The sequence below is a fragment of the Pseudomonas asplenii genome, from assembly GCF_001293465.1.
GTDB classification, from domain to species: Bacteria; Pseudomonadota; Gammaproteobacteria; order Pseudomonadales; family Pseudomonadaceae; genus Aquipseudomonas; species Aquipseudomonas fuscovaginae_B.
Genome location: NZ_JSYZ01000003.1, coordinates 478,789 through 582,874, shown reverse-complemented (window position 1 = coordinate 582,874; position 104,086 = coordinate 478,789). Strand labels below are relative to the sequence as shown.

The following is a 104,086-nucleotide window of genomic DNA, read 5'->3' as shown; positions in this document are numbered from 1 at the left end:
CGATTTCGTACATAGCCTAGGACGTGCCGAAGGCCTTGCTCAGGGCGGTAAAACCCGGGCCGGCGAGCACGATCAACAACGCCGGAAACAGAAACACCATCATCACCACCGACATCTTCGCCGACATCTTCGAGATGTACTCCTGCAAGCGGGTCAGGCGTCGGTCATCGAGCAGTTGCTTGAGCGCCAGCAACGACTTCATCGCCCCACCGCCCTGTTGGAGCAGTTGCTGGAGAATGACGCAAGTGTCGTCGAACTCGTCGACCGCCAGAAACCGCGCCATCTTGCCCAGTTCCTCGCTCAACTCCAGACCGGAATCGACCCTGGCCAGGACCAGTTGCAACTCGCCGCTCAGCACCGGCAGCAGTTGCCGGGATTCGCTGGCGAGCACCCGCAACGCCTGCTCCACGGCCATGCCCGACTCGAAGAGGATGCGCAACAGCGGAATGAAGGTCGAAACCTCGACAGTGACCTGCCGCTGTCGACGCGTGGCGGCCATGACCAACAGGCGCTTGGGCAGCAGATAGCCGGCGGCCAGCCCGAGGAACGGCGCGATCCAGGGTGATTCCAGCTCGGTAAAGAACAGCCCCTGTACCAGCAGGACGAGCACCAGCACCAGTACCGGCGTGCCGATCTGGCAGGCGGCGAACAACGAGCGCTGGTTCGCCTTGCGCCAACCGATACGGTTGAGCAGCACCTGGGTTTCGTTGTCGATACTCACCGAGCGCTGGCCGAAACGGGTTTCACCCAGAACACGCAGCCAATCGCTCAGCTTGTGTCGCTCACGCACCATGTGCCCCTGCAAACGCTCGGTCACCGCCCGTTCGCGCTGGCGCCTCTGCAGCCTGTCGCCGACGATCAGCACCAGGGCGGCGAGAAACAGCAGCACACTCATCAGCAGGGCCATGTCATACGCTCCGCAGCATGCGCCACAGCGCCAGGCAACCGAGCGCCTGCAGACCAAAGGAAAACAGCAGCATCCGCTGGCCGCTCGGATCCTGCCACATGTTCAGCAGATACCCCGGGTTGGTCACCATGAAGTAACCCGCCACGCTGATCGGCAGGAGCGCCAGGACCACCGCGGTCATGCGGGTCTCGCCGGTCATCGCGCGCAGTTGCCGCGCGGCCTGATCGCGCTCGCGGATCAGCTTCATCAGGTTTTCCAGCAGTTCGCTGGCATTGCCGCCGTAACGGTGGTTGACCTTCAGGCCAAGTGCCAGGAAGCGAAACTCCTCGCGCTCGTAGAACTCGGCGAAATCGCTGGCCGCCTCCGGCAGGCTGACGCCCAGTTCGACGTTACGCCGGATACGCGCCATGGACTCGCGCAGCGGATCGGCCGACGCCTCGATGCCACCGAGGATCGCATCGGCCAGGGTCCGCCCGGACTTCAGGCTGCGCACCGCATAGTCGAGCATCTGCGGCAATTGCTCGACCATCCGCCGCACCCGCCGCCGGTAACGCCAGCCCACGAACAGCCTCAGGCCTAGCGGCGGTATCAGCAACACCAGCACCAGACCGACCACCCCCACTGACAACCCTCCCAGGAAGACCAGCGCCATCCAGACGACCAGCCACAGGACCAGCCGCTCACCCGGACGATCCAGCCCGGCACGCAGGAACAGCCGGTCCAGATGGTTCCTCAGCGGGCCGGCGGGACTGGCGACAGTCACCAACTCCGGCTGCCCCTCGGTCAGACGGCTGAGCACCCGCTCGTTGCCGGTCTTGCGCATCGCCAGGTAGAACAGCCGCAGCGAGAGCCCGAGCAGCAGCAGGCAGGTGAGCCCAAGCAACAGCGGAGCGAACATGGCCAGACCTCCTCAATCGTCGAAGCCCAGGTGCAACTCGCGCCGCAGCTTGTCGCCCGCCGGGTTGACGGCATCGCGCTGGAAACTGAAGCCGTTGCGGCGATCGAGCCGGAACAGGGTGTTGGTGACATAGATGTCATCGCGAACCCCGACCACCTCCACCACTTCGCTGACACAACGACGGCCATCGGGCAGGCGGGTCAACTGGATCACCACGTCCAGCGCCGCGCAGATCATCTGGCGCAGGGTCTTCTCCGCCACCTGGCGTCCGGTCAGCCCCACCAGGGTTTCCAGGCGCAGCAGGGCGTCCTGGGCATTGTTGGCGTGCACCGTGCTCATCGAACCGTCGTGGCCGGTGTTCATCGCCGTCAGCACGTCGAGCACTTCCACGCCGCGAATCTCGCCGAGGATGATCCGATCCGGGCGCATCCGCAGGGCGTTGCGGATCAGGTCGCTGGACCTCACCTCGCCATGGCCCTCGGCGTTCGGCGGACGGGTCTCCAGGCGCACCACATGGGGATGGTTGAGTTGCAGTTCGGCGACGTCCTCGATGGTGACCAGGCGCTGGTGGCGGTTGATCAACTGGCTGAGGATATTGAGCAGGGTGGTCTTGCCGGTGCCGGTGCCGCCACTGATCAGGATGTTGCAGCGCTTGCCCACGGCGTCCTGGAAGAATTCGAGAATGGCCTGGTCGATGGTCTGCATCGCCACCAGATCGTTGCTCTTGAGCATGTCCTTACGAAACTTGCGGATCGACAGGCAAGGACCGTCCAGGGCGATCGGCGGAATGATCGCGTTGACCCGGCTGCCATCGGGCATCCGTGCGTCGACCATCGGTGACGACTCGTCCAGGCGTCGACCGAGGGGCGCGAGGATCCGCTGGATGACCCGTTCCACGTGGTGGTCGTCGATAAAACGCAGGTCGCTCTGGTGCAACAGGCCATCGCGTTCGAGAAACACCCGATGCGGTCCGTTGACCAGAATCTCGGTGACCGCCGTGTCACGCAGCAGCACCTCCAGCGGACCGAAGCCGGTCAGTTCATCGACGATCTCCTCCGCCAGCCGCTCCATCTCGTAACGGGAAATCGCCAGGTGCAGGCGCGACACATACTCGCCGACCTTGTCGATGACGAACTGCGCCAGGACCTGGCGCGAGCCTTCCAACAGGTTCTTCCCCGACTCCTCGATGGCATCGATGATGTAGCGATGCAAAACCAGCTTGAGCCCTTCATGATCGGTGTTGCCGGCCGCTCCACGGCTCTGGCCGCCGAACAGTTTCTCGCTCATCACTTATGCCCCCAGATCCTGTTGAGCCAGCCCTCGGCGGTCCTGGTACGGCCCTCGGAGCGCTTGGCCAGGTGCTCGCCCAGGGACTTGAGGCCCTGGGTCAGGGCTTCGCGCGGGGCCAGCTCGAACAGCGTCTGGCCCTGGTTCTTCGCATTCAGCCGCACCTCGACATTCAAGGGCAGTACCGACAGGACCGGCAGCCCGAACGTCTTGCCCAGGGTTTCGGAGTCCGGTGAAACGTTCTTGAGATAACGGTCGACCAGCAGCCGCGCGTGGTCGAGCTTCATACCCTTTTCCCGCCACAGGTTGAGGATCGTCAGGTTGCGTCGGCAATCGAGCACACTCTGGTCGGTGTACCAGAGCAGCTTGTCGCAGTGACTGACGAAAGTGCGCAGGGCCTCGCTGTCGGGCTGTCCGGTGAGATTGACGATGATGTGCTGGAAGTGCTGGCGCAGGGCGCTGAGCAACATGTACAACTCGGCGGCGCTGGTGCGCTTGAGAGGCTCGTCGGTACTGGCATAGGCGAGGATGCGCAGCCCCTCTTCGGTGCGGGTGAAGGCGCTGTCGATCATCGTCGAGTCCAGGCGGCGCAGGTGGCGCAGCGCGTCGCCAAAATGGAACGAGCTTTCCAGACCGAGCAACGCCAGGCTGTCGCCCCGGGGCAGGCCGAGGTCGAGCAGCAGGGTCTGTTGCCCGCTCTTCTGCACCACCAGGGCCAGGTGAGTGGACAACAGTGCCCCATCGGCATTGCCCTGGGCGCCGTACAGAACGGTGAAACCGCCCATCTGCGCACTCGGTGCCACCGCCGGCAGGCGCTTGCTCAGGCGTCGGACCAACCCGGCCACTTCGCTGGAGCGCGAGCCGTAGGCGACGAAGTCCCGGGCTCCGGCGCGCATTGCATTGAGCACCAGCTGGTTGTCCATGCCGTCGCCGAGGGCGACGATCGCCAGCATCGGCTTGGCCTCCAGCAACCCTTCGATCAGGGCGCTCTGGGCCACCAGGTTCTCCCGGTCGAGGCCGACGAAAATCAGCCCGGCAAAGGTGACGTCCACCAGCGACAGCAACTCGTCGAGACTGCCGCCGGCGCTGACCACCTGGCCCAACGGCGCCAGGGCGCCCTGCAGCCATTCCAGGTCGGTGGTGTTGCGGGTGATTGCCAGGAAGGTCTGGCTCAGGCTCTGGCTCATTTCGATAATCCGCTACGTTGCACCGACAAACGCCACCGGAACAAGGCCCGGGCCACTCGTTTGACGCTCGACAGGGATCCACTCATCCGAAGTTTCCTTGCAGATCAGGGTGTTGATTGACTGACTTGGTTGCCACGGATCACCACGGCCCCCTGGCCACGCCCGCCGCTCTCGACAACCGGGGGCTGGCCCCTGGGGGCCCCGGCCAGGGCCAACTGGTTGAACTGGAACAGCTCGGCGCTGGCCGACTTGAGGTTGGCGGCACCGACCTTCTCGCCAGCCCAGTAGCGAGGCAACAGGTGCTCATCGGCACTGCGCACCGCCAGGCGCAGGGTGCCGACCTGAGTCGCCAGCATCAACCGGCTCAACAGCGGTTCGGGAACCGCCAGCACCACGGTGCGGGCAGACGCGCGACGCAGTTCCTGATTGGCCCGCTCACTGGCACTGGCGCCCGACGCGGGCTTGCCATCATTGGTCAGGCCCAGTTGCTCGCCGACGCTGAGCAGACGCATCGCCGGAATCACCACCTGGGCCGACTGCTGCAGATTGCTGGCATCCTGGCGCAGGAACAGCAGCACATCGACATAGTCCCCGGGCGTCAATTGCCCGCCGGCCCCGATCACCTCGTCCACGGCCACTGCCAGTGCACGCTCGTCGGAACGGATCATGCGTGCCAGCGGGCCACCGGCCTGGAAACTCTCGTCACTGAGCCAGGTCCCGGCCTTCAGGGGCCGCCAGGGAATGCGATCCACCGCTTCCTGCAACGAACCGAAGCTGCCGGGTGGGGCGATACGCAGGCGCTCGATCACCAGGTCGGCGGCCGTCAGGGGAACGAAGGGAGGGACATCGTGGGCCAGCACCACCACCGGCTGGCGCGCCGGTTCCTCGGCAGCGGCCGGGTTGTCCACAGGTGCGCTGACGGCCGGAACCACAGGTGCCGGCGGATGACTGAGCATCAGCCCCCAATATCCGACAACCAGCGCTGCGATCAACAAGATGGCCGCCAGCCCCATGGTCACTCGACTGTTCATGACGGCTCTCCCTTTCCGACTGCGCGACCCGCGAAACCCTCGCATTCAGGCAGCTATGAACATCAATTTTTTCGCTATTTGAAGGTAGTCCAGCTAGGACGAAATGCCATTACCCAACCGAAAATATCCGCAGATTAGAGAAAGGAAACCGACGTTTATTGACGCCAACCTTCGGACTAATACTTTGTGATTAATCCTTTCTTACAGTTGTTGCCCGCCGCTTTGTTGACGATGCTGTGATGGCATAGGGAAACCATGTCGTAAGGCGGCTGATACAGCGTTTAAAGACGTAAGGAGTTGTCAGATGATCCTTGATTTCATTACCAGGCTGTATGTGCAGGTTCAGCTTTTCATGAGTCGCAAGGAGGGTGCTTCGGGTATCGAATATGCGATTGTGGCGGCGATGGTGGCGGTTATTATCGCCGGTTTTACCACTGACATATCCACGAAGATCGGCAACGTCTTCCAAAGCATCAAAACTGGCCTGGGCAGCTGAGCCCTCCCCTCCTCGTCAAGGAGGCGCTAAACTGGAACGTGAACCCTGCGACAGGAATCCCCCATGACTTCCTCTGTTCCCCCACGCCAACAGCTCCTTCTAGTGGATGACGAAGAGGACGCACTCCTGGAGCTGGCCGAGTTGCTGGAAGGAGAAGGGTTCTCCTGCTTCACCGCGACCTCGGTCAAGCAGGCTCTGTTCCACCTGACCAAGCACCCCGACATCGCGCTGGTCATTACCGACCTTCGCATGCCCGAGGAAAGCGGCATGTCGCTGATCAAGCGGCTGCGCGAGCACACCTCACGCCAGCACCTGCCGGTGATCGTGACCTCCGGGCATGCCGACATGGACGATGTCAGCGACATGCTGCGCCTGCAGGTGCTGGACCTGTTCCGCAAACCCATCTATCACGTGCGCCTGCTGGAAACCCTCAACAACCTGTTCCCGCAGCCGCGGATCCATGTCGTGGGCTCCTGACAACCCGCGTTTGCGAGAGCGGGCCTGCCTGCGAAGAATGCCGCCTGGCCCGCCAGCCTGAAATTACCATCGCCGCTCCAGGGATCTCCCCCAGCGATCAGCCCCTGTTCTCGACACGCCATGCCAGCGGGAACCTTGCTGCCAGTTCCACAGCCAAAGGCTACAATCCGCGCCACACGCTCATCAGGGTACGCATATGCAGGTAGAAGGCTTTTTCGAGTGGCTGGGTCGGGTGCTCGGCTCGGTGATCCGCTTCATCGTCGATGGCCTGGGCGGACTGTTCAGCCTGCTGGCCAACGCCGGCGGCAACTTCATCGACGGCCTGGCCCGGGCCCTGGGCATGGACACCTCGCTGATCAGCATCCTGGCCCTGATCGTCGGCCTGATGTTCCTCTACTCGGCAGTCCGGGCCTTCATGCGCGCCTCGATCTTCCTCGGCATCATCTGGCTGCTGCTCGGGCTCTGGCTGCTGAGCTGGATCATTCACTGACGACCGCTGCGCGACCGACGGCTACAATGCGCGCTCTTGCGAGGAGCCTGCATGTCCACCCTGCTCACTGACTGGCGCGACCGCCCCACCCATCGGCGGGTTTGGGCGCTCGCCGCACCGATGATTCTGTCGAATATTTCCGTTCCACTGGTGGCGCTGGTCGACAGCACGGTGATCGGTCACCTGCCCCATGCCCACCAGTTGGGCGCCGTGGCGGTGGGGGCCAGCCTGTACATTTTCCTGGCCTGGGCCATGGGTTTCCTGCGCATGGGCTCTACCGGCTTCGCCGCCCAGGCCGCCGGACGCGGCGACGGGACCGCGCTGCGGCAGGTTCTCCTGCAGGGGCTGCTGCTGAGTCTGCTGCTGGCGCTGTTTCTCGGGGTCATCGCACTGCCCTTCAGCCATCTGGCGCTGCAAGTCATGCAACCCTCGGTCGAACTGCGGCAACTGACCCTGGACTTCTTCCATACCCGCCTGTTCGGGCTACCGGCGGCACTGGCCAGCTACGCGCTGGTCGGCTGGTTCCTCGGCACCCAGAATGCCCGGGCGCCGCTGGCGATCCTGCTGACCACCAACCTGATGAATATCGCCCTGAACCTGTGGTTCGTACTCGGTCTGGAATGGGGCGTGGTCGGCACGGCGCGGGCGTCGGTCGTCGCCGAATGGAGCGGTGCCCTGCTCGGCCTGGCGCTGACCGGCGGCGCCCTGCGCAGCTACCCCGGCAAGCTGGCCTGGGCAGCCTTGGCCCTGTGGCGCAACTGGCGCCCCTTGCTGACCGTCAACCGCGATATCTTCATCCGCAGCATGGCCCTGCAATCGGTGTTTTTCCTGATCACGATACAAGGTGCCCGCCTGGGCGACGCCACCGTCGCCGCCAATGCCCTGCTGCTCAACGGCCTGCTGCTGACCGCGCACGCCCTCGATGGCCTGGCCCATGCGGTCGAAGCCCTGTGCGGGCACGCGATCGGTGCCGGGGATCGTCAGACCCTGCGTCGCTCGCTGGTCGTTGCCGCGGGTTGGTCACTGCTGGCCAGTCTCGGCTTCGCCTTGCTGTTCCTGCTCGGCGGCCACCTGTTCATCACCCTGCAGACCGACATCCCCAGTGTGCGCGAAACCGCCTTTGGCTATCTGCCCTACCTGGCCGTGCTGCCGCTGGTCGCGGTCTGGAGTTATCTGCTGGACGGCTTGTTCATCGGTGCCACCCGCGCCCGTGAGATGCGCGACGCGATGCTCGCCAGCGTGCTGATCGCGTTGCCCTTCGCCTGGATCCTGAGCCGCTACGGCAATCACGGCCTGTGGATCGCGTTCCTGCTGTTCATGTCGCTGCGCAGCCTGACCCTGGGCGCTTGTGCCTGGAAACTGCAGCGGCGGGATCGCTGGTTCAACAGCCCGACGCACTAGTCAGCCCCGCGCCCGCATCCAGGCCTGGCGCAGATGCTCCAGGCGCTCGCCCGGCGTATCGCCCGGTAGGCCGGATGGAAATGGCGCCGCTGGATACTGCGCCCGCAACCATAGCCAGTCATCGAGGCTGGCACTGTCGCGAAAGCCCTGGGCGACGCCCTCCTGCAGATGACCCCAGGTCCTGGCGTAATCGTGGCCGCTGGCCCGGCTCCACTGGTAGGCATGCCGCTCCAGCAGACACACCTGCAGCCGCCGCTGCTGAGCGGCACTGAGGGGCTCCCCGGCGCCGAGAGCCGGCCCTTCCAACTGCGGATTGATCAACTGCTGCCAGCCGAGACAACCGGCAGCCTTGTCGGCCCAGGTGCCGCCGTACCAGTAGAGAAGACTGATCGGCCCAAGCCAACGGCTCAGTTCACGGCTATCGGTACCGTCAAAAAAATAGCTGGCGGTCTGCGGGTTGTAATAGCTGACCACGCCCTGACGCTCGCCGTCGAAGCGCACCACCAGCATCTGCCGCAAATGGGCCAACAGGACGGGGACGGGAGCCCGGCTACGCAGGAACAGCCCACCCCAGGCCGTGGGCCGGGCCTGGCTCAGCGTCGCCAACGGACAATCCGCCGCCAGTCGCAGCAGCCGCGGCCCCCAGTCACGCACACCGTGGAACGGCGTACCCTCGAACAACGGGTAGCTTTCGTAGTGCGCATAGCGCTCCCGCAAGGCCGCAACCAAGCCGGGTGCCGTGGGGATATCCAGCAGCAGCCATGTCGCATTCGTGTTCACGGCAGGCAACCCCGGCAACCGCAGGAAGCTGGCCGGCTATCGCTTGCAGGGGGGCACAGCAATACCAGTGGATGCCCCATACGCAACAGTTCACATACCGGGTCACCGGCAGACTGCGCCTGCCACTGCCGGGTCTCGGCGCGCCCGACAATGTGCGGCCGGTCCGGGTCGCCATCGGCAAACCGCACCCAGAGCGGCGTCCCCACCTCCAGCCCTGCAACGAATGCATCGGCGTCGGCCATCGCCGAGCGGTCGAGCGGCAGGTGGCAGGTGCTCTGCCGGGCACCCTCGCCCTGATAGAAGACCAGCAACTGCACGGCGAGCCGCACTTGCCCGTCCGGGCTGGCGCGCCTCTCGCCAGCGGCCAGCCGGGCCCGAAACAGGCCGGACAACCGCGGTTTCGGATAACGGCGGGAGGTGCGCAGGGCCACCTCCCAGGAGGTCGCGCTGAACAGGTTGCGGTAGAACAACCCCCAAGGTTCGCGCGGGCTGCTGTCGCCGCGATGCTCAAGCGCCGTGATCAGCCACAGGCGGTTCCACGCCGCGCAGGGGTGCCCGGACAGCGGCATAAAGGCTGCACAATGAAGCCCCGGCAAATCACTTTCGCCCTGCGCCAACTCCTGGCCGCGCCCGCCACGGCGGGGCAGCCGCCCCGACAGGGCGACCTGGAAATCCTCGACCCCGGGTCCGTCATCCGGGCAGAAGCGCGCTTCCCGGGTCCGCCGCAAGGCACCCAGCCCATCGGTGAATACCAGGCGATGATGGTTCCGCGAGTGCTGGAAGTGAAAGTGGATGCCTTCCTCGGCACAGAGTCGCTGGACGAACGCCAGGTCGGATTCGTCGAACTGCACGCAATACGGTCGCGGGACACAACGCGCCTTGAGGGAGAAACGAAACGCGTCATCCCGCAGGCCGTGCTCACCCAGCACCTGGGCAATGATCCCCGGTACCGTGCGCTGCTGGAACAGGCGCCGACGCAGGCGCTGCGCCAGCAGCCCCAGGCGCGGCCCGAGAAACAGCCGGCAGTGGCCCGGAGCCAGGCCGGAACAACGCAGGTTGACGCCCTGGATCTGTGCATGGATACCCTGATCGGCGGCCCCCAGGCACAGAAAACAACTGCGGTACATCAGCCTGCCCGGATCCGTTCCAATGGTCTCGTCGGGCACGTCCAGTTCGAAGGCGAACAGCTCGCTGACCGCCTCGCGACCGCTGAAGGAAGTGACAGCCAGAGGACGGGACAAGCCGGCAACATCCAGACGGAAAAACGGCTGGTTGGCTGGATCGAACATGGATATTCCTCTACATGGGCTCGACTTGGACTCGGGATTTTCGCCGAGGGAAAAGAGCGAGTAGAGGGGCAAACAGGCGTTAGAGAAATCACCTACACAAAACACGGAAGCGGTGAAACCATCACTTTGCCGTTAGGCAATAAAAAACCCACCGCAGAGGGTGGGTTTTCGAGATTCAGACCAAGCCTACACGATCAAAGGAAAAAGCCCTTTATTGAAAGGGCTGGTTCCGAGGAACTATCGGCCTTGCCTCATGAGGACAGGTAGGACGAACGGGTCAGGCCCAGACGCAATGCATCGAGGAACTGGGTCCGCTCCTTGACGCTGATGCTGGCACTGGCGACCTTGTCGCGGTAGTGAGTCATCAGTTCCTCCGGCGACAGGTGCACATAACGCAGCATGTCCTCGATGGTGTCGTGGGTTTCGATACCGGCGTGGTACACGCTGCCGTCGGCATTCTGGTAGATGTTCACCGAGTCGGTGTCACCGAACAGGTTGTGCATGTCGCCGAGAATTTCCTGGTAGGCACCGACCAGGAAGATCCCCAGCAGGTAGTCTTCGCCTTCGTTCACCGCGTGCACCGGCAGGCTGGTCTCGATGCTCTGCTCGTCGACGTACTGCTTGATCTTGCCGTCGGAGTCGCAGGTCAGGTCCTGCAGCACCGCACGCCGCAGCGGCTCCTCGTTCAGCCGATGCAGCGGCAGGATCGGCAACACCTGGCCGATGGCCCAGGTATCGGGCAGGCTCTGGAATACCGAGAAGTTGCAGATGTACTTGTCGGCGAGCTTGTCGTTGAGTTCGTCGAGCACCTGGCGATGCGAACGCTGGCGGGCCTTCAGCGAGTTGTGCAGGCGGCGGCACACGGCGAAGTAGCACTGCTCGGCCAGGGCCTTCTCGGCCAGGGTCAGCTTGCCATCGGCGTACTGGGTGGCCACGTCGCTCATGTAGTGGGTGGCGCGCCAGTAGGTTTCGGTGACCATCTCGATATCGGTCGGGCCCAGCAGTTCCACCAGCCACTGCACGGTTTCCGGCAGGTTTTGCGGATTCTCGATGTGCGGCACGTCGTCGTTGTGTTTCTCGACGTCGGTCACCTGCACTACCAGCATCGCGTGGTGGGCGGTCAGCGACCGGCCACTCTCGGAGAAGATGTTCGGATGCGGCAGGTTCTGCGCGTCGCAGAACTCCTTGAGCATGCCGACCACGACACCGGCGTAGTCATCCATGTCGTAGTTGATCGAACTGGCGTTACGCGAGTGGGTACCGTCGTAGTCGACCCCCAGGCCGCCACCGACGTCGATGTGATCCACCGGCAGGCCGAGGTTGCGCAGTTCGCCATAGTAGCGGATCGCTTCCTTGAAGCCGTACTGGTAGTCGGCCAGGTTGGCAATCTGCGAACCCATGTGGAAGTGCAGCAGGCGGATGCCCTGGTCGAGGCCGGCCGTGCGGAAACGCTCGACCACCGACAGCAGTTGCGCCGCCGACAGGCCGAACTTGGATTTCTCGCCACCGGTATCGGCCCACTTGCTCGACGCCAGGGACGACAGGCGCACCCGCAGGCCGACCTGGGGCTTGACCTTGAGGGAGGCGGCCTCCTCGATCACCAGTTCCACCTCGGACTCTTTCTCGATCACGATGAACACGTTGTGACCGAGCTTCTGGCCCATCAGCGCCAGGCGAATGAACTCGCGGTCCTTGTAGCCGTTGCAGACGATGGTGCCGCCTTTCGGCGCCAGCGCCAGCACCGCCAGCAGCTCGGGCTTGGAGCCGGCCTCCAGGCCGATGGAGACGTTCTGGGTGGCGATGATGTTCTCGATCACCGCTTCCTGCTGGTTGACCTTGATCGGATACAGCGCGGTGTACTTGCTCTGGTATTCCAGGCGCGCGATGTTCGCGTCGAACGCGCCGGTCAGTTGGCGGACGCGGTCCTGCAGGATATCCGGGAAGCGCACCAGCAGGGGCAGGGACAAGCCGCTCTTGCGCAGCTCGTCGACCTGCTCGAAGAGATCGATGGGCGAACTGTTCGGGCCGTTCGGACGAACCTCTACGCGACCGGCATCATTGATCGCGAAATATCCGGCCCCCCAATGGCGAATCCCGTAAACACTGCGGCTGTCCGCAACTGTCCATTGGCTGCCATCGTCTTTGCGTGTGCGTCGTACGGACATCGAAGTCCCCTATAGAAGAAGTCAGGTAGCGCCGCCTGGACCCAGGCTGCGCGCAGTCTAAAGAATGAAAATGACGATTCGCCTGTATCCGTGTGAGACCACGGATACAGCTCCGAGTTTAGGCTCTGTACGCTATGTATCCGCGCTCGCCCAGGCTGCGTTGAAAACATTTCGTACAGCCCCCAAGAGGCTGTGCGGGAACAGGCTCTGTGAAAACCATGGGCGCGACTGCCAGGCCGGGTTCATCCGGGCTGGCGGGTCGACTGCACGGTGGTTTTCACAGAGGCTGCTAGCCGCCGGACTTCTTCGCCTTGAAACCGTGTTTGACCAGCTCGCCCAGCAGCAACTCGACATGGTCGCCCTGGATCTCGATGACGCCGTCTTTCAGCGCGCCACCGGTACCACAGCGTTTCTTCAAGGTACTGGCCAGTTCCTTGAGGGCGTCTTCGGCCAGGGGCACGCCGGTGATCGTCGTCACCGTCTTGCCGCCACGGCCCTTGCTTTCGCGGCGCACGCGGGCAATACCGTCGCCTTCGGGGATACGGGTCTGTTTGCAGGTACAGGCGGCCACCGGCTGGCTACAGTCGGGGCAATGTCGGCCTGCGTCGGTGGAAAACACCAGGCCGCCGAGAGCGGCGAAGGATGCGGCTTTTTTGGCCACCGGCAATCCTCTTGGGAGGACGAAAGACTGGTCGAAAGCCATGACGGGCGACGACCGCGAAGCCCCACTCAGGCAGGGGCAGCGCTACTCAAGGCGGCCAGGCCGCTTGAGCTTGAAAAGTCGCGCAGTGTAACGGCAAAAGGCCGATGACCCAAGAGCCAATCGGCGCCATTTCATGAAGGTTTTGCGACGCCCTGCAAATAGCGCTTCAGGGCCGCCAGGGAGTCCGGGCAGTAGGGCTTGCGCGCGCTTTCCTCCACGGCGGTATCCACCGCGACGAAACGTGCCTCCAGCACTTCTTCCGGTTGCAGGCGCAAGGGCCCGTCCCAGACAGCACTGAACACCGCACACCAGAGCCGGTTGCCCGGCTGATCGAAGAAGAAACGCTCGTGGGCGGTCAAGGGTACGCCACTGACGCCCAGCTCCTCCTCCAGCTCGCGGGCGGCCGACTCGGCGTAGCTTTCATCGGCCTGGACCATGCCGCCGGCCGCCACGTCCCAGTAGCCGGGATAGATGGCCTTGCTCAGGGTCCGCCGATGCACGCACAGCTCACCGGCCGAATTGAACAGCAGGATGTAGGTGCCACGTCCGATCAGGCCGCGCTCACGCAACTCGGCGCGGGCGAGGCTGCCTTGCAGGCGATCGTCGTCGTCGACCCAGGCGATCAGCTCGGCATCGGAGGCGGCGCGATGCGCCACCTCGTTCGGGGAGACATTCATCGATCAACCCTGGTTGAGCAGTTGGCGCAGGTCGATCACCGCGGCGTTGGCCCGCGAAATGTAGTTGGCCATGACCAGCGAGTGGTTGGCCAGGACGCCGAAGCCGCTGCCGTTGAGGATCATCGGGCTCCAGACCGGCTCCTGCGAGGCTTCCAGCTCGCGGATGATCTGCCGCACGCTGACCGTCGCATTCTTCTTCGCCAGCACGTCGGCGAAGTCGACCTCGATCGCCCGCAGCAGGTGCGACAGCGCCCAGGCCTGGCCACGGGCTTCGTAGAACACGTTGTCGATCTGCAGCCACGGCGTCTCGACCACTTCTTCGTCAACCTGCGGCACCTGGCCCGGGGCCACGCTTTCGGTTTTCAGCGCGGAGTTCAGCTTGACCCGCCCGACACTGGCCGACAGGCGCTGGGACAGCGAGCCCAGGCGCGTGGCGACATCGCCGAGCCAGTTGTTCAGGTTGTCGGCACGGGCGTAGAACAGCGCGTTGTTCTGGTTAGGGTCCGACAGCCGGGCCTGGTAGCGATCCAGGGAGTTGATGCCCTCCTGGTACTCCGCCTCACTGGACGGCAGCATCCAGCTGCGGTTGTCGAAGTTGAAGCGCGGCTCGGCCTTGGCCAGGTCGGCGTCTTCGGCCGACTGCGATTGCGAGCGGGCGAAATCCTTGCGCAGGGCGCGAGTCAGGTCGCGCACCTGGACCAGCACGCCGTATTCCCAGCTGGGAATGTTGTCCAGCCAGACACCAGGCGGGAAACGATCGTTGGAGAGATAGCCACCCGGCTTGTTCAGCAGGGTACCGACCACCGTCTTGAGGGTCTCGACCGTGGTATAACCGACGACCATCTTGCGCCCCTGCTTCTCGGCGGCCATCTGCGCGTTCTGCTGGACGGGAAACAGCGCCGGCTCCTGGCTCCAGTACCAGCCGAGCAGAATCGTCACCACCAGGTACAACCCGACCAGGGTTGCCAGGGCACGACTGAACAGCAGGCCGGCAAAATAGCCGCGGGGTGCCGGCGAGGGTTCTGCAGCGCGTTCCGGCGCGCTGCCTGCGCGTTTTTTCCAGTCCAGCATGGCTCTATCCTTTCGATCACTTGAGTTCATCGGTTGACCACAACCCTGGCCCATCGTGCCCTGCCCAACCGAATTCGCCTCAAGGCCGGCGTTCGTCGGGCAAGGCACGGCCGCGTTGCCATCCATCGCCCCACTATAAATCAAGCGGCTGCGGGACGCTTCATGCAAGCGCCGCCCAATTGACCATCTCCGTCACTCCGGACGCTGACCAGGGGGTCACGAAATGAATTCGAGAAGTTGACGCATGGCACATATACCGCGACCACAGAAGTGCTAGCATAGAGCCACTATTTCCTCCGCCGTTCGTCTAACCAGTAGCCCGATATGAGCGAGCCAGAAGACCCCAACCGCGAGCGCCTCAGGCAGCACTTTGCCCAGCGGGTCATTCACCAGGCCCGCCAGATCCTGGAGATATGGCAACGCCTGCAGCGCAGCGAATGGTCGAGCGGCGACATGTCCGAACTCAATGAGGCGAACCTGCGCCTGCTGCGTTTCGCCGAACGTTTCGAACAACCGGAACACGTCCAGCTGGCCCATGGCATCCATCGCTCGCTGGAGGCGGTCGACGCCAACCGTGGTCGTCTCAGCAGCGGCCTGATCACCGAACTCAATCGCCTGATGCAGCGCCTGTCGCGCACCGGCCTGCGCCATGGCGACCAGCTTGAGCACACCTTCCTGCCGCCGTTGCGCAAGCCGGTCTATGTGATGCTGCAGGATCACGAGCGCGCCGAGCGACTGGCCAAGCAACTGGAATTCTTCGGCCTCGGCGCCCAGGCGCTGGAAAATGTCGCGGCGTTTCGCTCGGCCATGGCCGAACGCCTGCCGGCCGCGATCGTCATGGACGTCGACTTCAGCGGCAGCGGCATGGGCCTGCACCTGGCGGCCGAAGCCCAGCTCGGCCTGGAACAGAAGCTGCCGCTGCTGTTTTTCAGCCTGCATGAAACCGACACACCCACCCGCCTGGCCGCCGTGCGCGCCGGTGGCCAGGAATTCCTCACCGGAACCCTGGAGGCTTCCAGCCTGCTGGAAAAGATCGAGGTGCTGACCTGCGTCGCCCAGTACGATCCGTACAAGGTGCTGATCATCGACGATTCACGCGCCCAGGCCCTGCACACCGAACGCCTGCTCAACAGCGCCGGCATCGTCACCCGGACCCTGATCGACCCGATCCAGGCCATGGCCGAACTGGCGGACTTCCAGCCGGACCTGATCATCCTCGACATGTACATGCCGGCCTGCACCGGTACCGAACTGGCGAAGGTGATCCGCCACAACGACCGCTATGTCAGCGTGCCGATCATCTACCTGTCCGCCGAGGACGACCTGGACAAGCAGCTCGACGCCATGAGCGAGGGCGGCGACGACTTCCTGACCAAGCCGATCAAGCCCCGCCACCTGATCACCACCGTGCGCAACCGCGCGGCCCGGGCGCGCAACCTCAAGTCGCGGATGATCCGCGACAGCCTGACCGGCCTCTACAACCACACCCATATCCTGCAACTGCTCGAGGACTGCAGCTTCCGCGCCCGCCGCGAATGCAAGCCGCTGAGCTTCGCGATGCTCGACATCGATCACTTCAAGCGGGTCAACGACAGCCACGGCCATCCCATGGGCGACCGGGTGATCAAGAGCCTGGCGCTGTTTCTCAAGCAGCGCCTGCGCAAGACCGACTTCATCGGCCGCTACGGCGGCGAAGAGTTCGCCATCGTCATGCCCGATACCGACCTGGAATCGGCCTATAAGGTGCTCGAAGAAATCCGCCAGCGCTTCGCGGAAATCCATTACCCGGCCCAGCCGGAAGACCTGTGGTGCACCTTCAGCGCCGGCGTGGTCGAACTGCAGGAGGACAGCGACAGCCTGATCATGGCAAGCCAGGCCGATGAAGCCCTTTACCGGGCCAAGCATGCCGGGCGCAACCGGGTGCAGGTAGCGAGGCAAAGTGCCACTTTTTCATCGGATTCGACGGAGTCCGTCATAACGCTGTAATTAAACAGCAATAAATTCAGGCGCTTACCACTCTTGTCGTGGATAGGATCGAGAATGCGCCTGAAGTTGCTGACCAATCTCAACACCCTGCTGCTCGTTGCCGTCTGCCTGGCACTCGGGGCCACGCTCTGGTGGTCGCAGCGGGCGCTGGAGCGCCCCTATCAATTGATGGAACGTTATCTGGGCCTGTCGCAGCAGTTCCAGAACCAGGCCGCGCGTAATATCGAAGACTACCTGGGCAGCGGTGACGCCCTGCGCCTGAGCAGCGCCGGACAGTCCATCGAAGCGATGGACAAGGAAATCACCGCCCTGCCGCCGTCGATGACCGAAAGCCTGCGCGCCAGCCTGGCCGCCCTGAACGACTTCAGCAAGACCGACCTGCTGGCCGCCGGCAAGCTGGCCGGCGATCCACAGGCCCTGTTGCTGCAGGCCGAACGCGAGCTGGGCGGCAACCTCGAACAGTTGACCCGGTACGCCACCGGCATCAGCAGGCCCGAGGCCGCGGCCTATCTGCCCCCCCTGCTGGCGGCCTCCTCGCACCTGGCGAAACTGTCGCTGGCGCGGGAAAAGCTGGTCAGCAGCGGCCGCAGCGAGCTGGCCGCCGACGTCGAGCGCGAACTGGCCAGCATCCGCAGCCAGGCCGAACAGCTGCAAGCCCTGCCCCTGCTCGGCGTGACGTCCAGCAGTGAGTCCGGCGCGGACGACTTCAACGCCATGATGGGCCTGGAGGCCACCGAGAAGGCTGCGGCCGAAGACACCGGCGTCGGCCTCAAGCGCGAGCTGCACAGCCTGCTGAACCGCTACCCGGCCGAATTGGCCCGCACCCGCGAGCAGATCCAGCGCCGAGCCGACCTGGCGGCGGCGACCCACCAGAAAATCAGCGCCGTGCAGCAGGCGATCGCCGCCATGGAGCCGCTGGTCCGCGCCCAGCACGGCCAGATCGAGAGCGAGGTACGCCTGATGCAGGGCGCGATGATCGGCCTGATCCTGCTGATCGCCCTGTTGATCGACACCCTGCAGCGCAAGTTGGCCCGGGTCCTGACCAACCTCGCCCCAGCTCTTTCGATCTGGGCCGAAGGCGACTTCAGCCGGGACATCCAGTTGGGCAGGACCAACCGCGAACTGCACGATATCGAAGCCTCGCTGAATCGCCTGCGCGCCTACCTGGTGGATCTGGTGGGCACCATTCGCGAGAACGCCGAGCAGGTCGCCGGCAGCAGCCGTACCCTGGCCGACCTCAGCCGCGGCCTGCACAGCGGCGCCGAACGCCAGGCCGGCGACACCGGACAGATCCGCGATGCCCTGGGGGAACTGGAGGCGACCATCCAGCAGGTCAGCGGCGATGCCAGCCAGGCGGCGGACGCCAGCCGCAGTGCCGGCCTGGCGGTCGAGCACGGCCAGACGGTCATCGGCCAGAGCCTGGCCGGCCTGCATGCGCTGGTTGGCGAGGTGCAGGGCAACGCGCAGATGATCGAGCACCTGGCCGAGGAATCGGCGACCATCGGCGGCGTGCTGACGGTGATCCGCTCGATCGCCGACCAGACCAACCTGCTGGCGCTCAACGCCGCCATCGAGGCCGCCCGCGCCGGGGAAATGGGCCGAGGCTTCGCGGTGGTCGCCGAAGAGGTGCGAACGCTCGCCCAGCGCACCGCCGGTGCCACCGGAGAAATCCAGACCCTGATCGCCGGGCTGCAGAGCGCCGCCCGCGAATCGGTGGAAGGCATGCGCACCCAGGTCGAACACGCCGAGGCCACCGCCAGCCAGGCCCAGGCGGCCGACGGCGCGCTGGATGAAATCGTCGGGGCGATCCAGACCATCTCCGACACGGCGGTACGCATCGCCGACGTCACCGCCCAACAGAGCGGCGCGGTCAGCGAGATCCGTGACCACAGCGAACGTATCCACCAACTGGGCGAGGACAATCTGCTGCGCATCGGCGAAGGGCGCAGCCAGGGCGAGCGACTGCTGGAACTGGGTAAACAGCTGAATACGGCGGTGCAGGCTTTCCGCGTCTGAGCAGGCAGGCCTGCCATTTTCTCCATGCCCGCACAGGGTATTCTCACGGTCCGGCCGGTGGTTCCATGAACCTCTGGTCGGCCCCTGTAGGCAACGTCGCCGAACCGGCACTGAACGTGAATGACCGGTTTTCGTATATGAGTCACAAACTTTTCGCGAACATCGGACATCGTGCTGGCTATTGCGGTCAACTGGACAGTCGCCGGCCCTTTGCGGCATAGTCGGCGCGCATTGACACCTGCGCACCGATGACAAGGAAACAGCCGATGGCGACCCTACTGGTCCTGAACGGACCCAACCTGAACCTGCTGGGCACCCGCGAGCCGGGCGTCTACGGCGCGGTCACGCTGGCCGAGATCAACCAGGACCTGGAGCGCCGGGCCCGGGAGGCCGGGCACCATCTGATGTATCTGCAAAGCAATGCCGAGTACGAGTTGATCGATCGGATCCATGCCGCCCGAGACGAAGGCGTGGACTTCATCATCATCAATCCGGCAGCTTTTACACATACAAGTGTCGCATTACGTGACGCATTGCTGGCAGTGAGCATCCCATTCATCGAAGTGCATCTTTCGAACGTGCACAAACGCGAACCTTTCCGCCATCACTCCTACTTTTCCGATGTCGCGGTAGGAGTGATCTGCGGCCTTGGCGCCAGCGGTTACCGACTGGCCCTGGAGGCCGCCCTAGAGCAGCTTGAAAGACTGGCAACAGCTTGAACGACAAGCGATAAACGCCCCTGACCGACCCTTGGGAGTTGACGATTCATGGATATCCGTAAAGTTAAGAAACTGATCGAATTGCTGGAAGAGTCCGGCATCGACGAGCTCGAGATCAAGGAAGGCGAAGAGTCCGTACGCATCAGTCGCCACAGCAAGGCCCCGGCGCAACAGTACTACGCGCCCGCACCGGTACAGGCTCCGGCTCCAGCCGCCGCGGCGGCCGCTCCAGCTGCCGCCGCTGCCGCGCCTGAAGCTGCCGCCGCACCGAAGCTGAACGGCTTCGTGGTCAAGTCGCCGATGGTCGGTACTTTCTACCGCACCCCGTCGCCAACCTCGGCTCCGTTCGTCGAAGTCGGCCAGACCGTCAAGAAAGGCGACACCATCTGCATCGTCGAAGCGATGAAGATGATGAACCACATCCAGGCCGAAGCCAGCGGTGTGATCGAATCCATCCTGGTAGAAAACGGTCAGCCGGTTGAGTATGACCAGCCGCTGTTCACCATCGTTTGAACCGCGGAGTGCCTTCGATGTCCAAACCTGCGAAGCTGGAAAAAGTCCTGATCGCCAACCGTGGCGAGATTGCTCTGCGTATCCTGCGCGCCTGTAAGGAACAGGGCATCAAGACCGTAGCTGTTTACTCGACGGCCGATACGGAACTGATGCATGTGAAACTGGCGGACGAAAGCATCTGCATCGGCCCGCCCCTGGCCACCCACTCGTACCTGAACATCCCGAACATCATCGCGGCTGCCGAAGTCACCGGCGCCACCGGGATTCACCCAGGCTACGGCTTCCTCGCGGAAAACGCCGACTTCGCCGAACAGGTCGAGAAATCCGGTTTTGCCTTCATCGGCCCGAAAGCCGACACCATTCGCCTGATGGGCGACAAGGTTTCGGCCAAGGCAGCCATGATCGCCGCCGGCGTTCCGACCGTACCCGGCTCCGACGGCCCGCTGCCTGAAGACCCGGAAACCGCTCTGCGCATCGGTCGTGAAGTCGGTTACCCGGTGATCATCAAGGCCGCTGGCGGCGGCGGTGGTCGCGGCATGCGCGTGGTGCACAGCGAGGAAGAGCTGGTCGAAGCGGCCAAGCAGACTCGCGAAGAGGCCGGCGCCTGGTTCAGCAACCCGATGGTCTACCTGGAGAAGTTCCTGACCAACCCACGTCACGTGGAAGTTCAGGTGATTTCCGACGGCCAGGGCCATGCGATCCACCTCGGCGACCGCGACTGCTCGCTGCAGCGTCGTCACCAGAAGGTCCTGGAGGAAGCTCCGGCACCGGGTATCGACGAAAACGCGCGCAAGGAAGTCCTGGCCCGCTGCGTCCAGGCCTGTATCGACATCGGCTACCGCGGTGCCGGTACGTTCGAGTTCCTGTACGAGAACGGCCGCTTCTACTTCATCGAGATGAACACTCGCGTGCAGGTGGAGCACCCGGTATCGGAAATGGTCACCGGCATCGATATCGTCAAGGAGATGCTGAGCATCGCCGCTGGCAATCCGCTGTCGTACACCCAGGATGACGTGAAGATCCACGGTCACGCGCTGGAGTGCCGGATCAACGCCGAAGACCCCAAGACCTTCATCCCGAGCCCTGGCCTGGTCAAGCATTTCCATGCTCCAGGCGGCAACGGCGTGCGGGTCGACTCGCACCTGTACAGCGGCTACAAGGTTCCGTCGAACTACGACTCCCTGATCGGCAAGCTGATCACCTGGGGAGCCACTCGCGACGAAGCCATGGCGCGCATGCGCAACGCCCTGGACGAAGTCGTGGTGGACGGGATCAAGACCAACATCCCGCTGCACCGCGACCTGGTTCGTGACGCAGGCTTCTGCGAAGGTGGTGTGAACATTCACTACCTGGAACACAAGCTCGCCCACCAGTGAGTCGGTGATCCGAACGACAAGGCCGCTTTCGAGCGGCCTTGTCGTTTTCTGCAGGAGCGGGCTTGCCCGTGAAGCGGTGCGGCGCAGGGCACGGAGGCCAGTCGGTGGATAACCTTCGCCAACAAGCCCGCTTCCAACCCGACAGGCCCGTTCCCGGCAGAGCAAGCCCACTCCCACAAAGCATCGCGCTGGCGTAAACTGCCGCGTTTCTCGCGACCACCCCGGTCGCACACTCATTTTCACAGGTGCCCGCCATGCCTTGGCTGCAAGTACGCCTCGCCATCAGCCCGGAACAAGCCGAAACCTACGAAGACGCTTTCCTGGAAGTCGGCGCTGTTTCGGTAACCTTCATGGACGCCGAAGATCAGCCGATTTTCGAACCCGAACTGAACACCACTCCACTGTGGTCCCACACCCACCTGCTGGCACTGTTCGAAGCCGACACCGAGGCCGCCAGCGTACTGGCGCACCTCGAACTGCTGACCGGTGCCCCGTTGCCCGACCACCACACCGAAGTGATCGAGGACCAGGACTGGGAACGCAGCTGGATGGACAACTTCCAGCCGATGCGTTTCGGCCAGCGCCTGTGGATCGTGCCGAGCTGGCATGCCGCACCGGAGCCGGGAGCGGTCAACCTGCTGCTCGATCCGGGCCTGGCCTTCGGCACCGGCACCCACCCGACCACCGCCCTGTGCCTGGAATGGCTCGACGGCCAGGACCTCAAGGACTGCAGCGTTCTCGACTTCGGCTGCGGCTCGGGGATCCTGGCGATTGCCGCGCTGCTGCTCGGCGCCCGCGAAGCGGTCGGCACCGACATCGACGTGCAGGCCCTGGAAGCCTCCCGCGACAACGCCGGGCGCAACAATATCGCCGCCGAACTATTCCCGCTGTACCTGCCCGAGCAACTGCCGAAGATGCAGGCCGACGTGCTGGTGGCGAACATCCTCGCCGGCCCGCTGGTCGCCCTGGCCCCGCAACTGTCGACCCTGGTCAGGCCCGGTGGGCGCCTGGCGCTGTCCGGCATCCTCGCCGAACAGGGCGAGGAAGTGGCCGCCGCCTATGCCAGGGACTTCGATCTGGACCCGATTGCCGATCGCGACAGCTGGGTGCGCATCACTGGCCGTCGGCGCTAGAATGGGCGCTTGCATGAACCGGATCGCCGCATGACCGACAGCTTCGTCACCCAGTGCCCGCATTGCCAAACCAGCTTTCGCGTCAGCCATGCCCAGTTGAGCGTGGCGCGTGGCGTCGTGCGCTGCGGTTCGTGCCTGCAGGTGTTCAATGCGGCGCGCCAACTGCTGGAACAGCGCGCGGCCCAGGAAGCGGCGGCCAATCCACCCGCAACGCCCGTCGCCCCCAGCCCTCCCCCGGCACCGGCGACCCCCGTATCGCCGCCTCCCGCCGCGCCAATAGCGCCAGCCGAGCCACCTCGCGCCATCAGCCAGAAGCAATGGACGGCGCAGGAGCTGGACCTGGACGATCTGGATCTCGACGAAGAGCTGGCCCGCCTGGAACAGCGGGAAATCCAGCCGGCCCGCTCATTCGGCCAGGACCACCCGGGCAAGGACGAATCCTTCAGTGCCCGGCGCGACAACGACGATGACGACACCCAATGGTCCGGCAGCCTGTTCAGCGCTCCGGCCAGCGAACCCGACGAAATAGCCGACGACGATCAGGAGCGGCCAGCGCCGCCCCCGAAAGCCGAGCGCAAGATCGAACGCAAGGCCGAACAGCCCAAGCCGAGCCGCACCGAGCCTTCGCTGTCTTTCGACCTCGCCGACCTGGACGACGAGCCCCAGGCGCCACGCCTGGCCATCGAAGACAGCGAACTGGAAGAGCTCACACCGCACGAACACGTGAGCGCCGACCAGGACGATGCGGATGAACCCGCCGCCGACCCGAAAAAGCCCGCCCGCGCCCGCAGCGAACCCGGCGTCGGCGCACACGACGACGTGCTGCTGGACCTCGAGGACGACCCGATCCATCTCGACTGGCAACGCCGGCGCTCGCCCTGGGGCAAGCGCCTGCTCTGGCTGCTGCTGGTGCTGCTCGCCGGCGCCGCGCTGCTCGGCCAGTACGTCGCCTACCACTTCGACGAACTGGCGCGCCAGGACCAGTACCGGCCGTGGTTCCAGCAACTGTGCCCACAGTTGGGCTGCAAGGTGCCCTCCAAGGTCGATATCGCCCGGATCAAGAGCAGCAACCTGGTGGTGCGCAGCCACCCGGACTTCAACGGCGCCCTGGTGGTGGATGCGATCATCTACAACCGCGCGTCGTTTTCGCAGCCGTTTCCCCTGCTGGAGCTGCGTTTTGCCGATCTCAACGGCCATCTGATCGCCAGCCGGCGCTTCAAGCCCGGTGAATACCTGGGCGGCGATCTCGCCGAACAGAGCGAAATGCCGCCCCAGACCCCGATCCATATCGCCCTGGATATCCTTGACCCAGGCGCCAAGGCCGTGAACTACAGCCTCAGCTTCCATTCGCCCGAGTAGCCGGGGTTGTCAGGTTGTTTGACGGCAGTTTTCCGCCGACGACCAAACTGCTGGCGATAACAGATCAGCTGTTCAGATTTTATCCAATTTTGCCTTTATCCGGTCATCGAGAGCGGGTATTATGCCAACCCTTTTTCGAACTCCAATGATCCGGCCCCACAACAGGGAAGTCCTATGTCGGCGGTACGCATCGGCCCATACACACTGCAGAACGGTTTGATTCTCGCCCCGATGGCGGGGGTGACCGACCAGCCCTTTCGTCAGCTTTGCCGACGCCTGGGCGCGGGCCTGGTGGTTTCGGAAATGGTCACCAGCGACATGAGCCTGTGGAACAGCCGCAAGTCGCGTCTGCGCATGATCCACGAAGGCGATCCCGAGCCGCGCTCGGTGCAGATCGCCGGCGGTGATGCACAGATGCTGGCGGATGCGGCCCGGGCCAACGTCGAGCTGGGCGCACAGATTATCGACATCAACATGGGGTGTCCGGCCAAGAAGGTCTGCAACAAGGCCGCCGGCTCCGCCCTGTTGAAGGATGAAGACCTGGTGAGGGAGATCCTGTACGCCGTCGTGGCGGCGGTCGATGTCCCGGTCACCCTGAAGATCCGCACCGGCTGGGACCGGGAGAACAGAAATGGCCTGACGGTGGCGAAGATCGCCGAACAGGCAGGCATCACCGCCCTGGCGGTGCATGGACGGACCCGTGCAGACCTGTACACCGGCGAAGCCGAGTACGACACCATTGCCGCGATCAAGCAGGCGGTGTCGATTCCGGTTTTCGCCAACGGCGACATCGATTCGGCCGAGAAGGCCCGGTACGTGCTGAACGCCACCGGTGCCGACGGCCTGTTGATCGGCCGGGCCGCCCAGGGGCGGCCGTGGATTTTTCGTGAGATAGAGCATTTCCTGCGTACCGGTGAAACCCTCCCGGCACCGGAGCTGTTGGAAGTGGAACGCATTCTGCTAGAGCATCTGGCCGCGCTGCATGCCTTCTATGGAGAGGTCATGGGCGTGCGTATCGCCCGCAAGCATGTCGGCTGGTATCTCGCAACCTTGCCGGGCGCCAGGGAGTTTCGCGCCCACTTCAATCGTTTGGAAGATACGGAAGCACAGTGCGCCAACGTTCGTGAGTTCTTCGCCGGACGTTACAAGAGCCTGGTGACAGGGGACGGAGAGTGGGTGGCCGCATGACGATGATGACCGAGACTTTAGTGAGTGGAACAACGCCCGTGAGCGACAACGTCAATTTGAAACAGCACCTCAATACGCCGAGCGAAGAGGGCCAGACCCTTCGCGGCAGCGTCGAGAAGGCGCTGCACAATTATTTCGCCCACCTCGAGGGCGCGGCCGTCACGGACGTGTACAACCTGGTGCTCTCCGAAGTCGAGGCTCCCCTGCTCGAAAGCGTGATGAACTACGTCAAGGGCAACCAGACCAAGGCCAGCGAACTGCTCGGCCTGAATCGCGGTACCCTGCGCAAGAAACTCAAGCAGTACGATTTGCTGTAAGCATTCAATAAAACCAGAAAGGCGCCCGCGTAGAAACGGTCGCCTTTTTTGCTGACTCCCTTGTTTTGATGGACATCGAGATGACCGACCAGACTACCCGCCTGCCGATCCGCCGCGCCCTGATCAGCGTTTCCGACAAGACCGGAATCCTCGATTTCGCTCGTGAACTGGAAGCCCTGGGCGTGGAGATCCTCTCCACCGGCGGCACCTTCAAGCTGCTGCGGGACAACGGCGTCGCCGCCGTGGAAGTCGCGGACTACACCGGCTTTGCGGAAATGATGGACGGCCGGGTGAAGACCCTGCACCCGAAAATCCACGGCGGTATCCTCGGTCGTCGCGGCATCGACGATGCGATCATGAACGAGCACGGCATCCAGCCGATCGACCTGGTCGCGGTCAACCTCTACCCGTTCGAAGCCACCATCAGCAAGCCGGGCTGTGACCTGCCGACCGCCATCGAGAACATCGACATCGGCGGCCCGACCATGGTCCGCTCGGCAGCCAAGAACCACAAGGACGTCGCCATCGTCGTCAATGCCAGCGACTACGCCCAGGTCCTGGAAAACCTCAAGGCCGGCGGCCTGACCTACGCTCAGCGCTTCGACCTGATGCTCAAGGCGTTCGAACACACCGCCGCCTACGACGGCATGATCGCCAACTACATGGGCACCGTGAACCAGGCCGCCGAGACCCTGTCGACCGAAGGCCGCAGCGAATTCCCGCGCACCTTCAACAGCCAGTTCGTCAAGGCCCAGGAAATGCGCTACGGCGAGAACCCGCACCAGAGTGCGGCGTTCTACGTCGAGGCCAAGCCGGCCGAAGCCGGCATCGCCACCGCGACCCAGTTGCAAGGCAAGGAACTGTCCTACAACAACGTGGCCGACACCGACGCCGCGCTGGAGTGCGTGAAGAGCTTCGTCAAGCCGGCCTGCGTGATCGTCAAGCACGCCAACCCATGCGGCGTGGCCGTGAGCCCGGACGCCGAGGGCGGCATCCGCCAGGCCTATGAACTGGCCTACGCCACCGACAGCGAATCGGCCTTCGGCGGCATCATCGCCTTCAACCGCGAACTGGACGCCGAGACCGCCAAGGCCATCGTCGAACGCCAGTTCGTCGAAGTGATCATCGCCCCTTCCGTCAGCGAGCAAGCTCGTGCCATCGTCGCCGCCAAGGCCAACGTGCGCCTGCTGGCGTGCGGCCAGTGGGACGCCGAGCGTGCGCCGGCCTGGGACTACAAGCGCGTCAACGGCGGTCTGCTGGTACAAAGCCGCGACATCGGCATGATCACCAGCGCCGACCTGAAGGTGGTGACCAAGCGCGCTCCGACCGAGCAGGAAATCAACGACCTGATCTTCGCCTGGAAAGTCGCCAAGTACGTCAAGTCCAACGCCATCGTCTACGCCAAGAACCGCCAGACCATCGGCGTTGGCGCCGGCCAGATGAGCCGCGTGAACTCGGCACGTATCGCCGCGATCAAAGCTGAACACGCCGGCCTGCAGGTGCAGGGCGCGGTCATGGCCTCGGACGCCTTCTTCCCGTTCCGCGACGGCATCGACAACGCGGCCAAGGTCGGTATCACCGCAGTGATCCAGCCAGGCGGCTCGATGCGTGACAGCGAAGTGATTGCAGCGGCCGACGAAGCCGGCATCGCCATGGTCTTCACCGGCATGCGCCACTTCCGCCATTAATGACAGGCGTGTGAACGCCACCGAGCTGTAGGAGCTGGGCTTGCCCGCGAAGGGGCCCTTGAGGCCGCCAAAAGCTTCGCGGGCAAGCCCGGCTCCTACAGTCAGGCGGTGGCCGACAGCGCTCCCAGAATTCTGCGTCATCGAGGTTTTTCAAATGAATGTCCTGATCATCGGCAGCGGCGGCCGTGAACACGCCCTGGCCTGGAAAGTCGCCCAGGATCCGCGCGTCGAGAAAGTCTTCGTCGCCCCGGGCAACGCCGGCACCGCCATCGAGGCCAAGTGCGAGAACGTCGCCATCGACGTCCTGGCCCTGGAGCAACTGGCGGACTTCGCCGAGAACAACGTTTCCCTGACCATCGTCGGCCCGGAAGTGCCGCTGGTGGCCGGCGTGGTCGACCTGTTCCGCTCCCGCGGCCTGGACTGCTTCGGTCCGACCGCCGGCGCTGCCCAGCTGGAAGGCTCCAAGGCTTTCACCAAGGACTTCCTGGCCCGTCACAAGATCCCGACCGCCGACTACCAGAATTTCACCGAGATCGAGCCAGCCCTGGCCTATCTGCGTGAAAAAGGCGCACCGATCGTGATCAAGGCCGACGGCCTGGCCGCCGGCAAGGGCGTGATCGTCGCCATGACCCTGGCCGAAGCCGAAGACGCCGTGCGCGACATGCTCGCCGGCAACGCCTTCGGTGATGCAGGTTCGCGCGTGGTGATCGAGGAGTTCCTCGACGGCGAGGAAGCCAGCTTCATCGTCATGGTCGACGGCAAGAACGTCCTGCCGATGGCCACCAGCCAGGACCACAAGCGCGTCGGCGACGGCGACAGCGGTCCGAATACCGGCGGCATGGGCGCCTACTCGCCCGCTCCGGTGGTCACCGCCGAAGTCCACCAGCGCGTGATGGACCAGGTGATCTGGCCGACCGTGCGCGGCATGGCCGAGGAAGGCAACGTCTACACCGGTTTCCTCTACGCCGGTCTGATGATCGACAAGGCCGGTAACCCCAAGGTCATCGAGTTCAACTGCCGTTTCGGCGACCCGGAAACCCAGCCGGTGATGCTGCGCCTGCAGTCGAGCCTGGTGCTGCTGGTCGAGGCCGCGCTGGCCCAGGCCCTGGACAAGGTCGAGGCCCAATGGGATCCGCGGCCGAGCCTGGGCATCGTCCTGGCAGCCGGCGGCTATCCGGGCGACTACGCCAAGGGCGCGGCGATCAGCGGCCTCGACGCTGCAGCGAGCCTGGAAGGCAAGGTTTTCCACGCTGGTACCGCCCTCAAGGACGGCCAGATCGTCACTTGCGGCGGCCGTGTGCTCTGCGCCACGGCGCTGGGCGAGAGCGTTGGCGCCGCTCAGCAGCAGGCTTACCAGCTCGCAGCTAAAATCAATTGGGAAGGCTGCTTCTACCGCAGCGATATTGGGTATCGTGCAATTGCACGCGAACGCGCAGAAAGCCAGGAATAAGCTATTCGTTCGGATAGGCAGGGGCGTCAAGCCCTTGCCGTCTTATTCCCGCCCCGCGCATAGTTATGACTCAGGCATCAACCTACGAAGGGATTTCGCCGTGCGCTGGCTCAGGATCGCCATAAGCTTCACCGTCAGCCTGCTGACCCTGCTTTGCCTCGCAACGCCTGCCCAGGCCTCGCAAGGCAGTGGCTGGGCGGTATTGCTGGACGACCAGGCCGACCTGCAACTGAGCGATATCCGCTCTTCGCGCTACATCAATCAATTCAGTCCCATCGAACTCGATCGCCTCACCGCCGCCCCCTCCGACGGTGCGCTGTGGTTACGCTTTCGTCTGCAACCGGGCAAACACGAACAGATCCTGCGGATCTTCGCCCCGGACCTGGCCCGATTGGACCTGTACACCTTCGAAGGCGACACGCTGATCGACCAGGTACGCAGCGGCAATGAACTGTCCAAGGTCGAACGGCCACTGCCCAGCCGCGACTTCATGCTGCCGCTGGTGCAAAGTCCCAAGCCGCTGGATATTTACCTGAGGCTGGTTTCCAAGCATGAGCTGCGACCGCACATCACTCTCGAATCCGCGGTGATGAGCGCCGCCGATCGCGGCCAGAGCCTGCTCTACGGGCTGCTGTTCGGCTGCCTGGCGATGCTGATCCTGCACAACCTGACCCGCTTCGCCTACACCCGTTCACGCAGCAGCCTGTGGCTGGCTTCCTGCGAGTTCCTGCTCCTGCTCGGCGCGCTGTTCCTGTTGAACGTGATCGGCCCGTGGTTCCCCGGCTGGCAAGGGGCGCAGACCGCCGGTGCGTACATCGCCCTGTTGCTGACCGCCCCCTGCGGGCTGATGTTCACCCACAGCTTTTTCTCGCCCCTGGGCCCGCATCCGCTGAACAAGCTGCTGCTGGGCGATATCCTGGTGATCTGCCTGGGCGGGCTGTTGCTGCTGTTCGTCGACACCCTGCCGCTGAACGTGATGACCTACGGCCTGGTCGGGCTGGCCAGCCTGAGCATCCTGCTGGTTTCCACCTATCACTGGCAGAAGGGCTATCGCCCGGCGCGGCTGTTCGTCGTCGCCATGGTCATCTTCAACATCGGTACCCTGGTCATACTGCCCGCTCTGCTGGGCCTGACCCTGGTGGCCCCGGAAGGCCTGATCGTCGCCCTGCTGATCTTCATTTCCGTCAGCGGGCTGCTGATGAGCATCGCCCTGGGCGAGCGCCGCCGCAGCATCACCGAAGACCAGTTCAGCCTCAGCCGCGACCTGGCAGCCAGCAACGCCGAAATCGCCGCCAAGGCCGAGTTCCTGGCGAAGATCAGCCACGAGATCCGCACTCCGATGAACGGCGTCCTGGGCATGACCGAACTGCTGCTGGGTACGCCGCTGTCGGTCAAGCAGCGCGACTACGTGCAAACCATCCACAGCGCCGGCAACGAGCTGCTGACCCTGATCAACGAGATCCTCGATATCTCCAAGCTGGAATCCGGGCAGATCGAACTGGACGATGTGCAGTTCGATCTCAATGCCCTGATCGAGGATTGCCTGAGCATCTTCCGCGCCAAGGCCGAACAGCAGAACGTCGAGCTGATCAGCTTCATCCAGCCCCAGGTGCCGCGGGTGATCAGCGGCGACCCGACACGCCTGCGCCAGACCTTGCTGAGCCTGCTGGAAAACGCCATGAAGAAGACCGACGAGGGGGAAATCCTCATCGTCGTCGCGCTCGACGAACGCAGTGGCCAGCCGCGCCTGCGCATTGCCGTCCAGGACAGCGGGGTGCCGATGGACGAGGAGGAGCGCGACGCCCTCCTGCATGCCGAACTGCAGAGCAAGAACTTCCTCGCCGCGACCCGCCTGGGTGGCCACCTGGGCCTGGTGATCGCCCGGCAGTTGGTGCTGCTGATGCGTGGCGAGTTCGGCATCAAGACCGGTGCCAACCAGGGCAGCACCCTGTGGCTGACACTGCCGCTGGACCCCCAACACCTCGAACACCCGACCTCCGACCTCGACGGCCCGCTCAAGGGTGCCCGGGTGCTGGTGGTCGACGACAACGACACCTGCCGCAAGGTCCTGGTCCAGCAGTGCAGCGCCTGGGGCCTGAACGTCAGCGCCGTGCCATCCGGCAAGGAGGCCCTGGCCCTGCTGCGGACCAAGGCCCACCTGCGCGACTATTTCGACGTGGTCCTGCTGGACCAGAACATGCCCGGCATGACCGGCATGCAACTGGCGGCCAAGATCAAGGAGGACCCGAGCCTCAACCACGACATCCTGCTGGTGATGCTCACCGGCATCAGCAACGCGCCGAGCAAGATCATCGCGCGCAACGCCGGCATCAAGCGCATCCTGGCCAAGCCGGTGGCCGGCTATACCCTCAAGACCACCCTGGCGGACGAACTGACCCAGCGTGGCAAGGGCCAGGTCGTGTCGACGCCCTCGAGCGCAGCCGTCGCGCCGGCGGTCACGGTACCCAGCGACTTCCGCATCCTGGTGGCCGAGGACAACAGCATCTCCACCAAGGTGATCCGCGGCATGCTCGGCAAGCTCAACCTGCAACCCGATACCGCCAGCAACGGCGAGGAGGCGCTGCGGGCGATGAAAGCCCAGCGCTACGACCTGGTGCTGATGGATTGCGAAATGCCGGTGCTTGACGGGTTCTCCGCCACCCAGCAGCTACGCGCCTGGGAGGTCGGCAACCAGCGGGTCCGCACGCCGGTGGTGGCCCTGACCGCGCACATCCTCAGCGAGCACAAGGAACGCGCCCGCCAGGCCGGCATGGACGGCCACATGGCCAAGCCCGTGGAGCTCTCGCAACTGCGCGAACTGGTCGAGCACTGGGTCGCCCAGCGCGACAGCCAGCAGGTCCAGGAACAGACCACCTCCTGAGCCGACAGACGGCCGAGTGGCCTGTACGGTTAATTCGAAGACTCAGATTCGGGACCAGGGTTTTGCCAGACAAGGCGCCATGACGAGTCGTGGCAGAATGGCAACGCAGCCTGGCGAAGCCATGGGCCCGGAGTGGGGTATGCGAATTAGCCACACAGGCCACTAGCGCCTGATAGACTGCCCGGGCCCTTCTCCGTTCGAGCTCAGACCATGCTCCACGTGTTGTTCAGCGTTTACCTGAAGATGCTGGTGCTCTACAGCCCGTTCTTCGTCCTGTCCTGCTTCATCAGCCTGACCCGCGGCTACTCCAGCAAGGAGCGCCGTCGCCTGGCCTGGAAAGTCGCCCTTGCCACCCTGGTGTCCAGCGTCCTGCTGTACCTGTTCGGACGGGTCATCTTCAGCGTGTTCGGTATCACCGTGGATGCCTTCCGCATCGGCGCGGGGAGCGTGCTGTTCATCTCGGCGCTGGGCATGGCCCAGGGCAAGTCGGCGGTACAGAGCGACAATGTGCAGCAGGACGTGACCATCGTGCCGCTGACCATCCCGCTGACGGTAGGCCCCGGCACCATCGGTGCGCTGCTGGTGATGGGCGTGAGCCAGCCGCACTGGGACGACAAGCTCACCGCTATCGTCAGTATCGCCCTGGCGAGCCTTACCGTCGGCGTGGTGCTGTACCTGTCGAACCGGATCGAACGACTGCTGGGCGACCAGGGGCTGCAGATCGTCAGCCGCCTGATGGGCCTGTTCGTCTGCGCCCTGGCGGCGCAGATCATCTTTACCGGGGTACGCGGCTACCTGGCGCCCTGAGGGCCGCTCAGGAACCCGGTTTCTCGCCGTACCAGCGTGGCGTGTAGACCCACTCGCCACCCTCGGCGCGGGGAAACACGCAGGTGGTGGACGAACCGACGATGACCAGGGTGCGCATGTCCACCTGGTCCGGAGTCAGCTTGCCCAGGGTGGTCACCCGCAGCGTCTGCCCTGGTCGACCGATGTCGCGCCCCAGCACCACTGGCGTCTGCGGCGTGCGATGCCGGGCCACGATCTCCAGTGCCCGGCCCAGTTGCCAGGGGCGGGAACGGGAAATCGGATTGTAGAACGCCAGGGCGAGGTCAGCCTCGGCGGCGAGATCGAGGCGTTTCTCGATGATAGTCCAGGGCTTGAGGTTGTCCGACAGCGACATCACGCAGAAGTCGTGCCCCAACGGTGCCCCGGCCTGGGCGGCGGTGGCCAGCGAAGCGGAAACGCCGGGCAGGATCTCCAGCTCGACACCCTGCCAGGCGGGGTTGTCAGACTCGTGCAAGGCCTCGAGCACCGCCGCCGCCATGGCGAACACTCCCGGGTCGCCGGACGATACCACCACCACCGAACGCCCCGCGGCAGCCAGCTCGAAGGCGTGCCGGGCACGCTGCATCTCCTCGCGGTTGTCGGTGCAGTGCAGCACCTGGTCGGCCCGGAACGGTCCGGCCATGCGCACGTAGGTCTCGTAACCGAGCACATCATTGGCCCGATCCAGTTCGGCCCTGACCGCCGGCACCATCAGCTCGGCCGCACCGGGGCCGAGGCCGATCACAGCCAGGCGGCCGCGCGGACGGCCGATTTGCAGCGGGTCCAGCGGCTGCGCGGCAACGGCCAGCGTCAACTCCCCACTGATGCGAAGCGAGGCTGACGGGAGCGCCTGCCGCGCCAGCGTCTCGATGTCGGCGGCGGCCACGCCGAAACGCAGTGGCACCCCCAGTTGCCCGGCGGCCTCATGCAAGGCCGGGCTGGCCATCTGCGTGTCCGCAGCCAGCAGGCAGGCCAGGGACTGTTGTGCAATCCCCGCCTCCCGCAGCGCCGCACGCACGCGTTCGGCCAGCTCCGGCACCTCCGCCGAAACCGCCGCCAGCACGCAGCGCGGATAGATCAGCAGCTCGTCCGTGGTCGGCGTGCGCTCGGCGCTGCCCACGTGAATCGACAACCGGGCGTCCTGGTGCTCGGGCAAACGCGCCTCGGCCAGCCAGGGTGCGTCGCCCTCGACCCGCACGCTTTCGCCCGCCAGCAGATCCGAGACGAAACGCTTGCCCAGCTCCAGGTCGGCCAGGGCGTAACCGCTCGGCGGATTGAGCAGGCAGGTGCCGAAGCGCAGTTCGCCACTGGTGGTAATCGCGGCCGCCACCCCCAGGCCGGCGGCCATTTCCCGGGCCATGACGTTCACCCCACCCAGCCCGCCGAGCAACGGCACCACCGCGCTGCCATCCTCGGCCACCGCCAGCACCGGTGGCTCGGCGCCCTTCTCCAGCAGCACCGGGGCCAGGCTGCGGATGACGATACCGGCCGCACACAGGGCGATGATCGGCGTGTCCTGCTGATAGAGCTGGCGCAAGGTCGCGCCGAACTCGCTGTAGCTGCGGTCAGCGCCCTCGACCCGCTCGGCCAGGCCGTGGATCAGGGCATTCGGGTAGATCTGCTGAAGCCTGCGCGCGGTGGCCAGGCTGCCATTGCCGAGGATGACAATGGCCGGTGCCGGGCGACTCATCCCTGCCACCGTTCACCGGGCACGATGATCAGCGAGAAATACGGCGAGGACATCGGGTCCACCTCATCGAGCGGGACGATCTTCTGGTTGGCCATGGTGGCCCGTTCCACATACAGGGCGCGGCCAGCCAGCCCCAGTTCTTCCAGGACCTGGCGAACCTTGGGGAAGTTGCGCCCCAGCTTCATGACCACCGCCGCATCGGCGTCGGCCAGGCGGCGCTTGAGTTCGTCGTGGGGCAGCACGCCGGACAGCACCGACAGGCTCTGGTTGCGATACACCAGCGGCACGCCGAGCACCGAGGCCCCCCCGAGCATCGAGCAGACGCCAGGGACCACCTGGGCTTCGTAGCGGTCGGCCAGGCGGTCGTGCAGGTACATATAGGAGCCGTAGAAGAACGGATCACCCTCGCAGATCACCGCCACATCGCGGCCGGCATCCAGGTGCGCGGCCACCTCCAGGCTGGCTTCGTCGTAGAAGTCGCTGATCACCTGCTCGTAGGACAGCGGTGTCGGCAGGGCTTCGGTGGTCACCGGGTAGACCAGCGGCAGCAGGGCCTGGGCCTGCTGCAGATGCCCTTCGATGATACCGAAGGCATTGCCCTTCTTGCCCTTGGCGACGAAGTACGCCACCACTGGCGACTCGCGCAGCAGGCGCAGCGCCTTCACCGTGATCAACTCCGGATCACCCGGCCCTACGCCGAGGCCGATCAGACGTCCTGGCTTGTGCATCATTCCACCTCCGTAGCGAGGGCATTGACAGCCGCGGCGGCCATGGCGCTGCCGCCGAGGCGGCCCTGCATGATCACGAACGGCACGCCACGGCTGTCGGCGGCGAGCATCGCCTTGGATTCGGCGGCACCGACGAAGCCCACCGGGAAGCCGAGGATCAACGCCGGTTTCGGCGCTCCGGCATCGAGCATTTCCAGCAGATAGAACAGCGACGTCGGCGCATTACCGATCACCACCACGCTGCCTTCCAGATGCGGCCGCCACAATTCCAGGGCCACCGCCGAGCGGGTATTGCCCAGTTCCTGCGCCAGCGCCGGTACGCGCTCGTCACGCAGGGTGCAGATCACCGGGTTGTCGGCCGGCAGGCGGGCACGGGTGATGCCCTCGGCCACCATCCGCGCATCGCAGAGGATCGGTGCCCCGGCCGCCAGGGCCTCGCGCCCGGCCTTGCCGGCCCCCGGCGAAAATTGCAGGCCATCGATGGCATCGACCATGCCGCAGGCATGGATCACCCGCACGGCCAGTTTTTCCAGGTCGGCGGGGATTCGCGCCAGGTTCGCCTCCGCGCGAATGATCGCGAAGGAGTTGCGATAGATCTCCTGACCATCGCGGATGTAATCAATCATCGGTACTGCTCCGTGAGCGGGCTTCGAGCAGGGCGCCCGCCGCATCAATAGTAAGGTTGCGCGCGTGCAGCAGGCCGAAGCCGGGCTGGGCTGCATCACGAAAATAAAGGTCGTAGCGGCCCGGGCCGACCGCCAGCAACGTGGCAGGGGCCACATGGGCCGCGGCGCAGGAACGTTGGCAGCCGGACAGGTGCACGGCCAGGGCAGGCACCGGCAGAAGTGTCGCCAGACGGCGGGCATCGGCCTTGGTGTCGGCCTGCCCCTTGGCGCAGCCGGCAGAACCGGTGCAGGCGATGATGCGTGCCAGCGGCTGGTCGGCATCGCAGAGCAGGCCAAGCTGTTGCAGCCGTGCGCTGACCTGGCTCGCCTGTTCCTGGCGGATGCCGGGCAGCAACAGGCTTTGCCAGGGCGTCAGGCGCAGGTTGCCGTCACCGTATTGCTGCGCCAGTTGGGCAACGCCCTCAAGCATTGCCGTATCGAGGCGGCCCAGGGGAAACACCGCGCCGACATGGACCAGGCCCGGCTGGCGCTGTGGATAAGTTCCCACATGCAGCCCGTCGGTGGCGGGCGCCCGACGCCAGTCGCCAACGGCCAGTGGCGTGAAGCCGAGCCGTTCGGCCAGTTGTGCCAGGAGCGCGGCGCTCGACATCTCGGCCAGGAGATGCCGCATGCGTGTCTGCTCGGGACGGGCCAGGTCGAGAAACAGCTCCAGTACCGCCACCACCAGCGCATGCCCGTGCTCCAGAGGCACCGCCGCCAGCGGCGCATCAGCGGCCGGACAGCCGGCGAGACCGAAGGCCAGGCAAGGGCGGTTCTCGATCGACAGGGCCGAGAGCCACAGGTCATGGGGATGTTCGAGCATCGCCAGGGCCTCGCCGCCGTCGAGCTGGATGGCGAACTTGGCCGACAGCTCATGGAAGCGCGCCCGGCCCTGCAGGCTGGCGAGAATCTGCGCCGCCAACGGGCGCGTATCGATCAGCATCCGCGAGTCGATGCCGGCACCGGGGCTGAGCATCAGGTTGCGCACATCGTCGGCCCCACTGACGCGGGATACCTCCGTTCCTGTGGCGGGCTCCCTTCCCATGGCTGCCTCTGCTCCCGCGGGAGCGGGCCCAAGCCCGGCCGCCAGCAGGCTGTCGATCAGGGCCTGATGCGCCGCCCCGATCCCGCGGATCTGCAGATTGGCCCGGTTGGTCGCCTCGATCACTCCGCCGGCATAACGCGCGGCCGCCTGGGCCACGGCCCGGGCCTGATCGGCACTGATCACCCCACCAGCCAGCTTGATCCGGCAGATGCCGCCATCCAGTGCCGGGACGATGCGCAACAACCCCGGACAGGCCGAGGGGCGGACAGCGTTGGCAAGCGGGTGTTCGTTCAAGGGGCTACCGGCAGTCAGGGAAAGTGTTCGTTGTCATCCAAAGGCGTTTCGCCGTCGAAGGCGCGGTATTATGCCTGCTTTGTCCGAAGGCATGAAAAGACTGCCGGTCGGAACGCTGCGTTTTGAGGATTCTAGATGGCGCCCTGGCTGACAGTAGTGGGAATCGGTGAAGACGGCTTCGATGGCCTCGGCAAAAACGCCCGGCAGGCACTGCTGGGCGCGGCGCGGGTATTCGGTGGGCCGCGCCAGCTCGACCTGCTGCCTGCGAGCGTGACGGCCGAGCGCCAGGCCTGGCCGAGCCCGTTCTCTCTCGAACCGGTACTGGCCCTGCGCGGCACGCCGGTGTGCGTGCTGGCCAGCGGCGATCCGATGCTGTTCGGCGTCGGCGCCAGCCTGGCGCGTCAGGTCGAGCCACAGGAAATGCACGTGCTGCCCGCCCCGTCCGCCTATTCGCTGGCCGCTGCCCGCCTGGGCTGGGCCCTGCAGGAGGTGGTGTGCCTGTCGGTGGTCGCCCGTCCCGTCGCCGCGCTCGGCGCGCACCTGCACACAGGGTTGCGCCTGCTGGTGCTGAGCAACGACGAACACAGCCCTGCCGCTATCGTCGCCCTGCTGCGCGAGCGTGGCTTCGGCCCCAGCCGGGTCAGCGTGCTGGAGCATCTGGGCGGGCCGCTCGAACGGCGCATCGATGGCCGTGCCCGGGGCTGGGAGGAGCAGCCGTTCGCCCGCCTCAACCTGGTCGCCATCGAATGCCAGGCCGACCCGGCCACGCCCCGCCTGTCGCACATCGGCGGGTTGCCGGACTCCGCCTTCCGCCATGACGGCCAACTGACCAAGCGCGACGTTCGTGCCATTACCCTGGCCCGCCTCGCACCGGTCCCCGGCGAACTGCTCTGGGATGTTGGTGCCGGCAGCGGCTCCATCGGCATCGAGTGGATGCGTGCCCATCCCTCCTGCCGGACCATTGCCATCGAAGCGGACGCAGGCCGCCAGCAACTGATCGAGCACAATCGCGACGCCCTGGGCGTCCCCGGGTTGCGCCTGGTCCGCGGCAATGCCCCGCAGGCCCTGGACGGGCTGGAACAGCCGGATGCGATCTTCATCGGTGGCGGCGTGACCGTTCCCGGTGTTGTCGAGACCTGCTGGGCCCGGCTCAAGCCCGGCGGGCGGCTGGTGGCCAATGCCGTGACCCTGCAAAGCGAACTGCTGCTGATGAACTGGCGACAGAGCCACGGCGGCGAACTGACCCGCCTCCATGTCGCCCAGGCCCAACCCCTGGGCGACTTCGATACCTGGCGCCAGGCCTTGCCGATCACCCTGCTCGACGTGGTGAAACCTTGAATGCCCTGAAAGCCCCGAGCCTTGCGGGAGCGGGCTTGCCCGCAAAAAGTTGCCTGGACCCCGCCTCGCTCGGAGCCGGAGCACGTAGCCATGCGTGACGAAACCGCCGAACAACCCGCGCCCCTGCGCAGCGGCCTGACCACCGGCAGTTGCGCCACCGCCACTGCCCTGGCGGCGGCGCGCCTGCTGCTGAGCGGCGTCAGTCATGACGCGGTGCGGATCATCCTGCCCAAGGGCAAGCAGGTCGAGATGCGCCTGGAGTTCTGCCGCCGGCACGAGGACGGTGCCGAGGCCGGGACCCTCAAGGATGCCGGCGACGATCCGGATGTCACCCATGGCGCGCTGCTGTACACCCGGGTGCGACTGACCGCCGAGCCTGGCGTGCACTTCCACGCCGGCAGCGGCGTCGGCACCGTCACCCGCCCCGGGCTGGTGCTGGCGGTCGGCGAGCCGGCGATCAATCCGGTGCCGCGCAGGATGATCACCGAACACCTGCAGCAACTGGCGGCCGAACACGCCTACGACGGGGGCTTCTCGGTCACCGTCAACGTCGAGGGCGGCGAAGCGCTGGCGCTGAAAACCATGAACCCGCGCCTGGGCATCCTCGGCGGGCTGTCGATTCTCGGCACCAGCGGCATCGTCCGGCCATTTTCCTGCTCGGCCTACATCGCCTCGATCCACCAGGGCATCGATGTCGCCAGGACCAACGGCTACCTGCATATCGCCGCCTGCACCGGCAACGCCAGCGAAGACACCATGCGCCGGGTGTACGACCTGCCGGAAATCGCCCTGATCGAAATGGGCGACTTCGTCGGCGCCGTACTCAAGCACCTGCGCAAGGTGCCTGTGGATAAGCTGAGCCTGTGCGGCGGCTTCGGCAAGATCAGCAAGCTGGCGGCCGGACACATGGACCTGCACAGCCGGCATTCGAGCATCGACCTGCCGCAACTGGCCGAATGGGCCGCCGCGGTGGGTGCCAACGAGGCCCTGCAACAGGCCATTCGCCAGGCCAACACCAGCCAGCAGGCCCTGGCAATGGCCAGCGCCGCCGGGGTCGCCCTCGGCGATGCGGTCTGCCGGCACGCCCTGGAGTTCGCCCGCAGCGTGGTCCCGGCCCAGGTGCAGGTGGAGGTTTTCGCCATCGATCGCCAGGGCGGCATCGTCGGCCATGCCGGAGCGTTTCAATGAACCAGCCGATCAAGCGCCTGCTGTTGCTGGGTGGTGTCACCGAAGCCCTGGCGCTCGCCCGTACGCTCGGGCCGCAGCATATCTACAGCCTCGCCGGTGTCGGCCGGGTGCCCACCGACCTGCGCTGCCAGGTGCGTGTCGGTGGCTACGGCGGCGCCGAAGGCCTGGCGCAGTTCATCCGCGAGCAGGGCATCGACTTGCTGCTCGATGCCACCCATCCCTACGCTGCGCAGATCAGCCGCAATGCGGCGGCGGCGGCACACTCGAGCGGCATCCCCTGCTGGGCCCTGCGCCGCCCGGCCTGGGTCGCCGAACCCGGCGACGACTGGCGGGAAGTGGCGGACTGGGCCGAACTGATCAAGGCCCTTGAGCCGTTCCGCCGACCGCTGTTCACCCTCGGCCGCGAGCCCTTGCAGCACCTGGATGAAATCCCCGGGAACCAGTTCTGGACCCTGAGGGCCCTCGACCCCTACCCTGGCAACGCGCGCTGCGAAGTGATCGGCGCCCGCGGCCCCTTTCACCTGGAAGAGGAACGAGCCCTGTTCGAACAGCGCGCCATCGACGTGCTGATCAGCAAGAACAGCGGCAGCGGCGCCACCGAACCCAAGCTGCAGGTGGCCCGGGAACGCTCGGTGCCGGTCCTGGTCCTCAGGCGCCCGCCCTTGCCGGCAGTGGACTGCGAGTTCCAGACGATCGAGGAAACACTTGCCGCCTTGGCAACGGCACTCCAATAGATCACGATCCCGGCTTGTCAAATCAGTAACCTATTTGTTACCTTGAGAAGCAGGGATGATCGACCTCGAAGAATACGTGCGGGACAACCACAGCAACCCGTTCGAGCGCTGGTTCTCTTCACTGGATGTGCAAGCGGCCGCCAAGGTTTCCACCGCCCTGCTCCGACTGGAGATGGGCAACACCTCGAACATCAAATGGTTCGAAGGCCTCGGGGAGTACCGCATCGACTGGGGCCCTGGCTATCGGATCTACCTGATACGCGAAGGCACGCGCCTGATCATCCTGTTGGGTGGCGGCGACAAGTCGACTCAGAAAAGAGACATCCAGCAAGCCAGGCAGTTGGTTGAAGAATACAAACGTCGCAGACGCATAGAACCGCAAACGAGGTAAATCCCATGGCGCTGAGCCGCAGCTTCAAACAGACCATCGCCGAGCGCGCGCAACGCGACCCGGCATTCGCCGAGGCACTGCTCGACGAGGCCGCCAGCCTGTTTCTCAATGGCGAGCCGGAAATGGCCCGGGTCATCCTGCGCGACCTGGTCAACGCCACGGTGGGTTTCGAAGGCCTCGCCCGGGAAACCGACAAACCGAGCAAGAGCCTGCACCGGATGCTTTCGGCCAATGGCAATCCCAGCATGGACAACCTGGCCGCGATCTTCGCCGTCATACGTACCACACTGGGCGTCAACATCGAGGTGCATAGCGTTCCGCTGAGTTGACCGACTTCGCCATCCCGTCAGGGCTGCTACGCTTTCCCGGAGCGCCTGCGGCAAACAGCCTACATAGTATTGCGACCTTTCACCGCAGCCCGTGCTTTTACTTATGCAGGACGTTCAGGCTAAATAACCCACCGGTTTGAAACATCCGACGGAAACCCTTCCATGTCCCGACAACGGCTCGCCGCAGCTACCTGGATCGCCTGCCTCGCAGTGCTGTTCAATCTGCTTGCCATGCCGATTTCCGGGGCCATGGCGCCAGCGGCGGATCGCTCCGCCACCGACCAGCTGCTCTGGGGCAGTTTCTGCTCGGCCAGCGGTACCAAGCTGGTTGCCACCGTCATCGGCAAGCTGGAGCAGAAAGCGCCCCCGGGCGATGACCACTCCAACATGCAGCATTGCTGGTGCTGCTCCGGCTCCGCGCCACTGGTGGCCTTGCCCGGCCATGTGCCGCAACTGGCACTTGCGCCGACCGAAAGCGGCCCGCTGCACGCGGCCCTCCCGGTCGACTCGCCGACACCGCGACAACAGTGGCCCTCACTCAATCCCCGAGCCTCTCCAGCGGCCTGATTCACACTCGCAACCCTTTGCGTTTCGAATCGTTATGGAGAACTCCCATGCTCAAGAATGCCCTGCTTCTGGCCGCCTTGCTGCTGCCCGTCGGTTTTGCCGATGCCCACGAATTCACCGTTGGCGACCTACGGATCGACCACCCATGGTCCCAGGAACTGCCACCCAACGCGCCCACGGTCGCGGCCTATTTCACGCTGCATAACCAGGGGACAACGGCCGACCGCCTGACCGGCGTCGACAGCCCCATCGCCGGCAAGGCCGAACTGCACGAGCATGTGATGCAGGCGAACCTGATGAAGATGCAACAGGTGCCGGACGTGACCATCCCCGCCAAGGGCGAGGTCAGGTTCGCGCCCATGGCCTACCATGTGATGCTGCTCGATCTGCGCGACCGCAGCCTGCTGCAGGACGGCCAGCATTTCCCGCTGACCCTGCACTTCGAGAAGGCCGGCGCTGTCACCGTCGAGGTCTCGGTGCAGAAGCAGGCACCTGCCGCGACCCCGGACAAGATGCACATGCACGCCCAGTAAGCCTCGGCCCCGTTGCACGCCATGCGCACTCGCCGCAGCAGCTCCAGCCACTCCCGCACCCAGGTACGCGGCAGTTGGCTGAGCCTGTTCGCCATGCTGATGATCTTCATCGGTCCGCTGATTTCCCAGGCGATGCCGATGGACCGGCACGCCATGTCGATGGCGATGAACATGGACATGGCAATGCCCATGGACATGCCCGGTCACCACGGCACACAGGCCGGGCAAGACGCCAGCGAGCACCACGGCAATAGCGCCGAACACCATGCGCTCTGGGAAAAATGCGGCTACTGCAGCCTGCTGTTCAGTTGCCCGGCACTGCCGCAGACCCTGAGCTTCGCCGCCCTCGACGGCCCCCGACCGGTCCCCACGGTCGACTCCCGAACCCGTCTGGGACATGCCCGGCAGAGCATCTTCCCCGGCGCCCGCACCCGCGCGCCGCCAGCCTTCCATCAGGTAACGAGCTCTCTCTCACCCGGCTTGACCGCCCTGTAACCGCAGCGCGGTGGCCGTGTTGTATTCGCTTGAATGATGGAACACCTATGTCCACTGCAAAGACTCGCCTGCGCGCTGCGCGGGCGAAAAACCCTTTCGTCCCGAACGAGCTGCACCTGAGCCTGCGCCAGGCCACTGCTCTCATGTGCGCAGCGCTGCTGGCACCGACGGTGTTCGCTGCCGATGCCGCAGACGACCACGACCAGCACGCCCGGGAAATCAGTCCGACCGTGATCACCGCCGTCGCGCCCAGCTCGCCGCTGACGGTCATCACCAACCCCAGGGACCCGCGCCAGCCGGTACCGGCCAGCGATGGCGGCGACTACCTCAAGACCATTCCCGGCTTCGCCCTGGTGCGCAATGGCGGCACCAACGGCGACCCGGTGCTGCGCGGCATGTTCGGCTCGCGCCTGAACATCCTCACCAACGGCAGCATGATGCTCGGCGCCTGCCCGGGCCGGATGGATGCACCGACCTCCTACATCTCGCCGGAAACCTACGACAAGCTGACCGTGATCAAGGGCCCGCAAACCGTGCTCTGGGGCCCGGGCGCCTCCGCCGGGACGATCCTGTTCGACCGCGAGCCGGAACACTTCGGCGAACTCGGCAGCCGGATCAACGCCAGTGTCCTCGCCGGTTCCAACGGCCGTTTCGACAAGCTGGTGGATGCCGCCGCAGGCGGCCCGCTCGGCTACATCCGGGTGATCGGCAACCAGGCCCACGCCGATGACTACAAGGATGGTCACAACGACACCGTGCCCTCGCGCTACGACAAGTGGAACGGCGACGTCGCCCTCGGCTGGACCCCGGACGCCGACACCCTGCTGGAACTCACCGCCGGCAAGGGCGACGGCGAGGCCCGCTACGCCGGGCGCGGCATGGACGGCGCACAGTTCAAGCGCGAAAGCCTCGGCCTGCGCTTCGAGAAATCGAACATCGGCGACGTGCTCGACAAGCTCGAAGCCCAGGTCTACTACAACTACGCCGACCATGTGATGGACAACTACACCCTGCGCCAGCCGTCCGGCACCGGGATGATGGCCGGCCCCATGGCCTCCAACGTCGACCGCCGCACCCTGGGCGCGCGGATCAAGGCCACCTGGCACTGGGCCGACTGGCAACTGATCGGCGGCCTCGACGCCCAGACCAACGAGCACCGCCAGCGCAGCAGCATGGGCATCGGCACCTACAAGGACCTGCCACGGACCAGGGACGCCGATTTCCACAACTACGGTGTGTTCGGCGAGCTGACCTGGTACGCCGCCGAGCGCGATCGCCTGATCAGTGGTGCACGACTGGACCGCGCCTCGGCCCGGGACTTGCGGCAGACCCTCGGCTCCGGCATGAGCGCGCGGGCCAATCCGACCGCCGACGACACCCGCGCCGACACCCTGCCCAGCGGCTTCGTCCGCTACGAGCACGACCTGGCCGAAACACCGGCCACGTTCTACGCCGGCCTCGGCCACGCCGAACGCTTCCCCGACTACTGGGAGCTGTTCTCGCCCAACAGCGGCCCGGGCGGGTCGCTCAATGCCTTCGACGCGATCAAGCCGGAGAAGACCACGCAACTGGACTTCGGCGTGCAATACAAGACCGCCGACCTGGAAGCCTGGGCCTCGGGCTACATCGGCCAGGTGCGCGACTTCATCCTGTTCGACTACCAGCCCGGCATGATGGGCATGACCTCCCAGGCACAGAACGTCGATGCGCGGATCATGGGCGGCGAACTCGGCGCGGCCTATCAACTGACCTCCAACTGGAAGGCCGACGCGACCCTGGCCTATGCCTGGGGCAAGAACACCAGCGATGGCAAGGCCCTGCCGCAGATCCCGCCGCTCGACAGCCGCTTCGGCCTGACCTACAGCGAGGACGACTGGAGTGCCGGCGCCTTGTGGCGGGTGGTCGCGGCGCAGAACCGCATCGACCAGAACAAAGGCAACGTGGTCGGCAAGGATTTCTCCAAAAGTGCCGGCTTCGGCGTGTTCTCCCTCAACGGCGCGTACCGCCTCAACAAACACGTGAAGCTCAGCACGGGCGTCGACAACCTGTTCAACAAGGCCTATGCCGAACACCTGAACCTGGCGGGTAACGCCGGCTTCGGCTACCCGGCCAACGACCCGCAGGCGATCAACGAACCGGGGCGGACCTTCTGGACCAAGGTGGACATGGCCTTCTAAAGAACACCACCGACTTTGTAGGAGCAGGCGATGCGGCGACCCGACTTGCCTGCTCCTACAAAAAACAACCACATATCCAATACCCGAATCATCAAACCTTGCGGAGCGCTCCCATGAGCCAACCGAAAATCTCTTTCTACAACCTGGCCTGGCGCTGGCATTTCTACGCCGGGCTGTTCGTCGCCCCGTTCATGATCCTGCTGGCGCTGACCGGGATCATCTACCTGTTCAAGCCACAGCTCGACCCGCTGATGTACGGCCACCTGCTCAAGGTCGAGCCCGGCCATCAGCTGATCAGCGCCGACGAGCAGATGCGGCGGGTCCAGGCCACTTATCCACAGGCGCGGATCAAGCAGTACCTGCCGCCCGCCACTGCCGGGCGCAGCGCGCAGTTCGTGGTGATCCGGGACGGCCGCGAACTCAACGTGTTCATCGATCCCTACCGCGGCAACGTGCTCGGCGAACAGGACGCCAAGCTCAACCTGCAGGCCGTTGCCCGCGCCCTGCACGGCGAACTGATGATCGGCACCGTCGGCGACCGCCTGGTGGAACTGGCCGCCGGCTGGGGCGTGATGCTGGTGGTGTCCGGGGTCTACCTCTGGTGGCCGCGCGGCCGTTCCCAGGGCGGTGTGCTCTGGCCGCGCCTGAACGCCCGGGGCCGGGTCCTGTGGCGCGACCTGCATGCGGTCAGCGGGTTCTGGGGCTCGATCCTGCTGCTGTTGATGCTGCTCAGCGGCATGACCTGGACCGGCTTCTGGGGCAAGCAGTACGCCGAGGTCTGGAACAGGTTTCCGGACCCGATGTGGAACAACATGCCCAAGTCCGACGTCGAGGCCCGCAGCCTGAACACGGCAGCACGCCAGACCGTGCCCTGGGCCATGGAAAACACGCCGATGCCGATGTCCGGCGACCACGCCGAGCACATGCATCACGGCGGCGCCTCGGCCGGCCCGGCGGCACCGGGCATCGCCCTGCAGCAGGTGGTCGACATCGCCACCGCGCGCCAAGTCGAGCGCGGCTACAGCATCACCCTGCCGACCACCGCCGAGGGCGTCTTCACCATCGCCGTGTTCGCCGACGACCCGCGCAACGACGCGACCCTGCATGTCGACCAATACACCGGCACGGTCCTGGCCGACGTGCGCTGGCAGCAATACGGCAACGTCGCCCGGGCCACCGAGATGGGCGTGATGCTGCACGAGGGCAAGCTGTTCGGACCGATCAACCAACTGGTGATCCTGCTGATCTGCCTGATGATCCTGCTGGGTTCGGTCAGCGGCCTGGTCATGTGGTGGAAGCGTCGCCCGCAGGGCAGCCTCGGCGTGCCACCGCTGCGCCACGACCTGCCACGCTGGAAGAGCGCGATGCTGGTGATGCTGGCACTGGCGGTGCTGTTCCCGCTGGTGGGGGCATCGCTGATCGTGGTCTGGCTGCTCGACAGGCTGCTGTTGTCGCGCCTGGGCCGTCAACATGAACCGGCCTCACCTTCAGCCTGAAGAACGTGAGATGCGTGGAATAGAGGGATCTATAGACTTCGGAGGCTATCCACTTGCAATCACATATTGTTATATTATAACAATATCGCAAGGTTCCCGCCCGCGGCCACAAGCCGCGGGACTCTCCGAAAAAAAGCGACTTACTACCCCGATGAACAAGTATTTCGTCTCCGGCCTCTGCCTGCTGGCGTTCAACCACGCCCACGCGGATGCCACGTTGACCCTGCCCACCGGCACCATCACCGCGCCTGCCGTCGACCCCGACAGCATCGACCTGAAAACCCCGACCAGCGCCGGTTCGCGCCTGGGGCTCAGCGCCCTGGAAACCCCGGCCAGTACCGAAAGCCTGAGCGGCGCACGGATTCGTGAACGCGGTGATGCCAGCGTACAGGATGCGGTCTCGCGCAGCACCGGAATCAGCCGCACCGGTACGCCGGGCGACGGTGGCACCTCGTTGCAGGCCCGCGGCTTCACCGGCCAGGGCTCGGTGATGCAGTTGTACGACGGCAACCGGATGTACACCGGCATGGGCACCGTGACCTTCCCGGTGGACACCTGGTCGGTGGAACGCGTCGACGTACTGCGCGGCCCGGCCTCGGTGCTGTATGGCGAAGGGGCGACCGGCGCGGTGATCAATACCATCCCGAAGAAGCCGTTCGAAGGCGGGATCGAAAACCACCTGCGCCTCGGCTACGGCTCCTACGACAGCCAGCAGCAGGCCTTCGACAGCGGCGGCTCGCTGAGCGACAACCTGAGCTACCGGGTCAACCTCAACCGCCTGCGCAGCCATGGCTGGATCGACCGCGGCGACTCCGCCAGCGACTTCGTCAGTGCCGCGCTGCGCTGGCAGGCCAATGACAACCTGATGTTCACCCTGGCCCACGACTACGGCGACCAGCAGCCAATGAACGATTTCGGCGTACCGCTGATCAACGGCCGCTACCAGGGCCATCTGCGCGACCGGAACTACAACGTCGGCAACGACACCCAGCACTACAACGACCAGTGGACGCGCCTGACCACCGAGTGGCAGGTCTCCGATAGCGTCAGCTCGAACAACGAGCTGTATTACCTCATGGCCCGGCGTCGCTGGCAGAACGCCGAGAACTACAGTTTCGACCGCGCCAGCCAGCAGTTGCTCAGGAGCGGTTTCCTCGGCATCGGCCACCACCAGGAACAGCTCGGCGATCGCCAGACCTTCACCTTCAGGCACAGCCTGTTCGGCCTCGACAGCCAGACCCTGGCCGGGGTGGACGTCAACCGTATCCGCTTCAAGCTCGCCAGCAACTCACCGTTCGAGGACCTGCTGCCGAGCGGCCAGCCGATCGACATCGAGCACCCGACACCGGGTGCCTTCGACAGTGCCAGCCCCTACCGCGAGCAGTTCAAGAGCAGCACGCGGCAGTTCTCGGTGTTTGCCGAAAACCGTACTCACCTGACGGAGCAGTGGTCGCTGGTGACCGGTGTGCGCCGGGACTTCGTGCACATCGATCGCGACAACCTGGTCGACGGCAGCGACAGCGACAAGAGCCTGGTCGGCAGCAACTGGAAGGTCGGCCTGGTCTACGCCATGACGGCCGACACCTCGCTCTACGGCCAGTACTCCACCAGCACCGACGGCGTCGGTGGCCTGATTTCCCTGAGCCCGAGCCAGCAGCAGTACGACCTGTCCACCGCGAAGCAGACCGAGGTCGGTCTCAAGCAGATGTTCTGGGACCAGCGCGGCGAGTGGACCCTGGCGGCCTACCACATCGTCAAGAAGAAGCTGCTGACGGATGACCCCGGCAATACCCAGAACAAGCTGCAGGTCGGCCAGCAATCGTCCGACGGCCTGGAGGCCAGCCTCGACCTGAAACTGGCCCACGACTGGCAGTTGCAGGCCAATGCCGCGATCGTTCGGGCGCAGTACGACGACTTCCAGCAGAAAGTCGAGGGTGTCTACGTTTCCCGCGACGGCCAGCGCCCGGTGGATGTGCCGCGGCGGACCGCCAATCTGTGGTTGAGCAAGGCCCTCGGCGACGATGTGAAGGCCGGCGCCGGCGTACGGTATGTCGATGCCCGCTATGCCGACCTGGCCAACAGCACCGAGCTGCCGAGCTACACCGTGGTCGACGCGAACCTGTCGTGGAAGGCCCTGCGCAATACCACCCTGGGGCTGCAATTGAACAATCTGTTCGACCGCCAGTACGCACAAAGCCAATACAATGACGGCCAGCAATGGATTCCGGGACAGCCGCGCTCGCTCTTCGTGACGGCCGATTACACCTTTTGACCACAGAGCAGACAATGACCTCGCTGACCCTCGCCAACCTGGCCTGGACACCCCCGGACCAGGGCCACTGCCATCACCGGTTCCAACTGCGTGACGCCCACCTGCAGGTGGCGGCGGGCGAGTTCGTCGGCCTGATCGGGCCCAACGGCAGCGGCAAGACCAGCCTGCTCAAGTGCGCCTATCGCTTCAGCCAGCCGGAAAACGGCGAGGTCCTGCTCGAACACCGGAACGTCTGGCAGCAGTCGCCACGCTGGTGCGCCCGGCGCATTGCCGTGGTCCTGCAGGAATTTCCCGATGCCTTCGGCCTGACCGTCGAGGAAGTGGTCGCCATGGGCCGCACACCGCACAAGAAACTGTTCGACGGCGAAACCGGGCACGACCGCCAGCTGATTCACCAGGCACTGCAGTCGGTGAACATGCTCGGCTTCGAGGACCACGCCTTCGCCACCCTCTCCGGTGGCGAAAAGCAGCGGGTGATCCTCGCCCGCGCCCTGGCACAGCAACCGCAACTGCTGATTCTCGACGAACCGACCAATCACCTCGACCCACGCTACCAGCTGGAATTGCTGACCCTGGTCAGACGCCTGAACATCGGCACCCTCGCCAGCATCCACGACCTCAACCTGGCCGCCGCCTTCTGCGATCGGCTGTACGTGCTCGACCAGGGCCGCATCGTCGCCAGCGGTACCCCGCAGGCGGTGCTGAACGCCGACCTGCTACGCGAGGTGTTCGGCGTCGAAGCCCTGGTCGACAACCACCCGCTGGGTGGCTACCCACGCATCACCTGGATAACCCAACCATGAAGAGACTGCGCCTGGCGCTCTGCCTCGGCTCCCTGTTCGCCTCGACGGCCTGCCTGGCCGAATCGACGCACTACCCGTTGACGATCCACAGTTGCAACCGCGAGGTGACGTTCCAGCAAGCCCCCCGCCATGCGCTCAGCCACGACATCAACATGACCCGGATGATGCTCGCCCTTGGCCTGAAGTCGCGCATGGTCGGCTACAGCGGCATCAGCGGCTGGAAGTCGGTCACCCCGGAAATGGCCAGGAGCCTCGACGGCCTGCCCGAGCTGGCGGCCAAGTACCCGTCGGTGGAGACCCTGCTCAACGCCAACGTCGACTTTTTCTTCGCCGGCTGGGACTACGGCATGCGCGTCGGTGGCGACCTTACGCCACAAACCCTGGCGCCGCTGGGCATCAACGTCTACGAGCTGACCGAGTCCTGCGCCTTCGTGATGAAGCGTCCGGCCGCCAGCCTCGACGACACCTACAACGACCTGCGCAACCTCGGACGGATCTTCGACGTGCAGGACCGCGCCGAAGCGCTGATCGCGCAGATGCAGGCCCGCGTCGCCGACGTGCAGAAAGACCTGCCGGCCGACCGGCCGCGGGTCTTCCTCTACGACAGCGGCGAAGACCGTGCCATGACCTCCGGTCGCCTGGCCATGCCCCAGGCACTGATCGAGGCGGCCGGCGGGCGCAACGTGCTGGATGACGTCGAGGCGAGCTGGACCCGGGTGAACTGGGAAAGCGTGGTGGAGAAGAACCCACAGGTGATCGTCATCGTCGACTACAGCGAAATCACCGCCGAGCAGAAACAGCACTTCCTGGAGAGCAACCCGGCCCTGCAGTCGGTGGAGGCGATCCGCAATAAACGCTTCGTGGTCATCCCCTATGTCGAGGCGACACCGGGCATCGATAACGTCCACGCCATCGAAACCCTGGCCAAGGCGTTCCATCCACGATGATGAGCCGTCGCTATACCCTGCTGCTGGTCGTGCTCGGCGCACTGCTGCTGGTGTCCTGCGTGGTGTCGCTGGGCTTCGGTCCGGCGCGGCTGCCGGTGGACCTGGTGTGGCGCATCCTGGCGTACAAGCTGTTGGGCAGCGGCACACCGGACTGGAGCCCCGGCCAGGACCATATCGTCTGGCTGATCCGCGTCCCGCGCATGCTGCTGGGGGCCCTGGTCGGTGCCGGCCTGGCGCTGATCGGCGCGGTGCTGCAGGCGGTGACCCGCAACCCGCTGGCCGACCCGCACCTGCTCGGCGTGACATCCGGGGCCACCCTCGGTGCGGTGATCGTGGTGCTGCATGTCGGTGAAATTGCCGGCCTGCTGAGCCTGCCCATCGCCGCCTTCATCGGCGCCCTGGGCAGCATGCTGCTGGTGCTGGGCATCGCCAGCCGCAATGGCCGGCTGGACAGCGAGCGCCTGCTGCTGTGCGGGGTGGCGGTGTCCTTCGTGATGATGGCGCTGGCCAATCTGCTGCTGTTTCTCGGCGACCACCGGGCCAGTTCCGCGGTGATGTTCTGGATGCTCGGCGGCCTCGGCCTGGCGCGCTGGGAGTTGCTGCTGGTGCCGATGCTGAGCGTGCTCTGTGGGCTGCTCCTGCTGCTCGGCATGGCGCGGTCGCTGAACGCGCTGATGGCCGGCGAACAGACCGCCGTGACCCTCGGCCTGAGCGCACGCCATGTGCGCCTCAAGGTGTTCCTGATCGCTTCGCTGATGACCGGCGTGCTGGTCTCCATCAGCGGTTCGATCGGCTTCGTCGGGCTCATGGTGCCGCACATCGCACGCTACCTGGTGGGCGCGGAGCACCGCAGGCTGCTGCCGGTGTCGGCGTTGCTCGGCAGCCTGTTCCTCATCTGGGTCGATGTCGCCGCACGCACCCTCATCGCCCCGGAGGACCTGCCGATCGGCGTAGCCACCGCGGCCATCGGCGGCCTGTTTTTCATCGGCCTGATGCGGCGCCGGTAAGGGCGCTACTCCATCCTGTGGGAGCGGGCTTGCCGGGGCACCGCCCCCCGGGGCCTGCGATACGGCTGACAGCTTCGCAGGCAAGCCCGCTCCCGCAGAGCACCAATCTGGCGCTCCCGGCGCACCGCGCAGCTCACGCCGCCCCCGCTTGGTGCGACTGTTCAGACCAGCTACCGGGCAAAGCGCGCTGTTGCGGCCCTCCGCGAACTCGGCACACCCCTTGCAAAACCCTCTTCAGCATCTGCATCTGCCAACCCCAAAAAAAATTGAGACCCTGGAGATCGCAACATGAAGCGTCGTAGTTTGATCAAGGCTTTTACCCTGACGGCATCGATTGCCGCCATGGGCCTGACCTGGACCGTCGAGGCCGCCGAGACCATCAAGGTCGGCATCCTGCATTCGCTTTCCGGCACCATGGCGATCTCCGAGACTTCGCTCAAGGACATGGCGCTGATGACCATCGACGAGATCAACGCCAAGGGCGGGGTCAACGGCAAGATGCTCGAGCCGGTGGTGGTCGACCCGGCCTCCAATTGGCCGCTGTTCGCCGAGAAGAGCCGCCAGTTGCTGACCCAGGACAAGGTCGCGGTGGTGTTCGGCTGCTGGACCTCGGTATCGCGCAAATCGGTGCTGCCCGTATTCGAGGAACTCAATGGCCTGCTGTTCTACCCGGTGCAATACGAAGGCGAAGAAATGTCGCCAAACGTCTTCTACACCGGCGCCGCGCCGAACCAGCAGGCGATCCCGGCGGTGGAATACCTGATGAGCGAGGATGGCGGCAGCGCCAAGCGCTTCTTCCTGCTCGGTACCGACTACGTCTACCCGCGCACCACCAACAAGATCCTGCGCGCGTTCCTGCATTCCAAGGGCGTGGCGGACAAGGATATCGAAGAGGTCTACACCCCGTTCGGCCATGCCGACTACCAGACCATCGTCGCCAACATCAAGAAATTCTCCGCCGGCGGCAAGACCGCGGTCATCTCCACCGTCAACGGCGACTCCAACGTACCGTTCTACAAGGAACTGGCGAACCAGGGCCTGAAGGCCACCGACGTACCGGTGGTGGCCTTCTCCGTCGGCGAGGAAGAACTGCGTGGCATCGACACCAAGCCACTGGTGGGCAACCTCGCCGCCTGGAACTACTTCGAGTCGGTGAACAACCCGGTGAACCAGAAGTTCGTCGCCGACTGGAAGGCCTATGCCAAGAAGAAAAACCTGCCGGGCGCCGACAAGGCGGTGACCAACGACCCGATGGAAGCCACCTACGTCGGCATCCACATGTGGGCCCAGGCGGTGGAAAAAGCCAAATCCACCGATGTCGACAAGGTCCGCGAAGCCCTCGCCGGGCAGACCTTCGCCGCACCGTCGGGCTACACCCTGACCATGGACAAGACCAACCACCACCTGCACAAGCCGGTGATGATCGGCGAGATCCAGCCGGACGGTCAGTTCAACGTGGTCTGGCAGACCGAAGGGCCGATCCGTGCCCAGCCCTGGAGCCCGTTCATTCCGGGCAACGACAAGAAGCCGGACTATGCGGTGAAGAGCAACTGAGTCATCGGGCCTGGAACAGCTGTCCAGGCCCGATCCACACCCTGTGGGAGCGGGCTTGTCGCGGCGCCGAACCGCCGCGAAGAACGATGACGCGATGCACCTGACACACCGCGTCGCCCTTACGCTTCGCCGGCAAGCCGGCTCCCACGGTGTACGTGCGTTTTCAAGGACCTCGTTATGCCCACTGCCCTTCGTCGCCTGATCCTCACCGCACTCCTGGCGCTGCCCATGACCGCTCACGCCAGCGATGCCAGCGACTTCATCGCGGCCAACCCGACCCAACAGGCCAGGCTGCTGGAAAGCTGGGCCGCCCAGCCGGACCCGGCCCGTATCGAGTTGATCGCCAGCCTGCAACAGGGCGAGATCAGCGTCGACGGCGCGCCGGCCCAACCGGTACGCCTGAACAACCGCCTGCGCGGCCTGATCGACACCGCGGTCGCCGCCCAGCAACTGCTCGCCGCCGATGCCAAGGTACGCCTCGCCGCCGCCCTGCAACTGCAGAAAAGCGCCAAACCGGCACAGCTTCCCTTCCTCGACCGGCAACTGGCCGGGGAAACCAACCCCGACGTGCATGCCGCGCTGAGCCTGGCCCTGGCCAACCTGCAACTGGTCGACCCCAACCCCGGCATCCGCCTGGCCGCGGTGCGCCTGCTCGGCGAGAGCGGCGATCCCCTGGCCCGCACCCGCCTCGAAGACCTGCTGCAACCCGGCGTGGAGCCGGATGCCGGCGTGCACACCGCCGCCGAGACCAGCCTGGCCCAGGTCAAGCGCAAGCTGATGGTCGGCGAACTGCTCGGCCAGGCCTTCAGCGGCATGTCCCTGGGCTCGATCCTGCTGCTGGCGGCTCTCGGCCTGGCCATCACCTTCGGCCTGCTCGGGGTGATCAACATGGCCCACGGCGAGATGCTGATGCTCGGTGCCTACGCCACCTACGGCGTGCAACTGCTGTTCCAGCGCCTCATGCCCCAGGCCCTCGACTACTATCCGCTGGTGGCCCTGCCGGTGGCGTTCTTCGTCACCGCCGCCATCGGCATGGCCCTGGAGCGCACGGTGATCCGCCACCTCTACGGCCGGCCACTGGAGACCCTGCTCGCCACCTGGGGCATCAGCCTGATGCTGATCCAACTGGTGCGCCTGCTGTTCGGCGCGCAGAACGTCGAGGTCGCCAACCCGAGCTGGCTGTCCGGTGGTATCCAGGTCCTGCCCAACCTCGTGCTGCCCTACAGCCGCCTGGTGATCATCGCCTTCGCCCTGTTCGTGGTGGCGCTGACCTGGCTGCTGCTGAACCGCACCCGCCTCGGCCTGAACGTGCGCGCCGTGACCCAGAACCGCAACATGGCCGCCTGCTGCGGCGTGCCCACCGGCCGCGTCGACATGCTCGCCTTCGGCCTCGGCTCGGGGATCGCCGGACTCGGCGGCGTGGCCCTGAGCCAGATCGGCAACGTCGGCCCCGACCTCGGCCAGAGCTACATCATCGACTCGTTCCTGGTGGTGGTGCTCGGCGGCGTCGGCCAATTGGCCGGCAGTGTCGCCGCCGCGTTCGGCCTGGGGATCGCCAACAAGATCCTCGAACCGCAGATCGGCGCGGTACTGGGCAAGATCCTGATCCTCGCGCTGATCATTCTGTTTATCCAGAAACGTCCGCAAGGGCTCTTCGCACTGAAAGGACGGGTGATCGACTGATGAACCAGCCCCTGCTGTTGAGCGCCACCCAAAAGGCCGGCCCACGCCTGACGATCGCCGTCGGTGGCCTGCTCCTGGCCCTGCTGCTGGCCCTGCCGCTGCTCTCGCTGCTGCCGGCGCAGAACCCGCTGCAGGTCTCGGCCTATACCCTGACCCTGGTGGGCAAGATCCTCTGCTACGCCATCGTCGCCCTCGCCCTCGACCTGGTCTGGGGCTATGCCGGGCTGCTGTCCCTGGGCCACGGCCTGTTCTTCGCCCTGGGCGGCTACGCCATGGGCATGTACCTGATGCGCGAAGCCTCCGGCGACCAGTTGCCGGCGTTCATGACCTTCCTGTCGTGGAGCGAACTGCCGTGGTACTGGGTCGGCACCGAACATTTCCTCTGGGCCCTGTGCCTGGTGGTGCTGGCGCCGGGACTGTTGGCGCTGGTGTTCGGTTTCTTCGCCTTCCGCTCGCGGATCAAGGGCGTGTATTTCTCGATCATGACCCAGGCCCTGACCTTCGCCGCGATGCTGCTGTTCTTTCGCAACGAGACCGGTTTCGGCGGCAACAACGGCTTCACCAACTTCCGCAGCATCCTCGGCTTCGGCATCACCGAGCCGGGCACCCGCGCCGCGCTGTTTCTGGCCACCGTGCTGCTGTTGCTGGCCAGCCTGTACAGCGGCTGGCGGCTGGCGCGCAGCAAGTTCGGCCGGGTGCTGACCGCCCTGCGCGACGCGGAGAACCGGCTGATGTTCTGCGGCTACGACCCACGCGGCTTCAAGCTGTTCGTCTGGGTCCTGAGCGCGGTGCTGTGCGGCCTGGCCGGGGCGCTGTACGTGCCCCAGGTGGGGATCATCAACCCCAGCGAAATGTCGCCGACCAACTCCATCGAGGCTGCCGTCTGGGTCGCCCTCGGCGGCCGCGGCACGCTGGTCGGCCCGCTGCTCGGCGCCGGCCTGGTCAATGGCATGAAGAGCTGGTTCACCGTGGCCTTTCCGGAATACTGGCTGTTCTTCCTCGGCGCACTGTTCATCGTCGTCACCCTGTATCTGCCCAAGGGCGTGATCGGCCTGCTGAAGAAAAGGGGCGAAGCATGAGAATCACACCGACCGCCGAGTTCATGCTCGAGCCCGTATTCGACGCCAACCGCGATGCCGGCACCGGCCGCGACGCCATCGGCCTCGGCCAGGCCGCCGGCAAGGGGCTCGATACCCGCCACGGAACCATCCTGACCCTGGAGGGCATCAGTGTCAGCTTCGATGGTTTCAAGGCGCTGAACGACCTCAACCTGTACATCGGCGTCGGCGAGCTGCGCTGCATCATCGGCCCCAACGGGGCCGGCAAGACCACCCTGATGGACGTGATCACCGGCAAGACCCGGCCCGGCCAGGGCAAGGCCTGGTTCGGCGAAACCCTGGACCTGACGCAGATGAGCGAAGTGCAGATCGCCCAGGCCGGGATCGGCCGCAAGTTCCAGAAACCCACGGTGTTCGAAGCCCTGAGCGTGTTCGAAAACCTCGAGCTGGCGCAAAAGACCGACAAGTCGGTGTGGGCCAGCCTGCGCGCACGGCTGACGGGCGAGCAGAAGGACCGCATCGCCGAGGTACTGGAGACCATCCGCCTGACGGCCTCGGTCAATCGCCCGGCGGGGCTGTTGTCCCACGGCCAGAAGCAGTTCCTGGAGATCGGCATGCTGCTGATGCAGGACCCGCGATTGCTGCTGCTCGACGAACCGGTGGCCGGCATGACCGACGCCGAGACCGAGTTCACCGCCGAGCTGTTCAAGAGCCTGGCCGGCAAGCACTCGCTGATGGTGGTGGAACACGACATGGGCTTCGTCGGCGCGATCGCCGACCACGTGACCGTGTTGCACCAGGGCAGCGTGCTGGCCGAAGGTTCGCTGGCGCAGGTACAGGAAAACGAGCGCGTCATCGAGGTCTACCTCGGCCGCTGAGAAAACGCCGCGCCCCCTGTAGGAGCCGGGCTTGCCCGCGAAGGCGTCCTGACGATCGCTAGAAGCTTCGCGGGCAAGCCACGCTCCTACAAGGGGCGATGCAAGACAAGACAGAGTGGGGAAACTGAGCATGCTGCAAGTCGACAAGCTGCACCAATACTACGGCGGTAGCCACATCCTGCGCGGCCTGTCGTTCGATGTGAAAGTCGGTGAGATCACCTGCCTGCTCGGGCGCAACGGCGTGGGCAAGACCACCCTGCTCAAGTGCCTGATGGGCCTGCTGCCCACCCGCGAAGGCAGCGTCAACTGGGAGGGCAGCGCCATCACCGGCTTCAAGCCGCACCAGCGGGTGCACGCCGGGATCGCCTATGTGCCCCAGGGCCGGGAGATCTTCGGCCGGCTGACCGTCGAGGAAAACCTGCTGATGGGCCTGTCGCGCTTTCCCGCCTCGCAGGCCCGGGAAGTCCCCGCGTTCATTTACGAGCTGTTCCCGGTCCTACAGCAGATGAAGCATCGGCGCGGTGGCGACCTCTCCGGCGGCCAGCAGCAACAGCTGGCGATCGGCCGGGCGCTGGCCAGTCGTCCGCGGCTGCTGATCCTCGATGAACCGACCGAGGGCATCCAGCCTTCGGTCATCAAGGAAATCGGTGCGGTGATCCGCAAACTGGCGGCCCGTGGCGACATGGCGATCCTGCTGGTGGAGCAGTTCTACGACTTCGCCGCCGAGCTGGCCGACCAGTACCTGGTGATGTCCCGGGGCGAGATCATCCAGCAGGGCCGCGGAGAAAATATGGAAGCCGAGGGTGTACGCGGGTTGGTTACGATCTAACCTGTAGCGTCCGGACAACAATCGATCATCATGACCTCATCTGCCACCAACGCCCTGTTCACGCCCAGCTGGCACGCCGAGCTGGAGCTGGGTTACGCCCGCTTCGGCGACACCACACGGCCGGTCCGCCGCCGTCACCTGGGCCCGCTGCGGGTACAGAAACACCTGTATGCCGAAGGCCCCGAAGTCTGCCAGCACATCATCGTTCATCCGCCCGGGGGGATCGCCGGCGGCGACCGGCTGGACATCAGCGCCCACGTCGAACGCGACGCCTGGGCACAGTTGACCAGCCCCGGCGCGGCCAAGTGGTATCGCGCCAGCGGGCCCGCCCACCAGAGCATCAGGCTCCGGGTCGGCGCTGGCGCCACCCTGGAATGGCTGCCCCAGGAAACCATCGTGTTCAGCGCGGCCCAGGCCGAGCTCGACACCCGGATCGAGCTGGAAGGCGATGCCCGGCTGTTCTACTGGGACATGGTCGCCCTTGGCCGCCCGGCCAGCGGCGAACGCTTCGACCTCGGCCACTTCCAGTCCCACCTGGACATCCGCCGCGACGGGCGGCCGCTCTGGCACGAACGCCAGCGCATTCTCGGCAGCGACGGCCTGCTGGACTCGCCGATCGGGCTCGATGGCCAACCGGTCTTCGCCACCCTGCTGGTCACCGGTGACATCGACAGCGAACTGCTCGAACGCTGCCGCCACCTGCCGACACCGGTGCGCGGCGACCTCAGCCAACTGCCCGGCCTGCTGGTGGCCCGCTGCCTGGCCGGGCAGGCGCTGCATGCGCGGGCCTGGCTGATCGAGCTGTGGAGGCTGCTACGGCCGACGCTGCTGGGCCGCGAGGCCGTGCCGCCGAGGATCTGGAATACATGAACTGCCCCTACGACTTGCGTTTTTCAACTGCCTGCCAACGGATCTGTGAACCATGGACCTGACTCCCCGCGAAAAAGACAAACTGCTGATTTTCACCGCCGGCCTGGTCGCCGAACGACGCCTGGCCCGCGGGGTGAAACTCAATTATCCGGAAGCCATGGCCTACATCTCGGCCGCGCTGCTCGAAGGCGCCCGCGACGGCCAGACCGTGGCCGAACTGATGAACTACGGCACCACACTGCTCAGCCGCGAACAGGTGATGGAAGGCATCCCGGAGATGATCCCGGAGATCCAGGTCGAAGCGACTTTCCCCGACGGTACCAAGCTGGTCACCGTCCACCAGCCGATCGTCTGAGGCCGCCCATGTCCTACGTCATCCGCGATGCCCTGCATGCCGACCTGCCGGCCATTCGCGACATCTACAACGACGCGGTGCTCAACACCACGGCGATCTGGAACGAGCAACCGGTGGACCTCGGCAACCGCCAGGCCTGGTTCAGCGCCCGCCAGGCCCAGGCCTATCCGATCCTGGTGATCGTCGACAGTACCGACAGCGTGCTCGGCTACGCTTCCTTCGGTGACTGGCGGCCCTTCGAGGGCTTCCGCCACACCGTCGAACACTCGGTGTACGTGCGCAACGACCAGCGCGGCAACGGCCTGGGACCCAGGCTGATGACGGCGCTGATCGAACGCGCCCGTCATGGCGGCAAGCACATCATGGTCGCCGCCATCGAGAGTGGTAACAGCGCCTCCATTCGCCTGCATGAACGCCTGGGTTTCGTCACCACCGGGCAGATGCCCCAGGTGGGGGTGAAGTTCGGCCGCTGGCTGGACCTGACCTTCATGCAACTGTGCCTGAACCCGGGCGCCCTGCCGCCCGCCATCGCCAAGGAGTAAGCCGATGAACGCTGCCCAGCTGCGTCGCGTGACCCACGAAAGCTTTGCGCATTACCGCCAGGGGCTGATCGAATTGTTGCTCGATGCCGTGGAGCACGGTGCCTCCGTAGGCTTCATGGCCGATCTCGATGCACGCCAGGCGCGTGCCTATTTCGACGGTGTGCAGGCGGCCCTGGACAACGGCGGCCTGCTGCTCTGGGTGGTGGTGCGCAACGAGCAGGTGCTGGCCAGCGTGCAACTGCAGTTGTGCCAGAAGCCCAACGGGCAGAACCGTGCCGAAGTGCAGAAACTGCTGGTGCGGGGCGAGGCCCGTCGCCATGGTCTCGGCCAGCAGTTGATGCAGGCCGTGGAGCAGGCGGCCCGCGAACAGCGGCGCGGCCTGTTGTACCTCGACACCCAGGCCGGCTCCGATGCCGAAGCCTTCTACCGCGCCCTCGGCTACACCCGGGTGGGCGAACTGCCGGATTACTGCACCACACCGGACGGCCGGCATCACCCGACCGCCATTTACTTCAAGACTCTGGGACGACCCGAATGATTCCTGGTGAATATCAGATCCAGCCTGGCGACATCGAGCTCAATGCCGGTCGCCGGACCGTCAGCCTGAGCGTGGCCAACAGCGGCGACCGACCGATCCAGGTCGGCTCCCACTACCACTTCTTCGAAACCAACGACGCCCTGAGCTTCGACCGCGCCGCCAGCCGCGGCATGCGCCTGAACATCCCGGCCGGCACCGCGGTGCGCTTCGAGCCGGGGCAAAGCCGCGAGGTCGAACTGGTGGAACTGGCCGGGCTGCGCCGCGTGTTCGGCTTTGCCGGCCGGGTCATGGGCAATCTGGACAAGGAACCGACATGAAGATTTCCCGACAAGCCTACGCCGACATGTTCGGCCCCACCGTCGGCGACAAGGTCCGCCTGGCGGACACCGAGCTGTGGATCGAAGTGGAGAAGGACTTCACCACCTACGGTGAGGAAGTGAAGTTCGGCGGCGGCAAGGTGATCCGCGACGGCATGGGCCAGGGCCAACTGCTCGCCGCCGACGTGGTCGACACCCTGATCACCAACGCCCTGATCATCGACCACTGGGGCATCGTCAAGGCCGACGTCGGCCTCAAGGACGGACGCATCGCCGCCATCGGCAAGGCCGGCAACCCGGATATCCAGCCCGACGTGACCATCGCCGTCGGCGCCAGTACCGAAGTGATCGCCGGCGAGGGCATGATCCTCACCGCCGGCGGTATCGACACCCATATCCACTTCATCTGTCCGCAGCAGATCGAAGAGGCGCTGATGAGCGGCGTCACCACCATGATCGGCGGCGGCACCGGGCCGGCCACCGGCAGCAACGCCACCACCTGCACCTCCGGGCCCTGGCACCTGGCACGCATGCTCCAGGCCGCCGACGCCTTCCCGATGAACATCGGCCTGACCGGCAAGGGCAACGCCAGCCTGCCGGAACCGCTGGTCGAACAGGTCAAGGCCGGTGCCATCGGCCTCAAGCTCCACGAGGACTGGGGCACCACCCCGGCGTCGATCGACAATTGCCTGGGCGTGGCCGACCAGTACGACGTGCAGGTGGCGATCCATACCGACACCCTCAACGAGTCCGGTTTCGTCGAAACCACCCTGGGCGCGTTCAAGGGCCGCACCATCCACACCTATCACACCGAGGGTGCCGGTGGCGGCCATGCGCCGGACATCATCAAGGCCTGCGGCTTCGCCAACGTCCTGCCGAGTTCGACCAACCCGACCCGGCCGTTCACCCGCAACACCATCGACGAGCACCTGGACATGCTGATGGTCTGCCACCACCTCGACCCCAGCATCGCCGAGGACGTGGCCTTCGCCGAGAGCCGCATCCGTCGCGAGACCATCGCCGCCGAGGACATCCTGCACGACCTCGGCGCGTTCTCGATGATCAGCTCGGACAGCCAGGCCATGGGCCGGGTCGGCGAAGTGATCACCCGCACCTGGCAGACCGCCGACAAGATGAAGAAACAGCGCGGGCCGCTGCCGGGCGACGGTGAAGGCAACAGCAACTTCCGGGTCAAGCGCTACATCGCCAAGTACACCATCAACCCGGCGATCACCCATGGCATCAGCCATGAGGTCGGTTCCATCGAAGTGGGCAAGTGGGCCGACCTGGTGCTCTGGCGCCCGGCCTTCTTCGGCATCAAGCCGACGCTGATCCTCAAGGGCGGCGCGATCGCCGCCAGCCTGATGGGCGATGCCAACGCCTCGATCCCGACGCCTCAGCCGGTGCACTACCGGCCGATGTTCGCCAGCTTCGGCGGCTCGCGGCATGCCACCAGCCTGACCTTCATCAGCCAGGCGGCGCTGGAAGCGGGGCTGCCCGAGAAGCTCGGGTTGAAGAAGCGGATCGCCGTGGTCAAGGGCTGTCGCGACGTGCAGAAGACCGACCTGATCCACAACGACTATCTGCCGCAGATCGAGGTCGACCCGCAGACCTACCAGGTCAAGGCCGATGGCGTGCTGCTGTGGTGCGAGCCGGCGCAGGTGCTGCCGATGGCGCAGCGCTACTTCCTCTTCTGATACGAGGCCGCTGGGCAAGGCTCCGCGTTAGCGGGGCCTGTTCGTGGATAACCGTGTCAGCGTCGTTCGCAGGGTCCATGCACGGCGCGAGCACTTGTGGGGCCGGACTCAGCCGCGAACAAGCGGGCGGGCCGGCCACCGTCCCCACAAGACTCAGTCGGGGACGAAACGCTGCAACCGCTGGCGTAGCATCTGGTTCTCCGCGCGCAATTGCCGGACTTCGCCCAACAGCTCCAGGGCCAGGGCGACGCCCTGCCACTCCAGTTCCAGATCCTGGCGCAGCTTCGCCGCACGCCGGGCAATCGGCAGTTCATGGTCGAGAAAACGCCAGGCGTCCGGTGAGCGGCCCTGAGGTTCGAGGATGCCGTGTTCGACGATTTCGATCACACAGGCGACCGGCAGGTCGGACGCCTCGCAGAAGGCTTGCATATCCAGTTGAACGCTCAGGGCAGGACTCATGATCAACTACTCCATTGTTCTCTCGGGTCGAATGCGGCCTTCTTCGCCAGTTCCTGCCACAACGCCTTCACCGCGTCGTCGCTGTGCCTGGGCATGACCGCCTTGAGTTGCACGAACAGATAACCGCGTTGCCCGGCCTTGTTCAGCAGGCCATGGCCCTTGGCCCGCATGCGCTGGCCGTTCTGGCTGCCGGCGGGCACCTTCAGATTGATTTTACCCGTCAGTGTCGGTACCGCCACTTCGGTCCCCAGCGCCAACTCCCACGGTGCCAGCGGCAACGTGATGATCAGGTTCTCACCTTCGACATCGAATTTGGGGTGAGGTGCGAAACGGATGGTCAGGTACAGATCGCCATTGGCCCCGCCGCCGACACCCGGTGCGCCCTGGCCCTTGAGGCGGATGCGTTCGCCGTCGGTCACCCCGGCCGGAATCTTCACGTTCAGGCTCTTGCTGGTGTTGCTCACATGCTGGCCGGCCGCGTTGTACTGAGGCACCTGGAAGGTGACCTTCTTCGACTCGTTCGACAGGCTCTCTTCCAGGAAGATCGGTAATTCCATTTCCACGTCTTGTCCTCGCCGGCCGGCGCTGCGACCTGATTGTCCGCCACCAAATCCGGCGCCGCGCGAGCCGAAGATCGAACTGAAGAAGTCCGAGAAGTCACCGCCGCCGCCAAACCCACCGTTGCCGCCACGCCCCTGCCAGCCAGGCGGGCCCTGGAACGGCTGGCCGTGCTGGCCGTATTTGCGCAGTTCATCGTACTCGGCGCGCTTGTCGGCGCTTTTCAGCGCTTCGTAGGCTTCCGAGGCGTCCTTGAACTTGGCCTCGGCGTCCTTTTCCTTGCTGACATCCGGGTGGTACTTGCGCGCCAGCTTGCGGTACGCGGCCTTGATCGCCTTGTCATCCGCCGTCGGCTCGACACCCAGGATCTTGTAGTAGTCTTTGAAGTCCATCTAGGGATCACCCTGCATTATCGATATCGCGCCGCTCGGCAGGACACAGCATGCGCCTTCGCGATCTCAAGGCTGTGACTGGGCGGGGCGTCAGAAGTTTATCGGCCGTGCCGGCGATTTCTTGTCATCGCCGATACACAACACGAACCAGTGACAGCAAGTTTGGGTGCAATGGCGCACCTTTCAAGTCATCCATGCACGATTGAGTGGATAACCGGCCTTCGATTCCGCGCTCGACTGGCATACACTGCGCGGCCGTTTTTTCACCGGAACTCGAAAGACATGAAAGACGCCTCTGCGGCCCGTGCCTGCGGCATCGACTTCGGCACGTCCAACTCCACTGTCGGCTGGCTGCGCCCCGGCATGGAAACGCTGATCGCACTGGAGGACGACAAGATCACCCTGCCTTCGGTGGTCTTCTTCAATATCGAGGAACGCCGCCCGGTCTACGGCCGGCTGGCCCTGCACGAGTATCTGGAAGGTTACGAAGGCCGCCTGATGCGCTCGCTCAAGAGCCTGCTGGGCTCCAAGCTGATCAAGCACGACACCAGCGTGCTGGGCACCGCCCTGCCGTTCAAGGACCTGCTCGGGATGTTCATCGGCCAGTTGAAGGGCCGCCTGGAAGCGACCGCCGGTCGGGAGTTCGAGCAGGTGGTGCTGGGCCGCCCGGTGTTTTTCGTCGATGACGACCCGGTTGCCGATCAGGAAGCCGAAGACACCCTGGTGGAAGTGGCGAAGAAGATCGGCTTCAAGGAGGTGTCCTTCCAGTACGAACCGATTGCCGCGGCCTTCGACTACGAGTCGAGCATCGAGCGCGAGGAACTGGTGCTGATCGTCGACATCGGCGGCGGTACCTCGGACTTCTCGCTGGTGCGCCTGTCGCCGCAGCGTCGCGGCCTGGACGAGCGTCATGAAGACATCCTCGCCACCGGCGGCGTGCACGTCGGCGGTACCGACTTCGACAAGCAGTTGAGCCTGCAGGGCGTGATGCCGCTGTTCGGCTACGGCAGCCGGATGAAGAGCGGCGCCTACATGCCCACCAGCCACCACATGAACCTGGCGACCTGGCACACCATCAACTCGGTGTACTCGCAGAAATCCCAGTTGGCCCTGGGCAGCATGCGCTACGACATCGAGGACACCGTGGGCATCGACCGCCTGTTCAAGCTGATCGAACAGCGCGCCGGACACTGGCTGGCGATGGAAGTCGAGGAAACCAAGATCCAGCTGACCCACGCCGAGAACCGGCATGTGCCACTGGACCGCATCGAGGCCGGCCTGAGCGTCGACCTGAGCCGCGCGCTGTTCGAGTCGTCGATCGATAACCTGCTGGAACGGATTCGCCAGAGCGTCACGCAGATCCTCGGCACCGCCGGTGTAGCGGTCGAGCAGGTCGACACGGTGTTCTTCACCGGCGGTTCAAGCGGCATCCCGGCGCTGCGCCAAAGCGTCGCGGCCATGCTGCCGAACGCCCGGCACGTCGAAGGGAACATCTTCGGCAGCATCGGCAGCGGCCTGGCGATCGACGCGCAGAAGCGCTACGGCTGATCCTGCGCCCGCGGATCAGGAACACGAACCCAACGAAATGCGACACCTTGTAGGAGCAAGGCTTGCCTGCGAAAGCGATGCCGGAATCGTCAAATGCTTCGCGGGCAAGCCGGGTCGCCGCGGCGCCAGCGCCTACAAGTCCTGCAGCACGACTGCGCCAGTCAGACCAGCTCCGCCCGCTTCAACTCGCTCTTGAGGTACGCGTAGTAGATCGGCCCCGCCACCACCCCGGGCAGGCCGAACGCCGCCTCGAACACCAGCATCGCCATCAGCAGTTCCCAGGACTTGGCACTGATCTGCCCGCCGACGATCCGCGCGTTGAGGAAGTATTCCAGCTTGTGGATGAAGATCAGGTAACCCAGCGCCGCCGCCGCGACCCAGATCGACAGCGACAGGGCGACGATGGTGATCAGGGTGTTGGACATCAGGTTGCCGATGACCGGCAGCAGCCCCAGCAGGAAGGTCAGCACGATCAGCGTCTTGGTCAGCGGCAGCTTGATCCCGCACAGCGGCAGGATCACCGCGAGGAACACGGCGGTGAACGCGGTATTGAGCGCCGAGATCTTGATCTGGGCGAAGACGATATTGCGAAACGCCTGCACCAGCAGGCGCAGACGGTCGAACAACGCCGCCGCCAGCGGTTTGCGCTGGCTGGCATCGGGCACATGCTGCAGCGCGACGATCGCCCCCAGCACCATGCCGATCAGCAACGTCACGAACATGTGCGCCGCATCCTTGCCCACCAGTTGCAACTCGCTCAGGTGACGCTTGAGCCATTCCCCGATAGCCACCTGGAATTCCGCCGCGCTGGCCGGCAGGTAGGCATCGATGAACGGTGGCAACTGTCCGCGGGCCTTGTCCACCACCTGCATGAACTTGCCCAGGGAAGCGCCGGGATTTTCCGCCTCGTGCAGCAGGAAACTGATGGCCCCGGCAAAGATCAGCGCCAGCACGCTGACGATCAGGGTACCCAGCAGCACGACCGCCAGCCAGCGCGCGCGGCGCCCGGCAATCAGGTGTTCGAGCTTGGGCGTAAGCATGTTCACCAGTTCGAACACCAGCAGGCCGGCCAACAGGCTCGGCAGCAGCCGCAGCGGCAGGACCAGCAGCAGGCTGCCGCAGACGATGATCAAACTGGCCAAGACTACATAACGCTGGGGAAACGCCGACATACAGCCTCAAAACGTAAAGAGAGCCAAGGGATGGGCAGTCTGCCAGCGTTCATGTGAGAGAACCAGGGGGACGTACACGCGACGATACAAAGTCCCCCGCGACCCAACTCGACCGCCGAAGACCTCCAACTGCCACCGTGGAGGTCCTGTCGGCCCGGGCTACTTCTTCAGGCAGGTGCTCATGAAGGTCTTGCGCTCGTCGCCCTTGAGCGCCTTGGCGGTGGCGTCGGCATTGCAGGTCTTCATCTTGTCCTGCTGGGTCATCGCCTTGGCCGGTTGGGCCTTCAGGCAGTTGCTCATGAAGGCTTTGCGTTCATCGCCCTTGAGGGCCTTGGTGGTGGCTTCGGCATTGCAGGTTTTCATCTTGTCCTGCTGGGCCTGTTGGGCAGCAGTGGCGGCAAAGCCCTGGGAGCACAGCAACAGGCCAGCCAGCAACAAAGGGATACGCAGCATGTTCATGGAGTTTTCTCCTGGTTGCCGCACCGATGGGCACGGCTCCCGAAGAAGTGTAGACAAACCCTGTTACACCTCCAGCGGCCAGCCCCCCTGCTCAAGGCAGCCGTGACTGGCGTCGGTACTGCTCCGGTGTACAGCCGGCCTGGCGCTGGAACATGGCAATGAAGGCCGAAGCGGTGCTGTAGCCCATGTCGAAGGCGATCTCCTGGACGCTGCGACCGCCTTCCAGGGCCTGAACCGAACAGACGAACCGCAGGCGCTGGCGCCACTCGCCAAAACTCACCCCCAGCTCACGCACGAACAGGCGCGCCAGGGTCCGCTCGCTGACATGCAGGCCGGCCGCCCATTGCGCCAGCGAGCGGTTGTCCGCCGGGTCGTCCTGCAATCCTTCGAGCACGCTGAGCAGGCCCGGGTCGTCGGAGTACGGCAGGTAGGAGCTGTGGACCTTGGCCAGGTGCAGCTGGTCCACCAGCACCTGGGCCAGGCGGATATCGGCAGGATCACAGGGGATCTTCACGTCGCGCCGGGCGAAATCGCCGAGGATCGCCTTGAGGATGTCGCTGATGGCCAGGGTGCTCGCCACCTCGGGCATGCCACGGCAGTGCTCCTCGGCCACATAGACCGAGCGGTAGACGATTGCCTGGGTGTTGTAGGCACTGTGCTCGGTGCCGGGCGGGATCCACAGGGCATAGCGCGATGGCGACATGAAGCGCCGGCCGGCCACTTCGTAATGGATGACGCCATGGGACACGTAGTCCAGCGAGCCCCAGCGATGGCGGTGGCTGGCCGCATGACTGCCAGGGCCGAATTCGGCATAGCGAAAATACACCGGTGCCGGCAAATCAGGGAAAGAAGGGATCTCGATGGGGATCTTGCGCATGCTGTCCGGATTCCGACGCCGATTGACCGGATTGAAGTATAAGTCTTGATTCGGACAAACGGATAATTCGCCTCATCCTGTCCTTGCGGTCTCAACTCCCATGCAATACGCGTTTCCCCTGCTGGCCATCTTCATCTGGGCCGGCAACACCGTCGTCAACAAAATGGCCGTCGGGGCGATCTTCCCGGCGGAAATCGGCTTTTACCGCTGGCTGCTGGCGGCCCTGCTGTTCACCCCCTTCCTGCTGCGCCCGGTCATCGCCAACCGCGCGGCGATCCGCCCGCACCTGGGCAGGATCGTCGCCCTCGGCGTGCTCGGCATGGTCGCCTACCAGAGCCTGGCCTACTACGCAGCGACCCTGACCACGGCGACCAACATGGGCATCATCCTGTCGCTGATGCCGTTGATGTCGCTGGCCCTGGCAATCGTCAGCCTCGGCCAGCGCCTGACCGCCGGCGCACTGTCCGGCGCGGTGCTGTCCTTCATCGGGGTGCTGGTGGTGGTCTCGGCGGGCGACCTCGCCTCGTTGCTGACCCATGGCCTGAACCTGGGCGACGCCATGATGCTCGGCGCGACCCTGGCCTATGCGGTCTACAGCACCCTGCTGAAAAAGTGGCAGTTGCGCCTGCCACCGTTGCAGTTGCTCTACCTGCAGATTCTGGTGGCGGTGGTCGCGCTGTTGCCGCTTTACCTGCTGTCACCCAAGGTCGGCCCGAACCTGCACAACGCCGGCCTGGTGCTGTACGCCTGCCTGCTGGCCTCGATGCTCGCACCGCTGCTGTGGATGAAGGCGGTGGCCCGGCTGGGCCCGAGCCGCACGGTACTGTTCTTCAACCTGCTGCCGCTGCTCACCGCGCTGATCGCCGCCGGGGTCCTGCGTGAACAACTGGCGCTGTATCACCTGCTGGGCGGCGCCATGACGCTGGGCGGGGTGATCCTCTCCGAGCGCTGGACCACGGCGCTGCGCCAGGTCAAAGCCCGGCAGCCTTGAGCCGCCGGGCATGCTCGACGAACAGCCGGATCGGCTCGGCGCCCTTGCCCACCAGGCCCAGTGACTGGTTGACGATATCGAAGTGATCGAGGGGATAGTCGTCGCCGATGACCGTCCCCAGGTGCGAACTGTAGCGTCCGACCATGCCATCGCACTGCCCGGCCTCGCGGATGAAGGTCCTGGCGAACAGCCGGCAACTGCGGTGGGTGCCGTCGAACAGATTGCGCCCACGATCGGTGATGCCCGGCTGCAGGATCCCGGCCCAGGAGTAGTAATGCACGCCATCGACCCGTTCCGCGCCCTGCCCACCCCAGCTGTCCGGCAGCCCCTGGGGGTACTGGCGATTGAACAGGGCGACACCTTCGCTGGTCAGCGAGTGATGCGAGGCGTTCAGATCCATGGGCAACGCCGGGCCGCGACAGCCGGTTTCCAGCCAACCCATCAGCCGTGCGACGGCGCAGAGCACGAAGGTCAGCAGGCGCCCACGGGCACTGCTCGGCGGGTAGTGACGCAGGAAGTGATCCGCCAGTTCCGAGCCATGATTGGGCCCGGCTACCGAGGTCACCGAGGCCACCCAATCCGGCCGCTTGGCCGCCGCATACCGCGCGGTCAGCGCGCCCTGGCTGTGACCGATCAGGTTGACCTTTTCCGCCCCTGTCTCGCGGCGGATCTGCTCGATCCGCGACAGCAGTTGTTCGCCCCGCACCTCATTGGAGTGCAGCGGCGAAACCCGGACCGGGAACACCGTTGCGCCGCCCGCGCGCAAGGCCGGGGTGATGCCATACCAGTAGGGAAACCACAGCAACCGGACGAACCCGAGCATGCCCGGTACCAGCACCAGCGGATAACGCGTGGCGAGTTCTTGCGACATCAGTGAGCATCCATGACAGGTTACGAATGAGAGCCTAGTGGCCCGGAGTCGGGTATGCGAATCCGCCACACAAGCCACGAGGCCTGGGACGAAAGCATCGGCATGGAAGATGACAACACGGCGACATCCCGCGCTCGGCCACCCTTTACGTAACAATCGGATAAAACTTTTTCGCTCTCGCGCCACTCACACCCAGGGTAGCGATCTCGCCAACAGAGCGAGGCGCCCCAACCGGATCAGTCAGGAGATCGAGATGAGCGACATGCATTTGTCCGATGTAACCACCCTGCGTGAACGTGCGCGCAAGAATGTCGAGAACGGCGCGGTCACCGAAGGCTACGGGGCCGACCGCAGCGAAATCCTGCGGCTGCTCAACGAATCGCTGGCCACCGAGCTGGTCTGCACCCTGCGCTACAAGCGCCACTACTTCATGGCCACCGGGCTCAAGGCCAGTGTCGCTGCCGACGAGTTCCTCGAGCACGCCAACCAGGAAATGGCCCACGCCGACCGGCTGGCCGAGCGCATCGTGCAACTGGGCGGCGAGCCGGAGTTCAACCCGGACCTGCTGTCCCAGCAGTCCCATGCCCAGTACGTGGCCGGCAAGACCCTCAAGGAAATGGTCTACGAGGACCTGGTGGCCGAACGGATCGCGGTGGACAGCTACCGCGAGATCATCCAGTTCATCGGCGACCAGGACCCGACCACGCGGCGGATCTTCGAGGACATCCTTGCCCAGGAGGAAGAACATGCCGATGACATGGCGGACATCCTGCAGGATCTGTAGAGCACTGCCCGGCCCCCTGTAGGAGCGCGGCTTGCCCGCGAATAGGCCCTCAAGGCCGCTAAAAGTTTCGCGGGCAAGCCCTGCTCCTACAGGTAACCTGTGCAATCCTCGCTACAAAATCAGTTCCTGACTGTCCGCGGCGCCTTGCCCGACTTCATCTGCTCCAGCAACGGCGCGCACTGGTTCGGCACATCGCCACCCGGGGCCACCAGCGCCAGCAACCCGGTCGCCGGCCCGGCGATCACGCCCAGGGCAACCATGCCGGCACCGCGCAGCAACAGCGGCACCGCCTGCACACCGGCATCCGGCTTGATGAACTTGCCACGCACGTACAACGGCGAGCGCAGGGACAGCAGCCGGAAACCCTTGGACTCGGGGCTGATCTTCAGATCCAGCTGTTCGCTGGCAAAGTTGGCCGTGCCGTCGACGTAGATGATCGCGTTCTCGGTGTCGAAGACGAACAACCGGGTGGTCGCCAGGCCGCTCTTGATGCCGAGGTCGGCCGCCGCGCAGTTGATCTTCACCTCCTTGTCGCCAAAGATCTTGCCCACCACGTAGTTGCCGACGTTGAGCCCGGCGATCTCCATCAGGCCACGGCTGATGGCGCCATCGTTGACCAGCATCTTCAAGTCGCCATTGGAGGTGCCCAACAGGCGCGCCACCGAGTTGCCGGTGCCGCTGATGTCGGCATCGCCATTGAGCTCGCCGAAGCTGGTCTTCATCGGCTCGAAGGTGGGGAACAACTGCTTGAGCTTGAAGTTGCGCGCGGTCAGCTTCGCCCGCCCCTGCATCGGCGTGGCGCGGCCATTGAGGCGGATCTGTGCGTCGAGCTTGCCGCCCGCCACGCCGAAACGCAGGGGCTCCAGGCTCAGCTCGCCATCGTTGAGCACCAGGTGGGTGTAGAGGTCGGTGAACGGCAGCTCGGCGCTGTGGACGATGCGCTTGCCGGTGAATTCCACATCGGCGTCCATGTCGCGCCAGCGCTCGGTGCGGAACTCCTCGACCGGCAGGACCTTGTCCGCCGGCTGCTTGCTTTCACCGCCACGAGCCTTCTGCCTGGCATTGGAGTCCGCGCCGATCAGTGGCGCCAGGTCGGTCATCAGCAACTGGTTGGAGACCAGCACGCCGGTGAGTTTCGGCCGAGGCTGGCTGGCAGCGTAGGACAGGTCTCCATGGATATCGCTGGTACCGATTTTTCCGTTGAACTGCTCATACTGGAAGGTCGCCCCGGTCGGCTCATGCAGCCTGGCGATCAGGTGGCCGTCGGTCTCGTAGGCCGGCGAGTCCGGCAGGGTCACCCCGATCAGCGGGTAGAGATTACCCAGGCTGTTGCCGGCCAGCTTCAGGCGCAGGTCCAGGGCTCCCAGGTTGCGCGGATCGGTCAGGGTACCGGCCACGGCGATCCGGGTGTCGGCGATCTTCACATCGGCCTGCACCGGGAACGGCCTGGCCGCGTCCTGCAACGCCAGCAGGCCGCCGACCTTGCCGGTCCCGGCGAGATTCTGGCCATGGTACTGGCCCTTGACCTTCAGCGCGAACGCATAGTCCTGTGGCGCCGAGCCCTTTTCCAGGGCCTTTTTCGCCGCGCTGTCGCCGACGATATCGCTGAACGGAATCGGCTTGCCCAGCGGGTCGATCAACAGGTCGAGCTGAGTCTTGAGGCTCTTGTCGTCCAGGGTGACATGCCCCTTGTCGAAGCCGATGGCGCCGATGTCCACCGTCCAGGCGGACGGCGGCTCGTCGGGATCCTTGGGATCGAACTGGAACGTCCAGTTGGCGCGGCCATCGGCCAGCCGTTCGAGACTGGCATTCGGCTCGGTCAGGTCGATCCGCGGAATCACTACCTTCCGGACCAATAATGGCAACGGCGCAAGGCGCAGTTCGACACGCTTGAGGCTGACCATCTGCGGATTTTTCGACCAGTCCGGATTGCCCAGTGTCAGGTCCTCGGCGATCACGTGGGGCCAGGGCAGCCAGGCGCGCCAACCGCCTTCGTCGGGCTCACGCTGCCAACGCACCGACAGGTCGCCATTGATGGCGAACGGGCGATGAAGGATTTCGGAAACCTTGGCATTGACCGGCGGCTTGATCCGGTTCCAATCGAAGAACGCGATGATCGCCACCAGCACCGCCAGCAGCAGGACCAGGCAGGCACCGGTCCAGAGAAAGATTTTTCGAGTGCGCGTCATTGCACGAGGCTCCTGATAACGGCTGAACGTCCAAAAAGCGACGCGATATACCTTTACGACTGACAAAACCCGGGCAAGGTTTAATGGAAAAAGCCCTCGGCCGGGAAAATCGAAGCGGGCCGAAGCTGACCGATCCATCAGTTTTTCGTTCCCCGGCATGCCCTCGGATGAAGCAGGACTGGGTAGAAAATACCCAGTACGGAGCAGGGGTAACACGCTGTAAGGCCCGATCTAGAGCCATCGCCCGGAACAATCAATTCCGTTGATTATTAACATTGTCCTTATGAACTTTTATATCGATTTTGCAAGGGTAACATTAGCTCCGTACCCACTTTATCGCCCTCCAACAGAGCAAACGATCATGAAACGCCAATTACTTCTCAGCCTTGCCCTTGCCGTCCTGACTGCCAACGCCTATGCCTTGCCAGCCCGTGAACAGGCCGCCCCACAAGCTCAGGCCAGCCACGCCACCGTCAGCCAGTCGCTGAACACCCTGGCCTCGGATGGTTCCGAACGCACCCCACAAGGTCAGACCCTTGCCGAAGGCGGCAGCGATCGTACCCCACTGGGTCAAACCCTGGCAGAAAACGGCAGCGACCGTACCCCTCTGGGCCAAACCCTGGCAGAAAACGGTAGCGACCGTACTCCTCTGGGCCAGACCCTGGCAGAAAATGGTAGCGACCGCACCCCTCTGGGCCAGACCCTGGCAGAAGGCGGTAGCGACCGTACCCCATTGGGTCAGACCCTGGCAGAAAATGGTAGCGACCGCACCCCACTGGGTCAGACCCTGGCAGAAAACGGCAGCGACCGCACACCTCTGGGCCAGACGCTCGCCGAAGGTGGTAATGATCGCCTGAAGGACAAAGGCCTGATCACCGAAGGCGGTGCCGATCGCCTGGCCGAACGTCATCAAGCCTTGAGCTGAGGCCATGATGGCCTGGAACGAAGCCCGATCCACCGGATCGGGCTTCGACATTTCTGCAACCCCGATTTCCTGCTTCCTACCCTCTCTCCCGCTCCACGTTCGACGTCGGCAAAGCTGATTTGCTAGAGTGCGCCGCTCCTGTCTTTCAGAAAACGTCCCGTCGATGCTGCCTCGTGCCGAACAGAAACAACAGACCCGTCATGCCCTGATGGACGCAGCACGCCATCTGATGGAGGGTGGGCGTGGCTTTGGCAGCCTGAGCCTGCGTGAAGTGGCGAAAACCGCGGGTATCGTGCCGACCGGTTTCTACCGGCATTTCGACGACATGGACCAGCTCGGCCTGGCACTGGTCAGCGAAGTGGGCCAGACCTTCCGCGAAACCATCCGCCTGGTTCGCCACAACGAGTTCGTCATGGGCGGCATCATCGACGCCTCGGTGCGGATCTTTCTCGACGTCGTGGCACAGAACCGCTCGCAGTTTCTGTTTCTCGCCCGCGAACAGTACGGCGGCTCCTCACCGGTGCGCCAGGCCATCGCCCGCCTGCGCGAGAACATCAGCTCGGACCTGGCCGTCGACCTGGCCCTGATGCCCAAGCTGCAGCACCTGAACACCGACGGGCTGGAGGTGATGGCCGACCTGATCGTCAAGAGCGTATTCGCCACCCTGCCGGAAATCACCGACCCGCCACAGGAGCCGCTGCCCGACTACCTGGCGCCGCAGGCGAAGATCACCCAGCAGTTGCGCTTCATCTTCATCGGGCTGAAACACTGGCAGGGGCTCGGCAGCACCGAGTGAACCCGCCCCCCCCCCACCGCATGGGAAGCGCGTAGGAGCCGGGCTTGCCCGCGAAGCTTTTCAACGCCCTGAGCGAACGAAACGCCCTTTACCACCTCCCCTGCCGGGCGCCCCTCAAACGCACCGAAAACGCGCATAAAAACAGACCGCGCACCATCTTGAAACATCCAGAAACATCACTACGCTCCTTTTTCAGGCGCGCGGCGCTTTCTGACAGGGATTTCCCAGGTTTCGTCCGACTGGCAAGCCCTTTGCTCTAGCTCAGGCATTGCTCATTGCTGGAAGCCCCAAGATGCTGGTGATTCATCGCAGAATCGAACCCCAATCCGCCTGGAGCGCCGAACTGCACCTGAACTTCGAGGCGCGTAGCAAAAGCCGCCTGCGCTGTTTCAGTGCCACCGGTGAAGACGTGGGATTGTTCCTGGAGCGTGGTCAGCCGCCTCTGTACGACGGCGAATTCCTGCAAGCCGAGGACGGCCGTATCGTCCGCGTCTGCGCCCGTCCCGAACAGCTGCTGCATGTCACCTGCGCCAATGCCTTCGAACTGACCCGCGCCGCCTATCACCTGGGCAATCGCCATGTCGCGCTGCAAGTCGGCGACGGCTGGCTGCGGCTGCTCGACGACTATGTGCTCAAGGCCATGCTCGAACAGTTGGGCGCCCACGCCGAAACCATCGGGGCCCCCTTCCAGCCGGAACACGGTGCCTACGGCGGTGGCCATCATCATTCCCGGCATGGCGACGAAGACTTCAACTACCCGCCACGCCTGCACCAGTTCGGTGTGCGCACATGAATCCGGCCTGGGCGTTGCTGCGCCTGGCCAGCCCGCAACTGCCGATCGGTGGCTACAGCTACTCCCAGGGCCTGGAAATGGCCGTGGAGCAGGCCCGGGTGCATGACCCGGCCAGCGCCCGCCGCTGGATCGGCGACCAGCTGCTGCTCAATCTCGCCCGCTTCGAGGCGCCACGGCTGCTGGCCCACTGCACTGCAGCGGCGCAGGCCGACTGGCCGCGCCTGGCACAGTTGGCCGAAGAACACCGCGCCAGCCGCGAGACCCGCGAGCTATATCTGGAAAGCCGGCAGATGGGCTATTCGCTGCAGCAACTGCTCGATGGCCTTCCCGACCTTGATGCCCCCGCACGGGACTTCCTCGCCCGCCAGACCGAACCGCACCTGGCCCTCGGCTGGGCGCTGGCCGCCCGCGCCTGGCGGATCAGCCCCGAGGATGCCCTGGCCGCCTGGCTCTGGAGCTGGCTGGAAAACCAGTTGGCGGTGCTGATGAAGACCCTGCCGCTCGGCCAGCAGGCCGCCCAGCGCCTGACCAGCGAACTGCTGCCCCTGCTGCAGCAGGCGCAGCAGGTGGCCAGCGAACAAGATCCGCAACACATCGGCAGCGCCGCCTTCGGCCTGTCACTGGCGTGCATGGCCCACGAGCGCCAGTACAGCCGCCTGTTTCGTTCCTAGGAGAGCAAGATGAACGCACAACCCCTGCGCGTCGGTATCGGCGGTCCCGTCGGCTCCGGCAAGACCGCCCTGACCCTGGCCCTGTGCCTGGCCCTGCGCGAGCGCTACAACCTGGCAGTGGTCACCAACGATATCTACACCCGCGAGGACGCCGACTTCCTGGTGCGCAACCAGGCATTGGCGCCGGAACGGATCATCGGCGTGGAAACCGGTGGCTGCCCGCACACCGCGATTCGCGAGGATGCCTCGATCAACCTCGAGGCCGTGGACCAGTTGAACCGGCGTTTCCCGGGCCTGGACCTGATCCTGGTGGAGTCGGGTGGCGACAACCTGTCGGCGACCTTCAGCCCGGAGCTTTCCGACCTGACCATTTACGTGATCGACGTCTCGGCCGGCGACAAGCTGCCGCGCAAGGGCGGGCCGGGTATCTGCAAATCCGACCTGCTGGTGATCAACAAGATCGACCTCGCCCCGCTGGTGGGCGCCTCGCTGGAAATGATGGACGGCGACACCCGGCGCATGCGCGGCGACAAGCCGTTCGTGTTCAGCAACCAGAAAACCGGGCAGGGCCTGGACGACATCATCGCCTTCATCGAACGCCAGGGCCTGCTGACCGCGGCCTGATCATTCAACCACCAGGAATTTGCCCATGAGTCTGAAGAAACTCCTCAGTGCCCTCTCCCTGCTGCTGGCTCCGGCCATGGCCTTCGCCCACCCTGGCCATGGCGACAGCGGCCTGGTCGCGGGCATCAGCCACCCGATCGGCGGCCTCGATCATCTGCTGGCCATGCTTGCGGTCGGCCTGTGGGCCGCGCAGCAGCAGGGCAGCGCGCGCTGGGCCCTGCCCTGCACCTTCGTCGGCACCATGCTGGTCGGTGGCCTGCTCGGTTTCGCCGGCCTGGAACTGCCGGCCCTGGAAAGCGGGATTGCCGCCTCGGTGCTGGCGCTGGGCCTGGCCGTAGCGCTGGCGGTACGCCCCCCGGTGAGCCTGGCGATCGTCGCGACGGCGCTGTTCGCGCTGTTCCACGGTGTGGCCCATGGCCTGGAACTGCCGGAAATGTCCAGCCCCTGGGCGTATGCCGCCGGTTTCGTGCTGGCAACGGCGGCCCTGCATGGCCTGGGCTATGGGCTGGTGCGGATCTTGCCGCAAGCAGCGGCGCCGTTGGTACGACTGGCTGGCGCGGCGTCGGCGGCGACCGGGGTCTGGTTGCTGGCCGGTTGAGCCCTGCGCTGCCCTGGCAGGCCCGTTCGCGGGCAAGCCCGGCTTCTGCAGGAGCTGTGTCGAACGCATCCCGGCGGCACAGCATGACCTTGTAGGAGCCTGGCTTGCCCGCAAATGGGCCTGCCCCCCTCTCGGCTTACCTCCCCTTGCCTGCCCAGACCAGGTACTGCCTACCTCGGAAAAGCCACTGATCTGACACGACGACAAGTCGCCTGCTACCATGTTGCGCACACTCCTGCCCGACGACTCCTGCCGATGCCTGATGTTTCCAGCTCTGCCGCCGCCTCCGAATCGAAGAGCCTGTTCACCACCGTGCAACAGCACTTGCGCCAGGTAATCATCCCCCTGTGGCAAGGCCCCGGCTGGAATGCCGAACTGGCGCTGCCGTATGAGGCGCTGGACGCCGAGCACCGCCCGCTGCCGCCACAACGCTATCGCGCCATGGCCTGCGCCCGGCAGCTGTACCTGTTCTCCAGCCTGATCGGCGATGCCGCCTTCCCCGGCGCGGGCACTCGCGCCGCCGCCCTGTTCCGCTCGCTGCAGCGGCATTTCCATGATGCCGAGCACGGTGGCTGGTTCTACAGCATCGACCCACAGGGCTCCCCGCTGGACACCCGCAAGGACCTCTATACCCACGCCTTCATCCTGTTCGCCTGCGCTCATTACTGGGCCAAGGTCCGCGAACCGCTGGTGGAGTCGGTACTCGATGCCGCACTGGAAGTGATTGCCGTACGCTTCGCCACCGGTGACGGCCTCTACGAGGCGGACCTGACCCGCGACTGGTCGTCGCTCGGCAGCGGACCGTTGCAGAACCCCCTGATGCACCTGACCGAAGCCTTCCTGGCCACCCTTGCGGCACGCGAGGATGCCCGCGTACAGGACGACATGCTGGCGCTGGTCACGGCCCTGCAGAAACGCTTCGTCGATCGCCAGCACGGGGTGATTCTGGAAAAGCCGCTGGGCACTGTGGATAACTGGTTCGAGCCGGGTCATCAGTTCGAGTGGATGTTCCTGCTCGAATCCTCGGCCGTGCTGCGTGACAGCGCCCTGCACCAGTCACTGCAACGGGGTTTCGCCTATGCCGAGCAGACCGGCGTCGACCCGCACAGCGGAGCCGTCAGCGCGATGCTGGCCATCGATGGGACACTGCGCGACGCGACACAGCGGATCTGGGCGCAGGCCGAATACCTGCGGGCGCTGACCCTGCGTGTGGATAACTCGGCGCGCCTGCAGCGCCAGCTCCGGGCCCTGCACGCACAGTTCATGCACCCGGGCGGCTGGCATGAATGCCTGGATGCACAGGGTGTGGTCAGCCGCGCGGACATGCCGTCGACCACGCCCTATCATCTGGCGACCTGCCTGTACGGCCTGGCCGACCATCTGGGCTGATCACCCGCAAGCCGGCGGCCGATACGGTTACTGTGGGAGCCCGCAAACCGGCTCCCACGATCACCTGGGTTTCAGGCCTTGTCGCGCTCGATGGCGAACCCGGCCCAGGTCTGGCTCACCGGCATCAGTTCCAGGCTGTTGATGTTGACGTGAGCCGGTGTGTTGAGCACCCAGAAGATGGTCTCGGCGATGTCCTGCGGCTGGATCGGCTCGGCGCCGGCGTAGGTGGCGTCGTAGCGTGCCTGGTCACCGCCGAAACGCACCAGCGAGAACTCGCTTTCACACAGCCCCGGCTCGATGTTGGTCACCCGCACGCCCGTGCCCTGCAGGTCGCAACGCAGGTTCAGGGAGAACTGTTTGACGAACGCCTTGCTCGCGCCATACACGTGGCTGCCCGGGTACGGGTACTTGCCGGCGATCGAACCGAGGTTGACGATGCTGGCGCCACGGCCATGAGCGATCAGCCGCGGCAGCAGCAGGCGGGTGCTGTACATCAGGCCCTTGATGTTGGTGTCGACCATGGTGTCCCAGTCGTCCAGGTCGCACTTGGGCGCGGGGTCGACGCCCAGGGCCAGGCCGGCGTTGTTGATCAGCCCACGTAGTTTGGCGAAGCTCGGTGGCAGGTTGGCGATGGCCTCTTCCATGGCCTTGCGGTCACGCACGTCGAGCACCAGGCCATGCACTTCGGTCTGCTGGGAAAGCTCGGCGCACAGGGCATGCAGACGCTCTTCGCGACGCCCGGTCAGCACCAGTTTCCAGCCGGCCTCGGCAAAACGACGGGCACACGCCTCGCCAAAGCCGGAAGTGGCGCCCGTGATAAACAGCGTGGATGTCATCGTGTTCTCCTAGCTAAACGCGGTTACAGCCTGAAATAAGGTCGTTCGCCGCCCAGCATGCCCGGCCCGGCGGAGGCCAGCAACTGTGCCGCGTGTTCAGCGCAAGGCTGTACAAAAAACGCTCAAAGCTCTACAGCCCAAGCCAGCCGTGGCCTGGCGCCGGATGTACGCATCTTATCCACAGTCCCTTCCACAATCTCTGGGGGCAAGTCGAACAGCGCCAGGCCGCTATCCACAAGGCCTGCAGCACTGTTTTAAAAGTTTTTCGCTTGACCCCGGGCAAGCCCATGTGCAGCCATCGGCCATCGCGACCCACCGATGGGTTTCCGCAGGCTGGCGCCAAGCCAGTAGCTACGCCGCCCACGGCGGTCTTTCCAGAGTTTGCCCACAGAGTTATCCACAGGCTTCCCCGAGCACTTGCCGGGCGAGCGCGACACTCATAAACCTGTTGACAAATGTCTTTCGAGCTTACCGAAAAACGGCTGATCAAAAAACAGACAAACCTCTACAGGCCACGGCCCACAAGGCCTCCAGCCAGCTACTCCCACGTTACCCACAGCCGATTCCACAGCAAACGGGGACAAGTCAAAACGGTGACAAAACAACTGTTTGCAGCGGTTTCATGTCGCACCCCACGAAGTTTTGCCCGGCGTTTTCCACAATTCGCCCCTGGCGCTGTGGATATGAAAAACGCCCCGGACCGGTCAAGGTCACGGGGCGTTCCTGTGGACCCGGATCAGTGCCCGCCCAGATACGCGTTGCGCACCTCCTCGTTGGCCAGCAGTTCCTTGCCGGTACCGCTGAGACGGATCTGCCCGTTGACCATCACGTAGGCCCGGTCCGAGAGCCTGAGCGCATGGTTGGCGTTCTGCTCGACCAGGAAGATGGTCATCCCCGAGGCAGCCAGTTCGCGCAGGGTGGCGAAGATCTGCTTCACCACGATCGGCGCCAGGCCCAGGCTCGGTTCATCGAGCAGCAGCAGCTTGGGTCGGCTCATCAGCGCCCGGGCGATGGCGAGCATCTGCTGCTCGCCGCCGGACATGGTCATGGCCCGCTGGTTGCGCCGCTCCCTGAGCCGCGGAAACAGCTCGAACATGCGCTGCATGTCCTCGCTGGCGAACTGGTCGCCAATGGGGATGGTGCCCATCAGCAGGTTCTCTTCCACAGTCATGTCGGGGAACACCCGGCGCCCTTCCGGCGACTGGGCGATACCGTTGGAGGCGATGTAGTGGGAGGACTTGTGGGTGATGTCGATGCCCCGGTAGAGGATCTGCCCGGATGCCGCCCGCGGCTGGCCGAAGATCGACATCAGCAGCGTCGACTTGCCGGCTCCGTTGGAGCCGATCAGGCTGACGGTTTCGCCTTCGTCGATGTGCAACGAGACCTTCTTCAGGGCCTGAATCGGCCCGTAATAGACGTCCAGGTTCTTCAGTTCGAGGATAGCCTGACTCATACCAGTTCCTCTTCATCCGCACCCAGGTAGGCGGCAATCACTTTCGGGTCGTTGCGGATCGCCTCGGGCCCGCCCTGGGCGATCACGTTGCCGTGGTCCAGTACCACGATGTGGTCGGAAATACTCATCACCATGCCCATGTCGTGTTCGATCAGCACCACGGTCAGATCGTGCTCGTCGCGCAGCAGCCGGATCATCGCGCTCAGCGCTTCGGTTTCCTGAGGGTTGAGGCCCGCCGCCGGCTCGTCGAGGCAGATCACCTGCGGCCGCGTGCACATGGCCCGGGCGATCTCCAGGCGGCGTTGCTGGCCGTAGGAGAGCTCGCCGGCCAGGCGGTTGGCGCAGTCCACCAGGTCGACTACCTCCAGCCAGTAGAACGCCGTGTCCAGCGCGTCGCTCTCGGCCTTGCGGTAGCCCCGGGTATTGAGGATGCCGGCCAGCAGGTTGCGGTTGACCCACATGTGCTGGGCCACCAGCAGGTTCTCCAGCACCGACATTTCCTTGAACAGGCGGATGTTCTGGAAGGTCCGTGCCAGCCCCGCACGGTTGACCAGGTGGGTACCGCCGAACATCTTGTAGTACAGCCGGCTGGCGAAGTTCTTCGGCGAAACGAAGTCGCTGGCCCGGAAGGACTCGCCCAGCAGCTGGATGACGTTGGTCTCTCGGCCGCGGGTATTGAGCATGATGCTGCCGCCGGTGGCCTTGTAGAAACCGGTGAGGCAGTTGAACACGGTGGTCTTGCCGGCACCGTTGGGGCCGATCAGGGCGAAGATCGAGTTGCGCTTGACCTGCAGGCTGACGTCGCTGAGGGCCTTGATACCCCCGAAGTGCATCATCAGTTTCTCGACCGAGAGAATGATTTCATCGTTCATTGCGCAGCTCCCTCGTGCAAGACACCCTTACGCGGGGCTACCCCGGTACGACTGATACGGATCAGGCCGCGAGGCCGCCAGATCATCATCAACACCATCAATACGCCGAACAGCAGCACCCGGTACTCGGCGAAGCTGCGCAGCAACTCCGGCGCAACGGTCAGCACGAAGGCGGCGATGACCACGCCGATGGTCGAGCCCATGCCGCCGAGCACGACGATGGCGAGGATCAGCGCCGACTCGAAGAAGGTGAACGAGGTCGGGTTGACGAAGCCCTGGTAGGTGGCGAAGAACACCCCGGCCAAGCCTGCCGTCGAGGCCCCGAGGGTGAATGCCGAGAGCTTGACCAGCACATGGTTCAGGCCCATGGCGCGGCAGGCGATCTCGTCTTCACGCAGGGCCTCCCAGGCCCTGCCGACCGGCATCCGGGTCAACCGGTGCTTGATGTAGAGCACCGCCAGCACCACCAGGAACAGCACGGTGTAGATGAAGTAGAACTTCACGTCCGGGTTGTAGGCGATACCGAAGAACTCGTGGAACGGCACCCCGCCATCCTTCGCCCGCTTGCCGAACTCCAGGCCGAAGAAGGTCGGCAGCGGCGCCGGCATGCCGTTCGGGCCGCCGGTCAGCGACAGCCAGTTGTTGAGCACCAGGCGGATGATCTCGCCAAAACCCAGGGTCACGATCGCCAGGTAGTCGCCATGCAGGCGCAATACCGGGAAACCCAGCACGCAGCCGGCCATGGCCGCGCAGATGGCCGCCAGGGGCAGTACGGTCCAGAAGCCCAGGCCGAGGTACTGGTAACCCAGGGCCAGGCCATAGGCACCGATGGCGTAGAACGCCACGTAGCCGAGGTCGAGCAGGCCCGCGAGGCCGACCACGATGTTCAGGCCGAGGCCGAGCAGCACGTAGATCAGGCCGAGGATCACCACGCCCAGCAGGTAGGAGTTGGAGAACACCGGGAAGACCACCGCGATGGCGATCATGATCGGGATGATCCAGCGCAGGCGCGACTTGTAGTCCGGCGCCAGTACGTGCACCCCCGAACCGCCGCCCTCGAAGCTGTCGAGCAGCCGCTTGCCCTTGGCGGTCTGCAGGTAGAGGCTCAGGGCCAGGCGGCCAAGCATGACGATCGCCACCAGCCAGGCGACACGGGTCGGTTCCAGGTTGAAACTGTAGCCCTCGAGGACGACCCCGACGATCGGGCCGAAGACAATGAGGGCGAGCAGGCCGGCAAGAATGGCATCCACCAGGCTTTTTTTGATATCGAGCTTTTTTTCAGTGGCAGTGGACATGGCTTACACCTTCGACACAAGAGGACGGCCGAGCAGGCCTTGCGGCCGAAAGACCAGGACCAGGACCAGCAGCGAGAAGCTGAACACGTCCTTGTAGTCCGAGTTGACCAACCCGGAGAACAGCGACTCGGAGATCCCGAGGATGATCCCGCCCAGCATCGCTCCCGGCAGTGAGCCGATGCCGCCAAGTACCGCGGCGGTGAAGGCCTTGATGCCGATGACGAAGCCCGCGTAGAAGTCGAACGTGCCGTAGTTCATGGTGATCAGCACACCGGCCAGGGCCGCCATGGCCGCACCGATGACGAACACATAGGAAATGATCCGGTCGGTATTGATCCCGAGGATCGAGGCCATCTTGCGGTCCTGCTGGGTGGCCCGGCACATGCGCCCCAGCCTGGTGTACTTGATGATGTAGGTCAGCACGCCCATGCCGAGGAACGCGGCCACCAGGATGAAGACCTTGGTGTAGGTGAGCTGGACGAAGCCACTGCCGACCTCGATGCGCCAGGCACCGGTGAGCAGTGTCGGAACGCCCTGCTGCCTGGCGCCCTGGCTGATCTGCGCGTAGTTCTGCAGGATCAGCGAAATGCCGATGGCACTGATCAGCGGCGCCAGCCGGGTAGAGTTGCGCAGGGGTTTGTAGGCGATACGCTCGATGGTCCAGCCATACACCCCGGTCACGACGATGGTGAACAGCAGCGTGCCGAGCATCAGCAGCGGGAAGGATTCGATACCGAAGTAGGCCAGCAGGGCCAGACTGATTGCCGAGAGGTAGGCGGAAATCATGTAAACCTCGCCGTGGGCGAAGTTGATCATGCCGATGATGCCATAGACCATTGTGTAGCCGATGGCGATCAGGCCATAGACCGACCCAAGGGTCAGGCCATTGACCAGTTGCTGCAGGAAAATACCATCCATAACGCAATCTCACGCACGTTGAGAGACTGCACAGAAGCCCACCGCGACGGACCGGGGTTCAACCGCCGTCGCAGCACAGCCATGTGCAGTTCTACGAGAAAAGACAGGTAACTGCACGGACACACGTGGCGACCGGCCGACCCGCGCGGGGCCGGCCGATCGGCTCATGTCACTTCTGTTTTTCCAGTTGGTGGTATTTGCCGCTCGCGTCCCACTGGTAGACCACGTAGTCGGAGACTTTCAGGTCGCCCTTGGTGTCCCAGGCCTTTTCGCCCATCACGGTCTTGACCGGATGCGACTTGAGCCATTTGGCGGCGTCTTCGCCCTTGTTGGACTTGGCGCCGTTGAAGCCGGCGGCCAGGGCCTGGATCGAGGCGTAGGCGTACAGGGTGTAGCCTTCAGGCTCGGTGCCGTTCTTGCGGAACTGCTCGACGACCGCCTTGCTGTCGGGCAGCAGGCGTGGGTCGGCGCCGAAGGTCATGTAGACGCCGTCGACGTATTGCGGGCCGCCGGCGGTGGTCACCAGTTCATCGGTCACCACACCGTCGTCGGACATGAACTTGACGTCCTTCAGGCCTTCGGTGCGCAGTTGCTTGACCAGGGGACCGGCTTCCGGATGCAGGCCACCGAAGTAGACCACGTCGGCGCCGGCGGCACGGATCTTGGTCACCAGGGCACTGAAGTCCTTCTCGCCACGGGTCAGGCCCTCGTAGATCACCGGGGTCACGCCGCGCTTGATCAGTTGCGCCTTGGTGGCGTCGGCCAGGCCCTGGCCATAGGTGTCCTTGTCGTGGATCACCGCGACCTTCTTGCCCTTGAGCACGTCGACGATGTAGTCGCCGGCGACGATGCCCTGCTGGTCGTCACGACCGCACATGCGGAACATCGCGGACAGACCGCGCTCGGTCACCTGCGGGTTGGTGGAACCGGGCGTGATCGCGATGATGCCGGCTTCGTCATAGACTTCCGAGGCCGGGATGGTCGAGGAGGAGCAGAAGTGCCCGACGACACCGGCGACCTGCTTGTTGGTCAGGTCCTTGGCCACCGTTACCGCCTGCTTCGGCTCGCACGCGTCGTCGCCCTTGATCAGGACGATCTTCTCGCCGTTGACCCCGCCTTCCGCGTTGATCACGTCCGCCGCCGCCTGAGCCCCCTTCATGTACTGCTCGCCAAACGCCGCATTGGCACCGGTCATGGGACCGGCCACACCGATTTTCAGATCAGCCTGAGCAAACGCAGAAACACCCAGCGCAGCAGCCACTGCGAGGGCGACACAGCCTTTTTTGTAAAACTTCTGGGACATGAGGTGGTGCTCCAAGTTTTTTTAGTTTGGCACTGCGACTTCACTGAATGCTCAGAGCAAGGGGCGTGCCATCGGTTTTTTGTTCTGAAAAAAGTCACTGTCTTATGGTTTTCTGGACTGTTTCGGGCCCTTTTCAACTGGGCGTGCAACCGTCTAACTCGGCGAAGGTAGAACCTTTTTCAGAAAAAGGTGCAACCCTCAAGTGCCACTACTGCAACCTCGACACACATACGCGTGCAACCACCATGTAACAACATGCGTCACCGAAGTGCACACTCACAGTGCACGACTGCTACATCGCGCACCATATAGGCTAGCCGTAGCCGGTAAAAGCGCCGTCCGGATTGGCGCTTTTGTTGTATCAAATGACGATCCGCAGGCACTGGCCCGCGTGATACAGCGAGAACCCGACCTCGTACAGGCAACTGCGCAGGCCCACCGCCGGTACCGGCCGCATCGGTGCAAAGGGAATCGGCAGGGCCTGAGGATTTCCGTTACACAGGTAGTCGGCGAAGGCCTTGCCGACCACGGTTCCGGTGGTGACGCCCCGTCCGTTGTAGCCGGTGACGGCCACCAGGCCGGGCGCCGGCTCGAACAGCCGCATCAGGTGATCGGGGGTGAAGGCGATGCAGCCGGTCCAGGTACATTCCCAGTCGACCTTTTTCAGGTAGGGGAAATAGTGCTGCTGGATCCGGTCGGCCCAGGCCCGCAGGAACCAGGCGGGTTTCTGGTTGCCATTGCCGAGGCTGCCCAGCAGCAGCCGGCCGTCGGCATCGCGGCGGATGCTGCTGAGCACCTGGCGGGTGTCCCAGGAGCCCTGCCCGCCCGGCAGGATCCGTTTCGCCGCGTCATCGTCCAGCGGGACGGAAGCGACCTGATAGTAGTAACCGGGGAAGAAATTGCGCCGCAGCTCGGTCCACTCGCCTTCGGTGTAGGCATTGGAGGCCATCACCACCTGTTCGGCAGTGACCGCGCCGTCGGCTGTCTGCACCGACCAGCGCTGGCCCTGGCGCTCCAGCCGGGTGACCGGCGACCGGTCGAACAATCGGGCACCCAGCCCGACGGCGGCCTTGGCCAGGCCCGAGGTGTAGGCCATCGGATTGAGGGTGCCGGCCCGCCGGTCGAGCAGGGCGGCGGCAATCTTGCGCGTACCGGTGGCGGCTTCGCAGGCGCTGCCGGTCAGCAGCTCCACCGGGGCGCCGCGACGCTTCCACTGTTGCTCGCGACTGCGCAGGTCAGCCTCGCCACGGGCATTGTGGGCCATATGCAAGGTGCCTTCGCGGCGCAGTTGGCAATCGATGCCGTACTTGTCGACCAGGCTGAACACCAGCGCCGGGGCACCGCCGAGCATGCGATTGAGCTGGCTGCCGACGGCCTCGCCAAAACCGGCCTCGATATCGTCCGGAGGAATCCACAACCCGGCGTTGACCAGGCCGACATTGCGCCCGGAACCACCATGCCCGGTGCGATGAGCCTCCAGCACGCAGACGCTCTTGCCCTGCTCACGCAGGTGAATCGCAGCCGACAGCCCGGTAATGCCGGCGCCGATGACACAGACGTCGACGCTCAGCTCACCCTTGAAGCGCGGCGCCTCGGGCCGCTGGGGCGTGAGCTTTTCCCATAGACATTCTTCACGTAACGCCATTGCCAGACTCCGAAAATGAAACCCAACAGCCACCTGAACCCAACGCACCGCCGGCTCCTACAGGGACAAACCCGACCCAAGAGGGCCTGGGCGCTCCACCGACTCAGTCAAAGACGATGCCCTGAGCCAACGGCAGTTCCCGCGAGTAGTTGACGGTGTTGGTCTGGCGCCGCATGTAGCCGCGCCAGGCATCGGAACCCGACTCACGACCACCGCCGGTCTCCTTCTCGCCACCGAACGCGCCGCCGATCTCCGCACCGCTGGGGCCGATGTTGACGTTGGCAATGCCACAGTCGCTGCCCACCGCCGACATGAACAGCTCGGCCTCGCGCACGTCGGTGGTGAAGATGCACGAGGACAGCCCCTGGGGCACCGCATTGTTCAGGCGCAGGGCCTCGGCGAAGTCGCTGTAGCCGATCACGTAGAGGATCGGGGCGAAGGTCTCGTGCCGGACCACATCGCTCTGCTCGGGCATCTCGACGATGGCCGGCGAGACGTAATAGGCATCGGGGAACTGCTCCTGCAGTTGGCGCTGGCCGCCGAACACCCGACCGCCCTCGCTCAGGGCCTGTTCGAGGGCGTCCTGCATGGCATCGAAACCGTGCCTGTCGATCAGTGGGCCGACCAGGTTGCCCTCCAGCGGGTGGCCGATGCGCACCTTGGCATAGGCGGCCTTGAGCCGGCTGACGATCTCGTCCTTGACCGACTCGTGGGCGATCAGCCGGCGCAGGGTGGTGCAACGCTGGCCGGCGGTGCCGACGGCGCTGAACAGGATGGCCCGCACCGCCATGTCCAGGTCGGCGCTGGGGCCGAGGATCATCGCGTTGTTGCCGCCCAGCTCGAGGATGCTGCGGGCGAAACGGGCGGCCACCTTGGGCGCCACCTCGCGTCCCATGCGGGTGCTGCCGGTGGCGCTGACCAGGGCCACGCGCGGGTCGTCGACCAGGGCTTCGCCGGCGTCGCGGCCACCGATGACGACCTGGCTGAGGTACGGCGGCGCATCGCTGAAATTCTTCAGCACGCGCTCGAACAGGGCCTGGCAGGCCAGTGCGGTCAGCGGCGTCTTTTCCGACGGTTTCCAGATCACCGGGTTGCCGCAGACCAGCGCCAGCGCCGTGTTCCAGGCCCAGACCGCGACCGGGAAGTTGAAGGCACTGATCACCCCGACCACGCCCAGCGGATGCCAGGTCTCACGCATATGATGGCCAGGACGCTCCGAAGCGATGGTCAAGCCGTACAACTGGCGCGACAGGCCGACCGCGAAGTCGCAGATATCGATCATTTCCTGCACTTCCCCCAGGCCTTCCTGGGTGATCTTGCCGGCTTCCCAGGACACCAGTTCGCCGAGGTCGGCCTTGTACTGGCGCAGCAATTCGCCGAACTGGCGCACCAGCTCGCCACGGCGCGGCGCCGGCACCTGGCGCCAGGCCTCGAAGGCCCGCTCGGCGCGCCCGACCTGCTGCTCGACCTCGGCCGGTCCCTGCCAGTTCACGGCGCCGATGCGGCTGCCGTCGATCGGCGAATGCACGGGCTGCCTGCCCTGTTGAGACAGCGCCGGGTCAACACCAAGACGATCGAGCAATGCGGCAACCATGGGATCATTCCTCCAGACGAAAATCGGAAAACTTCAGGTTGTAGTTGTAGCGACCTTCGGACTTGCCAACAAACGACGATTAGGCGAGATATCATTCCGTTTATTCATGCTGCGCAAGAAACAGAAGAAAAGGCCCGTTCATGCTGAATAAAAGACACCTGCCCTCGATCACCGCACTGCAGTGTTTCGAGGCCGTTACCCGGCACTTGAGCTTCACCCGCGCGGCAGAGGAGCTGAACCTGACCCAGAGCGCGGTCAGCAAGCAGGTCGCGCAGCTTGAAGAACTGCTCCAGCACCTGCTGTTCCGCCGGGTGCGCCGACGCCTGCAACTGACGCCGGCGGGAAACCTGTACCTGGTGGAAGTCCGAAAAATCCTGACCCAGATGGAGATGTCGACCCACTACCTGCGCTCCTACGGTGGCGAAACCGAAGTCCTGCGGGTTTCCACGCCGCCGACATTCGGTGCCCGCTGGCTGGTGCCACGCCTCAAGGGCTGGCGCCTGCGTCATCCGCATATCCACCTGGACCTGTGCAGCGAACAGGAAGCCGACGACCTGCTGCAGGGACGCAGCGACCTGGCATTCTTTTTCGGCCAGGGTTCGCGGCCGGGCACCGAGTGCCTGAAGCTGTTCAGCGAAGAGCTGGTGCCGGTCTGTGCCCCCTCCAGCCTGCCCGAACAGCCATTCGAGGACCCGACGCAGCTGAGCGAACTGGTCCTGCTGCAGAACGCCTCTCGGCCCCAGGCCTGGCATGACTGGTTCGAGCACCAGGGCTATCACACCGAACACAGCTACCACGGGCCACGCTTCGAGACCTTCTACATGTGCATTCGCGCGGCGCAGGTCGGCTGTGGGGTGGCCCTGCTGCCGCGCTTTCTGGTGGAGGAGGAACTGGCCGACGGCAAGCTGGTGATCCCCTGGCCGCATGCGATGCCCAGCCGTGACGCCTATTACCTGGCGTACCCGGAGCACTCGGCGGAAGTACCGAAGGTGAAGAATTTCGTGCAGTGGATGCAGGAGCAGATCGACGATCCTTCGCAGGCCTGAGGAGTCTGGAGGTCATCGAGATTGGCGGTGGTCTTGAGAACGCTTTCGCGGGCAAGCCCTGCTCCTACAGGAGAGATGTCGAGCACGACATTGATGTACGACATTGTTCTGTAGGAGCGTGGCTTGCCCGCGAATAGGCCCGCAATGCCAGCAAAAATCGCTGGTAAAACCACCCCCTGATATGCGCCACTAGCGCCATTCACCCAAAAGCTGCCGCAACGCCGACCGGCATGGAGACACCCGTTATGAGCGATAAGGCCTTTGGCGATCGCATCGTGCAGAACCTGCTCGACACCGACTTCTACAAACTGACCATGATGCAGGCGGTACTGCACAACTATCCCAACGTCGAAGTCGAATGGGATTTCCGCTGCCGCAACAGCGAGGACCTGCAACCCTACCTGGCGGAGATCCGCTATCAGATCGAGCGCCTCGCCGAACTGAGCCTGAGCATGGACCAGTTGGGTTTCCTCGAACGCATCAGCTTTCTCAAGCCGGACTTCCTGCGCTTCCTCGGCCTGTTCCGCTTCAACCTGCGCTACGTACACACCGGCATCGAGAACGGCGAACTGTTCATCCGCCTGCGCGGCCCCTGGCTGCATGTGATCCTGTTCGAGGTGCCGCTGCTGGCGATCGTCAGCGAGGTGCGCAACCGCTATCGCTACCAGGAGACCGAACTGAAACAGGCCCGCGAACAGCTGTACCGCAAGTTCGACTGGCTGACCGCCAACGCCAGTGCCGACGAGCTGGCGCACCTGCAAGTCGCCGACTTCGGCACCCGTCGGCGGTTTTCCTACCGCGTCCAGGAAGAAGTGGTGAGCGTGCTCAAGCATGACTTCCCCGGACGCTTCGTCGGCACCAGCAACGTGCACCTGGCCCGTGAATTCGACATGAAGCCGCTCGGCACCATGGCCCACGAGTGGATCATGGCCCACCAGCAACTCGGCCCGCGGCTGATCGACAGCCAGATCGCCGCACTCGATTGCTGGGTCCGCGAGTACCGCGGCCTGCTGGGGATCGCGCTGACCGACTGCATCACCACCGACGCCTTCCTGAAGGATTTCGACCTGTACTTCGCCAAGCTGTTCGACGGCTTGCGCCATGATTCGGGCGACCCGGTACAGTGGGGCGAAAAATGCATAGCTCGTTATCACCAGTTGGGCATCGACCCGATGAGCAAGACCCTGGTGTTCTCCGACAGCCTCAACCTGCCCAAGGCCCTGGAGATATTCCGGGCGCTGCGCGGTCGGATCAATGTCAGCTTCGGCATCGGCACCAACCTCACCTGCGACATTCCCGGGGTGGAACCGATGAGCATCGTGCTTAAAATGACCGCCTGCAACGGCCAGCCCGTGGCGAAGATCTCCGATGAACCGGGCAAGGCTCAGTGCAAGGACCCGAATTTCGTCTCCTATCTGCGCCATGTGTTCCAGGTGGCCGATTAATCCGTTTTCGATCGAATCCTACGCAAGGAGTGAATCATGCAAGCCGTACAGCGCCAGATTGCTGAACAGCTCAAGGTCCAGCCGCCGTTCGCCGACCAGGCCGCCCTCGAGGCCGAGGTCGCCCGGCGCATCACCTTCATCCAGAACTGCTTGCAGAACTCGGGCCTCAAGAGCCTGGTGCTGGGCATCAGCGGCGGCGTCGACTCGCTGACCGCCGGTTTGCTGGCGCAGCGCGCCGTGCGTGAACTGCGGGAGCGCACCGGTGATGAGCAGTATCGCTTCATCGCGGTGCGCCTGCCCTACGAAGTCCAGTTCGACGAACACGACGCCACGGCGTCGGTGGACTTCATCGACCCCGACGAGCGCCATACCGTGAACATCGGCCCGGCGGTCAAGGCGCTGGCCGCGGAAGTGGCGGCGTTCGAAGGCAAGGCCGCCGTCTCGCGGGACTTCGTGCTCGGCAACACCAAGGCGCGCATGCGCATGGTCGCCCAGTACACCATCGCCGGTGCCGCCAACGGCCTGGTGATCGGCACCGACCACGCGGCGGAAGCGGTGATGGGCTTCTTCACCAAGTTCGGTGACGGCGCCTGCGACCTGGCGCCGCTGAGCGGGCTGGTGAAGAACCAGGTCCGGGCCATTGCCCGCAGCTTCGGCGCCCCCGAGTCGCTGGTGGAGAAAGTCCCGACCGCCGACCTGGAAGACCTGGCACCCGGCAAGCCGGACGAGGCTTCCCATGGCGTGACCTATGCCGAGATCGACGCGTTCCTGCACGGCCAGCCCGTGCGCCAGGAAGCCTTCGACATCATCTGCCGGACCTACGAAAAGACCCGGCACAAGCGCGAGCTGCCGTTCGCACCGTGAGGAGACGCAACGTGGCGGGCTTGCCGGCTCGCCACGACGCCCGGACCAGCCTCGGAATGACAGTTTCAAAGGCCTGATGCCGGCCAGTTTGCCGTAGGATTTTTCTGTTTTTTTCGGCAACTATTGAGGCAGTCCCCCCTGCGGAGCAGTCTTCGCCATCCTCTGTTGGCCAGGACTGCTGCGTATGTTGTTCAAGCAAAAGCCTCCCCATATCCGAGCCACTCCGCTCTTCCAGCGCCCGTGGATCATTCCGCTGTCCGGCCTGATCGGCGCCCTGTGCTGGATTTTCGTCGCCACCCAGCCGTCCGCTCGCCCGGCCAGCGGCCGCCCGAGCAAGGAACACTTTATCCTCAGCGGCAGCATGCCGATCCAGACGGCCCTGCGCGCCAGCGCCCGATACACCCCCGGCAACCAGCAGAGCGGTTGCCCGTACCAGCATCCGACCCTGCACTTCGATACCGTCCCACTGGATAGCCCGCGCACGTTCGACTTCACGGTGCCCACAGGCTATGAACTGCCCGGCTGCAAACTCTATCTGAGCGAAGTCAGCTTCGAGACCGAGGCCTTCTATGGCCAGGACAACCATCAACGCAGCATCACCAGCAGCGGCGCGATCACCCTGCGCGACGACCTGCGTCCAGGCGTGTCGGGGTTCCCGTCATCGGGGGAAAAACACTATCGCGGCCTTTGCGACTGGCAGCCGCACAGCACGCCTGCGGGGCTGGAACCGCAGCAGAGCCTCAATTGCTACAGCGTCGACGAGCAGTGGCAGGCACTAGGCAACGACTACAAGCGCAAACAGTTGGGCGGGGTATTCAGCCGACAGGAAGTGGAGGGAAAAACGATTCGGCTGGAATTGCGGAAAAACGAACAGTCCTGATCCCGCACGGGGCGGGACCAGGTGAGGGCCATCACTTGAGGGTGACGGTGCCCTTCATCATCGAGATGTGGCCCGGGAACGAGCAGAAGAAGCCGTACTTCTCGGCCGGGTTCAGCTTCGACACGTCGAAGGTGACCGAGTCCTTCTCGCCGGCACCGATGATCTTGGTGTGGGCGATGACGCGAGTGTCGCCGTCTTTCAGGTAGTTCTTGTCGATGCCGGCGGAAATGCCGTCCGATGCGATCGGCTGCATGTCGGCTTCCTTGCTCAGCACCCAGTTGTGGCCCATGACGTTCTTCGGCAGGCTGCCGCCGTGAGTCAGTTCCACGGTGAAGGTCTTGCAGCTCTTGTCGATCTCGATGGCCTTGGTGTTGAAGGACATCTGATCGGTCGAATCGACAGTGGTCTTGCATTCGGCAGCGAACACCTGGCCGCTGGCGAGGGCCAGCAGGGATACCGCGACAACTTTGGCAAACATCGTGAATCTCCAAGGCAGGGTATGAAAAGCGGCGGATCAATGCAGGAAGACTACCTGAGGACAGACAGGGTTCCCATGATCTGAATCAAGAAATTGTATACAATCCTAAGCTATCGCCTCGATGGATACAATCAACCAGCCAGACGAATCCGCGCGACTTAACATTAGCCCATCGTCATCCATCGGAGTCTGCGCCATGTCCATCGACAGCCTGCTGTACAGTTTGCTCGCCGCCTATGCCTGCGGTGCCAGCGGTACCTGCGAAGCCACCCGGCGCTAGCGCCGCTTCACCAGCGTACGGCGAAGACTCTCCCGCTGCTTGCGGATCTCCACCAGGCGCTCGCGCATTTCGCGGTGGCGCCGGCTGTTGAGCAACAGCAGGCCCAGCAACGGGGCAAAGAGGGCCAGCGCGTAGACGATCCGATGCGGGTGCGAGGTGATGGTCGGCAGCACACCCAGGAAACACAGCACGAACACCAGCACCAGGCCGCGAACCCACTGCGGCCGGCCGCGCACGATCATGAAGTTGCAGTGGGCAACCACCAAGCCCAGCAACATCAATGCGACGAACGTACCAGTCGCCTGCTCCTCCAGTGAAGCCGCGGGGAAATAGTGGTCCCCCGCCAACGGCAGACCACAGGCGATAGCCACCAGCGCGGCGAAGATCGCCCCGATGAAGGTCGGGAAATAACGCGCCAGAAAGCGCCGCAGGCTCAGCGTCTCCATCATTCGTCGATTTCCTCGTAAAGCCCGACGGCAATGGTCTTCACGTTGCCGGACAGGGCGCTGCCGGTGAGCCCGATCGCCGCGCCCAGGGAATCCTTGATCTGGGTGATGGTGGCATGGCGGATCTCGGTCGGCGTGAAGCGTTTGGGCAACTCGCCGGCCAACTGTTTCAGCTTGAGCATTTTCGGGGTAAGGCGCGGGTCGTTGATGCTCAGCAATTCCTTGGTCAGCTTGGCCCGCTCCTGGCGATTGAGCCCGCGCAACACGTCCCGGATACTCTTGCCGGTGGTGGCCTTGGTGATGCGCACCAGCTTGATGGAGGTCAGCGCGGAGGCGCCGACACCCAGCAGCGAAGCCGCATCCAGGGCGATCGAGGTGTACTGGTACCAGGCCTCGCTGTCGAGGTAGTCGTTGCGCGCCGGGTTGGTCACTTCGTTGACCGTCCGATAACCGCCAACCAGACACTGCGCAGTACTGGCGGCCGCAGCGGTATAGCCGATGGCGACCAGCACCGAACTGGCCCCGGCCGAAAACGGCACCGCCACCGAGCCGCTGAGCACCACGACCCAGCCGATCACCGCGCCGGCACACGACAGGCTGGTATTGATGGCCTCGCTGACCAGCCGCGACTCCCGGGGATTGTCCTGTACCTGCTGGGCGAACTGCTTCGGCGCGATGTACTTCTGCGCCTCGCGCAGGATCACCCGCTTGGGCTTGATGCTGCAGATCGGCTGGAACTCACGCAGGGTCACCACGTTGAATTCGGCGTCGATGTACACGACACCGGCACCGACGATGCCGGGATCGGCATCGATCGCGGCGAACAACCGCGGCAGGTCGACCTGGCTGGCGATGCGCTGACGGGCGAAAAACTGGGAGGGACTGGAGTCCATGCCGATGCCGGGTAGCGAAGAGCTCACGCGGGATTCATCCTTGAGTCGAACGGTGGAAAATTCGCCGCAACCTTAACAAACCCGCCCGTTCTTCGATAGAAAGCAAAACGCCAGCACTGGGCTGGCGTCTTGTCGGGTGCAACGCTGTATCAGCGCGGTACCACCGGCTTGCGGGCCGGCTTCTTGCCCTTGCCCTTGGCCGCATCGGCGCGTTCCTTGGCCGCCTGCCTGTTGCGTGCGGCGGCTGCGGCCTTGGCTTCCTCGCGCTTGTCCCAGGGCTTGCTGCCGTCGCTGCCACGCGGCGGCAGGCCGGTGTGCTGGGTGAGGATGCGCGTGCTGTCCTTGCCGACCTTGTGGCTGCCGGCCGGCGTCGAGTTCTTGCGCCGGGCGCTCTGGTAGCTGTCGGTCTGCGGCTGGTGCAACGGGATCAACTGGTGCTTGCCCGGCCCGATCAGGTCGCCACGCCCCATGCGCAGCAGGGCCTCGCGCAGCATCGGCCAGCCCTTCGGATCGTGGTAGCGCAGGAACGCCTTGTGCAGCCGGCGCTGCTCCTCGCTCTTGACGATGGTCACCGCGTCGCTCTTGTAGGTGACCTTGCGCAGCGGGTTCTTGCCTGAATGGTACATCGCGGTGGCACTGGCCATCGGCGACGGGTAGAACGCCTGCACCTGGTCGGCACGGAAACCGTTGGCCTTGAGCCATAGCGCCAGGTTCATCATGTCTTCGTCGGTGGTGCCCGGGTGGGCGGCGATGAAGTACGGGATCAGGTACTGTTCCTTGCCGGCCTCTTTCGAGAACTTCTCGAACATCCGCTTGAAGCGGTCGTAGGTGCCGATGCCCGGTTTCATCATCTGGTTGAGCGGACCTTCCTCGGTATGCTCCGGGGCGATCTTCAGGTAGCCGCCGACGTGGTGGGTCACCAGTTCCTTGACGTATTCGGGTGACTCGACCGCCAGGTCGTAACGCAGGCCGGAAGCGATCAGAATCTTCTTCACCCCGGGCAACGCACGGGCGCTGCGGTAGAGCTGGATCAGCGACGAGTGGTCGGTGTTCAGGTTCGGGCAGATGCCGGGGAACACGCACGACGGCTTGCGGCACGCCGACTCGATCGCCGGGCTCTTGCAGGCGATGCGGTACATGTTCGCGGTCGGCCCGCCGAGGTCGGAGATGACACCGGTGAAGCCCGGTACCTTGTCGCGGATCTCCTCGATCTCGCGAATGATCGACTCTTCGGAACGGTTCTGGATGATCCGCCCTTCGTGCTCGGTGATCGAGCAGAAGGTGCAGCCACCGAAGCAGCCACGCATGATGTTCACCGAAAAACGGATCATCTCGTAGGCCGGGATCTTTTCCTTGCCATAGGCCGGGTGCGGGATGCGCTGGTAGGGCATGCCGAACACGTAGTCCATTTCCTCGGTGGTCATCGGAATGGGCGGCGGGTTGAACCACACATCCACCTCGCCATGCTTCTGCACCAGCGCACGGGCGTTGCCCGGGTTGGTTTCCAGGTGCAGCACGCGGTTGGCGTGGGCATAGAGCACCGGGTCATTACGCACCTTCTCCATCGAAGGCAGGCGGATCACGGTCTTGTCGCGTGTCATTTTGGGACTGGCGAGGATCTGCACCACCTTGGCTTCCTGCGGATCCTCAACCGGCCCCTTTTCCTGCTCGATGGCGCACGCCGCGGTGTCCTGGGTGTTCACATAGGGGTTGATGATCTTGTCGATCTTGCCCGGCCGATCGATACGCGTGGAATCGACTTCATACCAGCCCTGTGGGGTATCGCGACGGATGAACGCGGTGCCGCGCACGTCGGTGATGTCTTCGATCTTCTGACCGTAGGACAGGCGCTGGGCGACCTCGACGATCGCCCGCTCGGCGTTGCCGTAGAGCAGGATGTCGGCGCTGGCGTCGATCAGGATCGAGTTGCGCACACGGTCCTGCCAGTAGTCGTAGTGGGCGATCCGGCGCAGCGAGGCCTCGATGCCGCCGAGTACGATCGGCACGTGCCTGTAGGCCTCCTTGCAGCGCTGGCTGTAGACCAGGCTGGCGCGGTCCGGCCGCTTGCCGGCCACGCCGCCAGGGGTATAGGCGTCGTCCGAGCGGATTTTCTTGTCGGCGGTGTAGCGGTTGATCATCGAGTCCATGTTGCCGGCCGCGACGCCGAAGAACAGGTTCGGCTCGCCAAGCTTCATGAAGTCGTCTTTCGACTGCCAGTTCGGCTGGGCGATGATCCCGACGCGGAAGCCCTGGGCTTCCAGCAGCCGGCCGATGATCGCCATGCCGAAGGACGGATGGTCGACGTAGGCATCGCCGGTGACGATGATCACGTCGCAGGAGTCCCAGCCGAGCTGATCCATCTCTTCCCGGCTCATGGGCAGGAAGGGCGCTGGCCCGAAACATTCGGCCCAGTACTTGGGATAGTCAAATAACGGCTTGGCTGCTTGCATGGCGGTGACCGATGTCGAGATGAAAGGTGTCGAGATGAAAAATCGCGGGCGCGGAATATAGCACAAAAAATGATCAAACCCGACGATAATCGTCGGGTTTATCCGTATCGCGTCTGCCCTGTCGCACGCCTGGCGACTGGGCGCTACTCGTCGTCGTCGAAGTTGTAGCTGCCCGGCGCGAGGTTCTCGAAGCGGGTGTACTTGCCGATGAAGGCCAGGCGGATGAAGCCGATCGGACCGTTCCGCTGCTTGCCGATGATGATTTCGGCAATGCCCTTGTGCTCGGTCTCCGGGTGATAGACCTCGTCGCGGTACACGAACATGATCACGTCGGCGTCCTGCTCGATCGCTCCGGATTCCCGCAAGTCGGAGTTCACCGGACGCTTGTTCGGCCGTTGTTCCAGGGAGCGGTTGAGCTGGGACAGGGCCACCACCGGGCAGTTGAATTCCTTGGCCAGGGCCTTGAGGGAACGGGAGATCTCGGAAATCTCGTTGGTCCGGTTGTCGCCGCTGGAGCCCGGGATCTGCATGAGCTGCAGGTAGTCGATCATGATCAGCGCGATATCGCCGTGCTCACGCACCAGGCGGCGGGTCCGCGCACGCATTTCCGACGGGCTGATGCCTGCGGTATCGTCGATGAACAGCTTGCGGTCGTTGAGCAGGTTGACCGCCGAGGTCAGGCGCGGCCAGTCGTCGTCTTCCAGTTGGCCGGAACGCACCTTGGTCTGGTCGATGCGGCCGAGGGACGACAGCATACGCATGATCAGCGATTCGCCTGGCATCTCGAGGGAGTACACCAGCACCGCCTTGTCGCTGCGCAACACGGCGTTCTCCACCAGGTTCATGGCGAAGGTGGTCTTACCCATCGACGGACGGCCGGCGACGATGATCAGGTCGGCCGGCTGCAGGCCGCTGGTCTTCTCGTCGAGGTCGGTGTAGCCGGTGGACAGGCCGGTGATCGCGTCGGAGGTGTTGAACAGGGTGTCGATACGGTCGATGGCCTTGGTCAGCAGCTCATTGACGCCCACCGGTCCGCCGGTCTTGGGACGTGCCTCGGCGATCTGGAAGATCTGCCGCTCGGCCTCGTCGAGGATCTCCTCGGCGGTACGGCCTTCGGGGTTGAAGGCACTGTCGGCGATGTCGTTGGTGATGCCGATCAGTTGCCGCAGGGTAGCCCGCTCGCGGACGATCGAGGCATAGGCCTTGATGTTGGCCACCGATGGGGTGTTTTTTGCCAACTCGCCGAGGTAGCCGAGGCCGCCGACCTGGGCCGTCTGCCCTTCCTTGTCCAGCTGTTCGGCCAGGGTCACCACGTCGATCGGCAGGTTCTGGTCGGCCAGACGGGCGATCGCACGGAAAATCAGGCGGTGGTCATGTCGATAGAAGTCACCGTCCGAGACCAGGTCCAGCACGCGTTCCCAGGCGTTGTTGTCCAGCATCAGGCCACCGAGTACGGCCTGTTCGGCCTCGATGGAATGCGGCGGCACCTTCAGGGCAGCGGTTTGCAGATCGTATTGCTCGGGAGCGGAGATTTCGTTCATAGCCACTTGGAATCAGTTGGTTGGAGCCAAAAAACAAAGGGCACGACCTGAATGAACAGAGTCGTGCCCGATGTTAACCGGCTGGCGGGCAAGCCGCCAGACGATCGAGTGCTGCTTAGGCAGCCACCACAACAACGCGTACGGTTGCTTCAACTTCGGCGTGCAGGTGCACGGCGACGTCGAATTCACCCACGTTGCGGATGGTGCCGTTCGGCAGACGCACTTCGCTCTTGGCCACTTCGACGCCGGAGGCGGTCAGGGCATCAGCGATGTCGTGGGTGCCGATCGAACCGAACAGCTTGCCTTCGTCACCAGCGGTGGCAGTGATGGTCACTTCCAGCTCAGCCAGTTGGGCGGCGCGCGATTCAGCCGAAGCTTTCTTCTCGGCTGCTGCTTTTTCCAGCTCGGCACGACGCTCTTCGAAAGCGGCCAGGTTGGCAGCGGTCGCAGCGGTGGCTTTGCCGAAAGGCAGCAGGTAGTTACGACCGTAACCGGCCTTCACTTTTACTTTGTCGCCCAGGTTGCCCAGGTTGGCGATTTTTTCCAGCAGGATCAGTTCCATTTGGTAATAACCTCTTAACTTTTAACCTTCACCGTTCGCGGAACCGTTACCGGGGTCCTTCGACGCCAGGCGTCCGCGAAAATCAATCAGGCTGTCGACAATGGCCAATACCACGAGCAACGGACCGAGCAGGTGCATGAACGGCAAGAACGTCACGTATATCCCCACCAGCCAGAAAGAGGCCAGTCGTTTCTGCGCCACCAGCCCGTGAATCAGGGCCAGGCCGGCGAAGACCAGCGGTACGCTGCACAGCGGCAACAGGATCAGTGCATGCAACCCGAAAAACGGGGCGATACACATGACGGCCAGCAGTGACAGCGTCACGTTCTTCGGCAGTCGGATGGCGCGAAACTCGCGACCGAAACCACCAGGGTTATACAACGACGCTTGCCAATAGCGCCCAAGAATCAGGCACAGCACACTGAAGACCTGCAACGAAATCGCCGTCGAAATGATCATCAGCGGGACTGTCAGGGAGATGAGAAACGCCTTCTGGTCGGCCGAGAACTTCTCGTAGACCTCACCCATCGCCAGCGGCATGACGTGTTCGAACGTCTTCGCCAGCGACTCGATGAAGGAACCGAACACGGTTCCCAGGCTCATCGCACACAACAATCCCACGGCCATGCTGCACAGCAGCACGCGGTTCCAGGTATGCCCGGCGCGCAAGACCAACGCCAGGCTGCAACTGCCGAGCAGCACCAGAAGGGCTGTCGGGTCGCCGAAAAAGTGCCAGCTCAACAACACCGACAACAATCCGATACCCAGGACGCTCGAAGCGTCCGAACCGCGCCGCAGGAGCACGAGGCTCCCGGCGGCGGCACTCAACCAGAACAACAGCGGCAATGCCGCAGCTCCGGCCACGACCAGCGTGGCCTGCACACGTCCCCGCATGATGAAGTCAGCTAAGGCACGCATGCACTCAATCCTTTACTACCTGTCGACGACCCGGTCTCAGCGGCCGTGGCTGTCGGTGTAGGCCAGCAGGGCCAGGAAGCGGGCGCGCTTGATAGCGGTAGCCAGCTGACGCTGATAACGAGCCTTGGTACCGGTGATACGGCTTGGAACGATTTTGCCGGTTTCGGATACGTAGGCTTTCAGAGTGTTGAGATCTTTGTAATCGATCTCTTTCACGTCTTCAGCGGTGAAGCGGCAGAATTTACGACGACGGAAGAAACGTGCCATGTAATAGGCTCCTCAAAAGATCCGTGGATTACTCGTCAGCGTTATCGCTGTTGTCGCTGTCATCACCCTCAACGCCTTCAGCGTCGGAGTGCTCAGGACGGTCGCGACGCTCACGGCGCTCACTGCGGTTTTCTTCAGCCTTGAGCATCTCGGACTGGCCAGTGATGGCTTCGTCACGACGGATGACCAGGTTACGGATCACAGCATCGTTGTAGCGGAAGTTGTCTTCCAGCTCGGCCAGGGCCTTGCCGGTGCACTCAACGTTCAGCATCACGTAGTGAGCCTTGTGAACATTGTTGATTGCATAGGCCAGTTGACGACGGCCCCAGTCTTCCAGGCGGTGGATTTTGCCGCCGTCTTCTTCGATCAGCTTGGTGTAACGCTCAACCATGCCGCCGACTTGCTCGCTTTGATCCGGGTGGACCAAGAAGATAATTTCGTAATGACGCATGAATGCTCCTTACGGGTTGTAGCCTGCCACTCAAAAGCGGTCAGACAAGGAGTGAATGACACTGGTGTGTCTTGCCTTGGAGTAGGCACAAATGCGCCAGCCATCACGGCAAGGGGCGCAATTGTAGAGAAGGGGCGCGTGGGGCGCAAGGCAATTGGTGATTATTTGAACAGATTCAGCAGTGGGAGCCGGCTTGCTGGCGATGGTGTCGACGCGCTATTGGCCGATCGTTCATCGCCAGCCAGTCGGCTGCCCGGGGTCAGGCCTTCTTGGCGGCGGCCTTGACGCTACGCTGGCGCATCGCCTCGAACAGGCACACCCCGGTGGCCACGGAGACGTTGAGACTGCTGACGCTGCCCGCCATCGGCAACTTCACCAGGAAATCGCAATGTTCGCGGGTCAGGCGGCGCATGCCTTTGCCTTCGGCGCCCATGACCAGGATGGTCGGGCCGGTCAGGTCCTGCTGGTACAGTTCCTGCTCGGCTTCGCCCGCCGTGCCGACAACCCACAGACCGCGCTGCTGAAGCTTTTCCAGGGTGCGCGCGAGGTTGGTCACGGCCACCAGCGGAATCACTTCCGCGGCGCCACAGGCCACCTTGCGCACCACCGGCGTCAGGGTTGCCGACTTGTCCTTGGGCACCACCACCGCCAGCGCACCGGCCGCATCGGCGGTGCGCAGGCAGGCGCCGAGGTTGTGCGGGTCGGTCACGCCATCGAGCACCAGGATCAGCGGCGCGCCTTCGGTGCGATCGAGCAGCTCGTCGAGCATCGCCTCACCCCAGACCTGGCTCGGACTGACCTCCGCCACTACGCCCTGGTGCACGCCCTCGACCCAGGCATCCATCTCGCGGCGCTCGGCCTGGCCGACCGCTACGCGGTTCTCGCCCGCCAACTGCAACAGGGGCTGAACCCGCGGATCGCTGCGGCCTTCCGCCAGCCAGATCTGCTTGACGCGCTTGGGGTGATGACGCAGCAGCGCCTCCACGGCATGCACGCCGTAGATCTTTTCCAGCTGACTCATGACTTGCCCTTGGATTTACGTGCCGGACCGTTCTTCGACGGCCCCTTGCGGTGTTTGCTCGGCTTTTCCGAAGAGCCACCCCGACCGGCCTTGCTCTCGACCTTGGGCTTGCCGCCAGTCTTCGCCTCGGCCAGCAACGCCTTCTTCATCTCGCGACTCTTGCGCACCTCGGCGTTCTTCGCCGCGGCATCGCTGGAGCGGTAGGCGTCGCCGGACTTCTTCTCGGCACTGCGACGGGAAGCCCGGGCCGGCTCGGCAGCCTGCTCGACCACCGGCGCCGGGGCGGCTTCGGCCCCACGCTTCTTGCCAGTGCTGCGCCCAACCGGAGCCGACAGGGTTTTCTCGGCCATCTCGAAGTCGATCTTGCGCTCGTCGAGGTCGACGCGCATGACCTTGACCTCGACCGTATCACCGAGGCGGAAGCTGCGACCGGTGCGCTCGCCCGACAGGCGATGGTGCACCGGATCGAAGTGGTAGTAGTCGCCCGGCAAGGCGGTGACGTGCACCAGGCCCTCGACGTAGATGTCGGTCAGCTCGACGAACAGGCCGAAACCGGTCACCGCGGTGACCACGCCCGGGAACGATTCGCCCACGCGGTCCTTCATGAACTCGCACTTGAGCCAGTTCACCACGTCGCGGGTGGCTTCGTCGGCACGGCGCTCGCTCATCGAGCACTGCTCGCCCAACTGCTCCAGCGCCGCTTCGTCGTACGGATAGATGCGCGCCTTCGGAATGCTCATCGCCCCGGCACGACGTACATGCGGGGTGTTCTGCTTCGAATGGATCACGCTGCGGATCGCCCGGTGCGTCAGCAGGTCCGGATAGCGACGGATCGGCGACGTGAAGTGGGTGTAGGCCTCGTAATTCAGGCCGAAGTGGCCATCGTTCTCGGCGCTGTACACCGCCTGGCTCAGGGAGCGCAGCATCACGGTCTGGATCAGGTGGAAATCCGGGCGGTTCTGGATACTGGCCAGCAGGGCCTGGTAGTCCTTCGGCGTCGGCCCTTCCTTGCCCTTGTGCAGCGACAGGCCCAGTTCGCCGAGGAATGCCCGCAACTTCTCCAGGCGCTCCGGCGGCGGACCATCGTGCACCCGGTACAGGGCCGGAATCTCGTGTTTCTGGAGGAACTCGGCGGTGGCGACGTTGGCCGCCAGCATGCATTCCTCGATCAGCTTGTGCGCATCATTGCGGGTGGTCGGACGGATCTCGGCAATCTTGCGCTCGGAGCCGAAGATGATCCGGGTCTCCTGGGTTTCGAAATCGATCGCGCCACGGGTATGACGGGCCGCCAGCAGGACCTTGTACAGCGCGTAGAGCTGCTTGAGGTCTGGCACCACTTCTCCGTACTGGGCACGCAGACGCTTGGCCTCGGCGGTCTTCGGCTGCTCCAGGATGGTGCTGACCTTGTTGTAGGTCAGGCGCGCATGGGAGTGGATCACCGCCTCGTAGAACACGTAGTCGGTCATCTCGCCCTTTTTCGAGATGGTCATTTCGCAGACCATCGCCAGGCGATCGACATGCGGGTTCAACGAGCACAGGCCGTTGGACAGCTCTTCCGGCAGCATCGGCACCACGCGCTCGGGGAAGTACACCGAGTTGCCACGCACCTGGGCCTCGGCGTCCAGCGCCGAGCCGACTTTCACGTAGCTGGAAACGTCGGCGATCGCCACGTACAGCTTCCAGCCACCGGAGAACAACCGCAGCTTGCCCGGAATCGCCTCGCAGTAGACCGCGTCATCGAAGTCGCGGGCGTCCTCGCCGTCGATGGTGACGAACGGCAGGTCGCGCAGGTCGACACGCTTCTCCTTGTCCTTCTCCTCGACTTCCGGCTTGAGCTTGCGCGCTTCCTTGACCACCGCCTCGGGCCAGACATGGGGAATATCGTAAGTGCGCAGGGCAACGTCGATTTCCATGCCGGGAGCCATGTAGTTACCGACCACTTCGACCACATCGCCCTGGGGCTGGAAGCGCGGCGTTGGCCAGTGGGTGATCTTCACCGCGACGAACTGCCCGATCTGCGCGTTGGCGTTACGGCCCGGGGTGACCAGCACTTCCTGCTGGATCTTCGGGTTGTCGGCCACCACGAAGCCGATGCCGCCCTCCTCGAAGTAGCGACCGACGATGGTCTCGTGGGCACGGGACACCACCTCGACGATCACGCCTTCTCGACGGCCACGCCGGTCCACGCCGGACACCCGCGCCAGGGCACGGTCGCCGTCGAATACCAGGCGCATCTGCGCGGGACTCATGAACAGGTCTTCGCTGCCGTCGTCGGGGATCAGGAAGCCGAAACCGTCCCGATGGCCGGCGATGCGGCCGAGGATCAGGTCCAGCTTGTCCACCGGGGCGTAGGTGCCACGACGGGTATAAATCAGTTGAGCATCGCGCTCCATGGCGCGCAGGCGGCGGCGCAGAGCCTCCACCTGGTCTTCGGTATTCAGACCGAACTCTTCCACCAGTTGCTCGCGACTGGCCGGCGACCCGCGCTCGGACAGATGCGCCAGGATCAACTCACGGCTGGGAATAGGGTTTTCGTATTTTTCCGCTTCACGAGCGGCCTCGGGATCGAGGGACTGCCAATCGGCCATTAGATAAATTTCACCTTGTCTATATGCCCGGTTAGTTTGGCATACGCGTATTGAAACGGGAAATTTCAGGCGCGGATGGCGCCAGAAAATCCCTTTGCCAGCAGCGCCAGACGTTATTGCAGAGCGCTTGAGAGATTTTTTGCATTTTTTTGCCTGCAGGGGTTTACAGCCCCTGAGAGGCTCCGTATAGTGCGCGCCATCGACAACGCAGACGTTGAAGATACTGCCCAGGTGGTGAAATTGGTAGACACGCCAGCTTCAGGTGCTGGTGACCGAAAGGTCGTGGAAGTTCGAGTCTTCTCCTGGGCACCAATTTCAAACTTCAGAAATTCTGAAGTTCTCCAGAAACCCGCGAAAGCGGGTTTTTGCGTTTCTGGTCCAGCAAAAATATCCTTCCCCGAAACACGCCTCCGTGGAAGCCGGCCTGCCGGTGGTAACTGCAGGACAGTCGATATTTCGCGACACCCCCAAGATAGAAAAGCCCCCACCCACCCCTGTCGAGAAAAAATGATTTATTAAAAGCAAAACAGGGGTTTACAGATCAAAACAGTGTCCGTATAGTGCGCCACATCAACAGCGACAACGCTGAAGATGCCCAGGTGGTGAAATTGGTA

Annotated in this window: 96 protein-coding genes, 1 tRNA gene and 1 pseudogene; 57 read left to right on the top strand and 41 right to left on the bottom strand. The window is 64.5% G+C overall.

From position 1 onward, the window contains the following. Window positions 1-16: 16 nt before the first annotated feature. From PF66_RS06530 to cpaB, 5 genes are all read right to left on the bottom strand, one after another. On the bottom strand, window positions 17-907 hold the full coding sequence (locus PF66_RS06530) for a type II secretion system F family protein (RefSeq protein WP_054060085.1): 891 nt from the start codon (window positions 905-907) through the stop codon (window positions 17-19). Between the two features lies 1 nt (window position 908). Continuing rightward, window positions 909-1,805, bottom strand: a complete 897-nt coding sequence (locus PF66_RS06525) for a type II secretion system F family protein (protein ID WP_054060084.1) — start codon at window positions 1,803-1,805, stop codon at window positions 909-911. Between the two features lie 12 nt (window positions 1,806-1,817). Continuing rightward, entirely contained in the window at window positions 1,818-3,092 is a 1,275-nt protein-coding gene (locus tag PF66_RS06520) for a CpaF family protein (RefSeq protein ID WP_054060083.1), read from the bottom strand. Continuing rightward, window positions 3,092-4,279 (bottom strand): AAA family ATPase, encoded by a 1,188-nt coding sequence (locus tag PF66_RS06515; protein ID WP_054062192.1) that lies wholly within the window; start codon window positions 4,277-4,279, stop codon window positions 3,092-3,094. The genes PF66_RS06520 and PF66_RS06515 overlap by 1 nt, the downstream gene beginning before the upstream one ends. A 104-nt stretch (window positions 4,280-4,383) precedes the next feature. After that, entirely contained in the window at window positions 4,384-5,310 is a 927-nt protein-coding gene (gene cpaB / locus PF66_RS06510) for a Flp pilus assembly protein CpaB (protein ID WP_054062191.1), read from the bottom strand. Window positions 5,311-5,614: 304 nt separating this feature from the next. Here cpaB and PF66_RS06505 point away from each other — a divergent pair, with 304 nt between their 5' ends. From PF66_RS06505 to PF66_RS06490, 4 genes are all read left to right on the top strand, one after another. Beyond that, window positions 5,615-5,806 carry a Flp family type IVb pilin gene (locus PF66_RS06505; protein ID WP_054062190.1) on the top strand — a complete coding sequence of 64 codons (192 nt, stop codon included), beginning with the start codon at window positions 5,615-5,617 and terminating at the stop codon, window positions 5,804-5,806. Window positions 5,807-5,869: 63 nt separating this feature from the next. Continuing rightward, window positions 5,870-6,283: a response regulator gene (locus tag PF66_RS06500; RefSeq protein WP_026007664.1), complete on the top strand. Its 414-nt coding sequence runs from the start codon at window positions 5,870-5,872 to the stop codon at window positions 6,281-6,283. A 196-nt stretch (window positions 6,284-6,479) separates the two neighbouring features. Continuing rightward, window positions 6,480-6,773, top strand: a complete 294-nt coding sequence (locus tag PF66_RS06495) for a hypothetical protein (protein WP_054060079.1) — start codon at window positions 6,480-6,482, stop codon at window positions 6,771-6,773. Between the two features lie 51 nt (window positions 6,774-6,824). Then, entirely contained in the window at window positions 6,825-8,174 is a 1,350-nt protein-coding gene (locus PF66_RS06490; protein WP_054062189.1) for an MATE family efflux transporter, read from the top strand. On the opposite strand, the gene PF66_RS06485 is transcribed toward PF66_RS06490, so the two are convergent. The 6 genes from PF66_RS06485 to PF66_RS06460 all read right to left on the bottom strand — a co-directional run bounded on the left by PF66_RS06485 (window position 8,175) and on the right by PF66_RS06460 (window position 14,859). Further along, a complete protein-coding gene (locus PF66_RS06485) occupies window positions 8,175-8,954 on the bottom strand; it encodes a DUF4123 domain-containing protein (RefSeq protein ID WP_081009799.1) in 780 nt (259 codons plus the stop codon). After that, window positions 8,951-10,243: a contractile injection system protein, VgrG/Pvc8 family gene (locus PF66_RS06480; RefSeq protein WP_054062187.1), complete on the bottom strand. Its 1,293-nt coding sequence runs from the start codon at window positions 10,241-10,243 to the stop codon at window positions 8,951-8,953. The genes PF66_RS06485 and PF66_RS06480 overlap by 4 nt, the downstream gene beginning before the upstream one ends. Before the next feature lie 251 nt (window positions 10,244-10,494). Further along, a complete protein-coding gene (gene speA, locus PF66_RS06475; RefSeq protein ID WP_054062186.1) occupies window positions 10,495-12,408 on the bottom strand; it encodes an arginine decarboxylase in 1,914 nt (637 codons plus the stop codon). A 289-nt stretch (window positions 12,409-12,697) separates the two neighbouring features. Then, window positions 12,698-13,069, bottom strand: coding sequence for a translation initiation factor Sui1 (locus tag PF66_RS06470; RefSeq protein WP_017903778.1), 372 nt, complete (start codon window positions 13,067-13,069; stop codon window positions 12,698-12,700). A gap of 173 nt (window positions 13,070-13,242) precedes the next feature. Next, complete coding sequence (locus tag PF66_RS06465; protein WP_054060073.1) at window positions 13,243-13,788, bottom strand: NUDIX hydrolase; 546 nt, start codon at window positions 13,786-13,788, stop codon at window positions 13,243-13,245. A gap of 3 nt (window positions 13,789-13,791) precedes the next feature. After that, window positions 13,792-14,859 (bottom strand): DUF2333 family protein, encoded by a 1,068-nt coding sequence (locus tag PF66_RS06460; RefSeq protein WP_017903776.1) that lies wholly within the window; start codon window positions 14,857-14,859, stop codon window positions 13,792-13,794. Window positions 14,860-15,183: 324 nt separating this feature from the next. Here PF66_RS06460 and PF66_RS06455 point away from each other — a divergent pair, with 324 nt between their 5' ends. From PF66_RS06455 to PF66_RS06395, 13 genes and pseudogenes are all read left to right on the top strand, one after another. After that, window positions 15,184-16,845, top strand: coding sequence for a response regulator (locus PF66_RS06455; RefSeq protein WP_054060072.1), 1,662 nt, complete (start codon window positions 15,184-15,186; stop codon window positions 16,843-16,845). A 1,509-nt stretch (window positions 16,846-18,354) separates the two neighbouring features. Then, window positions 18,355-18,861, top strand: a pseudogene (locus tag PF66_RS33805) (methyl-accepting chemotaxis protein); the annotation flags it as partial. Between the two features lie 266 nt (window positions 18,862-19,127). After that, on the top strand, window positions 19,128-19,580 hold the full coding sequence (aroQ, locus tag PF66_RS06445) for a type II 3-dehydroquinate dehydratase (RefSeq protein WP_054059592.1): 453 nt from the start codon (window positions 19,128-19,130) through the stop codon (window positions 19,578-19,580). 48 nt (window positions 19,581-19,628) lie between these two features. Further along, window positions 19,629-20,093 (top strand): acetyl-CoA carboxylase biotin carboxyl carrier protein, encoded by a 465-nt coding sequence (accB, locus tag PF66_RS06440; RefSeq protein ID WP_054062184.1) that lies wholly within the window; start codon window positions 19,629-19,631, stop codon window positions 20,091-20,093. A 17-nt stretch (window positions 20,094-20,110) separates the two neighbouring features. After that, the gene (gene accC / locus PF66_RS06435; protein WP_054059593.1) at window positions 20,111-21,469 is read left to right on the top strand and encodes an acetyl-CoA carboxylase biotin carboxylase subunit; all 1,359 of its coding nucleotides are present in this window, start codon (window positions 20,111-20,113) and stop codon (window positions 21,467-21,469) included. Window positions 21,470-21,723: 254 nt separating this feature from the next. Further along, window positions 21,724-22,602: a 50S ribosomal protein L11 methyltransferase gene (gene prmA / locus PF66_RS06430; protein WP_054062183.1), complete on the top strand. Its 879-nt coding sequence runs from the start codon at window positions 21,724-21,726 to the stop codon at window positions 22,600-22,602. 30 nt (window positions 22,603-22,632) lie between these two features. Continuing rightward, window positions 22,633-23,961: a DUF3426 domain-containing protein gene (locus tag PF66_RS06425; RefSeq protein WP_054062182.1), complete on the top strand. Its 1,329-nt coding sequence runs from the start codon at window positions 22,633-22,635 to the stop codon at window positions 23,959-23,961. 174 nt (window positions 23,962-24,135) lie between these two features. Further along, window positions 24,136-25,149: a tRNA dihydrouridine synthase DusB gene (gene dusB, locus PF66_RS06420; RefSeq protein ID WP_054062181.1), complete on the top strand. Its 1,014-nt coding sequence runs from the start codon at window positions 24,136-24,138 to the stop codon at window positions 25,147-25,149. Continuing rightward, the gene (gene fis, locus PF66_RS06415; protein WP_003186237.1) at window positions 25,146-25,466 is read left to right on the top strand and encodes a DNA-binding transcriptional regulator Fis; all 321 of its coding nucleotides are present in this window, start codon (window positions 25,146-25,148) and stop codon (window positions 25,464-25,466) included. The genes dusB and fis overlap by 4 nt, the downstream gene beginning before the upstream one ends. A gap of 80 nt (window positions 25,467-25,546) precedes the next feature. Continuing rightward, entirely contained in the window at window positions 25,547-27,154 is a 1,608-nt protein-coding gene (gene purH / locus PF66_RS06410; protein ID WP_054059599.1) for a bifunctional phosphoribosylaminoimidazolecarboxamide formyltransferase/IMP cyclohydrolase, read from the top strand. A gap of 154 nt (window positions 27,155-27,308) precedes the next feature. Continuing rightward, window positions 27,309-28,604 (top strand): phosphoribosylamine--glycine ligase, encoded by a 1,296-nt coding sequence (gene purD, locus PF66_RS06405; RefSeq protein WP_054059596.1) that lies wholly within the window; start codon window positions 27,309-27,311, stop codon window positions 28,602-28,604. A 100-nt stretch (window positions 28,605-28,704) separates the two neighbouring features. Beyond that, window positions 28,705-31,485: a hybrid sensor histidine kinase/response regulator gene (locus tag PF66_RS06400; protein WP_054062180.1), complete on the top strand. Its 2,781-nt coding sequence runs from the start codon at window positions 28,705-28,707 to the stop codon at window positions 31,483-31,485. A 210-nt stretch (window positions 31,486-31,695) separates the two neighbouring features. Further along, window positions 31,696-32,292, top strand: a complete 597-nt coding sequence (locus PF66_RS06395; protein ID WP_054059598.1) for a MarC family protein — start codon at window positions 31,696-31,698, stop codon at window positions 32,290-32,292. A gap of 7 nt (window positions 32,293-32,299) precedes the next feature. On the opposite strand, the gene cobJ is transcribed toward PF66_RS06395, so the two are convergent. From cobJ to cobG, 4 genes are read right to left on the bottom strand one after another with little or no spacing between them, the layout of a single operon-like run. Then, window positions 32,300-34,000, bottom strand: coding sequence for a precorrin-3B C(17)-methyltransferase (gene cobJ, locus PF66_RS06390; protein ID WP_054062179.1), 1,701 nt, complete (start codon window positions 33,998-34,000; stop codon window positions 32,300-32,302). Further along, complete coding sequence (locus PF66_RS06385) at window positions 33,997-34,728, bottom strand: precorrin-2 C(20)-methyltransferase (protein WP_054062178.1); 732 nt, start codon at window positions 34,726-34,728, stop codon at window positions 33,997-33,999. Before PF66_RS06385 ends, cobJ begins: the two co-directional genes overlap by 4 nt. Next, on the bottom strand, window positions 34,728-35,354 hold the full coding sequence (locus tag PF66_RS06380) for a precorrin-8X methylmutase (protein WP_054062177.1): 627 nt from the start codon (window positions 35,352-35,354) through the stop codon (window positions 34,728-34,730). The genes PF66_RS06385 and PF66_RS06380 overlap by 1 nt, the downstream gene beginning before the upstream one ends. Further along, window positions 35,347-36,732, bottom strand: a complete 1,386-nt coding sequence (gene cobG, locus PF66_RS06375) for a precorrin-3B synthase (RefSeq protein WP_054062176.1) — start codon at window positions 36,730-36,732, stop codon at window positions 35,347-35,349. The genes PF66_RS06380 and cobG overlap by 8 nt, the downstream gene beginning before the upstream one ends. A gap of 135 nt (window positions 36,733-36,867) precedes the next feature. Here cobG and PF66_RS06370 point away from each other — a divergent pair, with 135 nt between their 5' ends. From PF66_RS06370 to ureC, 25 genes are all read left to right on the top strand, one after another. Continuing rightward, window positions 36,868-38,070, top strand: a complete 1,203-nt coding sequence (locus PF66_RS06370) for a bifunctional cobalt-precorrin-7 (C(5))-methyltransferase/cobalt-precorrin-6B (C(15))-methyltransferase (RefSeq protein ID WP_054062175.1) — start codon at window positions 36,868-36,870, stop codon at window positions 38,068-38,070. Between the two features lie 90 nt (window positions 38,071-38,160). Continuing rightward, a complete protein-coding gene (locus PF66_RS06365; RefSeq protein WP_054062174.1) occupies window positions 38,161-39,258 on the top strand; it encodes a cobalt-precorrin-5B (C(1))-methyltransferase in 1,098 nt (365 codons plus the stop codon). A gap of 8 nt (window positions 39,259-39,266) precedes the next feature. Beyond that, window positions 39,267-39,992, top strand: coding sequence for a cobalt-precorrin-6A reductase (locus tag PF66_RS06360; protein ID WP_193394193.1), 726 nt, complete (start codon window positions 39,267-39,269; stop codon window positions 39,990-39,992). 55 nt (window positions 39,993-40,047) lie between these two features. Beyond that, window positions 40,048-40,383 carry a type II toxin-antitoxin system RelE/ParE family toxin gene (locus PF66_RS06355; protein WP_054060495.1) on the top strand — a complete coding sequence of 112 codons (336 nt, stop codon included), beginning with the start codon at window positions 40,048-40,050 and terminating at the stop codon, window positions 40,381-40,383. A gap of 5 nt (window positions 40,384-40,388) precedes the next feature. Then, window positions 40,389-40,712, top strand: coding sequence for a DNA-binding protein (locus PF66_RS06350; RefSeq protein ID WP_054060496.1), 324 nt, complete (start codon window positions 40,389-40,391; stop codon window positions 40,710-40,712). Between the two features lie 162 nt (window positions 40,713-40,874). Further along, a complete protein-coding gene (locus PF66_RS06345) occupies window positions 40,875-41,279 on the top strand; it encodes a DUF2946 domain-containing protein (protein WP_054060497.1) in 405 nt (134 codons plus the stop codon). Between the two features lie 47 nt (window positions 41,280-41,326). Then, window positions 41,327-41,812 carry a copper chaperone PCu(A)C gene (locus PF66_RS06340; protein WP_054060498.1) on the top strand — a complete coding sequence of 162 codons (486 nt, stop codon included), beginning with the start codon at window positions 41,327-41,329 and terminating at the stop codon, window positions 41,810-41,812. A gap of 21 nt (window positions 41,813-41,833) precedes the next feature. Further along, window positions 41,834-42,307, top strand: a complete 474-nt coding sequence (locus tag PF66_RS06335) for a DUF2946 domain-containing protein (protein ID WP_054062172.1) — start codon at window positions 41,834-41,836, stop codon at window positions 42,305-42,307. 143 nt (window positions 42,308-42,450) lie between these two features. Further along, window positions 42,451-44,484, top strand: coding sequence for a TonB-dependent copper receptor (locus tag PF66_RS06330; protein WP_425357885.1), 2,034 nt, complete (start codon window positions 42,451-42,453; stop codon window positions 44,482-44,484). 113 nt (window positions 44,485-44,597) lie between these two features. Next, window positions 44,598-45,980: a PepSY-associated TM helix domain-containing protein gene (locus PF66_RS06325; RefSeq protein ID WP_054062170.1), complete on the top strand. Its 1,383-nt coding sequence runs from the start codon at window positions 44,598-44,600 to the stop codon at window positions 45,978-45,980. A gap of 151 nt (window positions 45,981-46,131) precedes the next feature. Beyond that, entirely contained in the window at window positions 46,132-48,252 is a 2,121-nt protein-coding gene (locus PF66_RS06320) for a TonB-dependent receptor (protein ID WP_054062169.1), read from the top strand. A gap of 14 nt (window positions 48,253-48,266) precedes the next feature. Then, the gene (locus tag PF66_RS06315; RefSeq protein ID WP_054061146.1) at window positions 48,267-49,055 is read left to right on the top strand and encodes an ABC transporter ATP-binding protein; all 789 of its coding nucleotides are present in this window, start codon (window positions 48,267-48,269) and stop codon (window positions 49,053-49,055) included. Continuing rightward, window positions 49,052-50,002 carry an ABC transporter substrate-binding protein gene (locus PF66_RS06310; RefSeq protein ID WP_054062168.1) on the top strand — a complete coding sequence of 317 codons (951 nt, stop codon included), beginning with the start codon at window positions 49,052-49,054 and terminating at the stop codon, window positions 50,000-50,002. The genes PF66_RS06315 and PF66_RS06310 overlap by 4 nt, the downstream gene beginning before the upstream one ends. Further along, window positions 49,999-51,009, top strand: coding sequence for a FecCD family ABC transporter permease (locus tag PF66_RS06305; protein ID WP_054062167.1), 1,011 nt, complete (start codon window positions 49,999-50,001; stop codon window positions 51,007-51,009). The genes PF66_RS06310 and PF66_RS06305 overlap by 4 nt, the downstream gene beginning before the upstream one ends. Before the next feature lie 288 nt (window positions 51,010-51,297). After that, on the top strand, window positions 51,298-52,563 hold the full coding sequence (gene urtA, locus PF66_RS06300; protein ID WP_054061503.1) for an urea ABC transporter substrate-binding protein: 1,266 nt from the start codon (window positions 51,298-51,300) through the stop codon (window positions 52,561-52,563). 177 nt (window positions 52,564-52,740) lie between these two features. Further along, on the top strand, window positions 52,741-54,246 hold the full coding sequence (urtB, locus tag PF66_RS06295) for an urea ABC transporter permease subunit UrtB (RefSeq protein ID WP_054062166.1): 1,506 nt from the start codon (window positions 52,741-52,743) through the stop codon (window positions 54,244-54,246). Continuing rightward, window positions 54,246-55,325, top strand: coding sequence for an urea ABC transporter permease subunit UrtC (gene urtC, locus PF66_RS06290; protein WP_054062165.1), 1,080 nt, complete (start codon window positions 54,246-54,248; stop codon window positions 55,323-55,325). Before urtB ends, urtC begins: the two co-directional genes overlap by 1 nt. Continuing rightward, the gene (gene urtD, locus PF66_RS06285) at window positions 55,322-56,182 is read left to right on the top strand and encodes an urea ABC transporter ATP-binding protein UrtD (protein WP_054062164.1); all 861 of its coding nucleotides are present in this window, start codon (window positions 55,322-55,324) and stop codon (window positions 56,180-56,182) included. Before urtC ends, urtD begins: the two co-directional genes overlap by 4 nt. Before the next feature lie 130 nt (window positions 56,183-56,312). After that, window positions 56,313-57,011 carry an urea ABC transporter ATP-binding subunit UrtE gene (gene urtE / locus PF66_RS06280; RefSeq protein ID WP_054061350.1) on the top strand — a complete coding sequence of 233 codons (699 nt, stop codon included), beginning with the start codon at window positions 56,313-56,315 and terminating at the stop codon, window positions 57,009-57,011. Between the two features lie 30 nt (window positions 57,012-57,041). Beyond that, complete coding sequence (locus PF66_RS06275; protein WP_054062163.1) at window positions 57,042-57,881, top strand: urease accessory protein UreD; 840 nt, start codon at window positions 57,042-57,044, stop codon at window positions 57,879-57,881. A 52-nt stretch (window positions 57,882-57,933) separates the two neighbouring features. Further along, entirely contained in the window at window positions 57,934-58,236 is a 303-nt protein-coding gene (gene ureA, locus PF66_RS06270; RefSeq protein ID WP_054062162.1) for an urease subunit gamma, read from the top strand. 8 nt (window positions 58,237-58,244) lie between these two features. Continuing rightward, complete coding sequence (locus PF66_RS06265) at window positions 58,245-58,778, top strand: GNAT family N-acetyltransferase (protein ID WP_054062161.1); 534 nt, start codon at window positions 58,245-58,247, stop codon at window positions 58,776-58,778. Between the two features lie 4 nt (window positions 58,779-58,782). After that, on the top strand, window positions 58,783-59,316 hold the full coding sequence (locus PF66_RS06260; protein WP_054058374.1) for a GNAT family N-acetyltransferase: 534 nt from the start codon (window positions 58,783-58,785) through the stop codon (window positions 59,314-59,316). After that, window positions 59,313-59,633: an urease subunit beta gene (locus PF66_RS06255; RefSeq protein ID WP_054058375.1), complete on the top strand. Its 321-nt coding sequence runs from the start codon at window positions 59,313-59,315 to the stop codon at window positions 59,631-59,633. Before PF66_RS06260 ends, PF66_RS06255 begins: the two co-directional genes overlap by 4 nt. After that, entirely contained in the window at window positions 59,630-61,330 is a 1,701-nt protein-coding gene (gene ureC / locus PF66_RS06250; protein ID WP_054062160.1) for an urease subunit alpha, read from the top strand. Before PF66_RS06255 ends, ureC begins: the two co-directional genes overlap by 4 nt. Window positions 61,331-61,483: 153 nt before the next feature. Here ureC and PF66_RS06245 read toward each other — a convergent pair whose 3' ends face one another. Further along, window positions 61,484-61,789, bottom strand: a complete 306-nt coding sequence (locus PF66_RS06245; RefSeq protein ID WP_054058377.1) for a chaperone modulator CbpM — start codon at window positions 61,787-61,789, stop codon at window positions 61,484-61,486. Window positions 61,790-61,791: 2 nt separating this feature from the next. Further along, window positions 61,792-62,739 (bottom strand): DnaJ C-terminal domain-containing protein, encoded by a 948-nt coding sequence (locus PF66_RS06240; RefSeq protein ID WP_054058378.1) that lies wholly within the window; start codon window positions 62,737-62,739, stop codon window positions 61,792-61,794. Window positions 62,740-63,021: 282 nt separating this feature from the next. Here PF66_RS06240 and PF66_RS06235 point away from each other — a divergent pair, with 282 nt between their 5' ends. Beyond that, window positions 63,022-64,287 carry an Hsp70 family protein gene (locus tag PF66_RS06235; RefSeq protein ID WP_054062159.1) on the top strand — a complete coding sequence of 422 codons (1,266 nt, stop codon included), beginning with the start codon at window positions 63,022-63,024 and terminating at the stop codon, window positions 64,285-64,287. Between the two features lie 161 nt (window positions 64,288-64,448). On the opposite strand, the gene PF66_RS06230 is transcribed toward PF66_RS06235, so the two are convergent. The 3 genes from PF66_RS06230 to PF66_RS06220 all read right to left on the bottom strand — a co-directional run bounded on the left by PF66_RS06230 (window position 64,449) and on the right by PF66_RS06220 (window position 66,795). Further along, complete coding sequence (locus PF66_RS06230) at window positions 64,449-65,459, bottom strand: AI-2E family transporter (protein WP_054058380.1); 1,011 nt, start codon at window positions 65,457-65,459, stop codon at window positions 64,449-64,451. Window positions 65,460-65,618: 159 nt separating this feature from the next. After that, on the bottom strand, window positions 65,619-65,918 hold the full coding sequence (locus tag PF66_RS06225; RefSeq protein WP_054058381.1) for a PsiF family protein: 300 nt from the start codon (window positions 65,916-65,918) through the stop codon (window positions 65,619-65,621). A gap of 91 nt (window positions 65,919-66,009) precedes the next feature. After that, window positions 66,010-66,795 (bottom strand): AraC family transcriptional regulator, encoded by a 786-nt coding sequence (locus PF66_RS06220; RefSeq protein WP_054058382.1) that lies wholly within the window; start codon window positions 66,793-66,795, stop codon window positions 66,010-66,012. Window positions 66,796-66,895: 100 nt separating this feature from the next. Between PF66_RS06220 and PF66_RS06215 the strand changes: the two genes are divergently transcribed. Further along, window positions 66,896-67,786 (top strand): DMT family transporter, encoded by an 891-nt coding sequence (locus PF66_RS06215; RefSeq protein ID WP_054058383.1) that lies wholly within the window; start codon window positions 66,896-66,898, stop codon window positions 67,784-67,786. Here the strand turns inward: PF66_RS06215 and PF66_RS06210 are convergent. Further along, entirely contained in the window at window positions 67,767-68,657 is an 891-nt protein-coding gene (locus PF66_RS06210; protein ID WP_054058384.1) for an esterase/lipase family protein, read from the bottom strand. The two genes, PF66_RS06215 and PF66_RS06210, sit on opposite strands and share 20 nt — an antisense overlap. A 253-nt stretch (window positions 68,658-68,910) precedes the next feature. On the opposite strand from PF66_RS06210, the gene PF66_RS06205 reads away from it, so the two are divergent. Then, window positions 68,911-69,441 carry a ferritin-like domain-containing protein gene (locus PF66_RS06205; RefSeq protein WP_054058385.1) on the top strand — a complete coding sequence of 177 codons (531 nt, stop codon included), beginning with the start codon at window positions 68,911-68,913 and terminating at the stop codon, window positions 69,439-69,441. A gap of 119 nt (window positions 69,442-69,560) precedes the next feature. Here PF66_RS06205 and PF66_RS06200 read toward each other — a convergent pair whose 3' ends face one another. Further along, window positions 69,561-71,630 (bottom strand): AsmA family protein, encoded by a 2,070-nt coding sequence (locus PF66_RS06200; RefSeq protein WP_054062158.1) that lies wholly within the window; start codon window positions 71,628-71,630, stop codon window positions 69,561-69,563. A gap of 361 nt (window positions 71,631-71,991) precedes the next feature. Between PF66_RS06200 and PF66_RS31835 the strand changes: the two genes are divergently transcribed. The 7 genes from PF66_RS31835 (at window position 71,992) to PF66_RS06165 (ending at window position 77,426) form a co-directional block, all read left to right on the top strand. Further along, window positions 71,992-72,555, top strand: a complete 564-nt coding sequence (locus PF66_RS31835) for a hypothetical protein (RefSeq protein ID WP_081009796.1) — start codon at window positions 71,992-71,994, stop codon at window positions 72,553-72,555. A 163-nt stretch (window positions 72,556-72,718) separates the two neighbouring features. Continuing rightward, window positions 72,719-73,351 carry a TetR family transcriptional regulator gene (locus PF66_RS06190; protein WP_054062156.1) on the top strand — a complete coding sequence of 211 codons (633 nt, stop codon included), beginning with the start codon at window positions 72,719-72,721 and terminating at the stop codon, window positions 73,349-73,351. A gap of 292 nt (window positions 73,352-73,643) precedes the next feature. Next, window positions 73,644-74,144, top strand: coding sequence for an urease accessory protein UreE (gene ureE / locus PF66_RS06185; RefSeq protein ID WP_054062155.1), 501 nt, complete (start codon window positions 73,644-73,646; stop codon window positions 74,142-74,144). After that, window positions 74,141-74,815, top strand: coding sequence for an urease accessory protein UreF (locus tag PF66_RS06180; protein ID WP_054062154.1), 675 nt, complete (start codon window positions 74,141-74,143; stop codon window positions 74,813-74,815). The genes ureE and PF66_RS06180 overlap by 4 nt, the downstream gene beginning before the upstream one ends. A 9-nt stretch (window positions 74,816-74,824) precedes the next feature. Next, entirely contained in the window at window positions 74,825-75,439 is a 615-nt protein-coding gene (ureG, locus tag PF66_RS06175; RefSeq protein ID WP_054061572.1) for an urease accessory protein UreG, read from the top strand. A gap of 25 nt (window positions 75,440-75,464) precedes the next feature. After that, window positions 75,465-76,037 carry a HupE/UreJ family protein gene (locus tag PF66_RS06170; RefSeq protein WP_054062153.1) on the top strand — a complete coding sequence of 191 codons (573 nt, stop codon included), beginning with the start codon at window positions 75,465-75,467 and terminating at the stop codon, window positions 76,035-76,037. A gap of 255 nt (window positions 76,038-76,292) precedes the next feature. Next, a complete protein-coding gene (locus PF66_RS06165) occupies window positions 76,293-77,426 on the top strand; it encodes an AGE family epimerase/isomerase (RefSeq protein ID WP_054059819.1) in 1,134 nt (377 codons plus the stop codon). A 71-nt stretch (window positions 77,427-77,497) separates the two neighbouring features. Here PF66_RS06165 and PF66_RS06160 read toward each other — a convergent pair whose 3' ends face one another. From PF66_RS06160 to amaB, 8 genes are all read right to left on the bottom strand, one after another. Then, the gene (locus PF66_RS06160) at window positions 77,498-78,262 is read right to left on the bottom strand and encodes an SDR family oxidoreductase (RefSeq protein WP_054062152.1); all 765 of its coding nucleotides are present in this window, start codon (window positions 78,260-78,262) and stop codon (window positions 77,498-77,500) included. A gap of 736 nt (window positions 78,263-78,998) precedes the next feature. After that, the gene (locus PF66_RS06155; RefSeq protein WP_054062151.1) at window positions 78,999-79,715 is read right to left on the bottom strand and encodes an ABC transporter ATP-binding protein; all 717 of its coding nucleotides are present in this window, start codon (window positions 79,713-79,715) and stop codon (window positions 78,999-79,001) included. After that, a complete protein-coding gene (locus PF66_RS06150; RefSeq protein ID WP_054059816.1) occupies window positions 79,712-80,587 on the bottom strand; it encodes an ABC transporter ATP-binding protein in 876 nt (291 codons plus the stop codon). Before PF66_RS06150 ends, PF66_RS06155 begins: the two co-directional genes overlap by 4 nt. Continuing rightward, window positions 80,584-81,882: a high-affinity branched-chain amino acid ABC transporter permease LivM gene (gene livM, locus PF66_RS06145; protein WP_054059815.1), complete on the bottom strand. Its 1,299-nt coding sequence runs from the start codon at window positions 81,880-81,882 to the stop codon at window positions 80,584-80,586. The genes PF66_RS06150 and livM overlap by 4 nt, the downstream gene beginning before the upstream one ends. Before the next feature lie 3 nt (window positions 81,883-81,885). Then, entirely contained in the window at window positions 81,886-82,800 is a 915-nt protein-coding gene (locus PF66_RS06140; RefSeq protein WP_054059814.1) for an ABC transporter permease subunit, read from the bottom strand. A 169-nt stretch (window positions 82,801-82,969) separates the two neighbouring features. After that, on the bottom strand, window positions 82,970-84,103 hold the full coding sequence (locus PF66_RS06135; protein ID WP_054062150.1) for a branched-chain amino acid ABC transporter substrate-binding protein: 1,134 nt from the start codon (window positions 84,101-84,103) through the stop codon (window positions 82,970-82,972). A 361-nt stretch (window positions 84,104-84,464) separates the two neighbouring features. Next, window positions 84,465-85,748, bottom strand: a complete 1,284-nt coding sequence (gene amaA / locus PF66_RS06130) for an L-pipecolate oxidase (protein ID WP_054062149.1) — start codon at window positions 85,746-85,748, stop codon at window positions 84,465-84,467. A 103-nt stretch (window positions 85,749-85,851) separates the two neighbouring features. Continuing rightward, window positions 85,852-87,342 carry an L-piperidine-6-carboxylate dehydrogenase gene (gene amaB / locus PF66_RS06125; RefSeq protein ID WP_054062148.1) on the bottom strand — a complete coding sequence of 497 codons (1,491 nt, stop codon included), beginning with the start codon at window positions 87,340-87,342 and terminating at the stop codon, window positions 85,852-85,854. A 140-nt stretch (window positions 87,343-87,482) separates the two neighbouring features. Between amaB and PF66_RS06120 the strand changes: the two genes are divergently transcribed. The 4 genes from PF66_RS06120 to PF66_RS06105 all read left to right on the top strand — a co-directional run bounded on the left by PF66_RS06120 (window position 87,483) and on the right by PF66_RS06105 (window position 91,577). Then, on the top strand, window positions 87,483-88,388 hold the full coding sequence (locus tag PF66_RS06120) for a LysR family transcriptional regulator (protein WP_054062147.1): 906 nt from the start codon (window positions 87,483-87,485) through the stop codon (window positions 88,386-88,388). A 245-nt stretch (window positions 88,389-88,633) separates the two neighbouring features. Beyond that, window positions 88,634-89,833 carry a nicotinate phosphoribosyltransferase gene (pncB, locus tag PF66_RS06115; protein WP_054058670.1) on the top strand — a complete coding sequence of 400 codons (1,200 nt, stop codon included), beginning with the start codon at window positions 88,634-88,636 and terminating at the stop codon, window positions 89,831-89,833. A 36-nt stretch (window positions 89,834-89,869) separates the two neighbouring features. Next, window positions 89,870-90,697: an ammonia-dependent NAD(+) synthetase gene (nadE, locus tag PF66_RS06110; protein ID WP_054062146.1), complete on the top strand. Its 828-nt coding sequence runs from the start codon at window positions 89,870-89,872 to the stop codon at window positions 90,695-90,697. A 184-nt stretch (window positions 90,698-90,881) separates the two neighbouring features. Beyond that, window positions 90,882-91,577 carry a hypothetical protein gene (locus PF66_RS06105; protein ID WP_054058668.1) on the top strand — a complete coding sequence of 232 codons (696 nt, stop codon included), beginning with the start codon at window positions 90,882-90,884 and terminating at the stop codon, window positions 91,575-91,577. Window positions 91,578-91,608: 31 nt separating this feature from the next. Here the strand turns inward: PF66_RS06105 and azu are convergent, their stop codons facing one another. The 11 genes from azu to rnr all read right to left on the bottom strand — a co-directional run bounded on the left by azu (window position 91,609) and on the right by rnr (window position 103,472). Further along, window positions 91,609-92,055, bottom strand: coding sequence for an azurin (gene azu / locus PF66_RS06100; protein ID WP_054058667.1), 447 nt, complete (start codon window positions 92,053-92,055; stop codon window positions 91,609-91,611). Window positions 92,056-92,331: 276 nt separating this feature from the next. Then, on the bottom strand, window positions 92,332-92,784 hold the full coding sequence (locus PF66_RS06095) for a hypothetical protein (RefSeq protein ID WP_193394190.1): 453 nt from the start codon (window positions 92,782-92,784) through the stop codon (window positions 92,332-92,334). Beyond that, window positions 92,781-93,701: a hypothetical protein gene (locus tag PF66_RS06090; RefSeq protein ID WP_054058666.1), complete on the bottom strand. Its 921-nt coding sequence runs from the start codon at window positions 93,699-93,701 to the stop codon at window positions 92,781-92,783. Before PF66_RS06090 ends, PF66_RS06095 begins: the two co-directional genes overlap by 4 nt. Window positions 93,702-93,823: 122 nt before the next feature. Continuing rightward, window positions 93,824-96,124: a YgiQ family radical SAM protein gene (locus tag PF66_RS06085; protein ID WP_054062145.1), complete on the bottom strand. Its 2,301-nt coding sequence runs from the start codon at window positions 96,122-96,124 to the stop codon at window positions 93,824-93,826. A gap of 143 nt (window positions 96,125-96,267) precedes the next feature. Further along, window positions 96,268-97,665, bottom strand: coding sequence for a replicative DNA helicase (dnaB, locus tag PF66_RS06080; protein WP_017901624.1), 1,398 nt, complete (start codon window positions 97,663-97,665; stop codon window positions 96,268-96,270). Between the two features lie 115 nt (window positions 97,666-97,780). Beyond that, complete coding sequence (rplI, locus tag PF66_RS06075) at window positions 97,781-98,227, bottom strand: 50S ribosomal protein L9 (RefSeq protein WP_017901623.1); 447 nt, start codon at window positions 98,225-98,227, stop codon at window positions 97,781-97,783. 21 nt (window positions 98,228-98,248) lie between these two features. Continuing rightward, a complete protein-coding gene (locus PF66_RS06070; RefSeq protein ID WP_054058665.1) occupies window positions 98,249-99,145 on the bottom strand; it encodes a hypothetical protein in 897 nt (298 codons plus the stop codon). Between the two features lie 36 nt (window positions 99,146-99,181). Then, the gene (rpsR, locus tag PF66_RS06065; protein ID WP_002551829.1) at window positions 99,182-99,412 is read right to left on the bottom strand and encodes a 30S ribosomal protein S18; all 231 of its coding nucleotides are present in this window, start codon (window positions 99,410-99,412) and stop codon (window positions 99,182-99,184) included. A 28-nt stretch (window positions 99,413-99,440) separates the two neighbouring features. Further along, entirely contained in the window at window positions 99,441-99,863 is a 423-nt protein-coding gene (gene rpsF / locus PF66_RS06060; RefSeq protein WP_017901621.1) for a 30S ribosomal protein S6, read from the bottom strand. Between the two features lie 259 nt (window positions 99,864-100,122). After that, complete coding sequence (gene rlmB / locus PF66_RS06055; protein WP_054062144.1) at window positions 100,123-100,884, bottom strand: 23S rRNA (guanosine(2251)-2'-O)-methyltransferase RlmB; 762 nt, start codon at window positions 100,882-100,884, stop codon at window positions 100,123-100,125. Further along, complete coding sequence (gene rnr / locus PF66_RS06050) at window positions 100,881-103,472, bottom strand: ribonuclease R (RefSeq protein WP_054062143.1); 2,592 nt, start codon at window positions 103,470-103,472, stop codon at window positions 100,881-100,883. The genes rlmB and rnr overlap by 4 nt, the downstream gene beginning before the upstream one ends. 225 nt (window positions 103,473-103,697) lie before the next feature. Between rnr and PF66_RS06045 the strand changes: the two genes are divergently transcribed. Next, window positions 103,698-103,784: transfer RNA gene (locus PF66_RS06045), tRNA-Leu, on the top strand. Window positions 103,785-104,086: the final 302 nt, after the last annotated feature.

Coding starts and splice junctions, on each gene's coding strand:
- purH (WP_054059599.1), top strand. CDS start 25,547: ATGACCGACCAGACTACCCGCCTGCCGATCCGCCGCGCCCTGATCAGC.
- urtB (WP_054062166.1), top strand. CDS start 52,741: ATGCCCACTGCCCTTCGTCGCCTGATCCTCACCGCACTCCTGGCGCTG.
- PF66_RS06315 (WP_054061146.1), top strand. CDS start 48,267: ATGACCTCGCTGACCCTCGCCAACCTGGCCTGGACACCCCCGGACCAG.
- PF66_RS06135 (WP_054062150.1), bottom strand. CDS start 84,103: ATGTCCCAGAAGTTTTACAAAAAAGGCTGTGTCGCCCTCGCAGTGGCT.
- PF66_RS06095 (WP_193394190.1), bottom strand. CDS start 92,784: ATGATGGAGACGCTGAGCCTGCGGCGCTTTCTGGCGCGTTATTTCCCG.
- PF66_RS06520 (WP_054060083.1), bottom strand. CDS start 3,092: ATGAGCGAGAAACTGTTCGGCGGCCAGAGCCGTGGAGCGGCCGGCAAC.
- urtC (WP_054062165.1), top strand. CDS start 54,246: ATGAACCAGCCCCTGCTGTTGAGCGCCACCCAAAAGGCCGGCCCACGC.
- PF66_RS06380 (WP_054062177.1), bottom strand. CDS start 35,354: ATGATTGATTACATCCGCGATGGTCAGGAGATCTATCGCAACTCCTTC.
- azu (WP_054058667.1), bottom strand. CDS start 92,055: ATGTTTGCCAAAGTTGTCGCGGTATCCCTGCTGGCCCTCGCCAGCGGC.
- rplI (WP_017901623.1), bottom strand. CDS start 98,227: ATGGAACTGATCCTGCTGGAAAAAATCGCCAACCTGGGCAACCTGGGC.
- purD (WP_054059596.1), top strand. CDS start 27,309: ATGAATGTCCTGATCATCGGCAGCGGCGGCCGTGAACACGCCCTGGCC.
- PF66_RS06205 (WP_054058385.1), top strand. CDS start 68,911: ATGAGCGACATGCATTTGTCCGATGTAACCACCCTGCGTGAACGTGCG.
- PF66_RS06255 (WP_054058375.1), top strand. CDS start 59,313: ATGATTCCTGGTGAATATCAGATCCAGCCTGGCGACATCGAGCTCAAT.
- PF66_RS06530 (WP_054060085.1), bottom strand. CDS start 907: ATGGCCCTGCTGATGAGTGTGCTGCTGTTTCTCGCCGCCCTGGTGCTG.
- rlmB (WP_054062144.1), bottom strand. CDS start 100,884: ATGAGTCAGCTGGAAAAGATCTACGGCGTGCATGCCGTGGAGGCGCTG.
- ureE (WP_054062155.1), top strand. CDS start 73,644: ATGCTGGTGATTCATCGCAGAATCGAACCCCAATCCGCCTGGAGCGCC.
- PF66_RS06260 (WP_054058374.1), top strand. CDS start 58,783: ATGAACGCTGCCCAGCTGCGTCGCGTGACCCACGAAAGCTTTGCGCAT.
- PF66_RS06330 (WP_425357885.1), top strand. CDS start 42,451: ATGTGCGCAGCGCTGCTGGCACCGACGGTGTTCGCTGCCGATGCCGCA.
- PF66_RS06335 (WP_054062172.1), top strand. CDS start 41,834: ATGCGCACTCGCCGCAGCAGCTCCAGCCACTCCCGCACCCAGGTACGC.
- PF66_RS06455 (WP_054060072.1), top strand. CDS start 15,184: ATGAGCGAGCCAGAAGACCCCAACCGCGAGCGCCTCAGGCAGCACTTT.
- dusB (WP_054062181.1), top strand. CDS start 24,136: ATGTCGGCGGTACGCATCGGCCCATACACACTGCAGAACGGTTTGATT.
- PF66_RS06085 (WP_054062145.1), bottom strand. CDS start 96,124: ATGCAAGCAGCCAAGCCGTTATTTGACTATCCCAAGTACTGGGCCGAA.
- livM (WP_054059815.1), bottom strand. CDS start 81,882: ATGTCCACTGCCACTGAAAAAAAGCTCGATATCAAAAAAAGCCTGGTG.
- PF66_RS06215 (WP_054058383.1), top strand. CDS start 66,896: ATGCAATACGCGTTTCCCCTGCTGGCCATCTTCATCTGGGCCGGCAAC.
- ureG (WP_054061572.1), top strand. CDS start 74,825: ATGAACGCACAACCCCTGCGCGTCGGTATCGGCGGTCCCGTCGGCTCC.
- PF66_RS06500 (WP_026007664.1), top strand. CDS start 5,870: ATGACTTCCTCTGTTCCCCCACGCCAACAGCTCCTTCTAGTGGATGAC.
- PF66_RS06370 (WP_054062175.1), top strand. CDS start 36,868: ATGGCGCCCTGGCTGACAGTAGTGGGAATCGGTGAAGACGGCTTCGAT.
- rnr (WP_054062143.1), bottom strand. CDS start 103,472: ATGGCCGATTGGCAGTCCCTCGATCCCGAGGCCGCTCGTGAAGCGGAA.
- PF66_RS06365 (WP_054062174.1), top strand. CDS start 38,161: ATGCGTGACGAAACCGCCGAACAACCCGCGCCCCTGCGCAGCGGCCTG.
- PF66_RS06180 (WP_054062154.1), top strand. CDS start 74,141: ATGAATCCGGCCTGGGCGTTGCTGCGCCTGGCCAGCCCGCAACTGCCG.
- PF66_RS06150 (WP_054059816.1), bottom strand. CDS start 80,587: ATGAACGATGAAATCATTCTCTCGGTCGAGAAACTGATGATGCACTTC.
- PF66_RS06505 (WP_054062190.1), top strand. CDS start 5,615: ATGATCCTTGATTTCATTACCAGGCTGTATGTGCAGGTTCAGCTTTTC.
- PF66_RS06070 (WP_054058665.1), bottom strand. CDS start 99,145: ATGCGTGCCTTAGCTGACTTCATCATGCGGGGACGTGTGCAGGCCACG.
- PF66_RS06425 (WP_054062182.1), top strand. CDS start 22,633: ATGACCGACAGCTTCGTCACCCAGTGCCCGCATTGCCAAACCAGCTTT.
- PF66_RS06525 (WP_054060084.1), bottom strand. CDS start 1,805: ATGTTCGCTCCGCTGTTGCTTGGGCTCACCTGCCTGCTGCTGCTCGGG.
- PF66_RS06515 (WP_054062192.1), bottom strand. CDS start 4,279: ATGAGCCAGAGCCTGAGCCAGACCTTCCTGGCAATCACCCGCAACACC.
- PF66_RS06155 (WP_054062151.1), bottom strand. CDS start 79,715: ATGAGTCAGGCTATCCTCGAACTGAAGAACCTGGACGTCTATTACGGG.
- dnaB (WP_017901624.1), bottom strand. CDS start 97,665: ATGAACGAAATCTCCGCTCCCGAGCAATACGATCTGCAAACCGCTGCC.
- cobJ (WP_054062179.1), bottom strand. CDS start 34,000: ATGAGTCGCCCGGCACCGGCCATTGTCATCCTCGGCAATGGCAGCCTG.
- PF66_RS06465 (WP_054060073.1), bottom strand. CDS start 13,788: ATGAATGTCTCCCCGAACGAGGTGGCGCATCGCGCCGCCTCCGATGCC.
- pncB (WP_054058670.1), top strand. CDS start 88,634: ATGAGCGATAAGGCCTTTGGCGATCGCATCGTGCAGAACCTGCTCGAC.
- nadE (WP_054062146.1), top strand. CDS start 89,870: ATGCAAGCCGTACAGCGCCAGATTGCTGAACAGCTCAAGGTCCAGCCG.
- rpsF (WP_017901621.1), bottom strand. CDS start 99,863: ATGCGTCATTACGAAATTATCTTCTTGGTCCACCCGGATCAAAGCGAG.
- PF66_RS06480 (WP_054062187.1), bottom strand. CDS start 10,243: ATGTTCGATCCAGCCAACCAGCCGTTTTTCCGTCTGGATGTTGCCGGC.
- PF66_RS06200 (WP_054062158.1), bottom strand. CDS start 71,630: ATGACGCGCACTCGAAAAATCTTTCTCTGGACCGGTGCCTGCCTGGTC.
- PF66_RS06345 (WP_054060497.1), top strand. CDS start 40,875: ATGTCCCGACAACGGCTCGCCGCAGCTACCTGGATCGCCTGCCTCGCA.
- fis (WP_003186237.1), top strand. CDS start 25,146: ATGACGATGATGACCGAGACTTTAGTGAGTGGAACAACGCCCGTGAGC.
- PF66_RS06275 (WP_054062163.1), top strand. CDS start 57,042: ATGACCTCATCTGCCACCAACGCCCTGTTCACGCCCAGCTGGCACGCC.
- aroQ (WP_054059592.1), top strand. CDS start 19,128: ATGGCGACCCTACTGGTCCTGAACGGACCCAACCTGAACCTGCTGGGC.
- PF66_RS06105 (WP_054058668.1), top strand. CDS start 90,882: ATGTTGTTCAAGCAAAAGCCTCCCCATATCCGAGCCACTCCGCTCTTC.
- PF66_RS06230 (WP_054058380.1), bottom strand. CDS start 65,459: ATGTCGGCGTTTCCCCAGCGTTATGTAGTCTTGGCCAGTTTGATCATC.
- ureA (WP_054062162.1), top strand. CDS start 57,934: ATGGACCTGACTCCCCGCGAAAAAGACAAACTGCTGATTTTCACCGCC.
- PF66_RS06225 (WP_054058381.1), bottom strand. CDS start 65,918: ATGAACATGCTGCGTATCCCTTTGTTGCTGGCTGGCCTGTTGCTGTGC.
- accB (WP_054062184.1), top strand. CDS start 19,629: ATGGATATCCGTAAAGTTAAGAAACTGATCGAATTGCTGGAAGAGTCC.
- amaA (WP_054062149.1), bottom strand. CDS start 85,748: ATGGCGTTACGTGAAGAATGTCTATGGGAAAAGCTCACGCCCCAGCGG.
- PF66_RS06245 (WP_054058377.1), bottom strand. CDS start 61,789: ATGAGTCCTGCCCTGAGCGTTCAACTGGATATGCAAGCCTTCTGCGAG.
- PF66_RS06395 (WP_054059598.1), top strand. CDS start 31,696: ATGCTCCACGTGTTGTTCAGCGTTTACCTGAAGATGCTGGTGCTCTAC.
- PF66_RS06490 (WP_054062189.1), top strand. CDS start 6,825: ATGTCCACCCTGCTCACTGACTGGCGCGACCGCCCCACCCATCGGCGG.
- PF66_RS06170 (WP_054062153.1), top strand. CDS start 75,465: ATGAGTCTGAAGAAACTCCTCAGTGCCCTCTCCCTGCTGCTGGCTCCG.
- PF66_RS06385 (WP_054062178.1), bottom strand. CDS start 34,728: ATGCACAAGCCAGGACGTCTGATCGGCCTCGGCGTAGGGCCGGGTGAT.
- PF66_RS06120 (WP_054062147.1), top strand. CDS start 87,483: ATGCTGAATAAAAGACACCTGCCCTCGATCACCGCACTGCAGTGTTTC.
- PF66_RS06235 (WP_054062159.1), top strand. CDS start 63,022: ATGAAAGACGCCTCTGCGGCCCGTGCCTGCGGCATCGACTTCGGCACG.
- PF66_RS06325 (WP_054062170.1), top strand. CDS start 44,598: ATGAGCCAACCGAAAATCTCTTTCTACAACCTGGCCTGGCGCTGGCAT.
- PF66_RS06140 (WP_054059814.1), bottom strand. CDS start 82,800: ATGGATGGTATTTTCCTGCAGCAACTGGTCAATGGCCTGACCCTTGGG.
- PF66_RS06320 (WP_054062169.1), top strand. CDS start 46,132: ATGAACAAGTATTTCGTCTCCGGCCTCTGCCTGCTGGCGTTCAACCAC.
- amaB (WP_054062148.1), bottom strand. CDS start 87,342: ATGGTTGCCGCATTGCTCGATCGTCTTGGTGTTGACCCGGCGCTGTCT.
- PF66_RS06190 (WP_054062156.1), top strand. CDS start 72,719: ATGCTGCCTCGTGCCGAACAGAAACAACAGACCCGTCATGCCCTGATG.
- PF66_RS06265 (WP_054062161.1), top strand. CDS start 58,245: ATGTCCTACGTCATCCGCGATGCCCTGCATGCCGACCTGCCGGCCATT.
- PF66_RS06460 (WP_017903776.1), bottom strand. CDS start 14,859: ATGCTGGACTGGAAAAAACGCGCAGGCAGCGCGCCGGAACGCGCTGCA.
- PF66_RS06350 (WP_054060496.1), top strand. CDS start 40,389: ATGGCGCTGAGCCGCAGCTTCAAACAGACCATCGCCGAGCGCGCGCAA.
- cpaB (WP_054062191.1), bottom strand. CDS start 5,310: ATGAACAGTCGAGTGACCATGGGGCTGGCGGCCATCTTGTTGATCGCA.
- PF66_RS06305 (WP_054062167.1), top strand. CDS start 49,999: ATGATGAGCCGTCGCTATACCCTGCTGCTGGTCGTGCTCGGCGCACTG.
- PF66_RS06220 (WP_054058382.1), bottom strand. CDS start 66,795: ATGCGCAAGATCCCCATCGAGATCCCTTCTTTCCCTGATTTGCCGGCA.
- PF66_RS06310 (WP_054062168.1), top strand. CDS start 49,052: ATGAAGAGACTGCGCCTGGCGCTCTGCCTCGGCTCCCTGTTCGCCTCG.
- rpsR (WP_002551829.1), bottom strand. CDS start 99,412: ATGGCACGTTTCTTCCGTCGTCGTAAATTCTGCCGCTTCACCGCTGAA.
- PF66_RS06160 (WP_054062152.1), bottom strand. CDS start 78,262: ATGACATCCACGCTGTTTATCACGGGCGCCACTTCCGGCTTTGGCGAG.
- PF66_RS06210 (WP_054058384.1), bottom strand. CDS start 68,657: ATGTCGCAAGAACTCGCCACGCGTTATCCGCTGGTGCTGGTACCGGGC.
- ureC (WP_054062160.1), top strand. CDS start 59,630: ATGAAGATTTCCCGACAAGCCTACGCCGACATGTTCGGCCCCACCGTC.
- urtE (WP_054061350.1), top strand. CDS start 56,313: ATGCTGCAAGTCGACAAGCTGCACCAATACTACGGCGGTAGCCACATC.
- PF66_RS06495 (WP_054060079.1), top strand. CDS start 6,480: ATGCAGGTAGAAGGCTTTTTCGAGTGGCTGGGTCGGGTGCTCGGCTCG.
- PF66_RS06340 (WP_054060498.1), top strand. CDS start 41,327: ATGCTCAAGAATGCCCTGCTTCTGGCCGCCTTGCTGCTGCCCGTCGGT.
- PF66_RS06240 (WP_054058378.1), bottom strand. CDS start 62,739: ATGGACTTCAAAGACTACTACAAGATCCTGGGTGTCGAGCCGACGGCG.
- PF66_RS31835 (WP_081009796.1), top strand. CDS start 71,992: ATGAAACGCCAATTACTTCTCAGCCTTGCCCTTGCCGTCCTGACTGCC.
- accC (WP_054059593.1), top strand. CDS start 20,111: ATGTCCAAACCTGCGAAGCTGGAAAAAGTCCTGATCGCCAACCGTGGC.
- urtD (WP_054062164.1), top strand. CDS start 55,322: ATGAGAATCACACCGACCGCCGAGTTCATGCTCGAGCCCGTATTCGAC.
- speA (WP_054062186.1), bottom strand. CDS start 12,408: ATGTCCGTACGACGCACACGCAAAGACGATGGCAGCCAATGGACAGTT.
- PF66_RS06355 (WP_054060495.1), top strand. CDS start 40,048: ATGATCGACCTCGAAGAATACGTGCGGGACAACCACAGCAACCCGTTC.
- PF66_RS06165 (WP_054059819.1), top strand. CDS start 76,293: ATGCCTGATGTTTCCAGCTCTGCCGCCGCCTCCGAATCGAAGAGCCTG.
- prmA (WP_054062183.1), top strand. CDS start 21,724: ATGCCTTGGCTGCAAGTACGCCTCGCCATCAGCCCGGAACAAGCCGAA.
- urtA (WP_054061503.1), top strand. CDS start 51,298: ATGAAGCGTCGTAGTTTGATCAAGGCTTTTACCCTGACGGCATCGATT.